The sequence below is a fragment of the Azonexus fungiphilus genome (assembly GCF_003634965.1).
Classification (GTDB): Bacteria; Pseudomonadota; Gammaproteobacteria; order Burkholderiales; family Rhodocyclaceae; genus Azonexus; species Azonexus fungiphilus.
Window position 1 is genome coordinate 113,173 of sequence record NZ_RBXP01000019.1, and the last position, 99,991, is coordinate 213,163.

General features: G+C 67.3%; 99 protein-coding genes, 2 tRNA genes, 1 other RNA gene and 1 pseudogene (1 of these 103 cut by a window edge). 47 read left to right on the top strand and 56 right to left on the bottom strand.

Annotation, left to right across the window (positions count from 1 at the left end; genetic code table 11):
• On the top strand, positions 1 to 2,333 hold the 3' portion of the coding sequence (locus DFR40_RS15410) for a response regulator (protein ID WP_121459390.1). Its footprint begins 1,903 nt before the window's first position; the window shows 2,333 of its 4,236 coding nt (coding positions 1,904–4,236); the start codon falls outside the window, past its left edge; the stop codon is at positions 2,331 to 2,333.
• Between the two features lie 6 nt (positions 2,334 to 2,339).
• Here the strand turns inward: DFR40_RS15410 and DFR40_RS15415 are convergent, their stop codons facing one another.
• Positions 2,340 to 3,245: an NAD(+)--dinitrogen-reductase ADP-D-ribosyltransferase gene (locus tag DFR40_RS15415; protein ID WP_121459391.1), complete on the bottom strand. Its 906-nt coding sequence runs from the start codon at positions 3,243 to 3,245 to the stop codon at positions 2,340 to 2,342.
• Positions 3,246 to 3,361: 116 nt separating this feature from the next.
• On the opposite strand from DFR40_RS15415, the gene nifH reads away from it, so the two are divergent.
• From nifH to nifM, 15 genes are all read left to right on the top strand, one after another.
• Entirely contained in the window at positions 3,362 to 4,243 is an 882-nt protein-coding gene (gene nifH, locus DFR40_RS15420) for a nitrogenase iron protein (protein WP_121459392.1), read from the top strand.
• A gap of 90 nt (positions 4,244 to 4,333) precedes the next feature.
• Positions 4,334 to 5,806, top strand: a complete 1,473-nt coding sequence (gene nifD / locus DFR40_RS15425) for a nitrogenase molybdenum-iron protein alpha chain (protein ID WP_121459393.1) — start codon at positions 4,334 to 4,336, stop codon at positions 5,804 to 5,806.
• Between the two features lie 62 nt (positions 5,807 to 5,868).
• Complete coding sequence (nifK, locus tag DFR40_RS15430; protein WP_121459394.1) at positions 5,869 to 7,437, top strand: nitrogenase molybdenum-iron protein subunit beta; 1,569 nt, start codon at positions 5,869 to 5,871, stop codon at positions 7,435 to 7,437.
• A gap of 82 nt (positions 7,438 to 7,519) precedes the next feature.
• The gene (nifT, locus tag DFR40_RS15435) at positions 7,520 to 7,744 is read left to right on the top strand and encodes a putative nitrogen fixation protein NifT (protein ID WP_121459395.1); all 225 of its coding nucleotides are present in this window, start codon (positions 7,520 to 7,522) and stop codon (positions 7,742 to 7,744) included.
• Between the two features lie 62 nt (positions 7,745 to 7,806).
• On the top strand, positions 7,807 to 7,998 hold the full coding sequence (locus DFR40_RS15440) for a ferredoxin family protein (RefSeq protein WP_121459396.1): 192 nt from the start codon (positions 7,807 to 7,809) through the stop codon (positions 7,996 to 7,998).
• A gap of 65 nt (positions 7,999 to 8,063) precedes the next feature.
• Entirely contained in the window at positions 8,064 to 8,792 is a 729-nt protein-coding gene (locus DFR40_RS15445) for a dinitrogenase iron-molybdenum cofactor biosynthesis protein (protein WP_121459397.1), read from the top strand.
• Entirely contained in the window at positions 8,792 to 9,055 is a 264-nt protein-coding gene (locus DFR40_RS15450; RefSeq protein ID WP_121459398.1) for a DUF6129 family protein, read from the top strand. The genes DFR40_RS15445 and DFR40_RS15450 overlap by 1 nt, the downstream gene beginning before the upstream one ends.
• A complete protein-coding gene (locus tag DFR40_RS15455; protein ID WP_121459399.1) occupies positions 9,045 to 9,824 on the top strand; it encodes a 4Fe4S-binding leucine-rich repeat protein in 780 nt (259 codons plus the stop codon). Before DFR40_RS15450 ends, DFR40_RS15455 begins: the two co-directional genes overlap by 11 nt.
• Complete coding sequence (locus DFR40_RS15460; protein WP_121459400.1) at positions 9,821 to 10,789, top strand: hypothetical protein; 969 nt, start codon at positions 9,821 to 9,823, stop codon at positions 10,787 to 10,789. Before DFR40_RS15455 ends, DFR40_RS15460 begins: the two co-directional genes overlap by 4 nt.
• Positions 10,790 to 10,912: 123 nt before the next feature.
• On the top strand, positions 10,913 to 12,052 hold the full coding sequence (gene nifV, locus DFR40_RS15465; RefSeq protein WP_121459489.1) for a homocitrate synthase: 1,140 nt from the start codon (positions 10,913 to 10,915) through the stop codon (positions 12,050 to 12,052).
• Positions 12,045 to 12,827 carry a serine O-acetyltransferase gene (cysE, locus tag DFR40_RS15470; RefSeq protein WP_173580523.1) on the top strand — a complete coding sequence of 261 codons (783 nt, stop codon included), beginning with the start codon at positions 12,045 to 12,047 and terminating at the stop codon, positions 12,825 to 12,827. The genes nifV and cysE overlap by 8 nt, the downstream gene beginning before the upstream one ends.
• Position 12,828: 1 nt before the next feature.
• Positions 12,829 to 13,371 (top strand): hypothetical protein, encoded by a 543-nt coding sequence (locus tag DFR40_RS15475; protein WP_121459401.1) that lies wholly within the window; start codon positions 12,829 to 12,831, stop codon positions 13,369 to 13,371.
• Between the two features lie 9 nt (positions 13,372 to 13,380).
• Positions 13,381 to 13,722, top strand: coding sequence for a nitrogenase-stabilizing/protective protein NifW (nifW, locus tag DFR40_RS15480; protein WP_121459402.1), 342 nt, complete (start codon positions 13,381 to 13,383; stop codon positions 13,720 to 13,722).
• A complete protein-coding gene (locus DFR40_RS15485) occupies positions 13,719 to 14,177 on the top strand; it encodes a nitrogen fixation protein NifZ (protein ID WP_121459403.1) in 459 nt (152 codons plus the stop codon). Before nifW ends, DFR40_RS15485 begins: the two co-directional genes overlap by 4 nt.
• Positions 14,178 to 14,181: 4 nt before the next feature.
• The gene (gene nifM / locus DFR40_RS15490) at positions 14,182 to 15,006 is read left to right on the top strand and encodes a nitrogen fixation protein NifM (RefSeq protein WP_121459404.1); all 825 of its coding nucleotides are present in this window, start codon (positions 14,182 to 14,184) and stop codon (positions 15,004 to 15,006) included.
• A 7-nt stretch (positions 15,007 to 15,013) separates the two neighbouring features.
• On the opposite strand, the gene DFR40_RS15495 is transcribed toward nifM, so the two are convergent.
• From DFR40_RS15495 to purB, 7 genes are all read right to left on the bottom strand, one after another.
• Positions 15,014 to 16,603 carry a methyl-accepting chemotaxis protein gene (locus DFR40_RS15495; protein ID WP_121459405.1) on the bottom strand — a complete coding sequence of 530 codons (1,590 nt, stop codon included), beginning with the start codon at positions 16,601 to 16,603 and terminating at the stop codon, positions 15,014 to 15,016.
• A gap of 123 nt (positions 16,604 to 16,726) precedes the next feature.
• Positions 16,727 to 18,715, bottom strand: coding sequence for a sensor domain-containing diguanylate cyclase (locus DFR40_RS15500; protein ID WP_121459406.1), 1,989 nt, complete (start codon positions 18,713 to 18,715; stop codon positions 16,727 to 16,729).
• A gap of 88 nt (positions 18,716 to 18,803) precedes the next feature.
• A complete protein-coding gene (locus DFR40_RS15505; RefSeq protein ID WP_121459407.1) occupies positions 18,804 to 19,496 on the bottom strand; it encodes a cytochrome b/b6 domain-containing protein in 693 nt (230 codons plus the stop codon).
• Positions 19,497 to 19,571: 75 nt separating this feature from the next.
• Positions 19,572 to 20,024, bottom strand: coding sequence for a c-type cytochrome (locus DFR40_RS15510; protein WP_121459408.1), 453 nt, complete (start codon positions 20,022 to 20,024; stop codon positions 19,572 to 19,574).
• Positions 20,025 to 20,182: 158 nt separating this feature from the next.
• Positions 20,183 to 20,500: a DUF2322 family protein gene (locus tag DFR40_RS15515; RefSeq protein ID WP_121459409.1), complete on the bottom strand. Its 318-nt coding sequence runs from the start codon at positions 20,498 to 20,500 to the stop codon at positions 20,183 to 20,185.
• A 1-nt stretch (position 20,501) separates the two neighbouring features.
• Positions 20,502 to 20,696, bottom strand: a complete 195-nt coding sequence (locus tag DFR40_RS15520) for a hypothetical protein (RefSeq protein WP_121459410.1) — start codon at positions 20,694 to 20,696, stop codon at positions 20,502 to 20,504.
• Complete coding sequence (purB, locus tag DFR40_RS15525) at positions 20,696 to 22,063, bottom strand: adenylosuccinate lyase (RefSeq protein ID WP_121459411.1); 1,368 nt, start codon at positions 22,061 to 22,063, stop codon at positions 20,696 to 20,698. The genes DFR40_RS15520 and purB overlap by 1 nt, the downstream gene beginning before the upstream one ends.
• A gap of 94 nt (positions 22,064 to 22,157) precedes the next feature.
• On the opposite strand from purB, the gene DFR40_RS15530 reads away from it, so the two are divergent.
• Both DFR40_RS15530 and DFR40_RS15535 read left to right on the top strand, forming a co-directional pair.
• Entirely contained in the window at positions 22,158 to 22,766 is a 609-nt protein-coding gene (locus DFR40_RS15530) for a glutathione S-transferase (protein ID WP_121459412.1), read from the top strand.
• A 109-nt stretch (positions 22,767 to 22,875) separates the two neighbouring features.
• On the top strand, positions 22,876 to 23,448 hold the full coding sequence (locus tag DFR40_RS15535; RefSeq protein ID WP_121459413.1) for an HD-GYP domain-containing protein: 573 nt from the start codon (positions 22,876 to 22,878) through the stop codon (positions 23,446 to 23,448).
• Positions 23,449 to 23,454: 6 nt separating this feature from the next.
• On the opposite strand, the gene mnmA is transcribed toward DFR40_RS15535, so the two are convergent.
• From mnmA to DFR40_RS15550, 3 genes are read right to left on the bottom strand one after another with little or no spacing between them, the layout of a single operon-like run.
• Entirely contained in the window at positions 23,455 to 24,552 is a 1,098-nt protein-coding gene (gene mnmA, locus DFR40_RS15540) for a tRNA 2-thiouridine(34) synthase MnmA (RefSeq protein WP_121459414.1), read from the bottom strand.
• Positions 24,545 to 25,093, bottom strand: coding sequence for a hypothetical protein (locus DFR40_RS15545; protein WP_121459415.1), 549 nt, complete (start codon positions 25,091 to 25,093; stop codon positions 24,545 to 24,547). The genes mnmA and DFR40_RS15545 overlap by 8 nt, the downstream gene beginning before the upstream one ends.
• A complete protein-coding gene (locus tag DFR40_RS15550) occupies positions 25,093 to 25,539 on the bottom strand; it encodes an NUDIX hydrolase (protein WP_211329817.1) in 447 nt (148 codons plus the stop codon). Before DFR40_RS15550 ends, DFR40_RS15545 begins: the two co-directional genes overlap by 1 nt.
• A 90-nt stretch (positions 25,540 to 25,629) precedes the next feature.
• Between DFR40_RS15550 and DFR40_RS15555 the strand changes: the two genes are divergently transcribed.
• The 8 genes from DFR40_RS15555 to DFR40_RS15590 all read left to right on the top strand — a co-directional run bounded on the left by DFR40_RS15555 (position 25,630) and on the right by DFR40_RS15590 (position 32,226).
• On the top strand, positions 25,630 to 26,550 hold the full coding sequence (locus DFR40_RS15555; protein ID WP_121459417.1) for a branched-chain amino acid transaminase: 921 nt from the start codon (positions 25,630 to 25,632) through the stop codon (positions 26,548 to 26,550).
• A 22-nt stretch (positions 26,551 to 26,572) separates the two neighbouring features.
• Positions 26,573 to 26,761 (top strand): zinc-finger domain-containing protein, encoded by a 189-nt coding sequence (locus DFR40_RS15560; protein WP_121459418.1) that lies wholly within the window; start codon positions 26,573 to 26,575, stop codon positions 26,759 to 26,761.
• 36 nt (positions 26,762 to 26,797) lie between these two features.
• Complete coding sequence (gene waaF, locus DFR40_RS15565) at positions 26,798 to 27,811, top strand: lipopolysaccharide heptosyltransferase II (RefSeq protein WP_121459419.1); 1,014 nt, start codon at positions 26,798 to 26,800, stop codon at positions 27,809 to 27,811.
• Positions 27,808 to 28,239, top strand: coding sequence for a YybH family protein (locus DFR40_RS15570; protein ID WP_121459420.1), 432 nt, complete (start codon positions 27,808 to 27,810; stop codon positions 28,237 to 28,239). Before waaF ends, DFR40_RS15570 begins: the two co-directional genes overlap by 4 nt.
• The gene (locus DFR40_RS15575) at positions 28,236 to 29,192 is read left to right on the top strand and encodes a YheT family hydrolase (protein ID WP_121459421.1); all 957 of its coding nucleotides are present in this window, start codon (positions 28,236 to 28,238) and stop codon (positions 29,190 to 29,192) included. Before DFR40_RS15570 ends, DFR40_RS15575 begins: the two co-directional genes overlap by 4 nt.
• Before the next feature lie 9 nt (positions 29,193 to 29,201).
• Positions 29,202 to 30,581: a phosphomannomutase/phosphoglucomutase gene (locus DFR40_RS15580; RefSeq protein ID WP_121459422.1), complete on the top strand. Its 1,380-nt coding sequence runs from the start codon at positions 29,202 to 29,204 to the stop codon at positions 30,579 to 30,581.
• Positions 30,582 to 30,590: 9 nt separating this feature from the next.
• Positions 30,591 to 31,838: an EAL and HDOD domain-containing protein gene (locus tag DFR40_RS15585; RefSeq protein ID WP_121459423.1), complete on the top strand. Its 1,248-nt coding sequence runs from the start codon at positions 30,591 to 30,593 to the stop codon at positions 31,836 to 31,838.
• Positions 31,839 to 31,929: 91 nt separating this feature from the next.
• Positions 31,930 to 32,226, top strand: a complete 297-nt coding sequence (locus DFR40_RS15590; RefSeq protein ID WP_121459424.1) for a hypothetical protein — start codon at positions 31,930 to 31,932, stop codon at positions 32,224 to 32,226.
• A gap of 3 nt (positions 32,227 to 32,229) precedes the next feature.
• On the opposite strand, the gene DFR40_RS15595 is transcribed toward DFR40_RS15590, so the two are convergent.
• From DFR40_RS15595 to DFR40_RS15615, 5 genes are all read right to left on the bottom strand, one after another.
• Positions 32,230 to 32,532 carry a hypothetical protein gene (locus DFR40_RS15595; RefSeq protein ID WP_121459425.1) on the bottom strand — a complete coding sequence of 101 codons (303 nt, stop codon included), beginning with the start codon at positions 32,530 to 32,532 and terminating at the stop codon, positions 32,230 to 32,232.
• The gene (gene alaS / locus DFR40_RS15600; protein ID WP_121459426.1) at positions 32,529 to 35,150 is read right to left on the bottom strand and encodes an alanine--tRNA ligase; all 2,622 of its coding nucleotides are present in this window, start codon (positions 35,148 to 35,150) and stop codon (positions 32,529 to 32,531) included. The genes DFR40_RS15595 and alaS overlap by 4 nt, the downstream gene beginning before the upstream one ends.
• Positions 35,151 to 35,261: 111 nt before the next feature.
• The gene (locus DFR40_RS15605; RefSeq protein WP_121459427.1) at positions 35,262 to 35,585 is read right to left on the bottom strand and encodes a hypothetical protein; all 324 of its coding nucleotides are present in this window, start codon (positions 35,583 to 35,585) and stop codon (positions 35,262 to 35,264) included.
• A gap of 54 nt (positions 35,586 to 35,639) precedes the next feature.
• Positions 35,640 to 36,383, bottom strand: a complete 744-nt coding sequence (gene ugpQ, locus DFR40_RS15610) for a glycerophosphodiester phosphodiesterase (protein WP_121459428.1) — start codon at positions 36,381 to 36,383, stop codon at positions 35,640 to 35,642.
• Complete coding sequence (locus DFR40_RS15615) at positions 36,383 to 37,666, bottom strand: extracellular solute-binding protein (protein WP_170160247.1); 1,284 nt, start codon at positions 37,664 to 37,666, stop codon at positions 36,383 to 36,385. Before DFR40_RS15615 ends, ugpQ begins: the two co-directional genes overlap by 1 nt.
• 94 nt (positions 37,667 to 37,760) lie before the next feature.
• Between DFR40_RS15615 and DFR40_RS15620 the strand changes: the two genes are divergently transcribed.
• The 4 genes from DFR40_RS15620 to DFR40_RS15635 all read left to right on the top strand — a co-directional run bounded on the left by DFR40_RS15620 (position 37,761) and on the right by DFR40_RS15635 (position 42,655).
• Positions 37,761 to 38,174: a hypothetical protein gene (locus DFR40_RS15620; protein ID WP_121459430.1), complete on the top strand. Its 414-nt coding sequence runs from the start codon at positions 37,761 to 37,763 to the stop codon at positions 38,172 to 38,174.
• A gap of 35 nt (positions 38,175 to 38,209) precedes the next feature.
• A complete protein-coding gene (locus DFR40_RS15625; RefSeq protein ID WP_121459431.1) occupies positions 38,210 to 40,750 on the top strand; it encodes a sensor histidine kinase in 2,541 nt (846 codons plus the stop codon).
• Positions 40,743 to 41,105, top strand: coding sequence for a response regulator (locus DFR40_RS15630; protein WP_121459432.1), 363 nt, complete (start codon positions 40,743 to 40,745; stop codon positions 41,103 to 41,105). Before DFR40_RS15625 ends, DFR40_RS15630 begins: the two co-directional genes overlap by 8 nt.
• Positions 41,106 to 41,224: 119 nt before the next feature.
• The gene (locus DFR40_RS15635; RefSeq protein WP_121459490.1) at positions 41,225 to 42,655 is read left to right on the top strand and encodes a DEAD/DEAH box helicase; all 1,431 of its coding nucleotides are present in this window, start codon (positions 41,225 to 41,227) and stop codon (positions 42,653 to 42,655) included.
• A gap of 12 nt (positions 42,656 to 42,667) precedes the next feature.
• Here DFR40_RS15635 and DFR40_RS15640 read toward each other — a convergent pair whose 3' ends face one another.
• The 5 genes from DFR40_RS15640 to DFR40_RS15660 are packed head-to-tail and all read right to left on the bottom strand — an operon-like array spanning position 42,668 to position 48,200.
• Positions 42,668 to 43,465: a PP2C family protein-serine/threonine phosphatase gene (locus DFR40_RS15640; RefSeq protein WP_121459433.1), complete on the bottom strand. Its 798-nt coding sequence runs from the start codon at positions 43,463 to 43,465 to the stop codon at positions 42,668 to 42,670.
• Between the two features lie 28 nt (positions 43,466 to 43,493).
• A complete protein-coding gene (locus tag DFR40_RS15645) occupies positions 43,494 to 44,393 on the bottom strand; it encodes an HDOD domain-containing protein (protein WP_121459434.1) in 900 nt (299 codons plus the stop codon).
• Positions 44,390 to 45,616 carry a glycolate oxidase subunit GlcF gene (gene glcF / locus DFR40_RS15650; protein WP_121459435.1) on the bottom strand — a complete coding sequence of 409 codons (1,227 nt, stop codon included), beginning with the start codon at positions 45,614 to 45,616 and terminating at the stop codon, positions 44,390 to 44,392. Before glcF ends, DFR40_RS15645 begins: the two co-directional genes overlap by 4 nt.
• A complete protein-coding gene (gene glcE, locus DFR40_RS15655; RefSeq protein WP_121459436.1) occupies positions 45,616 to 46,710 on the bottom strand; it encodes a glycolate oxidase subunit GlcE in 1,095 nt (364 codons plus the stop codon). Before glcE ends, glcF begins: the two co-directional genes overlap by 1 nt.
• Entirely contained in the window at positions 46,710 to 48,200 is a 1,491-nt protein-coding gene (locus DFR40_RS15660) for an FAD-linked oxidase C-terminal domain-containing protein (RefSeq protein WP_121459437.1), read from the bottom strand. Before DFR40_RS15660 ends, glcE begins: the two co-directional genes overlap by 1 nt.
• A gap of 131 nt (positions 48,201 to 48,331) precedes the next feature.
• On the opposite strand from DFR40_RS15660, the gene DFR40_RS15665 reads away from it, so the two are divergent.
• Complete coding sequence (locus DFR40_RS15665) at positions 48,332 to 49,624, top strand: GGDEF domain-containing protein (protein WP_121459438.1); 1,293 nt, start codon at positions 48,332 to 48,334, stop codon at positions 49,622 to 49,624.
• A gap of 3 nt (positions 49,625 to 49,627) precedes the next feature.
• Here the strand turns inward: DFR40_RS15665 and DFR40_RS15670 are convergent, their stop codons facing one another.
• Together DFR40_RS15670 and otnI are read right to left on the bottom strand one after the other, a co-directional pair.
• Positions 49,628 to 50,926: a glycerate kinase type-2 family protein gene (locus DFR40_RS15670; protein ID WP_121459439.1), complete on the bottom strand. Its 1,299-nt coding sequence runs from the start codon at positions 50,924 to 50,926 to the stop codon at positions 49,628 to 49,630.
• Complete coding sequence (gene otnI / locus DFR40_RS15675) at positions 50,911 to 51,684, bottom strand: 2-oxo-tetronate isomerase (protein WP_121459440.1); 774 nt, start codon at positions 51,682 to 51,684, stop codon at positions 50,911 to 50,913. The genes DFR40_RS15670 and otnI overlap by 16 nt, the downstream gene beginning before the upstream one ends.
• Positions 51,685 to 51,747: 63 nt before the next feature.
• On the opposite strand from otnI, the gene DFR40_RS15680 reads away from it, so the two are divergent.
• Positions 51,748 to 52,344, top strand: a complete 597-nt coding sequence (locus tag DFR40_RS15680; RefSeq protein WP_121459441.1) for a cob(I)yrinic acid a,c-diamide adenosyltransferase — start codon at positions 51,748 to 51,750, stop codon at positions 52,342 to 52,344.
• Positions 52,345 to 52,402: 58 nt separating this feature from the next.
• Entirely contained in the window at positions 52,403 to 52,630 is a 228-nt protein-coding gene (locus DFR40_RS15685; protein ID WP_121459442.1) for a hypothetical protein, read from the top strand.
• A gap of 7 nt (positions 52,631 to 52,637) precedes the next feature.
• Here DFR40_RS15685 and DFR40_RS15690 read toward each other — a convergent pair whose 3' ends face one another.
• From DFR40_RS15690 to DFR40_RS15705, 5 genes are all read right to left on the bottom strand, one after another.
• The gene (locus tag DFR40_RS15690; protein WP_121459443.1) at positions 52,638 to 53,771 is read right to left on the bottom strand and encodes an ABC transporter permease; all 1,134 of its coding nucleotides are present in this window, start codon (positions 53,769 to 53,771) and stop codon (positions 52,638 to 52,640) included.
• A 1-nt stretch (position 53,772) separates the two neighbouring features.
• Positions 53,773 to 56,535 carry a ribosome-associated ATPase/putative transporter RbbA gene (rbbA, locus tag DFR40_RS15695; RefSeq protein ID WP_121459444.1) on the bottom strand — a complete coding sequence of 921 codons (2,763 nt, stop codon included), beginning with the start codon at positions 56,533 to 56,535 and terminating at the stop codon, positions 53,773 to 53,775.
• Between the two features lie 6 nt (positions 56,536 to 56,541).
• The gene (locus DFR40_RS15700) at positions 56,542 to 57,528 is read right to left on the bottom strand and encodes an HlyD family secretion protein (protein ID WP_121459445.1); all 987 of its coding nucleotides are present in this window, start codon (positions 57,526 to 57,528) and stop codon (positions 56,542 to 56,544) included.
• An 84-nt stretch (positions 57,529 to 57,612) separates the two neighbouring features.
• The gene (locus DFR40_RS17510; RefSeq protein WP_281270085.1) at positions 57,613 to 57,747 is read right to left on the bottom strand and encodes a hypothetical protein; all 135 of its coding nucleotides are present in this window, start codon (positions 57,745 to 57,747) and stop codon (positions 57,613 to 57,615) included.
• Positions 57,748 to 57,765: 18 nt separating this feature from the next.
• A tRNA-Ser gene (locus tag DFR40_RS15705) sits at positions 57,766 to 57,853 on the bottom strand.
• Between the two features lie 121 nt (positions 57,854 to 57,974).
• Between DFR40_RS15705 and DFR40_RS15710 the strand changes: the two genes are divergently transcribed.
• Positions 57,975 to 58,664 (top strand): Bax inhibitor-1/YccA family protein, encoded by a 690-nt coding sequence (locus tag DFR40_RS15710; RefSeq protein ID WP_121459446.1) that lies wholly within the window; start codon positions 57,975 to 57,977, stop codon positions 58,662 to 58,664.
• 45 nt (positions 58,665 to 58,709) lie between these two features.
• Here DFR40_RS15710 and rlmD read toward each other — a convergent pair whose 3' ends face one another.
• Positions 58,710 to 60,008, bottom strand: coding sequence for a 23S rRNA (uracil(1939)-C(5))-methyltransferase RlmD (gene rlmD / locus DFR40_RS15715; RefSeq protein ID WP_121459447.1), 1,299 nt, complete (start codon positions 60,006 to 60,008; stop codon positions 58,710 to 58,712).
• A 293-nt stretch (positions 60,009 to 60,301) separates the two neighbouring features.
• Here rlmD and DFR40_RS15720 point away from each other — a divergent pair, with 293 nt between their 5' ends.
• Positions 60,302 to 60,544, top strand: a complete 243-nt coding sequence (locus tag DFR40_RS15720; RefSeq protein ID WP_121459448.1) for a hypothetical protein — start codon at positions 60,302 to 60,304, stop codon at positions 60,542 to 60,544.
• A 98-nt stretch (positions 60,545 to 60,642) separates the two neighbouring features.
• Here DFR40_RS15720 and bamC read toward each other — a convergent pair whose 3' ends face one another.
• The 5 genes from bamC to DFR40_RS15745 all read right to left on the bottom strand — a co-directional run bounded on the left by bamC (position 60,643) and on the right by DFR40_RS15745 (position 65,363).
• On the bottom strand, positions 60,643 to 61,779 hold the full coding sequence (gene bamC / locus DFR40_RS15725) for an outer membrane protein assembly factor BamC (RefSeq protein WP_121459491.1): 1,137 nt from the start codon (positions 61,777 to 61,779) through the stop codon (positions 60,643 to 60,645).
• A gap of 15 nt (positions 61,780 to 61,794) precedes the next feature.
• On the bottom strand, positions 61,795 to 62,673 hold the full coding sequence (dapA, locus tag DFR40_RS15730) for a 4-hydroxy-tetrahydrodipicolinate synthase (RefSeq protein ID WP_121459449.1): 879 nt from the start codon (positions 62,671 to 62,673) through the stop codon (positions 61,795 to 61,797).
• A gap of 78 nt (positions 62,674 to 62,751) precedes the next feature.
• Positions 62,752 to 63,726 carry a tRNA lysidine(34) synthetase TilS gene (gene tilS / locus DFR40_RS15735; protein ID WP_121459450.1) on the bottom strand — a complete coding sequence of 325 codons (975 nt, stop codon included), beginning with the start codon at positions 63,724 to 63,726 and terminating at the stop codon, positions 62,752 to 62,754.
• The gene (locus DFR40_RS15740; RefSeq protein ID WP_121459451.1) at positions 63,698 to 64,663 is read right to left on the bottom strand and encodes an acetyl-CoA carboxylase carboxyltransferase subunit alpha; all 966 of its coding nucleotides are present in this window, start codon (positions 64,661 to 64,663) and stop codon (positions 63,698 to 63,700) included. Before DFR40_RS15740 ends, tilS begins: the two co-directional genes overlap by 29 nt.
• A gap of 58 nt (positions 64,664 to 64,721) precedes the next feature.
• Positions 64,722 to 65,363 (bottom strand): DNA-3-methyladenine glycosylase family protein, encoded by a 642-nt coding sequence (locus DFR40_RS15745; RefSeq protein WP_245985706.1) that lies wholly within the window; start codon positions 65,361 to 65,363, stop codon positions 64,722 to 64,724.
• A gap of 107 nt (positions 65,364 to 65,470) precedes the next feature.
• Between DFR40_RS15745 and DFR40_RS15750 the strand changes: the two genes are divergently transcribed.
• Positions 65,471 to 66,622: an EAL and HDOD domain-containing protein gene (locus DFR40_RS15750; protein WP_121459452.1), complete on the top strand. Its 1,152-nt coding sequence runs from the start codon at positions 65,471 to 65,473 to the stop codon at positions 66,620 to 66,622.
• Here DFR40_RS15750 and DFR40_RS15755 read toward each other — a convergent pair whose 3' ends face one another.
• A complete protein-coding gene (locus DFR40_RS15755; RefSeq protein WP_121459453.1) occupies positions 66,623 to 67,264 on the bottom strand; it encodes an MBL fold metallo-hydrolase in 642 nt (213 codons plus the stop codon).
• A gap of 119 nt (positions 67,265 to 67,383) precedes the next feature.
• Between DFR40_RS15755 and DFR40_RS15760 the strand changes: the two genes are divergently transcribed.
• The gene (locus DFR40_RS15760; protein ID WP_121459454.1) at positions 67,384 to 68,220 is read left to right on the top strand and encodes an HDOD domain-containing protein; all 837 of its coding nucleotides are present in this window, start codon (positions 67,384 to 67,386) and stop codon (positions 68,218 to 68,220) included.
• On the opposite strand, the gene DFR40_RS15765 is transcribed toward DFR40_RS15760, so the two are convergent.
• Positions 68,217 to 70,136, bottom strand: a complete 1,920-nt coding sequence (locus DFR40_RS15765) for an ATP-binding cassette domain-containing protein (RefSeq protein ID WP_121459455.1) — start codon at positions 70,134 to 70,136, stop codon at positions 68,217 to 68,219. The genes DFR40_RS15760 and DFR40_RS15765 overlap by 4 nt on opposite strands.
• 65 nt (positions 70,137 to 70,201) lie before the next feature.
• Positions 70,202 to 72,241, bottom strand: coding sequence for a methyl-accepting chemotaxis protein (locus DFR40_RS15770; protein WP_147431346.1), 2,040 nt, complete (start codon positions 72,239 to 72,241; stop codon positions 70,202 to 70,204).
• Between the two features lie 119 nt (positions 72,242 to 72,360).
• Between DFR40_RS15770 and DFR40_RS15775 the strand changes: the two genes are divergently transcribed.
• From DFR40_RS15775 to DFR40_RS15790, 4 genes are all read left to right on the top strand, one after another.
• Positions 72,361 to 72,435: transfer RNA gene (locus DFR40_RS15775), tRNA-Arg, on the top strand.
• Between the two features lie 21 nt (positions 72,436 to 72,456).
• The gene (gene selD, locus DFR40_RS15780) at positions 72,457 to 73,512 is read left to right on the top strand and encodes a selenide, water dikinase SelD (RefSeq protein WP_211329818.1); all 1,056 of its coding nucleotides are present in this window, start codon (positions 72,457 to 72,459) and stop codon (positions 73,510 to 73,512) included.
• Positions 73,513 to 74,286, top strand: a complete 774-nt coding sequence (locus DFR40_RS15785; RefSeq protein WP_121459458.1) for a fused MFS/spermidine synthase — start codon at positions 73,513 to 73,515, stop codon at positions 74,284 to 74,286.
• Positions 74,287 to 74,408: 122 nt separating this feature from the next.
• Entirely contained in the window at positions 74,409 to 74,678 is a 270-nt protein-coding gene (locus DFR40_RS15790; protein WP_121459459.1) for a hypothetical protein, read from the top strand.
• 51 nt (positions 74,679 to 74,729) lie between these two features.
• Here the strand turns inward: DFR40_RS15790 and DFR40_RS15795 are convergent, their stop codons facing one another.
• The 7 genes from DFR40_RS15795 to DFR40_RS15825 form a co-directional block, all read right to left on the bottom strand.
• A complete protein-coding gene (locus tag DFR40_RS15795) occupies positions 74,730 to 75,530 on the bottom strand; it encodes an ABC transporter ATP-binding protein (protein ID WP_211329819.1) in 801 nt (266 codons plus the stop codon).
• Between the two features lie 10 nt (positions 75,531 to 75,540).
• The gene (gene ntrB / locus DFR40_RS15800) at positions 75,541 to 76,467 is read right to left on the bottom strand and encodes a nitrate ABC transporter permease (RefSeq protein WP_245985707.1); all 927 of its coding nucleotides are present in this window, start codon (positions 76,465 to 76,467) and stop codon (positions 75,541 to 75,543) included.
• A 49-nt stretch (positions 76,468 to 76,516) separates the two neighbouring features.
• A complete protein-coding gene (locus DFR40_RS15805; RefSeq protein WP_245985708.1) occupies positions 76,517 to 77,698 on the bottom strand; it encodes a CmpA/NrtA family ABC transporter substrate-binding protein in 1,182 nt (393 codons plus the stop codon).
• A 405-nt stretch (positions 77,699 to 78,103) separates the two neighbouring features.
• On the bottom strand, positions 78,104 to 78,679 hold the full coding sequence (locus DFR40_RS15810) for an ANTAR domain-containing response regulator (protein WP_121459462.1): 576 nt from the start codon (positions 78,677 to 78,679) through the stop codon (positions 78,104 to 78,106).
• Positions 78,680 to 78,687: 8 nt separating this feature from the next.
• Positions 78,688 to 79,068, bottom strand: a complete 381-nt coding sequence (locus tag DFR40_RS15815) for a sirohydrochlorin chelatase (protein ID WP_121459463.1) — start codon at positions 79,066 to 79,068, stop codon at positions 78,688 to 78,690.
• Positions 79,069 to 79,151: 83 nt separating this feature from the next.
• On the bottom strand, positions 79,152 to 80,090 hold the full coding sequence (locus tag DFR40_RS15820; RefSeq protein ID WP_121459464.1) for an EamA family transporter: 939 nt from the start codon (positions 80,088 to 80,090) through the stop codon (positions 79,152 to 79,154).
• Positions 80,005 to 80,724, bottom strand: a complete 720-nt coding sequence (locus tag DFR40_RS15825) for a phosphonate utilization associated transcriptional regulator (protein WP_170160248.1) — start codon at positions 80,722 to 80,724, stop codon at positions 80,005 to 80,007. Before DFR40_RS15825 ends, DFR40_RS15820 begins: the two co-directional genes overlap by 86 nt.
• A gap of 176 nt (positions 80,725 to 80,900) precedes the next feature.
• Between DFR40_RS15825 and DFR40_RS15830 the strand changes: the two genes are divergently transcribed.
• From DFR40_RS15830 to phnX, 6 genes are read left to right on the top strand one after another with little or no spacing between them, the layout of a single operon-like run.
• Complete coding sequence (locus tag DFR40_RS15830) at positions 80,901 to 81,932, top strand: putative 2-aminoethylphosphonate ABC transporter substrate-binding protein (RefSeq protein ID WP_121459466.1); 1,032 nt, start codon at positions 80,901 to 80,903, stop codon at positions 81,930 to 81,932.
• Positions 81,933 to 81,991: 59 nt separating this feature from the next.
• Positions 81,992 to 83,059 (top strand): putative 2-aminoethylphosphonate ABC transporter ATP-binding protein, encoded by a 1,068-nt coding sequence (locus tag DFR40_RS15835; RefSeq protein WP_121459467.1) that lies wholly within the window; start codon positions 81,992 to 81,994, stop codon positions 83,057 to 83,059.
• Complete coding sequence (locus tag DFR40_RS15840) at positions 83,056 to 84,759, top strand: putative 2-aminoethylphosphonate ABC transporter permease subunit (protein ID WP_121459468.1); 1,704 nt, start codon at positions 83,056 to 83,058, stop codon at positions 84,757 to 84,759. The genes DFR40_RS15835 and DFR40_RS15840 overlap by 4 nt, the downstream gene beginning before the upstream one ends.
• A 20-nt stretch (positions 84,760 to 84,779) precedes the next feature.
• Entirely contained in the window at positions 84,780 to 85,898 is a 1,119-nt protein-coding gene (locus DFR40_RS15845; RefSeq protein ID WP_121459469.1) for a 2-aminoethylphosphonate--pyruvate transaminase, read from the top strand.
• Positions 85,899 to 85,902: 4 nt separating this feature from the next.
• A complete protein-coding gene (locus tag DFR40_RS15850; protein WP_170160249.1) occupies positions 85,903 to 87,138 on the top strand; it encodes an NAD(P)/FAD-dependent oxidoreductase in 1,236 nt (411 codons plus the stop codon).
• Between the two features lie 27 nt (positions 87,139 to 87,165).
• The gene (gene phnX, locus DFR40_RS15855; protein WP_121459471.1) at positions 87,166 to 87,978 is read left to right on the top strand and encodes a phosphonoacetaldehyde hydrolase; all 813 of its coding nucleotides are present in this window, start codon (positions 87,166 to 87,168) and stop codon (positions 87,976 to 87,978) included.
• A gap of 21 nt (positions 87,979 to 87,999) precedes the next feature.
• On the opposite strand, the pseudogene DFR40_RS15860 reads toward phnX, so the two are convergent.
• From DFR40_RS15860 to ffs, 12 genes and pseudogenes are all read right to left on the bottom strand, one after another.
• Positions 88,000 to 89,199 (bottom strand): annotated as a pseudogene (locus DFR40_RS15860) (NAD(P)/FAD-dependent oxidoreductase); the annotation flags it as partial.
• 235 nt (positions 89,200 to 89,434) lie between these two features.
• Entirely contained in the window at positions 89,435 to 90,424 is a 990-nt protein-coding gene (gene ybiB / locus DFR40_RS15865; RefSeq protein WP_121459472.1) for a DNA-binding protein YbiB, read from the bottom strand.
• A gap of 19 nt (positions 90,425 to 90,443) precedes the next feature.
• Entirely contained in the window at positions 90,444 to 93,167 is a 2,724-nt protein-coding gene (locus DFR40_RS15870) for a nitrate reductase (protein WP_121459473.1), read from the bottom strand.
• Positions 93,168 to 93,296: 129 nt separating this feature from the next.
• A complete protein-coding gene (locus DFR40_RS15875; RefSeq protein ID WP_121459474.1) occupies positions 93,297 to 93,716 on the bottom strand; it encodes a ClpXP protease specificity-enhancing factor in 420 nt (139 codons plus the stop codon).
• A gap of 3 nt (positions 93,717 to 93,719) precedes the next feature.
• Positions 93,720 to 94,316 (bottom strand): glutathione S-transferase N-terminal domain-containing protein, encoded by a 597-nt coding sequence (locus DFR40_RS15880; RefSeq protein ID WP_121459475.1) that lies wholly within the window; start codon positions 94,314 to 94,316, stop codon positions 93,720 to 93,722.
• A gap of 83 nt (positions 94,317 to 94,399) precedes the next feature.
• Positions 94,400 to 95,119: a cytochrome c1 gene (locus DFR40_RS15885; protein WP_121459476.1), complete on the bottom strand. Its 720-nt coding sequence runs from the start codon at positions 95,117 to 95,119 to the stop codon at positions 94,400 to 94,402.
• Positions 95,120 to 95,132: 13 nt separating this feature from the next.
• Entirely contained in the window at positions 95,133 to 96,440 is a 1,308-nt protein-coding gene (locus DFR40_RS15890) for a cytochrome b (protein WP_425453964.1), read from the bottom strand.
• A complete protein-coding gene (gene petA, locus DFR40_RS15895) occupies positions 96,437 to 97,033 on the bottom strand; it encodes a ubiquinol-cytochrome c reductase iron-sulfur subunit (protein ID WP_121459478.1) in 597 nt (198 codons plus the stop codon). Before petA ends, DFR40_RS15890 begins: the two co-directional genes overlap by 4 nt.
• 90 nt (positions 97,034 to 97,123) lie before the next feature.
• Positions 97,124 to 97,726 (bottom strand): recombination mediator RecR, encoded by a 603-nt coding sequence (gene recR, locus DFR40_RS15900; RefSeq protein ID WP_121459479.1) that lies wholly within the window; start codon positions 97,724 to 97,726, stop codon positions 97,124 to 97,126.
• Position 97,727: 1 nt separating this feature from the next.
• Positions 97,728 to 98,051 (bottom strand): YbaB/EbfC family nucleoid-associated protein, encoded by a 324-nt coding sequence (locus tag DFR40_RS15905; RefSeq protein ID WP_121459480.1) that lies wholly within the window; start codon positions 98,049 to 98,051, stop codon positions 97,728 to 97,730.
• A gap of 12 nt (positions 98,052 to 98,063) precedes the next feature.
• A complete protein-coding gene (dnaX, locus tag DFR40_RS15910) occupies positions 98,064 to 99,680 on the bottom strand; it encodes a DNA polymerase III subunit gamma/tau (RefSeq protein ID WP_121459481.1) in 1,617 nt (538 codons plus the stop codon).
• Between the two features lie 26 nt (positions 99,681 to 99,706).
• An RNA gene (gene ffs / locus DFR40_RS15915) (signal recognition particle sRNA small type) lies at positions 99,707 to 99,805 on the bottom strand.
• Positions 99,806 to 99,991: the final 186 nt, after the last annotated feature.

The following is a 99,991-nucleotide window of genomic DNA, read 5'->3' on the forward strand; positions in this document are numbered from 1 at the left end:
TGTGGAGCGACATCACCGAGCGCAAGCAGGTCGAACGCGACCTCGAGCGCTACCGCAACCACCTCGAGGAGCTGGTCGGCGAACGCACCCTCGAGCTGGCCGCCGCCCGCGACGCGGCACAGAGCGCCAGCCGCTCGAAGAGCGCCTTCCTGGCCAACATGAGCCACGAGATCCGGACGCCGATGAACGCCATCATCGGCCTCACCCACCTGATCCGCCGCGAGATCGGCGACCCTCGCCACGTCCAGCAGCTGGACAAGGTCATCGGTGCCGCCAATCACCTGCTCGGGATCATCAACGACATCCTCGATTTCTCGAAGATCGAGGCGGGCAAGATGTCGCTCGAGCCAACCGACTTCGAGACCGACCGGATCGTCGCCAACGCCTGCGCCCTGGTCGCCGACAAGGCCCAGGCCAAGGGCCTCGAACTGGTCGCCGACATTTCGGCGCTGCCGCCGGTATTGCATGGCGACGGCCTGCGCCTGGCCCAGGTACTGATCAACTTCATCAGCAACGCCGTCAAGTTCACCGACCACGGCAGCGTCGTCATCCGCGGCAGTGTGGTTGCCGACGGACCGAACGACCTGATGGTGCGCTTCGAGGTCCAGGATACCGGGATCGGCATCAATGCCGAGCAGCAGGCCCGGCTTTTCGTCGCCTTCGAGCAGGCCGATGCCTCGACCACCCGACGCTACGGCGGCACCGGCCTCGGCCTGGCGATCACCCGCCGGTTGGTCGAGTTGATGGGCGGCCGCGTCGGCGTCGTCAGCGAACCCGGCCGGGGCAGCACCTTCTGGATCGAGGTGCCGTTCGGCCGGGTGGTCGGCTCCGGCCGACGCGACAGCCAGCGCGTCCTGCCACCGGGAACGCGGGCGCTGGTCGTGGACGACGTCGAAGACGCCCGCAACTCGCTCGCCGCCGTGCTCGGCGAACTCGGCATCCGTACCGAATGCCTGGCGCACGGCAGCGAGGCGCTGGCCCGCATCGCCGCTGCCGACACTGCCGGCGAACCGGTCGGACTGCTCCTGCTCGACTGGCAGATGCCGGAAATGGACGGCCTCGAGATCGCCCGCCGGCTGCAGGCGCTGCCGCTGCAGCAGCGGCCGACCACCTTCCTGGTCAGCGGCACGCTCGGGGCGCCGCGCAGGGAACTCGAACAACTCGGCTTTGCCGGCTTCATCGCCAAGCCGGTGACGCCGTCGAGCCTGCTGGCGGCGCTCGGTCGAGCCCGGGAGCCGGCACCGACGTCTTTCGCGCTGCCGGCAGCGACCGACGACTTGGCGCAGATGCGCCGCCTGCTCGGCGGTCGGCGCGTGCTGCTCGCCGAGGACAACCTGCTCAACCAGGAAGTGGCGATCGACATGCTGCGCCTGGTCGACCTGCAGGTCGATGTCGCCGACGACGGCTGCGAAGCGCTGGCCATGGCCGCCGAAACCCCCTACGAACTGATCCTGCTCGACGTGCAGATGCCGAACATGGACGGCCTCGAGGCTGCCCGCCGCATCCGCGCCCTGCCCGGCCACACGGCAACACCGATCCTGGCGATGACCGCCAATGCCTTCGACGAGGATCGCGAATCGAGTCGCGCCGCCGGCATGAACGACCACATCGCCAAACCGGTCGAACCGGCCGTGCTCCACGCCGCGCTCCTGCGCTGGCTGACCGGCCAGCGGCAGGTGCCGGCAACGGCCGCCCCCGTCCCGGCGACGATCGATGCCGACGGCCTGGCCGGCTTGCCCGGCTTCGACATCCAGCTCGGTCTACGGTCGACCCTCGGTCAGGTCGAAAAACTGAAACGCCTGCTTGGCCACTTCGCCACCGGCCATGGCGACGACGCCGGGCGTATCGCCCAGCGCTACCCGACCGACCCCGATGGCGCCCGCCACCTTGCGCACACACTCAAGGGCGCCGCGGCAACGCTCGGCCTGACCGGGATTGCCGAGGTCGCGGCGCGAATCGAGCGGGCCGTCGCCGAGCAGCGGCCTGTGGACGAAATCCTGGCGCTGACCGGCCAGCTGGCCGCCGACGATGCCGCCTTCCGCAGCGCATTCGCCATCGCCGAGGACAATCCGGGCGGCCCCGCCGACCTCGTCATGTCCGTCGACACCGGCCTGCTCGCCACCGACCTTGCTAAATTGCGCCAGCTGCTGGCCAGCGACGACATCCACGCCCAGGATCGCCATCGCCAGCTGAAAGCCCGCCTCCACGCAGTTGCCGGCAGCGCTGCCGACCCGCTCGACCACGACATCGAGGCGTTCGCCTACGCCGAGGCACTGGCCCGCCTTGATGCGCTGATCGCCGCCCACCCGACCCTCCAGGCTGGCAAGGACTGAGCCGGTTCAGAGCGTGGTCAGGGTGACCTCGACCGCACCGCCGATCGCCAGGAATTCGTCCTCGCCCTGGAGCACCCCGGCCAGCAGGCCGCAGTAGAAGAAAATCTTGGTCAGGGGCATGTCGACCGCAAGAATGTAGTCGCCGAACTCGCAGGCGCGGTCGCGGCTGCAGGTGAAGGAGTTGAGGTTGTTGAGCAGGATGATGTGGCGCCGGCCGGGCCCGCTCTCCAGGATTTCATGGTCGGCCACGCGGTTCACCCCGCGATACAGCGTGACGTGGCGGCGGCCCGGGTGGCGCCGGGCAAGTTCGTACTGGCAGTAGGTATAGACCAGGTCGAGCTGCGCTTCCAGGGCGCTGGTGCCGTAGAGGCCCTGGGCACGCATCTCCATGTAACGCAGCCAGGCGTCGCCGGCCGGATCGCGCAGCGGCTCGCCATGCCAGCGCGGCAGCAGGCCGAAGCGCGATTCGACCCAGCCCTTGAGAACCGCACCCTCGCGGCTGTCGGCATCGAAACTCCAGCCACGGATCATCCGCGCATAGTTGGCCCGGGCGCGCCCCTTGCGGTCGCCGGTGTAGCCCATTTCCTCGGGCCATTCGAGCTGGAAATGCACCGTCAGGTAATCGCGGAAGACCTCGCTGCGTGCCGCCGCATCGGCCGCCTCGAGGCGGCGGAACAGGTCGCGATGCAGTTCGGCGACGCCGTCGAGGAGCAGCGGTGACGGATGGCGCTGGTAGGTCAGGCTGCCGAGGACGACCGCCGGCAGGTTGCAGCGATTGATCGGGAGCCGGGCGCTGCGCGGCAGCGTTGCCTGGCCGAGCGTGCCTTCGCCTTTGTCGTCACCCCTACACAAGGCAGGGTCTTTGTCGGGAAAGCCCATCCCGGGTCGCGCCGGGTCAACTTCGTTTTTCATTTGAAAATCAATCGGTTGAAATCTGTCAGCCGACCTGGCACGCAACGTGCAGATGGTCAGTCGCGACACTCACCAATTCCTTTCAAATCGACTGACAGATACAAGGAGATTACACCATGGCAAAACTGCGTCAATGCGCCATCTACGGCAAGGGCGGCATCGGCAAGTCGACCACCACCCAGAATCTGGTGGCGGCGCTGGCCGAAGCCGGCAAGAAGGTCATGATCGTCGGCTGCGACCCGAAGGCTGACTCTACCCGCCTGATCCTGCACAGCAAGGCCCAGACGACCGTCATGCACCTGGCGGCGGAAGCCGGTTCGGTCGAAGACCTCGAACTCGAAGACGTCCTCTCGGTCGGCTTCGGCGGCGTCAAGTGCGTCGAATCCGGCGGCCCGGAACCCGGCGTCGGCTGTGCCGGCCGCGGCGTCATCACCGCCATCAACTTCCTGGAAGAAGAAGGCGCCTACGACGACGAACTCGATTTCGTCTTCTACGACGTGCTCGGCGACGTGGTCTGCGGCGGCTTCGCCATGCCGATCCGCGAAAACAAGGCGCAGGAAATCTACATCGTCTGCTCCGGCGAAATGATGGCCATGTACGCGGCCAACAACATCGCCAAGGGCATCGTCAAGTACGCCAACTCCGGCGGCGTCCGTCTCGGCGGCCTGATCTGCAACTCGCGCAATACCGACCGCGAGGACGAGCTGATCATGGCGCTGGCCAAGGCCATGGGCACCCAGATGATCCACTTCGTGCCGCGCGACAACGCCGTCCAGCACGCCGAAATCCGCCGCATGACCGTGATCGAGTACGACCCGACGCACAAGCAGGCCGACCAGTATCGCCAGCTGGCCCAGAAGGTGATGAACAACACCATGCTGGTCATCCCGACCCCGATCGAGATGGAACACCTGGAAGAGCTGCTGATGGAATTCGGCATCATGGAACAGGAAGACGAGTCGATCGTCGGCAAGACCGCCGCCGACCTGGCCGCCTGAGCAACATCCGCCGTACGGCGGGTGCGCAGGCACCTGCCGCTTTCAACCAGCACGTCGGCCACGGATTGGTGGCGACGTCAGGAGGAAAACATGACGACTCTGTCTCGCGAAGAAACCGAAGCCCTCATCGCCGAGGTGCTCGAGGTTTATCCGGAAAAAGCCAAGAAGGATCGTGCCAAGCACCTGGCTGCCAACGATACTTCCATTGAACAATCGAAGAAGTGCATCACCTCGAACCGCAAGTCGCTGCCCGGCGTGATGACCATCCGCGGCTGCGCCTACGCCGGTTCCAAGGGTGTGGTCTGGGGTCCGATCAAGGACATGATCCACATCTCGCACGGCCCGGTCGGCTGCGGCCAGTACTCGCGCGCCGGACGCCGCAACTACTACGTCGGCACCACCGGCATCGACACCTTCGGCACGATGAACTTCACCTCGGATTTCCAGGAAAAAGACATCGTCTTCGGCGGCGACAAGAAGCTGACCAAGCTGATCGAGGAAGTCGAACAGCTGTTCCCGCTGCACAACGGCATCTCGGTCCAGTCCGAATGCCCGATCGGCCTGATCGGCGACGACATCGAGTCGGTCTCCAAGAAGAGCTCGGTGGTCATCGGCAAGCCGGTCATCCCGGTGCGCTGCGAAGGCTTCCGCGGCGTCTCGCAATCGCTCGGCCACCACATCGCCAACGACGCGATCCGTGACTGGGTGCTCGACAAGCGCGACGGCCAGGCCTTCGAATCGACCCCGTACGACGTCGCCATCATCGGCGACTACAACATCGGCGGCGACGCCTGGGCCACCCGTATCCTCCTCGAGGAAATGGGTCTGCGCGTGGTCGCCCAGTGGTCCGGCGACGGCACCCTGGCGGAAATGATGAACACGCCCAAGGTCAAGCTGAACCTGCTGCACTGCTACCGCTCGATGAACTACATCTCGCGCCACATGGAAGAGAAGTACGGCATTCCCTACATGGAATACAACTTCTTCGGCCCGACCAAGATCATCGAGTCGCTGCGCAAGATCGCCGGTTTCTTCGACGATTCGGTCAAGGAAAAGACCGAGGCGATGATCGCCCGCTACCAGCCGATGATGGACGCCATCATCGCCAAGTACAAGCCGCGCCTGCAGGGCAAGAAGGTCATGCTCTACGTCGGCGGCCTGCGTCCGCGCCATGTCATCGGCGCCTACGAGGATCTCGGCATGGAAGTCATCGGCACCGGCTACGAGTTTGCCCACAACGACGACTACGACCGCACGATCAAGGAAATGGGCGACGCCACCCTGCTCTACGACGACGTCACCGGTTTCGAGCTCGAGGAGTTCGTCAAGCGCCTGAAGCCGGACATGGTCGGCTCCGGGATCAAGGAAAAGTACATCTTCCAGAAGATGGGCATTCCGCTGCGCCAGATGCACTCCTGGGACTACTCCGGTCCGTACCACGGTTACGACGGTTTCGCGATCTTCGCCCGTGACATGGACATCGCCCTCTCCAACCCGACGTTCAAGAACCTGACGCCGCCCTGGAAGAAGGTCGACGCCGAAGAAGTCAAGAAGGCCGCCTGAGGCAAATTCTCAAACCTTGCGCCGGCCGCCGCGGATGAGCGGTGCCGGCAAGGAGATCGCAAATGCAAACCGCAGACAACATCAAGCCCTGTTACCCGCTGTTCCGCGACGACGACTACAAGAAGAACCTGGCCGAGAAGCGCCAGAACTTCGAGGAAGGTCACGGCCCGGACAAGGTCTTCGAAACCTTCATGTGGTCGACGACCAAGGAATACCAGGACCTCAACTTCCAGCGCGAAGCCCTGACCGTCGATCCGGCCAAGGCCTGCCAGCCGCTCGGCGCCGTGCTGTGCGCCTCGGGCTTCCACAAGACCCTGCCCTACGTGCATGGCTCGCAAGGCTGCGTCGCCTACTTCCGCTCCTACTTCAACCGGCACTTCAAGGAACCGTGCTCCTGCGTTTCCGACTCGATGACCGAAGACGCGGCGGTGTTCGGCGGCCAGAAGAACATGTTCGACGGCCTGGCCAACGCCAAGGCGCTGTACAAGCCGGAGATCATCGCCGTGTCGACCACCTGCATGGCCGAAGTCATCGGCGACGACCTCAACGCCTTCATCAACAACTCGAAGAAGGAAGGTCACATCCCCGACGACTATCCGGTTCCCTTCGCCCATACCCCGTCCTTCGTCGGCTCGCACGTCACCGGCTGGGACAACATGGAAGAAGGCATCCTGCGCTACTTCACGCTGAACGACATGGAAGGCAAGAAGGCCGGCAGCAAGCCGACGGTCAACCTGGTCCCGGGCTTCGAAACCTACCTCGGCAACTACCGCGTGATCAAGCGCATGCTGACCGAGATGGGCGTCGGCTACACCATGCTCTCGGATCCGACCGAAGTCTTCGACACCCCGGCCGACGGTGAATTCCGGATGTACGCCGGCGGCACCACGATAGCCGAGATCAAGGATGCACCGAACGCGATCACGACGATCCTGCTGCAACCGGCCCAGCTGGAAAAGACCAAGAAGTTCGTCGAAGGCACCTGGAACCACGACGTGCCCAAGCTCAACATCCCGATGGGTGTCGAATGGACCGACGAGTTCCTGATGAAGGTCTCCGAGCTGACCGGCAAGCCGATCCCGGCTTCGCTGGAACTCGAACGCGGCCGCTGCATGGACCTCATTTCCGACAGCCATGCCTGGCTGCACGGCAAGAAATTCGCGCTCTACGGCGACCCGGACTTCGTCATGGGCATGGTCAAGGTGCTGCTCGAAGTTGGTGCCGAACCGACCCACATCCTCTCCCACAACGCCAACAAGCGCTGGGGCAAGGCGGTGCAGAAGCTGCTCGACTCCAGCCCGTTCGGCGTCAATGGCAAGGTCTATGTCGGCAACGACCTGTGGCACATGCGCAGCCTGTGCTTCACCGACAAGCCCGACTTCCTGATCGGCAACTCGTACGGCAAGTACATCCAGCGCGACACCCGCTACAAGGGCGAGGAGTTCGAGGTTCCGCTGATCCGCATCGGCTTCCCGATCTTCGACCGTCACCACATGCACCGCGCGACCACGCTCGGCTACGAAGGGATGATGTCGGTGGTCACCCAGCTGACCAACGCCGTCCTCGAGCAGCTCGACAAGGAAACGATCGGCATGGGTACGACCGACTACAACTTCGACCTGGTCCGCTAAGCGCAATGCCGGCGCCCCGCGGTCGGCAACGACCGTCGGGGCACCGGCACGCGGGCGACCCGCCAATCAAGGGAGCAACAGCATGGCCAACATCATGATCCGCCAGGGTGAAAAAGGGCTGACCTTCTATCTCCCGAAGCGCGACCTGGAAGCCTCGATTGAGTCGATCGAGTTCGACAGCCCGGAAAAATGGGGCGGCGAGCTGAAGCTCGACAACGGCGGCTCGTACTACATCGACCCGATCGCGAAGCCGCCGCGCCTGCCGATTTCGCTGCGCGCCAAGCGCCTCGGGGCCGCCGAGGACTGAACCGTACAACCTGCCGCCAAGCCAGCCAAGCGCCAGCGAGCGCGGCCAGAAAGGAGAGCATCATGGCAATGAAGATCGATTCCGACATGTGCACCGCCTGCGGTGACTGCAAGCCGGTCTGTCCGACCAAGTCGATCAGTTCCGGCAAGGTCTTCTACAAGATCGACGCCGCGACCTGCACCGAATGCGAAGGCCACGGCGATTCGCCGCTGTGCGTCGACGCCTGCCCGTCGGGCTGCATCGCCCCGGCCTGAGTCCTGAGCCGAGTGCCGGGGGCCGCCCCCGGCACTCCACTGAAGACCCCAGCCAGGAGCCCAGCATGTCCGAATCGCCCATCGCCTCCCGCGCCGCCGCGCTGCGCATCGCGCTCGCCGCCCGCGCCCTCAACGGCCTCGACGTCCGGGCCTTCGTCGGCGCCCTGCTCGAACACCTGGAAGCGCCGCTCAGCGAAGCCAAGCTGGCCAAGCTGACGGTCGAGGATCTGCGCCAGATCCTGGCCGGCGATTTCGCCGAACAGGGCTGCCACGTCGGCGTCGATGCCGAGCAGCTGAAGGAAGCCGTCCGCCTGCTCTGGGGCGAAGGCGTGCACAGCAACGACTTTCCCGCGGTCGACGCCTACAGCGAGGGCGAAATGCCCGGCTCGGTGCGCGTTGCCGTCGCCGCCAACCGCGGCGAGAACCTCGACGGCCACTTCGGCTCCTGCGACCGTTTCCTGGTCTACCAGGTCGGCCCGCAGGCGATCCGCCTGATCGACGTGCGCAGCACCGTCGAAGCCGACGCCGCCGAGGACAAGAACGCTGCCCGCTCGGCGCTGATCGGCGACTGCCAGATCGTCTACGTCCAGTCGATCGGCGGCCCGGCTGCGGCCAAGGTCGTCCGCGCCGGCGTGCACCCGGTCAAGAAGCCGGCGGGCGGCCCCGCCCGCGAAGCCCTGCTAGAACTGCAGCAGCGCCTGGGCAGCCCACCGCCGTGGCTGGCCCAGATCATGGGCGTGCCGGCCGCCTCGCTGGCCCGTTTCGAAGAACACGTCGCCGCCGGAGACGCCTGATGATCGCCCCCGAACGCCTCTCCGCCATCGCCGCCGCGGCGCGCCAGGCGCCGACCCTGGCTGCGCTGCGCCATAGCTTCGCCGACCTGCATTTCAGCGAATGCAGCGAGGACGACATCTCGCCGCGCTTCCGCCCGGCCGCCGAACTCGCGCAGCACCGGCTCTACCTGATCGCCGGCGCCAACGGCCACTGCCTCGAACTGACCAACGACCCGGCGATCGCCACCGGCATCCTGCTCGCCGCCCGGGCCGATGACGAGTGAGACGGCACAAGCCCAGGCCGGGGTCGGCCGCCTCGGGCTGTGCGCCGGCTGCGCCCACTACCCGGCGCTGCTCGAGGCTGGCCGGTGCACGCCGGGCGACGCCTGCATCCGTGCCCACAGCGGCCGCCAGATCGACCGTTTCCTGCGCCAGAACCGCGAGCAGGCCGACAACTACCTCGCCGACATCTTCTGGGAGCGGCGCGCGATTGCCGCCCGCTATGCGACGGTCGACCGCATTTTTTCGCTAAAAACCGACCCTGACGAAGTCGTCCGCCGCGTTGTCGCCAGCCGTCTGCCGGCCACCCAGCTCGACAGCATGCTCCGCGACCCCGACCGCGAAGTCCGCCTGTCGGTCGCCGCCCGCCTGCCCGAGCAGTTGCTCCATCGCCTGCTCGACGATCCCGACTACCTGATCCGCGCCACCGTCGCCCGACGCCTGCCGCACGGCCAGTTGAGCCGGCTGCTCAAGGATCCGGAGCGCGAGGTGCGCAAGATCGTCGCCAGCCGCCTGCCTTCGTTCGCCCTGCACCGGCTGGCCGACGATCCCGAACCCGAGGTCCGCGCCATCGTCGGCGAACGCGCCCTGCCCGAACTCGCCGCCCGCCTGCTCGACGACAGCGAATGGTGGGTCCGCCTGGCGGCCGTCGGCAGCGCCCCGATCGCCGCGCTGGCCCCGCTTCTCGCCGACCCGGAGGGCGAAGTCCGCGACGCCGTGCGCGCCCGCCTGAACGCAAACACCCCCAGTCCAACCCAGGAAAACCGATCATGAAAACCAGCCAGGCCTGGATCGAATACTGCAAGTCGCTGTCGCCGGCGATCGTCGAAACCTGTGCCCGGACGGCAGTCGCCGCCGGCGGCGCGAGCCTGGCACGGGCGCTCAACCAGGCCCTGCCCGACTGGAATTTCCGCCACGCGCTGGCGCGCGGCGGCTGGTACCGGCTCGGCGGCATCGTCGACGACAGCGGCGCCCGGATCAGCGACAACCTCGAAGCCTGGGTTGAGGATGCCCTCGACGCCTGCGACGGCGACATTCACCAGCTGATCGACGCGCACGCCGGAGAAAACCTCCACGCCACCCGCCTGGTCGGCCAGACGCACTACCTGACCGCGGCCGTCGGCGACGGCTGCGACGATTTCCTGCAACTGGAAATCGAAGACCTGCAGGAAGTCCGCGGCCACCGGCTGTTCGCCAACGAGCCGGCAACGCTCGAGGAACTGGTCGATCCGCGCGGCGGCGGCGACCCACCGCTGCCGCTCGGGCTGCCTTGCTACAAACTGCGCCGGATCCAGCACATCGGCGCCTTCCTCGAGCGGATGCTGGCGCAGAAGCCGGAACCGGCACCGATCCACCGGATGATCGCCGACTGGCGCCAGAGCAGCGCCGGCGCCGCCAGCAGCTACGCCAATCACTGGGTGATCGCCACCCGCGAACACCTCGACCGCTACCACCAGCCGGTCTTCCGCGCCCAGCCGATCGCGACGCTGGCCGGCGATCCGCCGGAATTCGCGGCGCCGCCGGGAACCAGCGGTCTCCCGCTGCAGGAAGCCCTGAACCGCTTCGACCGTGCCGTCGGCTACCCGCTCGCCTGGTATTTCCACATGCTGACGACCAAGGCGGTACCGCACTGGGTCGCCCAGGCCACCGTCGAGGATGCGCTGGCCGGCTTCGCCTACCTGCCGCAACGCGACGTGGACGTCATCCGCCACTGGCTGCACCAGCCCTACGCCGTTTGAAGCCGCTTGTCGCAAACCCGACAAGTGCTCGCCACGACCAGGCACCAGGAACAGACATCGCTTTAAAATCAATGAATTAAAACCTGGCACCCACCTTGCTAAATGAACTACAAGGAGATTGCCATGAGCCAGCCGACCTTCGTCACGATCAACGACACCACCCTGCGCGACGGCGAGCAGTCGGCCGGGGTCGCCTTCTCGCTGGCCGAGAAGCTGGAGATCGCGCGCCGGCTCGACGCCGCCGGCGTACCCGAACTCGAAGTGGGGATTCCCGCGATGGGCGACGAAGAGCGCGACTCGATCCGCGCCGTCGCCAGCCTCGGGCTACGTGCCCGGCTGATGGTGTGGAGCCGGATGCATGCGCAGGACATCGCCGCCTGCGCCAACCTCGGCGCCCACCTGATCGACATCTCGGTGCCCGCCTCCGACCAGCACCTGGCCTACAAGCTGAAGCAGGACCGCGCCTGGCTGCTGCGCCAGCTGCCGCGCTACGTGGCGATGGCGCTCGACCTCGGCCTCGAGGTCGGCGTCGGTTGCGAGGATGCCTCGCGCGCCGACCCCGACTTCCTGTGCGCCCTGGCCGCCTGTGCCGAAGGTGCCGGCGCCCGCCGGCTGCGCTTTGCCGATACCCTCGGCATCCTCGAACCATTCACCACCTACGACCGGATCGCCCGCCTGCGCGCGGCGACCGGGCTCGAGATCGAGATGCACGCCCACGACGACCTCGGCCTGGCCACTGCCAACACCCTGGCTGCCTGCAAGGCCGGTGCGACCCACGCCAACACCACGGTCAACGGCCTCGGCGAACGTGCCGGCAACGCGCCGCTCGAAGAAGTCGTGCTCGGCCTGAACAAGCTGCACGCGATCGCCACCGGCGTCGAACTGCGCGATTTCCCGGCGCTCTCGGCCACCGTCGCCCATGCGTCGGGCCGCGCCGTCCCCTGGCAGAAGAGCGTCGTCGGCGCCGGCGCGTTCACCCACGAGGCCGGCATCCACGTCGATGGCCTGCTCAAGCATCCCGACAACTACCAGGGCTTCGACCCGCGCGAGGTCGGCCAGGCGCACCGCATCGTCCTCGGCAAGCATTCGGGCACACGCGCCGTCCAGCTGGTCTACCACGAACTCGGCGTCGAACTCGATGCCGGCACCGCCCAGTCGCTGCTCGAAGGCGTGCGCGCCTTCGTCGCCGCCCGCAAGCATCCGCCGGAGGCCGCCGACCTGCTCGGCCTCCTGGCTTCTTCCAGGAGCCCGCTCCATGTCTGAAGCGATGACCATGACCGCCAGCCGCCCCGCCGCCCCCGGCCTCCTTGCCATGCTCGGCGAAGACCTCGCCTGCGTCTTCGAACGCGACCCGGCCGCCCGTTCCCGCCTCGAGGTCCTGACCACCTATCCCGGCGTCCATGCCCTGCTCGTGCATCGCCTGGCGCACCGGCTGTGGCAGCGCGGCTGGCGCTACGCCGCCCGCTTCCTGTCCTTCCTCGGGCGCATGCTGAGCAATGTCGACATCCACCCCGGCGCCAGCATCGGCCGCCGCTTCTTCATCGACCACGGCGCCGGCGTCGTCATCGGCGAAACGGCCGAGATCGGCGACGACGTCACCCTCTACCACGGCGTCACCCTCGGCGGCACCTCGTGGAACAAGGGCAAACGCCATCCGACGCTGGCCGACGGCGTGGTCGTCGGCGCCGGTGCCAAGATCCTCGGCCCGATCACCGTCGGCGAGCGCGTCCGCGTCGGTGCCAACTCGGTGGTGGTCAAGGACGTTCCCGCCGACCGCACCGTTGTCGGCATTCCCGGACGCATCGTCGATACCCGCGGCATCCGCCCGGCCCCCCAGGGCATCAACCTCGACCACAACCTGCTGCCCGATCCGGTCGCCCGCTCGATCGCCTGCCTGATCGAGCGCATCGAATCGCTCGAGGGCGAGCTGGCGGCGCTGCGCCAGCAGCCGGCGCCGGCCCACGGCGAGGACTGCCGGACCTGCTCGGCCGGCGACCTCTGCTGCGACAGCGACAGCATGCACGAGGCGGTACGCTGACATGGACCTGCTCGACTTCAACGACTGCAAGCTCTACTTCGAGGACCCGCTGCCGGCCGCTGCCGAGGCGCTGCTGGCGCTGGCCGCGCGCGAGTACGGCGAGCCTTCGGCCGAACTGGCGCTGCTGCGCGCCCACCTGCTGGCCCCGGACAACCTGACGGTGCTGGTCGGCCTCTATCGCTACTACTTCTACCAGCACCGGCTGGAAGACGCGCTTCAGGTCGCCGAACGGGCGCTCGCCCTGTCCGGCCGCCAGCTCGGCCTGCCCGACGACTGGAACCAGCTCGACGAGAACCGCCTCGGCCCGGCCGCGGCGAATTCCTTCGGCCTGCTGCGCTTCCATCTGCTGGCGCTGAAGGCGGCCAGCGTCGTCCTCCTGCGCCTCGGCCGGATCGCCGCTTCGCGCGCCCGCCTGATCAAGCTGGCGGCGCTCGACAGCCGCGACCAGCTCGGCGCCGGCAAGCTGCTCGAAGTCGTCGACGAATTTCGCGGTCGCGAAGCGGCGACCGCAACATTTCCCGAATCAACCCTTGCGCCCGCCTGAGGAGGCATCATGGAAGACACCCTGACCCTGGCCGAAGCCCTGGAAGACCTGGTTTCCGCCGAAGATTTCCTCGACTACTTCGCCGTCCCGTACGAGCCGGCGGTGGTGCACGTCAACCGCCTGCACATCCTGCAGCGCTTCCACGACTACCTCGCCAAGCAGGCCCCCAACCTGCCGCCGGACGAGGAACAGCAGCGCGGCATCTACCGCCTGTGGCTGGAGCGCGCCTACCTGGATTTCGTCCATTCCGACTCGTTGACCGAGAAAGTCTTCGCCGTCTTCCAGAACCAGGCCCGGCCGGAGGGCGGCTTCAGCTCCTTCGTCTCGCTCGACAAGGTCTTCCGCCAATGATCAACGCCAAGTGGGAATACGGCGAGGCGGTGCGCCTGGTGCGCAACGTCCGCAACGACGGGACCTATCCCGGCCTCGACCCGGGCGCGCCGCTGGTCCGCCGCGGCAGCATCGGCTACGTCGTCGATGTCGGCACCTTCCTGCAGGACCAGATCATCTACTCGGTCAATTTCCTCGACGAGGGCAAGATCGTCGGCTGCCGCGAGGAAGAGCTGATCGGTGGCGACGAACCCTGGACGCCGTCGCGCTTCGAGTTCCGCGACAAGGTCCGCGCCGCCCGCCAGCTGGCCGTCGGCGGCGAGGTGCTGGTGCCGCTCGGGGCCATCGGCGAGGTGATCAGGGTGATTCGCGACGCGCCCGGCGGCGTCGCCTACCACATCCATTTCGACAGCCTGCCGGGGCGCCTGCTGCAGATTCCGGAAGACATCCTGGACGTCGGCGGGCCGCTGGAGTGAAACCATGGAACACGCCTACCTCGAACTGAAACTGGCCTGGGAACTCTTCCAGAAGGCCCCGGAAACGCTCAGCGCCCCGGAACGCACCCGGCTCAGCCAGGTCGCCGCCCGCCAGGACGGCATCGAACAGCGCATCCTGGCCAGCACCGCGGCAACCAACGTGGTCGTCCCCGAGCCGACCCTGCGCACCCGCCTCGACGAGATCCGCCAACGCTACCCGGACACCGAGGCCTACGTTCAGGACCTCGCCCGCATCGGCCTCGACGAAGCCGGCCTGGCCGCTGCCGTCGAACGCGACCTGCGCGTCGAAGCCGTGCTCGACCGCGTCGCCGCCCAGGCCGAGCCGGTCAGCCGCGTCGATGCCGAGATCTACTACCGCCTGCACCCGGATGCCTTCGACCGGCCCGAAGCCCGCCTGCTCAGCCACATCCTGATCACCTACGAAACCCCGCAGCAGGCGGCCGACGCCCGCCGCCTGCTTGAAAATCTGCGATTGACGGCGGTCGACCGTGAACGTTTCGGCGCCGCCGCGCTGCGTCACTCGCATTGTCCGACCGCGCTCGAAAACGGCCGCCTGGGCACGGTCCGCCGCCAGCAGCTGTATCCGCAGCTGGAGGCCGCCGCCTTCGCGCTGGCCGAGGGCGAGATCAGTGCCGTCGTCGAATCCGAGATCGGCCTGCACATCATCCGCTGCGAGACGATCCTGGTCAGCGGCCCGATGCCCTTCGACGAAGTCTGCGCGAAGATCGTCGAACGCCTCACCGGCAAGCGCCGCCAGGAAATCCAGAAGCAGTGGATACGCCAGCTGGGCGTCGCCCGCGACAGCTGAGCGCCGCTTAGCCGGCGATCGACTGCTCGAGGTGACGGACCAGCAGGCGCAGTTCACCGGCGGTATGGTTGAGTTGCCGGGCGGCATCGCCGACGCCGGCGATGCTGTTGCTGCTGCTGTCGATCGAGACGGTGAAGCCTTCCAGCGCGATGGCGATTTCATGCGATGCCGACGACTGCTGCTCGAGCATCGAGGCAATCTCCCGCGCAAAATGCGCCGCCCGGGTGCTCGCGTCGTGGATCTGGCGCAGGCGATCGCCGCTGCCGTCGAAACTGCCGCGCGTCCGTGCCACCTGCTCGACCGCCTTGTGCATGGCATCGACGGCCAGCTCCGACTGGCGCGATATCTCCGAGACGAGCTTGCCGATATCGAGCGTGCTGTTCGCCGTCCGTTCGGCCAGCGTCCGCACCTCGTCGGCAACGACCGCGAAACCGCGCCCGGTATCGCCGGCCCGCGCTGCTTCGATGGCGGCGTTCAGGGCCAGCAGGTTGGTCTGGTCGGCGATATCCTTGATGATCTGGGAAACCCCGCTGATCTGGCGGATCGACGCCGCCACCTCTTCCAGGCGCCGGCGCGATTCCTCGACCGTATTGACCGCCTCGCCGCTCAGCGTCGCCCCCGCCTCGACACTGTCGATGCCCGACACCGCCTGGGTTTCGGTCTGACCGGCAGCGTCCAGCGACGACTGGGTATTGCCGGAAATCTCGTTGATCGAGACGCTCATCTGCTCCATCGCGGCGGCAATCTGCATGATCCGTTCGCGTTGCACCTGCGCTTCCTGCGCCAGCGCCGCCATCGATTGCTCCAGGTTTTCCGCGCCGCTATCGACGTCGCGGGTCGACACCAGGACATCGGCGAACATCGCCCGCAGGTGGATGCGGGTCGCTTCCAGTTGCCCGGCGATCGCCGGCAGGCCGCCGCCCAGCGATATCCGCTGGTCGAGGCGGCCTTCGTCGATCTGCAGCAGGGCCTCGGAAACCCGGCCCAGTGGCCGGAACAAGGCCAGTTCGAGACGCCCGCCGAGGACCACCGCCAGCACCGCCACGGCGCCCCCGAGCAGTGCCGGGATGCCGCCGGCCAGGACGGCGACAACACCGCCGACCACGGCGATCGCACCGCAGAGGCCGAAGACGCCGCTGCGCAGCCGGCTCAGCGGACTCGGCGACGGCGTCGCCGGAAAGCGGGCACGGCCGGCGCGCACCGCCGCGTACAGGGTTTCCGTCGCCTCGACATCGGCACGTGCCGGCGTGCTGCGCACCGACATGTAGCCGACGATCCGGCCATTTTCCGTCAGCGGCGTGACGAAGGCCTCGACCCAGTAGTAGTCGCCATCCTTGGTCCGGTTCTTGACCAGCCCGCGCCAGGGGTTGCCCTGCTTGATGACCCGCCAGAGATCGGCAAAAGCCTCTTTCGGCATGTCCGGGTGGCGAACGATGTTGTGGTGCGAGCCGACCAGTTCCTCGCGGGTGAATCCGCTGATGCGGACGAAGGAATCGTTGGCGTAGGTGATACGCCCTTCGAGATTGGTCTTGGTGACGATCGGTTTCCCCGCTTCGAGGAAACACTCCTTGCCGCTGCCACTTGCCTGCGCTTGCATGACGCCTCCTTCGTGAAAAGAAGCCGATCTCCGTATTTGTACTATTTTTATCAGTTATGCAAAAATACCCAAGTCATACCGGCGATGCAAGCGGAATCTTGAACCTGCCGGCAAAACAGCGACTTAGCAGAAATCGCAGACAACCCGGTTGCGACCGGCCTGCTTGGCCCGATAGAGCGCGCGGTCGGCGCGCAGCAGCGGCTGGTCGCCGGAGACGTCGCCAGCCTGGAACAGCGTCACGCCGATGCTGACGGTGATCGCGACCGGCCCGGCGGCGGTCGGCGCCGGCTGGCTTTCGACCAGCTGGCGCAGGCGCTCGGCGGCGGCACGGGCATCGGCGGCGTTGCAGTCGGGCAGGAGCACGGCAAACTCCTCGCCACCGACCCGCCCGGGCAGGTCGATGCGGCGCAGCGAATGGCGCAGCGTCTCGGCGAAATGGCCGAGCACCTCGTCGCCGATCGCGTGCCCCCAGGTGTCGTTGACCCGCTTGAAGAAGTCGAGGTCGACCATGAGCAGCGCCGCCTGGTGCGAATTGCGCTGCCAGCGCTGGATCTCGGCGTTGAGCTGCTCGATGAAATGGCGCCGGTTGGCCAGCCCGGTCAGGGTGTCGGTGCGCGCCAGATGGGTCAGCGCCGCTTCCTTTTCCTTGAGCTCGCTGATGTCGCGGAAGACGATCACGGCCCCGTTGCAATCGCTGCCCTCACGGATCGGCGTCACCGTCATCTGTACCGGGAAGACGCTGCCATCGCTGCGCACCAGCCAGTCCTCGCAAACGTGCGGCTGGCAGTCGTCGAGGGTACGGGCGATCGGGCAGTTGGCCAGCGCGCAGACCTCGCCGCCGGCAGTGCGCTGGTGGATCAGCGCGTGCATGTTGCGGCCGACCACTGCTTCCGGTTCGTAGCCGAGCATCTTCTGCGCCGCCGGGTTGATGAAGGTTGTCACGTGCTTGCGGTCGACGCCGAAAATCCCTTCGCCGGCAGTCATCAGGAGCACCTCGTTCTGGTGCAACAAAGCACCGACACGTGCCGTCTGCTCGGTCAGTTGGTGGCGCCACTCGCGGCGTAGCGCGCGCACCAGGAAGAGGACCAGCAGTTGCGTTACCAGATAGGCAACCAGCAGGTTGATCGCGCCTTCACGCTTGTAACGGCCTGCGGCGGCGATGGCCGTGCCGACATCCTGCCAGATCAGCACCGAGCCGACCGGCGGCCGCGCCGGCTCGGCCAGGCCGGCGTAATCGCGCAGCGGAAAGCGGATCAGCTGGAAAGTCGTCTCGCCGTGCCGGACCAGGTCGGCACGGGCGATGCCGGCGTAGGGCGGCAACGCCTCGCCGGCCATCCACTCGGCGAGTTCGCCGCGCGACGCGGCGAGCAGGTAGCAGCAGGCATCGGCACGGGCGCTGGCGGCCGGCGGCCGGTAGCTCTCCCACATCGCCGCGGTCACCGCCGCCGGTTCGAGGAGGACGCCGAAGCCGACGCCGGTACGCTCGCTGAGGCGCTGGATGTAGCCGTCGAAAGCGATCCCGGTTTCGACGATGGCGAGCAGTTCGGGCGCATCGCCGGGGCGAACCAGGGTATCGAAAACCGGCGCCGCACCGCGGATGCCGGCGAAGGTGCGGCCGGTTTCGAAACCGCTGCGCGGCTGGCGCGAGCGCTCGACGTCGGCCGGCATCCGGCGCAGCTCGTCGAGCCGGTCGCCGTGCTCGGCCGGGGCATGAAAGCGCAGGAAGGAAATCGAGCCAGGCAGCACGAACTGCATCTGGCGGACGCCGAGCTCGCGCTGCAGGTAGCCCCAGGCGCGATAGAGGTGGAGGTAGAGCTGCTGGCGCCGCAGCGCCGCCCGTTCGCCGCCGCTGCCCTGCTCGTCGACCGCGGCGGCGGCTGACTTGAGCAGCGCCGCCGCCTGCGGATCGGCGGCGATCATCCCGGCCAGCGCCATCATCTGCTGCTGCAGCTCGCCCTGCGACACCTCGTAGGCAGTCTGCAAGCGCTGCGCCTCGCCGGCCAGCGTGTCGGCCAGCCGCCGCTCGGCCAGCCGCGCGCCGAATAGCGCCACCCCGGCAAAGATCGCCATCAGCAAGGTACTGACCAGCACGACGAGGCTGCGATAGGACATGGCGGACCTTATCTACAGGGTGGCATTTTCCTCATTTCATTATAAGCCTCTGTCTTTATTGGAGAAGCTGTCAATTATTCGGAAAAATTCACCACGCCGGCGTCGTCACGGCCGGTGGTGGTGGCGGCGGTTCCGGCAACCAGGCCCCGCTGGCCGCGTAAACCGCGGCCGCGGCCAGTGCCAGGGCCACCAGCAGCGCCACCAGGCCGCCGCCGCGCGCCGGCTCGCCGCCGCCTTCCTTCCAGCCGCGGACCATCGGCTTGACCAGGTTGTCCTTCTTGACGTGGGCGTAGAACATGATCGCCGCCAGGTGAAGGACGACGAGCACGATCAGCACGTTGACCGCGAGCCGGTGCCAGCTCGTCGCCAGGTTGCTGAAATCGCGCCCGACCAGGTCGTGCAGCGGACCGGCAAAGGCGATGTCGTCGTTGGCCACCAGCCCGGTCAGCAATTGCACGGTCAACACCCCGATCAGGGCAAAAACCGAAAGCGCACCGAGCGGATTGTGGCCGAGCCCGCGCCATTCGCCGCGCAGGTAGGCGGCAATCCGCCCGGGCGTCGGGAAGAAGGTGGCGAAGCGCGCGTAGGTCGAGCCGAGCACGCCCCAGACCAGACGGAAAACGATCAGGCCGGCGACCACCAGGCCGATCCGGCCGTGCCAGTCGATCAGGTTGCCGCCGACCTTGCCGGTGACGACCAGGCCGATGACGGCGAGCGCCAGCAGCCAGTGGAACAAGCGCGTCGGCAAGTCCCAGACGAGTGTCCTGTTATTGCTGTTCATCCGATTACCTCGTTGTGTGAATGCAAAGGGCGCCCTGCGGCGCCCCCTGGTCGATGCCTGCGCGAACGCGGCAGCTTACTTGTTGCGGTAGTCGTCGTGGCAGGACTTGCAGGTGCCGCCGAGCTTGCCGAAGGCGTTCTTGACCGCGCCGGCGTCGCCGGTGGCGGCAACCTTGGCCAGTTCGTTGGCGGCCTGGTTGAAGTCGCCGGCGATCTTGCCGACCTTGGCGCCGTCGGTGAACAGCTCCGGCTTGACGCGGGTGTCGACCCAGCCCTTGCCCTTGTCGCTGCCCGGCACGTAGAGCGCGCCCATGCCGGAATTGGCGATCGCCTGGATGACGTTGGCGGCCTTGATCACTTCGTCCTTGTTGTAGGTGCCTTCGACGTTGGCCTTGATCCGGGCCATGCTCCAGCCCATCGTCGCGTAGGCCGACTGGCGCCACTTGATCGCATCTTCGGTCTTGACCTGGGCGTGTGCGGTGGCCGTCAGCGCGGTTGCGAGCAGGGCCAGCATAAGTTTGTTCTTCATCGTGTTTCTCCGTTGTGTTTGAAGGAAATTGAGCGTTTGTCCTGTACCGGACCTCCCCCCTCGATCACCCGCGAAAAATTATAGCTTTCTTATATGGCATGGCCGCGACCGTCCGCTGACCGATATTCACCCTAACGATGAACAAAATCGAACGATAGTCAAACGGCAAATACGTGCTTGGCGCGCAACGCCGGCGCACCGGCCTCGATCTGCAGCAGGCGGGCGATGTTCGGATGCTTGCCGGGATTGGCGCGCTCATCCTCGCTGTGTTCGGCGAAGATCTCGATGCCTTTCCTCGCGGCTTCGCCGTTGATCGAGCCATAGGTCTGGGCGAGGTGGTTGTAGACCGCCAGCGAGCCCTGGCTGCCGGGTTTGTTCTCGATCGTGGCGACGACCTTGCCGTCGGCATCGAGCAGGTTGATGGCGGCGAGATGCGAGATGCCGGGAAGTTTTTTCAGGTTTTCAGCGAAGGACATGTCAGTTCGTCTTGCGTTTGTTCAGGAACAAGCCGAGGGCAACGCCGCCGCCGGCGGTGGCCAGCGGCAGGAGCATGAACGGCAGGCTGGGAGCCGGCGCCTCGACGGCGAGCAGCCGCCAGGTCACGACGGCCAGCCCCAGTGCCAGGCCGAGGGTGCCGCCCTTGAGGGCGGCATTGATCGCCGGCATCGACATCAGATGCGCTTGGCCAGTTCGGCGGCCTTGCCGGTGTAATCCCAGGGCGTCAGCTTGAGCAGCTCGGCCTTGGCGGCTTCCGGGATATCCAGCGTGGACACGAAGGCCTGCATGCCGTCGCGCGAGACGCGGGTGCCGCGGGTCAGTTCCTTGAGCTTTTCGTAGGCGTTGGCCACGGCGTAGCGGCGCATCACCGTCTGGATCGGCTCGGCGAGCAGTTCCCAGTTGGCGTCGAGGTCGGCCTTCATCAGGTCGGCGTTGATTTCCAGCTTGCCCAGGCCCTTCAGCAGCGAGTCGTAGCCGAGCAGCGTGTAGCCGAGGCCGACGCCCATGTTGCGCAGCACCGTGGAGTCAGTCAGGTCGCGCTGCCAGCGCGAGATCGGCAGCTTCTCGGCGAGGTGCTTGAGGACGGCGTTGGCCAGGCCGAGGTTGCCTTCCGAGTTCTCGAAGTCGATCGGATTGACCTTGTGCGGCATCGTCGAGGAGCCGATTTCGCCGGCCTTGACCTTCTGCTTGAAGAAACCGAGCGAGATGTAGCCCCAGACGTCGCGATCGAGATCGACCAGGATGCTGTTGGCGCGGGCAAAGGCGTCGAACAGTTCGGCCAGCGCGTCGTGCGGCTCGATCTGGATGGTGTAGGGATTGAAGGTCAGGCCGAGCGATTCGACGAAGCGCTTGGCGAAGCCTTCCCAGTCGTAGCCGGGGTAGGCCGCCAGGTGGGCGTTGTAGTTGCCGACCGCGCCGTTGATCTTGCCGAGCAGCTCGACCTGGGCGATGCGGGCGCGGGCGCGCTGCAGGCGGTAGGCGACGTTGGCCATTTCCTTGCCCATCGTCGACGGCGTCGCCGGCTGGCCGTGCGTGCGGCTCATCATCGGGATGTCGGCGTAGGCGTGGGCCAGTTCGCGCAGCTTCTCGATGACCTTGTCCAGCGTCGGCAGCATGGCCTGTTCGCGGGCGCCCTGGCACATCAGCGCGTGCGACAGGTTGTTGATGTCTTCGGAGGTGCAGGCGAAGTGGATGAATTCGCTGACCTTGACCACTTCGGCATTGCCCTTGGTCTTGTCCTTGATCCAGTACTCGAGCGCCTTGACGTCGTGATTGGTGGTCGCCTCGATGGCCTTGACCTCGGCCGCCTGGGCCGGACCGAAGCCGGCGACGAGCGCGTCGAGCTCGCTGACGGTCGACGGCGAAAAAGCGGCAATTTCCGTGAAATGCGGCTCGGCGGCGAGCGCCTTCAGCCATTCGATCTCGACCTTGAGACGGGCGCGGATCAGGCCGAACTCGGAAAAATGCTCGCGCAGGGCATCGACCTTGCCGGCGTAGCGGCCGTCGAGCGGGGAAATGGCGGTCAGGGGATTGAAGTCCATAAAAACATCCTTATCGTTGAGGGCGTGATTTTACCCGCCCGACCACGGCCCGCGCCATACGCTATAATCGGCCACCCCAATCCAAGAGCATGCGATGAAGCTGATCGGCACCCACACCAGCCCCTACGTCCGCAAGGTCCGGATCGTCCTGGCTGAAAAAAAGATGGAATACGACTTCGTGATCGACTCGCCGCGCCAGGCCGGCAGCTGCGTGCCCGACATCAATCCGCTCGGCCGCATCCCGGCCCTGGTGCTCGACGACGAAACGCCGCTGTTCGACTCGCGGGTGATCGTCGAACACATCGACAACATCACCCCCAACAACAAGCTGCTGCCGGCCCCCAACCGCGAGCGCACCGAAGTCAAGCGCTGGGAGGCGCTGGCCGACGGACTGTGCGACGCCGCCGTCAGCGCGGTGATGGAAGGCCTGCGCCCGAAGAAGGAACAAAGCGCCGACTGGATCGCCCGCCAGCGCGAGGTGATCGACCGTTCGCTGCGCTTCATGGCGACGCACCTCGGTGAAAAGAGCTTCTGCATGGGCACCCATTTCTCGCTCGCCGACATCGCCGTCGGCGCCGCGCTCGGCTACCTGTGCCTGCGCTTTCCGGACATCGCCTGGCAGGAAAGCCACCCCAACCTTGCCCGCCTCTACGACAAGCTGATGCAGCGCCAGTCGTTCATCGACACCGTGCCACAGACCTGAACCGGCGCTGACGCGGATCGCCCGGGCGCCGTTGCGGCGCCCTTTTTTTGCCCGGAACCCGAGACCGCCATCGGCGGTCAAAACCGACTTGTTCCTTTCGATCGCTCCCATGCACCGGATTCTCAACTCGCTCTGCACCGCGCTCAACGAGCGCGACGGCGACACCCACGCGCACTGCAACCGGGTCGTCGCCCTGGCTCAGGAACTCGGCCGGCACATCGAGCTCGACAGCCATGAACTCGCCCTGCTCGGCCTCGGCGCCGGCCTGCACGACATCGGCAAGATCGGCATCCCCGACCGGGTGCTGCACAAGCCCGGCCGCTTTGCCGAAGACGAACTGGAAACGATGCGCCGCCACCCGCTGATCGGCGAACGCATCGTGCGGGCGATCGCCGACGAACGGGCCGCCGAGGTCGCCCAGGTGGTCCGCCATCATCACGAGAACTTCGACGGCTCGGGCTATCCCGACGGCCTGCGCGGCACCGCCATTCCGCTGTTCGCGCGGATCGTCTCGCTCACCGACAACTACGACGCGATGGCGGCGCCGCGCCCCTATCATCCGGGACGCAGCCACCGCGAAATCATCGACATCCTGTCCGGGCCGGACGCCGAGAAGTTCGACCCCGACCTGCTGCACGCCTTCCGGCACGTCATCGAGCGCTCGCCGATGCGCGCCGGCTGACGCCGCCTAGCGGATCACCCCGCCGCCGAGACAGACCCGGCTTTCGTAAAGCACCACCGACTGGCCGGGCGTCAGCGCCCACTGCGGCTCGGCGAAGCGGATCGTGCAGGCTTCGCCGTCGACCGCCTCGACATGACAGGGCTGGTCGCTGGTCCGGTAGCGCGGCTTGGCGGTATACACCCAGTGGGTGTGCGGCGCCTGCCCGGACACCCAGCTCAGCTGCTCGGCGACCAGGTCGTCACGCAGCAGTGCCGGATGATCATGGCCCTGGACGACGTAGAGCACGTTCTTCTCCATGTCCTTGCCGGCGACGAACCAGGCGTCGTGATCGCCGCCGCCGGGCTGGCCCTTCTCCTTCAGGCCGCCGATGTGCAGCCCCTTGCGCTGGCCGATGGTGTGGTACATCAGGCCGTCGTGGCTGCCCAGCACCTTGCCGTCGTCGAGACGGCGGATTTCGCCCTGCTTCGGCGGCAGGTAGCGGCTGAGGAAGTCCTTGAACGGCCGCTCGCCGATGAAGCAGATGCCGGTCGAATCCTTCTTGGCGGCGACGTGCAGGCCCTCGGCCTCGGCGATCCTGCGCACTTCGCGCTTGTAGATGTCGGCCAGCGGGAACAGCGTTTTCGACAGCTGCGCCTGGTTCAGGCGATAGAGGAAGTAGCTCTGGTCCTTGGTCCCGTCCTCGGCCTTGAGCAACTGGAACTTGCCGTCGAACTCGCGCACGCCGGCGTAGTGGCCGGTGGCGATCTTCTCGGCGCCCAGTTGCAGGGCGTGATCGAGGAAGGCCTTGAACTTGATCTCCGAGTTGCACAGGATGTCCGGATTCGGCGTCCGCCCGGCCTGGTACTCGCGCAGGAACTCGGCGAACACCCGCTCGCGGTACTCGGCGGCGAAGTTAACCACCTCGACGTCGATGCCGATGACGTCGGCAACGCTCATCACATCGACCAGGTCCTGGCGCGACGAGCAATACTCGTCGTTGTCGTCGTCTTCCCAGTTCTTCATGAACAGGCCGATCACCTTCCAGCCCTGGCGCTTCAACAGCAACGCCGCGACCGACGAATCGACGCCGCCCGACAATCCCACTACCACGGTTCCCTTAGACATCGGGCCCAGCCCCTTTCTTCCATTCGTCCAGCGGCAGGATCACCGCCGGTTCTCCGTTGTTCACAAACCAGCTGTCGACGACGAAACGCTCGCCGTCATCAGCCTCGATCACTGCCGACCAGTGGCTCGCCACCAGCCCGAGAAAATAGCGCGGCTGCACCGCCAGCACCTTGTGCCAGCGCAGGTAGCCGAGCGCCTCGAGGCGGCCGAGCAGGCGCGTCGTCGAGGTCGAGTGGTCGATGCAGTCCATCTTCCCCGGCACGTGCCCGTCGGCATAGTTGCCGCCGCGGTCGTTGCGGATGTCCGACTGCTCGCCGGCCCAGCCGTAGAGCCGGCCGACCGCCTCGGCGAGCCGTTGCCGCTCGTCGGCGGCGTCGGCCGCGCTCGCCAGCAGGCGCCGCACCTCGCCGAGCTGACCGGTCGAATAGCGGATCTCGGCCTGGGCGATGCAGCCGTAGCCGTAGCAGATGCTGACCATCTCGTCGGCGACGCTGACGGTCGACAGCCAAAACAGGGCAAAAATCCCGGCCCGGCGCAACATCAGCCGTAATGCACCAGCAATTCGAGCGGATAACGCCTGCCGGCCAGGTAATCCTCGCAGCAACGCAGGATCAACGGGCTGCGATGGCGCGCCTGCGTTGCCCGCACTTCGTCGAGCGTCAGCCAGCGGGCACCGACGATGCCATCGTCGAGCGGCCGCCCGGCCTCGTAGCCGCGCAGCTCGCCGGCGAAGGCGAAGCGCAGGTAGGTGATGTCCTTCGCCGGATGCTTCCAGTGGTAGATGCCGACCAGGTGCGTCGGCTTGAAGTGGTAGGCGGTTTCCTCGAGCGCCTCGCGCACCACCGCATCGACCAGCGCCTCGCCCGGCTCGAGATGGCCGGCCGGCTGGTTGAAGGCCAGCCCGGCCTCGGTTTCCTCCTCGACCAGCAGGAATTTGCCATCGCGAAAAACGACGGCGGCGACAGTCACGTTCGGCTTCCAGATCATCTGCTGCACCCAGCGTCAAAAGCGTTATTTTAGCCGCTGATTTCGGCTAAAATCGTCGCCTTTCAAGAGAGCATCACGGAGACTCCCACCATGTCCATGTCGGATCGCGACGGTTTCATTTGGCAGGATGGCAAGCTCGTGCCCTGGCGCGAAGCGACCACCCACGTCCTCACCCACTCCCTGCACTACGGCATGGGCGTCTTCGAGGGCGTGCGCGCCTACAAGACCGAATCCGGCACCGCGATCTTCCGCCTCAAGGAGCACACCGAGCGCCTGTTCCGCTCGGCACACATCTTCCAGATGCAGATGCCGTACTCGCAGGAAGAACTGAACGAGGCGCAGAAGGAAGTCATCCGCGCCAACAAGCTCGAATCCGGCTACCTGCGTCCGCTCGCCTTCTACGGCTCGGAAAAGATGGGCGTCTCGCCCAAGGGTGCCAAGGTGCACGTGATCATCGCCGCCTGGCCGTGGGGCGCCTACCTCGGCGAGGAAGGCCTGCAGCGCGGCATCCGCATCAAGACCTCGTCCTACACCCGCCACCACGTGAACATCACGATGGTCCGCGCCAAGGCCTCGGGCAACTACATGAACTCGATCCTGGCCAACAACGAGGCCACCACCGACGGCTACGACGAAGCCCTGCTGCTCGACCCGGAAGGCTATGCCTGCGAAGGCGCCGGCGAGAACCTGTTCATCGTCAAGAACGGCACGCTGTACACGCCGGACCTGACCGCCTGCCTGGAAGGCATCACCCGCGCCACGGTCATGCAGCTGGCTGGCGAACTCGGCATCAAGGTCGTCGAGAAGCGCATCACCCGCGACGAAGTCTATTGCGCCGACGAAGCCTTCTTCACCGGCACCGCCGCCGAAGTGACCCCGATCCGCGAACTCGACAACCGCCAGATCGGCGTCGGCTACCGCGGCCCGATCACCAAGGCGCTGCAGGAAAAGTACTTCGACGTCGTCTACGGCCGCTCGGCCGCACACGCCGACTGGCTGGCCCACGTCTGATCCAAGCCCAGGGGAGAGAAGCATGTCCGACAAGAAAACCGTCGAAGTCACCGCCGCCGACCTGCCGCTGCACTGCCCGCAGCCGGGCTCGGCGCTGTGGAGCCAGCATCCGCGCGTCTTCCTCGACGTGCTCAAGACCGGCGAGGTGGTCTGCCCCTACTGCAGCACCCGCTACGTCTTCGCCGGCGAGGCCCCCAAGGGCCATCACTGAGAACGGGACGGCGGGCACGACACCCGCCGTTTTCACATGAAGAAAGCCCTCATCGTCGCCCCCTCGTGGATCGGCGACACGATCATGGCGCAGCCGCTGTTCGCACGCCTCGTCGAACGCCACCCCGGCCTGCAGCTCGATGCCCTGGCACCGCGCTGGGTGGCGCCGGTGCTGCGGCGCATGGACGAGATCGGCGACATCGTCGACAGCCCCTTCGGCCACGGTCAGCTGGCGCTCAAGGCGCGCTGGCGACTGGCCCGCGAACTGGCGGCGCGCGACTATGACGCCGTCTGGGTCCTGCCCAATTCGCTGAAATCGGCGCTGGCCCCTTTCCTGGCCGGCATCCCGCAGCGCGTCGGCTTCACCGGCGAGTCGCGCTACGGGCTGATCAACGTCCGCCACACGCTCGACAAGGCAGCCCTGCCGCTGATGCTCGAACGCTTCATGCAACTGGCCGAAACGCCGGGAAGGCCGGTGCAGCGGCCGCTGGCCTACCCACGTTTACGGTCGACCGCGGAAAACCGGCAAAAAACCCTGGCGGCGCTGGCGATCGAGGCACCGCCGCGGATCGTCGCCTTCTGCCCGGGCGCCGAGTACGGCCCGGCCAAGCGCTGGCCGGCCGCGCACTTCGCCGAACTGGCGCGGACCCTGGCCGGACGCGGCTACGCCGTGTGGCTGTTCGGCTCGCCCAAGGACCATGCGGTCGCCGAGGAAATCGCCACGCTGGCACCGGGCTGCTGCCGCAACCTGTGCGGCGCGACCAGTCTCGACCAGGCGGTGGACCTGCTTGCCCTGGCCGACTTCGTCGTCTGCAACGATTCCGGCCTGATGCACGTCGCCGCCGCCGTCGACCGGCCGATCGTCGCCCTCTACGGCTCGTCGTCGCCCGGCTTCACGCCGCCGCTCTCCGACCGTGCCGAGATCCTCAGCCTGCAACTCGACTGCAGCCCCTGCTTCAAGCGCGACTGTCCGCTCGGCCATCTCGACTGCCTGAACCGGCTGTCGCCCGCACAAGTCGCCGCCGCCTGCGAGAAATGGATACAGCCATGAGCCAGCCGATCACCCTCGCCTCGCCGGATGACGTCGAGAATGCCTTCTACGACGCCCTCGCCGGCGGCGACGCCGACCTCCTGATGCACTACTGGTGCGAGGATGAGGAAACCCTGTGCGTGCATCCGACCGGCGTCCGCCTGACCGGCATCGTGCCGATCCGCGAAAGCTGGCGCAGCATCTTCGGCAACGCCCGCATCCGCATCGAGCGCGACCGCGTCGCGCAATGGCAGGGCACGGTGATGGCGGTGCACCACCTGACCGAAATCCTCTTCGTCGGCGACGACCCGTCGCCGCACGGCCCGCTGCACGTGACCCACGTCTATGTCCGCGGTGCCCACGGCTGGCGGCTGGCCAGCCGCCACGCCTCGGCCGCCGACGACGGCCACCAGGCGATGGCCGACGCCCTGCCGCACACCCTGCATTGAAGCCGTTCCGCGCGCCCGCCTGGCTGCCCGGCGGCCATCTGCAGACGCTCTGGCCGCTGCTCATCAAGCCGCGGCCGCTGCCCTTGCGCCGCGAGCGCTGGCCGACGCCGGACGGCGACTTCATCGACGTCGATTTCCTCGACGCCGACGCCGGGGCACCGACGCTGGTACTCTTCCACGGCCTCGAGGGCAGTTCGCGCAGCCATTACGCGATCGCCACCGCGCGCGCCTGCAAGGCCGCCGGCTGGCGCCTGGTGCTGCCGCATTTCCGCGGCTGCTCCGGCGAACTCAACCGCCAGCCGCGCGCCTACCATTCCGGCGACAGCGACGAGATCGACTGGATCCTGCGCCGCGTCCAGGCCACCCACGGCGGTCGCCGGGTACACGCCGCCGGCGTCTCGCTCGGCGGCAACGCGCTGCTCAAGTGGGCCGGCGAACGCGGCGCCAGCGCCGCCGACGTGGTCACCGGCGTCGCCGCGATGTGCGCGCCGCTCGACCTCGCCGCCTGCGGCCATCACCTGGCGCGCGGCTTCAACCGCGTGTACACCCGGCACTTCCTGGCCACGCTGAAGCGCATCTCCGGCGAACGCCTGCGCCGCTTTCCCGGGCTCTTCGACGAAACCCGGATGCGCCGCGCCGCCAACCTGTGGCAGTTCGACGACGCCGTCACCGGCCCGGTGCATGGCTTTGCCGGCGCCGACGACTACTGGCGGCGCTGTTCGGCCAAGCCCTTCCTGAAATCGATCGTCGTCCCGACGCTGGCGGTCAACCCGAAAAACGACCCGTTTTTGCCCGCCCGCTTCCTGCCCGGCAACGCCGACGTCGCCGCCTGCGTCCGCCTCGAGCAGCCGGCCGGCGGCGGCCACGTCGGCTTCGTCGGCGGCGGCTTTCCGGGACGGCTGGACTGGCTCCCGCAAAGGCTCTTACACTTCTTCCTTTTTGAAACGTCATAAGCGCCCATCATGAGCCAAGCCCTCCCCGCAGAAATCTTCAAGGCCTACGACATTCGTGGGATCGTCAACAAATCGCTGACCGCCGATGTCGTCCGCCGGATCGGCCAGGCGCTCGGCACGCTGGCGCTTGAACAGGGCCAGACGGCGATCGCGGTCGGCCGCGACGGCCGCCTCTCGGGACCGGAACTGGCCGGTGCGCTGATGGACGGGATCATGGCCGCCGGCTGCGACGCGATCGACGTCGGCTGCGTGCCGACCCCGCTGACCTACTTCGCCGCCTACGAGCTCGGCTGCAACTCCTGCGTCTCGGTCACCGGCAGCCACAACCCGCCCGACTACAACGGCCTGAAGATGGTCATCGCCGGCACCACGCTGGCCCTCGACGCGATCCAGGACCTGAAGCGCCGCATCGAGGCCGGCCAGGTGCGCAGCGGCCAGGGCAGCCAGCGCAGCGCCGACGTCGTCGGCGCCTACATCGCCCGCATCGTTGCCGACGTCAAGCTGGCCCGCCCGCTGAAGATCGTCATGGATTGCGGCAACGGCGTCGCCGGCGCGGTCGCCCCGGAACTCTTCGCACGTCTCGGTTGCCAGGTGCTGCCGCTGTATTGCGAGGTGGACGGCAACTTCCCCAACCACCACCCGGACCCGTCGAAGCCGGAAAACCTCAAGGACGTGATCAAGGCGCTCCAGGAAACCGACGCCGAACTGGGCATCGCCTTCGACGGCGACGGCGACCGCCTCGGCGTCGTCACCAAGGACGGCGAGATCATCTATCCGGATCGCCAGCTGATGCTGTTCGCCGCCGACGTCCTCTCGCGCGTGCCCGGCGGCACCATCATCTACGACGTCAAATGCACGCGCCTGCTGGCGCCGTGGATCAAGCAACACGGCGGCGTGCCGCTGATGTGGAACACCGGCCACGCGCTGGTCAAGGCCAAACTCAAGGAGACCGGCGCCCCGCTGGCCGGCGAGATGAGCGGCCACACCTTCTTCAAGGAGCGCTGGTACGGCTTCGACGACGGCCTGTACACCGGCGCCCGCCTGCTCGAGATCCTGAGCCGCTCGGCCGACGCCAACGCGCCGCTGAAAAACCTGCCGAATTCGCCGTCGACCCCGGAACTCAACATCAAGATGGCCGAGGGCGAACCCTTCGCGCTGATCGACAAGCTCAAGGCCGCAGGCAAGTTCGACGGCGCCGAACAGATCGTGACCATCGACGGCGTGCGCGTAGAATACAAGGACGGCTTCGGTCTGGCCCGGCCCTCGAACACGACACCGGTCGTGGTCCTGCGCTTCGAGGCCGACGACGCCGCCGCGCTGGCACGCATCCAGGCCGCTTTCCGGCAGGCCCTGAACGCAGTCTGGCCGGGGATTCAACTACCCTTCTAAGGAGACTTCGTGAGCGACGCCGCCGATCAGCTTTTCCTCGGACGCCAACCCATCCTCGACCGCGACCAGCGGCTGCACGCTTACGAACTGCTCTTTCGCAACGGTAGCGGCAATGCCGCCGCCGTCACCGACGGCGTTGCCGCCACCGCCACGGTGATCGCCAACGCCTTCGCCGAACTCGGCGTCGCCGCCGCGCTCGGCGACTGCCGCGGCTTCATCAACGTGGACGAGGAATTCCTGTTCAGCGACATGCTCGAACTGCTGCCGCGCCAGTCGGTGGTCCTCGAAATCCTCGAAACGGTGCCGCCGACGCCGGCGGTGATCGACCGCTGCCGCGCGCTCAAGGCGGCCGGCTTCACGCTGGCGCTCGACGACGTGGTCCAGCTCGCGCCGCAGTTCGCCGAACTGCTGGCGCTGGTCGACATCGTCAAGATCGACATCCAGCCGCTCAGCCGGGTCGAGCTGATGCAGCTGGCGATCAAGCTCAAGCCGAGCGGCAAGATCCTGCTTGCCGAGAAGGTCGATGCCCGGGAACAGATGGAGCAATGCATGAAGCTCGGCTTCGCGCTGTTCCAGGGCTATTACTTCGCCAAGCCGACGATCATTGCCGGGCGCAAGCTCGACCACTCGCAGCTGTCGCTGATGAAGCTGATGGGGCTGCTGCTCTCCGACGCCGACACCAGCGAGATCGAACAAGCGCTGAAGCCGGAGCCGGGTCTGACGGTCAACCTGCTGCGCATGACCAATTCGGTCGGCGGCGGCGCCAGCGAGACAATCACCTCGCTCGGCCACGCCATCGCCGTGCTCGGCCGGCGCCAGCTGCAGCGCTGGCTGCAGCTGCTGCTCTTCGCTTCCGGCAGCCAGGGCGGCACCGCCAGCCCCCTGCTGCAGATGGCGGCGACGCGCGGCCGGCTGATGGAACTGCTCGCTGCCGAAATCCGTCCCGGCGACGCGGCCTGCGCCGACCAGGCGTTCATGGTCGGGATCATGTCGCTGATGCCGGTGCTGGTCGGCCAGCCGATCGCCGAGATCGTCGCCCCGCTCGGCCTGGCCGAAGAGGTCAAGGCAGCGCTGTGCACCGGCAGCGGCCTCCTCGGCGAACTGCTGGCGCTCGCCGAATGCAGCGAAAGCGGCGACGTGGACCGCCTGCGCCGGCATTTCGACAGCCTGCCGGGACTCGGCCTGAAGGCCCTCAACCGCGCCCAGACCGAAGCCCTGCAATGGACCGCCAGCATCGGCCAGGACAAGGCCGGCTGAGCAAGGTTACAAACCGGCGCGAAGCGCACACAGACCGCGCCGCGGCAATCCGCGACAATGCTCGCCTGAACGACGCCAGGAAACGATCCGCATGAACCCCTACGCCAATCCCTTCGCCCGGCCGCCGCAAAGCCTCGCCGGGCGCATCGTCGCCTTCATCCTGACCGGCGCGCTGCTGGTCCTCGCCTTCATGTTCTCGCTGGTCGCCCTGGCCGTCGCGGCGGTGGGCGGAGTGATCTTCGCCGGCTGGTTCTGGTGGAAGACGCGCGCGCTGCGCAAGGCGATGCGCGCCGCGGCGCCGGTCGGCGCGGCCGGCCCGGTGCCCGGCGGCGATTTCATCGACGGCGAATGCGTCCGCGAAGTCGCCGACGACCGCCTGCTGCGCTGAACCTCAGCGCAGCTTCGGATTGAGCGAGCCGCGGTTGTAGTCCTTGTCGCCCGGCGTCACGTAGCGGCCGATGCCGCCGACCATGATGCCCTGCGAGTCGATCGGCCGGGTCTGGTTCTCCGGATAGTCGGCAGCGAGCTTGCGCGCTGCCTCGGCCTTCGCCGGATCGACGTACTCCCAGCGCCCGTTCGGGAAAAGCCGGACTTTTTCGCCGTCGACCGTGGACGCCGCCAGCGGCGTCCGCGGGAGTTCGTCCGCCAGCGCCGGCACCGCGACCAGCGCGGCGATCAGACAGAGGCGCTTCACAGCTTGCCTGCGACCCAGGCGGCCACCGAGGCCAGCGCCGCCGGCAGGTTCTCCGGCTGGGTACCGCCGGCCTGCGCCATGTCCGGACGCCCGCCGCCCTTGCCGCCGACCTGCTGGGCGACCATGTTGACCAGCTCGCCGGCCTTGACCTTGGCGGTCAGGTCGGCGGTGACACCGGCGATCAGCGTCACCTTGCCGTCGGCCACCGAAGCGAGCAGGATCGCCGCCGACTTCAGCTTGTCCTTGAGCTTGTCCATGGTCTCGCGCAGCGTCGCCACGTCGGCGCCTTCCAGCGTTGCCGCCAGGACCTTCGCCCCCTTGACCTCGACCGCGCCGGCGGCCAGGTCGTCGCCCTGCGAGGCGGCCAGCTTGGACTTCAGGCGGGCCAGTTCCTTTTCCAGCGAACGGACGTTGTCGAGCATGCCGGCGATGCGCTCGGCGATGTCGTCCGGCTGCGTCTTGAGCAGCGCCGAGATGCCGGCGACGCGGGTCGCCTGTTCCTGGACGTAGGCCAGCGCATTGGTCCCGGTGACCGCTTCGACGCGGCGCACGCCGGCGGCGACGCCGGCTTCGGAGACGATCTTGAACAGGCCGATGTCGCCGCTGCGAGTGACGTGGGTACCGCCGCACAGTTCCTTCGACGAACCGATGGCGACGACGCGCACCTCGTCGCCGTACTTCTCGCCGAAGAGCATCATCGCGCCCGACTTCTGGGCGTCGTCGAGGCCCATCACGCGGCTGTCGGTGGCGGCGTTGGCGAGGATCTCGGCATTGACGATTTCCTCGACCTCGCGCAGCTCTTCCGCGGTCAACGGCGAATTATGGGCAAAATCGAAACGGGTCTTGTCCGGATCGACCTGCGAACCCTTCTGCTGGACGTGGGCGCCGAGCACTTCGCGCAGCGCCTTGTGCATCAGGTGGGTGACCGAGTGATTGCGGGCAGTGGCGGCGCGGGCAACGGCATCGACGCGGGCACCGACTTCCTGGCCGACGGCCAGCTTGCCGGTCTTGAGGATGCCGTGGTGGCCGAACACCGCAGCCTGGATCTTCAGCGTGTCCTCGACCGCAAAGATGCCGCCGACCCCCTTGAGCTCGCCACGGTCGCCGCACTGGCCGCCGGATTCGGCATAGAACGGGGTGTGGTCGAGGACGACGACACCGAGGTCGCCTTCGTGCAGTTCAGCGACTGCCGCACCGTCCTTGTACAGCGCCAGCACCTTACCCTTGGCTTCAAGCGATTCGTAGCCGTGGAAGGTCGTTTCGGCGCCGGCATATTCGAGGTTGGCGGCCATCTTGAACTTGCCGGCGGCACGCGCCTGCTCCTTCTGGCGGGCCATGGCGGCGTCGAAGGCGGCGCCGTCGACGGTGACGTTGCGCTCGCGGCAGATGTCGGCGGTCAGGTCGAGCGGGAAGCCGTAGGTGTCGTGCAGCTTGAACGCGGTTTCGCCGTTGAACACCGTGACGCCCTTGTCGGCCATCGCGGCGAGTTCGCCTTCGAGGATTTCCATGCCGTTCTCGATCGTCGCGAAGAAGCGGTCTTCTTCCTGTTTCAGCGTGGCGACGATCTTGGCCTGGTTTTCCTTGAGTTCCGGATAGGCTTCGCCCATCTCGCCGACCAGGTCGGGGACGATGCGATGGAAGAAGGCGGCGCGGGCGCCGAGCTTGTAGCCGTGGCGGATGGCGCGGCGGATGATGCGGCGCAGGACGTAGCCGCGGCCTTCATTGCCCGGGATGACGCCGTCGGCAATGAGGAAGGAGCAGGCGCGGATGTGGTCGGCGAGCACCTTGAGCGACGGCGAGTTCATGTCGGCGTCGCTGGTTTCGCGGGCGGCGGCGGCGATCAGCGCCTGGAACAGGTCGATCTCGTAGTTGGCATGCACGCCCTGGAGCACGGCGGAGATGCGCTCCAGGCCCATGCCGGTGTCGACGGAAGGCTTGGGCAGCGGATGCATCACACCGGCTTCGTCGCGGTTGAACTGCATGAAGACGTTGTTCCAGATCTCGATGAAACGGTCGCCGTCTTCTTCCGGCGATCCCGGGGGGCCGCCCCAGTGCTTCTCGCCGTGGTCGTAGAAGATCTCGGTGCACGGACCGCAGGGGCCGGTGTCGCCCATCATCCAGAAGTTGTCGGAAGCGTAGCGGGCACCCTTGTTGTCGCCGATGCGCACGATCTTCTCGGCCGGCACGCCGACTTCCTTGTGCCAGATGTCGTAGGCCTCGTCGTCCTCGGCATAGACGGTGACCATCAGCTTTTCCTTCGGCAGGCCATAGACCTCGGTGAGCAGCTCCCAGGCGTACTTGATCGCATCGCGCTTGAAGTAGTCGCCGAAGCTGAAGTTGCCGAGCATCTCGAAGAAGGTGTGGTGACGGGCGGTGTAGCCGACGTTCTCGAGGTCGTTGTGCTTGCCGCCGGCGCGCACGCATTTCTGCGAGGTGGTGGCGCGGGTGTAGGGGCGCTTGTCGAAACCGAGGAAGACGTCCTTGAACTGGTTCATGCCGGCGTTGGTGAACAGCAGCGTCGGATCTTCATGCGGCACCAGCGAGCTGGACGAGACGATCTGGTGGCCCTTGGCGGCAAAGAAGTCGAGGAATTTCTGGCGGATTTCGGCGCTTTTCATTTGAGTCCGGCTTGAATACGAAACCGATGATTTTAAATGAAAGTGCCGACGATCAGCGCGCCGGCAAAGAAAAACCCGCCGGCGGCGGGTTGTTCGCGGACGCGCACGGGATTAATGGCGGTACTGGCGATCATGCTTCTGCCGGGCGATGTGCCGGCTCTGCACGTTCTGCGCCTGGTTCAGCCGGGCCCTTTCCTGGCGCGTGACGACGCCGTCGGCCTTGGCCCGCGCCTCGACGTTATCGACATGCTGCTGGCCGCGCTCGAGGCGGTTGGCCTCGTGCTGCGTCAGGCTGCCGGAAGCGATTCCCTGATCGATGCGACGTTCCTGATTGGCCTGCTGCTGATCGACTTGCGGGGTATTGGCCTGGGCGAGAACAAGGCCATGCAGTGCCAGCGACAGGCTCAGCGCTACCAGATGCTTGATGGATTTCATGATTTTCTCCCGGGAAACGATGAACGAACTTGCAGTTCGCATTACAGGGAAAAATCAGGCCGACGGTTGCAAGCGATTGTAAGCAGCCGTTTCCGCCACGGCGAGGTCGAGGCGATCGGTGAACAAGGCGGCAACGCCGCCGGCAAACAGCGTTTTTGCCTGTTCCGGGCAGTTGACCGTGAAACAGAGCAGCGGCACCCGGTGCGCCGCGGCCGCCGCCAGCAGCTGACCGTCGACCTGGCCGGCAGCGCAGTGCAGCGTGCGCGCATCGAGTTCGACGAAAGCCGCGTGCCAGTCTGCGGGAACCTGGTCGTAGAGCAGGCCGCGCGGCAGCTGCGGCGCCCGGTCGCGAACCACCGCCAGGGCTTCCAGGGAAAACGAGGAGAGCAGCGGCAGGTGCGCGCTGCCTTGCCAGACCGCGAGCGCCACCTGCGCCACGGCCTCGGCGGTGGCGCGCTCGTAGCCGCCGGCCGGCTTGATCTCGACATTGGCCAGGAGGCCGAGCTCGCGGCACAGGCTGGCGGCCGCCCGGAAAGTCGGAACCGGCTCGCCGTCACCGGCATCGAGCGCGAAAAGAACGGCGTCCGCCGTTTCGGCAACGCGGCCGCGGCCGTTGGTCGTCCGTTCCAGGGTTTCGTCGTGGATCAGCACCGGCGTGCCGTCGGCCGACAGCATCACGTCGAACTCGACCGCCCGCAGGCCGAGCCTGGCCGCCAGCCGGATGCCGGCGAGGGTGTTCTCGGGGGCCAGCGAGCCGCCGCCGCGGTGGGCAATCCAGCGCGGCAGCGACGGCAGCATCAGAAGGGCTGCGCCTTCTTCAGCGCCGGCTTGGCACCGAGCACCGAGTTGCCGCGGACGACGGCGGTGTCGAGCGCCGCCTTGGCCGGCTTCTGGTCGGCCCAGACGGCAGCCAGCTCCTCGTCGGCGATGATCCGCGTACCGTCGATGTTGGAGACGCGCAGGTCGGCGCTGTCGGCCTTGCCCTGCAACGACGCGTAGGCCGCGTCGAGTGCCTGGCGACCATCCTGGAGCAGGCTGCTGAGGGCGGCCCGGCGGGCGGCTTCGGTGAGCGGCAGGCCGCCGTGGTTGCGCACCAGTTCGATCTGGATTTCCGGCGACAGCAGGAAGGAGACGAAACGCGCCGCCGCCTTGTATTCCGCCGCCGGCTTGCCGGCCCCGACCCAGACCGCCGGACCGTCGGCCAGCGCCGGCCGGCGACCGCCGTAAACATCGTCGTGATAAGGCAGCGGCGCAACGCCGAGTTCGACGCCGCGGGCGTCCTGGAAGTCGGCGTATTCGCGCGAATCGGTGGTCAGCATCGCACACTGCCCCTCGCGGAAGCGCTGGCTGGCCTCGTTGCCCTGGCCGTACTGGCGGAAATAGCGGGCCTTGCTCCAGGTCGCCATCATCGCGACGTGCTTGACCTGCGGCAGCGCATTGAACTTGAGACCGCCCTTGGCATCGGTCGCCGGCACGCCGGAAACCGCGCTGACGTTGTCGATATGCACCCAGACCGGCCACGACGAGGCGTACGGACAGTCGTAACCGGCCGACTGCAGCTTGTCGAGGTAGCCCTGCATCTCGAACCAGGTCTTCGGCGGCACTTCCGGATCGAGCCCGGCCTTGCGCAGCGCGTTCTTGTTGTAGAACAGCACCGGCGTCGAATAGAGCACCGGCAACGCGACGACGCGGCCGCGGGCATCGGTGACGCCCGGCCGCAGCACTTCCGGCAGGCTCAGCGAGAGCGGCGCACCGGCCTTGCTCATCATCGCGTGCAGCGGCACGAAATCCTTCGGCTGGCTGAGGACCTCGCTGGTCTGGTAGCGGCTGAGCAGGTTCAGCGTCGCCGGCTTGTCGCCCTTTTCGAGACGCACCAGCTTGATCGTGTTGCCGGTTTCGCGATGGTAGCGCTCGATCATCGCAGCCAGCCGGGCGGCATTGGCTTCGTCGAGGTTGTGGGCCAGTGTCGGTTCGACCGGCGCCGCCTTGGCGGGTGCCTTGGCCGGCGGTTTGGCGGCCAGCGCGGGAACGGAGAAGACGACGGACAAGGCGAGCAGCAGGGGACGGACAACAGGCAGCATGGAAAACATCCGGCAAAAAAACGAGGGCGAATTATAGCGCCGCATCGCTGTCGCGATTTCGACAGATCGGTGACAGATATGCGAGAATCGCCACATGCTCAATCGTGCCTTTTTGCTTGCCTTCGCCCTCCTTGCCCTGACCGGCTGCGACCAGGTCGCCGGCAAGCTCGGCCTCGAGAACCCGGCCCAGAAGGAAGCCAAGAACGACGCCGAAGGCCGTGCCGTCGGCAGCGCCTGCCGCCATTCCGGCCGGGCCATCGAGGATTGCTACGCGATCTACGGCTGGCTGCCGAAATCGAGCATTTACGCCGGCTGGCGCGAGATGGACGAATACATGCGCGACAACAAGCTGGAGACGATTGCGCCCCAGTTGCCGCCACCGGAACCGCCGGGCACCAAGAAGAAACGCCCGGCTGCTGCCACAGAGCCGGCTGCCGAAACGACCAAGGAAGCGCCGCCGGCAGCCGAGGACAAGAACGAAGCACGGAGCGAAGGCGGCAAGCACTGATCCGCCGCCGGAACAGGCCCCGGGAGACAAACGCGATGCACGGGTGGCAAAAGTTCCTGCAGGGAATCCGCGGCAAGCTGATCGGCATTTTCGTCCTGATCAAGGTCGTTCCGCTGCTGCTGCTCGCCTGGTTCGCCTGGCACACCGCCCAGCAGCTCGGCGCCAGCGTCGCCACCCAGGCCGGCGAGATGGCCGACGCCTCGCTGCAGACGATCCAGGAAATCGGCAAGACCGTCACCGAGGATTCGATCCGCGCCCTCGACGAGCGTTCGCGCGAGGCGATCGAGGCGCTGACCACCGACGCCGCGCGCAACATCGCCAACTTCCTCTACGCCCGCGACGCCGACATCCTCCAGGCGGCCGGCAGCGAACTGAGCGAAGCCGGCTTCCGCCGCTTCGTCGAACAGCGCCGGCGCACGCTCTACCGGCACGGCCCCTGGCGACTGGCCGCCGACGGCAGTGCCTGGCAACCGGAAAACCCGGTCACCCGCGAGGCGAAGGTGACCCGGCCGATCCTCCCGGACAACGCGCGCAACTTCCACGCCCGGCCGCCGGAATACCTGGGCGAAGCCGAATCGCGACCGCTCTTCGTCGAAATGACCTACATCGACCTGGCCGGCAACGAGAAGATCAAGGTCACCACCGGCGATCTCACTGAAAAATCGCTGAAAAACGTCGTCGACCGTCAGAATACCTTCGTCCGCGCCGAGACCTACTTTCCCGAACTGAAGAAACTCAAGCCCGGCGAAATCCACGTCTCCGAAGTCATCGGCGCCTACGTGCCGAGCGACGTGATCGGCCCCTACCTGCCCGAGCGCCTGGCCAAGGCCGGACGGCCATTCGCCCCCGAGCAGTCGGCCTACGCCGGCACCGAGAACCCGGTCGGCAAGCGCTTTCGCGGCATCGTCCGCTGGGCGACGCCGGTCGTCCAGGGCGGGCGCATCACCGGCTACGTGACCCTGGCGCTCGACCACGACCACATTCGCCAGTTCACCGACCGGCTGATGCCGACCGGCGAGCGCTACACGCCGATCATCGACGCGATCAAGGGCAACTACGCCTTTCTCTGGGACCACAAGAGCCGCGCCATCGCCCACCCCCGCGACTACATGATCGCCGGCTACGACCCGGCAACCGGCGACCCGGTCCCGCCCTGGCTGGACAGCGAGTTGTACGCCGAATGGCAGGCCAGCGGCAAGCCGGCGCACGAGTTCCTGGCCGGCGTCGCCCCCTTCCGCGACCAGCGCCTGACGCGCAAGCCGGCACCGGAACAGGCCAAGGCCGGCCAGACCGGGCTCGACTGCCGCTATCTCAATTTCTCGCCGCAATGCGACGGCTGGAACGCGCTGACCGAACACGGCGGCTCCGGCTCCTTCGTGATCTTCTTCTCCGGCCTGTGGAAGCTCACCACCGCCGCCGCCATTCCCTACTACACCGGGCAGTACGGCAAGTCGCCGCAAGGCTTCGGCTTCGTCACCATCGGTGCCAACGTGGACGACTTCCACAAGGCGGCCACCGACACGGCCGCCAAGATCAACACGCTGATCAGCGACAAGGACCGGCAGTTCAAGCAGCAGCGCGGCGACCTGCTCGACAGCATCGCCGCCAGCCTGAAGACGACGGCGATCGGCCTGTGGGGATCGACACTGCTGATGATCGTCGTCGTCATCCTGATCGCGATCTGGATGGCCAACCTGCTGACCGGCCGGATCACCTCGATGATCGCCGGCATCCGCGCCTTCCGCGACGGCGACCTCGGCCACCGACTGGACGACCGCAGCCGCGACGAGATGGGTGAACTGGCACGCTCGTTCAACGCGATGGCCGATTCGCTGGCCGACTCGATCCGGCGCATCGATGAAGCCCGCCAGAAGGCCGAGGAAGCCAGCCGTGCCAAATCCGCCTTCCTGGCCACCGTCTCCCACGAACTGCGGACCCCGCTCAACGGCATCCTCGGCTTCGCCGACCTGCTGCGCAGCGACCTGCACAACCCCGACCACCTGGAATACGCCCGGGTCATCCACCAGAGCGGCGAGCACCTGCTCAATCTGGTCAGCGAAATCCTCGATCTGGCCAAGATCGAAGCCGGCGAGATGCAGTTCCAGGAAAGCGCGATCCCGCTCCACGGCTTCCTCGAAGCCAGCCTGGCCATCCACCGCAGCAGCGCCGCCGCCAAGGGGCTGACGCTGTCGCTGCAGCTTGGCGGCGGCCTGCCCGACTACCTGCACGCCGACCCGACCCGGCTGCGCCAGGTGATCAACAACCTGCTCAGCAACGCGATCAAGTTCACCGTCAGCGGCAGCGTCATCCTGCGCGCCGATGCCGACCCCGAATTCATCCGCATCGCGGTCATCGACACCGGCCCCGGCATCGCCCCCGAGTTCCACGAGACGGTCTTCGAGAAGTTCAAGCAACTGGAGAACTTCCTCACCCGCGAACACGGCGGCACCGGCCTCGGGCTGGCCCTGGTCCGGCAACTGGTCGGCCACATGGGTGGCCGGGTCACGCTCGAGTCCGAGCCGGGCGCCGGCGCCACCTTCACCATCCACCTGCCGCGCAAGGAGCCGCATGACTGAACGCCTCGCCCTGATCGTCGACGACCACCCGACCAACCGCCTGATCGCCAGCGCCCTGCTGCGCAAGCTCGGCTGGCAGACGCACGAGGCCGACTGCGGCGAAGCCGCGCTGGCCCTCGCCGCCAGCCACGCCTTCCGGCTGGTCCTGCTCGACATCAGCATGCCCGGCCTGTCCGGCGAAGCCACCTGTGCCAGCCTGCGCCAGCGGACCAGCGAAGGCGGCATGCACATCGTCGCCTACACCGCCCACGCCTTTCCCGAGGAGCGCGAACGCTTCCTCGCCGCCGGTTTCGACGATATCCTGGTCAAGCCGATCAGTCGCGAACGTGTCGAAGCCCTGGTCGCCGATCTCTAGAATCGACAAACTCGCCCGGTGCATGCCGGCCGGAGCGGGTATAATTCCGGCCCATGTCTGAAATCAATACGTTAGCTGACAACTCGGTCAGCCCCCCGCCTGCCGACGCAGCCCCCGACATCACCTTCGCCGACCTCGGCCTCGCGCCCGAACTGCTGCGCGCCCTGAACGACATGGGCTACAGCAAGCCGACGCCGATCCAGGCCAAGGCCATCCCGCTCGTCGTCAGCGGCAAGGACATCATGGGCGGGGCGCAGACCGGCACCGGCAAGACCGCCGCCTTCACGCTGCCGATCCTCCAGCGCATCCTGCCCTTCGCCAGCAGCAGCCCGTCGCCGGCCAAGCATCCGGTGCGCGCGCTGATCCTGGCGCCGACCCGCGAACTGGCCATGCAGGTGTTCGAGTCGGTCAAGGATTACAGCAAGCACACGCCGATCCGCGCCATGTGCGCCTACGGCGGCGTCGACATCAAGCCGCAGATCGCCGAGCTGAAGAAGGGTGTCGAAGTCCTGGTCGCCACGCCGGGCCGGCTGCTCGACCACGTCGAATCGAAGAGCGTCAGCTTCAACTCGGTGCAGGCGCTGGTCCTCGACGAAGCCGACCGCATGCTCGACATGGGCTTCATCCCCGACGTCACGCGCATCCTCAACATGCTGCCGCAGCAACGGCAGAGCCTGCTTTTTTCGGCCACCTTCTCGGAAGAGATCAAGAAGCTCGCCGACACCATGCTCAAGCAGCCGGTGCTGGTCGAAGTCGCCCGCCGCAACCAGGTGTCCGAAACCATCACCCACCGCGTGCACCCGGTTTCCGAGTACGGCAAGCGCGGCCTGCTGACCAAGTTGCTGAAGTCGGGCGAGATCCGCCAGTGCATCGTCTTCATGCGCACCAAGCAGGGCTGCTCGCGCCTGACCCGGGAACTGCAGCGGGCCGGCATCCAGGCCGACGCGATCCACGGCGACAAGAGCCAGCTCGACCGGATCAAGGCGCTCGAAGCCTTCAAGGCCGGCCAGACCCATGCCCTGATCGCCACCGATGTCGCCGCCCGCGGCCTCGACGTCGACGACCTGCCCTACGTGATCAACTACGAACTGCCGCACACGCCCGAAGACTACGTGCACCGCATTGGCCGCACCGGCCGTGCCGGCAAGTCGGGCAACGCGATTTCGCTGGTCAGCGCGCACGAGGTCGGCTACCTGATCGAGATCGAGAAGCTGATCAAGCGGCCGATCGAGCAGATCGAGATCGCCGGTTTCGAGCCCGAGGCCGAGTACGAATACCCGCCGGGCAACAAGAAGAAGCGCAGCGCGCCGCCGGCACGGGCGCCGCTGGCCACGCGTCCGGAACGCGGCGAGCGCCACGAACGGCATGAGCGGCCGGCCCGCCGCAACCCGATGATCGCCGCCGACGGCTTCGACTTCAGCAAGCCCTACGAATCGACGACCCCGGTCAGCGACCTGCCCGATTCACCGAAAGCGCCGGCCAAGGCCGATCCACACAAGCCGAAGCGGGTCGTCGCCGCGCTGCTCGGCGGCCTCGGCCGCAAGACCTGAGCCGGCCCCGGCTCAGGCGCCGCCGCGCGGCACGAAGCCGGCCGGCGGCCGGGCCTTCGGCACTTCCACCTCGACCAGCCGGATCACCGCCAGCGACAGGTTGTCGCCGGCACCGGCCGCCCGCTGCCGGGCCAGGTCGATGATCTTCTCGCAAGCCGTGCGCGCCGAATTGCCGGCGAGCAACTCGCCCATTTCGGCTTCGTCGAAATAGGCCCAGATGCCGTCCGAACAGAGCATGAAACTGTCGCCGGCGCGCAGGTCGGCAGTTTCGGCAAAGCTGAAGCGCGGCTCGTCCTGCCCGCCGAGCGAGGTCATCAGCACGTTGCGGTTGGGATGGGTGAGCGCCTGCGCCGGCGTGATCTTGCCGGTGGCGACCAGATGTTCGACAAACGAGTGGTCGACCGTGCGCGTCAGCAACTGACGGCCGCGATAATGGTAGAGACGGCTGTCGCCGCAATACCCCCAGCTCGCCAGGCCCGGCTGCAGCAGCAGCATGACGGCGGTGCTGTGCGGGTCCTTTTCGTTCATGAAGCGCGAGGCCTTGATCATCGTGTGCGCCTCGCGCATGCTGTTTTCCAGCAGCCAGCGGGCGCTTTCCTCGACCGGCGCGAAATGCTCGAGATTGGTGCGCGCCGTGTGCAGCACCTGCTCCGCAGCCAGCGCGCCGCCGGTGTGGCCGCCCATGCCGTCGGCAACGACGGCCAGCGCGATGCCCTTGCGGCGCACGTGCGGCAGGATCGCGACGCGATCCTGCTGTTCCTTGCGATCGCCCTGATGCTGGGCGGCGCAGGCATCCACTGCTATCGGCATTAGCCCTCCCTCTTGGCCGCGCAGATTATCACGAAACCCCGGCCTGAATGCCGCCGCGGAAGCGCTCCAGAATGTCGTCGACGAACTCCGGCAGGGTGTCGTCGCCAAGGCCGAGCTCGGCCAGCACCTCGCCCTTGACATCGTCCCATTCGGGATTCGGCATGTGCTGGTCGCGCGCATGCACCTCGATCGCCAGCTGCAGGATGGCGACCATGCTGCGCGACTCGTGGTCGCCCAGTTCGTTCATCGCATGCTGGTGACGGATGGCATCGCAGATGAAGCCGGGCAGACACCAGTGGCGGGCGACCAGATAGCCGACGACGGCATGGTCGCTGTTGAACTTGCGATCCTCCTCGCGCCAGTTTGCCCAGTGGCCGGGCGTGCCCAGGCGCATTTCCCGGCAGTAGCTGGGAAAGCGCTGCAGCAGCAGGGGCACGCCGCAAGCATGGAAGATGCCGGCAAGATAGGCCTGGTCGGGGAACAGGTTGCAGACGGCGATGCGCTCCTCGGCGATCAGCATGGCCAGTTCGCCGACCGCCTGCGAACGCGCCCAGAACGCCTCGTACACGCGCTGCTCCTTGCGCACCGCGGCGTTGCCGGCGAGGGCGATGGCCTGCGCCAGGCGATAGGTCTGCTCGACGCCGACCGCGTGCAGGATCTGCTCGACCGACTCGAACGGCTGGTGCTTGCGGTAGGCGGCATTGCCGACCACCTTGAACAGCATCGCGGTCAGTCCCGGATCTTGGTTAACGGTCCGGGCAATCAGCCGGACGTCGAGCTCGTGGCGGGCGATCAGCTTGCGCAACTCCTCGAGCACGCGCGGCTGCGCCGGAATGCGCACGCCGCCCTCGAGCACGCGCTTGACGCGGGCGACGTCCTGCTCGCCCAGCGTCGCGGTAAGGTCCCTGATCGAGGGCGCTTTGGTCATGTCAATGCCTCATCCATCAATTCTATCCAGTGGCGGACCGGGATCGCCGATCCGCCCTGCAAATGCGTCAGGCAGCCAATGTTGGCCGTGGCGATCGCCGCCGGCCCGCCGCCGTTCAGTGCCGTCAACTTGTTGTCGCGCAGCCTTTTCGCCAGCGCCGGCTGCAGCAGCGCGTAGGTCCCGGCCGAACCGCAGCACAGGTGGGCGTCGGCCACCGGCGTCAGCGTGTAGCCGGCCGCCTGCAGCAGCGGCTCGACGACGCCGCGGATTTTCAGCCCATGCTGCAGTGTACACGGAGAATGGAAAGCCAGCTTGCCGCGTTCGGCCGGGACCAGCAATTCGCCCAGGCGGGCGGCCTCGCCGGCGACGACTTCGGACGGATCGCGGCACAGCGCGCTGATCGTTTGCGCCTTGGCCGCGTAGCCGGCATCGTCAGCGAGCAGGTGGCCGTAGTCGCGCACCTGGACGCCGCAGCCGGAGGCGGTGACGACAATCGCCTCGATCCCGGCTGCGACATGCGGCCACCAGGCGTCGATGTTGCGCCGGATGTCGTCGCAGGCCGCCGCCGGATCGTCGAGATGCTGGCGCAAGGCGCCGCAGCAGCCGGCCTTCTTTTCCTCGAACAAGGCGATGCCGAGGCGGTCGAGCACGCGCGCCGTCGCCGCGTTGATGTTCGGCGCCAGGGCGGACTGAACGCAGCCGGCCAGCGCCAGCATGCGCCGCGGGTGGCGGTCGGTTTCCGGCCACGGCCGGCGCTCGGCCACTGACGGCAGCTTGTCGGCGAGCGCCGACGGCAGCAGCGGCTTGAGCGCGCGACCGAGCGCCACTGCCGGCCCGAACAGCGCCGGTCGCGGCAGCACCGCCTTGAGCAGGGCGCGCGGCAGGGCCTCACGGAGCGGCCGCTGCAGCTTGGCCTCGACGACCTGGCGGCCGATGTCGAGCAGGTGCGCGTAATCGACGCCGGACGGGCAGGTCGTCTCGCAGGCACGACAGCTCAGGCAGCGGTCGAGGTGCAGGCGGGTCCTGGCCGTCACCGGCTGGCCCTCGAGCACCTGCTTGATCAGGTAGATGCGGCCGCGCGGCCCGTCGAGCTCGTCGCCGAGCAGCTGGTAGGTCGGGCAGGTGGCGGTGCAGAAGCCGCAATGCACGCACTTGCCGAGGATCTCGGCGGCAAGCTGGCCGGCGCGCGTGGCGCGGTATTCGTCGGTGAGCCGGCTATCCATCAGAACTCCGCGTAGAGTCGGCCGGGGTTGAGGATGCCGGCCGGGTCGAAGACCTTCTTCAGCCGCCGGTGCAGGGCGAGCAGCGCCGGCGCCAGCGGGGTGAACGGATCGACGCGGCAGCGCAGCGATTCCGGCGCCCGGTACAAGGTCGCATGGCCACCGGCCGCCGTTGCCGCGGCGCGGATCGCCGCCGCGTCGATGTCGCCGGCGTACCAGCGCAACGCGCCGCCCCATTCGATCGCGCACAGGCCGTCGACCGCCAGGGCCGGCGCCGTCGAGGGCAACGCGACGCGCCACAGCGGCGTCGCGGCGAAGGCCGGATGCGTCTGCTCGCGCACCGAAATCCAGGTTTTTTCGCCGTCGACCGTCAACTCGCCGCCCAGCCGCCGGCGCGCCGCGTCGACCGCTGCCGCCGCGCCGGACAGGCGCAGCAGCAAACGTCCATCGTGCCAGAACGCCGCCGACAGCGGCAGCGGCTGCGCGCCCCAGTCGTTCAGGCGGCGCACCGCCTCGTCGGCAGCGCAGGCGAAGGCCAGCGTGGTCTCGGCGACCGGCTTCGGCAGCACCTTCAGCGTCGCCTCGGCGATCACGCCGAGCGTGCCCAGGCTGCCGGCGATCAGCCGCGAGACGTCGTAGCCGGCGACGTTCTTCATCACCCGGCCGCCAAAGTCGAGGACCTGGCCGCGGCCATCGACCAGCGTCACGCCGAGCACGAAATCGCGCACCGCGCCCGCCTGCATCCGGCGCGGCCCGGCCAGCCCGGCGGCCAGGCAGCCGCCGAGCGTGGCTCCGGTTTTTGCCGGAATCTGACGGTCGACCGTCGCATTCGCCGAAAAATGCGGCGGCTCGAAGGCCAGCATCTGGCCGTGCTCGGCCAGCACCGCCTCGATCTCGGCGAGCGACGTGCCGCATTTCGCGGACAGGTAGAGCTCGGTCGGCTCGTAGGCGACGATGCCGCGATGGCCGCTCAGGTCAAGCACCTCGCCGGCCAGCAGGCCACCGTAGAAATCCTTGCTGCCGGCACCGCGCAGGCGCAGCGGCGTGCGTCCGGCGTGGGCGGCGCGGATCGCCGCGACGATCTCGTCCCGCGTCATCAGAAGCGCTCCAGGTCGGGGAACTTGAGTTCGCCGCGATGCACGTGCATGCGCCCGTATTCGGCGCAGCGGTGCAGGCTGGGAACCGCCTTTTCCGGGTTGAGCAGGCGCTTCTCGTCGAAGGCTGCCTTGACCGCGTGGAAGGTTTCCAGCTCGGGCGTCGCGTACTGCACGCACATCTGCTTGATCTTCTCGATGCCGACGCCGTGCTCGCCGGTGATCGACCCGCCGAGCGCCACCGACAGCTCGAGGATCTCGGCGCCGAAGGCCTCGGCCTTCTCCCAGTCGCCGGGCAGCGACATGTCGTACATGATCAGCGGATGCAGGTTGCCGTCGCCGGCGTGGAAGACGTTGGCGCAGCGCAGGCCGTATTTCCGCTCCATGCCGGCGATGGCTGCGAGCATTTCGGCCAGGCGTTTGCGCGGAATGGTGCCGTCCATGCAGTAGTAGTCCGGCGTGATCCGCCCGACCGCCGGAAAGGCCGCCTTGCGCCCGGCCCAGAAGCGCAGGCGCTCGGCTTCCGACTGCGACACGCGGATGTCGCGGGCACCGCAGCCGGTGAGCACGGCGCGCACGCGGGCGATTTCCTCGGCGACCTCCTCCGGCGTGCCGTCCGACTCGCAGAGCAGGATGGCCGCCGCGTCGAGGTCGTAGCCGGCCTTGACGAAGGGCTCGACGGCAGCGGTCGCCGGCTTGTCCATCATTTCCAGCCCGGCCGGGATGATGCCGGCGGCGATGATCGCAGCGACCGCGTCGCCGGCCTGGGCGACGTCGTCGAAGGAGGCCATCACCACCTGGGCGAGTTCGGGTTTCGGCACCAGCTTGACCGTCACTTCGGTAACCACGCCGAGCAGGCCCTCGGAACCGATCAGCAGGGCGAGCAGGTCGTAGCCGGGCGCATCCGGCGCGGCGCTGCCGATCTCGAAGATTTCGCCCTCGATCGAGACGACGCGCAGACGCAGCACGTTATGCACGGTCAGCCCGTACTTCAGGCAATGCACGCCGCCCGAGTTTTCGGCGACGTTGCCGCCGATGGTGCAGGCGATCTGCGACGAGGGATCGGGCGCATAGTAGAGGCCGTAGGGCGCCGCCGCTTCCGACACGGCGAGGTTGCGCACGCCCGGCTGGACGACGGCGCTGCGGCTGTCACGGTCGACCTTGAGGATGCGGTTGAAACGCGCCAGCGACAGCACGACACCCTCGGCATGCGGCATCGCGCCGCCGGACAGCCCGGTGCCGGCCCCGCGCGCCACCACCGGCACGCCGAGCTGGTGGCAGGTGCGCAGCACATCGACCACCTGGCCCTCGTTTTCCGGCAGGCAGACGGCCAGCGGCATTTCCCGGTAGGCGGTCAGCCCGTCGCATTCGTAGGGACGCAGGTCCTCGTCCTCGACCAGCAGGCAGTGGGCGGGCAGGATCGCCCGGAGGCGGCTGACCAGGGTCTTGCGGTCGGTCGCGACAATGGCGTCGCTGGGGTCGACTTGGCTCATCCGCCGATTGTAAACCGCCGCCGCCGGGCCGCCTATCCGGGGCAAGCCCGAGCGGTGCACACAGAAATTTACCGAGTCCCGGCAGGCCCCGGCCTATAATCGTGCCTCGATCAAAAAACCCAGAAAAATCAATGGGACAGATCAACGAAGCCGGCTGGCGCACGACGCACAACCGGCAACTGCTCGAACGCCTGCTGCACGATCTCGACGCCCGCCTGCGCGACGACCCGCCCGACGAGGTGCTGGCCATCGAAAGCACCAGCGTCGCCTGGCCGAGGATCAAGGACTGCCTGCTGGAAACCCTGGTCAGCGGCGACGAGACCCGCTGTCAGGCGATGCTCCGCCAGCTCGCCGGCAGCGACACGCCGTTCATGCTCTTCGCCCACCAGTTCGGCACGCTGCGCAACCTGGTCCTCAAGCAGACCCTGGCTGCTGGCGCAATCGACGACGCGCAGCGGGTGATGGCCTTGTTCGAGGAAATGGAAGAAGGCTTCGCGGCAATCTACCTCGAGGTCTTCCTGAACCGGCTGGGCACGCGCAACCACCTGCGCCTGAGCCACATCCGGGTGCTCAGCGACAAGAACCTGCTCAGCTACTTCGAGAGCCATCTCGAATGGATGGCGGCGCTGATCGATGCCACCCGCGCCCGCCTGCCGGCGCAAATGCCGGAACTCGACCCGACCCGCTGCCAGTTCGGCCAGTGGCTGCACGCCGAAGGCCTGCGCCTGATCCGCGACCGCAGCCACATCGAGCAGATCCACCAGTTGCACGAGGCGATGCACCACGTCGTCGCCGAAGTCGGCGAACTGTTGCCGCACCGGCGCGCCAGCGGCCCGCTCTACGCGCTGCTGAAGAAGGCGGAAACCTTCTCGCTCGAACTCGGCAACGAGATTTCGCTGCTCAACAGCATCGTCATCATGAGCGTCTACAGCAAGGACACGCTGACCGGCTTCCTCAGCCGGCGCTTCCTCGACCGGGTGCTGGCCAACCAGATGGAGATCGCCAAGGCGACCGAATCGCCGTTCTCGGTGATCATGTTCGACCTCGACCATTTCAAGGAGATCAACGACCGCTGGGGGCATCCGACCGGCGACCGGGCGCTCGAGCACGTCGCCGGCATCGTCCGCGACACGCTGCGCCAGTCCGACCTGATCTTCCGCTACGGCGGCGAGGAATTCCTGCTCGTCTGCCCGTCCACACCGCAGGCGCAGGCGCGCCTGCTGGCCGACAAGCTGCGCCAGCGGATCGCCGCCAGCCCCTTGCCGAACACGCCACCGATCCCGCTCGCCGCCAGCTTCGGCGTCGTCGAGGTGGCGCCGGCCAGCTACGAGGTGGTCGACACCCGGCTGGTGCACGAGGTCGTCGCCGCCTGCGACGGCAAGCTCTACGCGGCCAAGCGCAGCGGCCGCAACTGCGTGGTCTGAGACTCAGCGGACGAGGATCGCGCGGAAGTCGTTGACGTTGGTCAGCGTCGGACCGGTCACCAGCAGGTCGCCGAGCGCCGCGAAATAGCCCCAGGCATCGTTGGCCGCCAGCGCCGCCCGGCCGTCCAGGCCGAGCGCCCTTGCCCGGGCCGGCGTCTGCGGATCGACGAAGGCGCCGGCATTGTCGTCGCTGCCGTCGATGCCGTCGCTGTCGGCGGCGAGCGCGGCGATGCCGGGCGCGCCGTCGAGCGCCAGGGCCAGGCCGAGCAGGAACTCGCTGTTGCGCCCGCCGCGCCCGCCCTCGCCGCGCAACGTCACCGTCGTCTCGCCGCCGGACAGCAGGACGCAGGGCTTGCCGGCCGGAAAGCCGTGGCGGCTGCAAGCGAGCGCGATGCCGGCATGGACCCTGGCCACCTCGCGCGCCTCGCCCTCGATCGCATCGCCAAGGATCAGCGGCGTGACGCCGCAGCGCAGCGCCTCGGCCGCCGCGGCTTCGAGCATCTGCCGGGGCGAGGCGAGCAGGACGAAACGCGAACGCGCCAGGCGCGGATCGTCCGGCTTCGGCGTGGCCAGTTCGCCGGCGGCGAGCCGGGCGCGCAAGGCCGGATCGAGGGGAATCCCGTAACGCTCGAGGATGGCCAGCGCCGCCGCGGCGTCGCCGGGGTCGCCGACGGTCGGGCCGGAAGCGATCGCCGCCGGGTCGTCGCCGGGCACGTCGGAGATCGCCAGCGTCAGCACCGGTGCCGGCCAGGCCGCCAGCGCCAGGCGCCCGCCCTTGATCGCCGAAAGCTGCTTGCGCACGCCGTTGATCTCGCCAATGCTCGCCCCCGAGCGCAACAGCACCGATGTGAGCGCCCGCTTCTGTAGCAGCGTCACGCCCGCGGCCGGCGCCGCCAGCAGGGCCGAGCCGCCACCGGAAATCAGCGCGAGCACGCGATCGTTGACGGTCAACCCGCCAACCAGCGCCAAAATGCGCGCCGCCGCCGCTTCGCCGGCGGCATCGGGGACCGGATGCGCGGCCTCGACGATCTCGATGCGCGAACAGGGCACGCCGTGCCCGTAGCGGGTCACGACCAGCCCGCTCAGCGGCCCCGGCCAGTGCGCCTCGACCGCCCTGGCCATTGCCGCCGAAGCCTTGCCGGCGCCGACGACGATCAGCCGCCCGCCCGGCTCCGGCGGCTCGATCGCGGCCAGCGCCGGCGGCACGCAGCGGGCCGGGTCGGCCGCCGCCAGGCCGGCAGCGAAAAGGCGCCGCAGCAGTTGGCGCGGATCGTCGAGGTGAGCGTTCACTTCGTCAGCCATGCCAGCCCCGCTTCGGTCGTCGTCATCGGTTGGTATTCGCAGCCGACCCAGCCGGCATAGCCGAGCCGGTCGAGCAGCGCGAACAGGAAGGGGTAGTTGATCTCGCCGCTGCCCGGTTCGTGGCGCCCGGGGTTGTCGGCGATCTGAATGTGGCCGATGCGCTCGAGGTTGGCCTCGATGGTGCGCGCCAGGTCGCCCTGGATGATCTGCGCGTGGTAGAGGTCGAGCTGGACGCGGACATTGTCACGGTCGACCGCCGCACACAGCGAAAAAGCACGGCCGACGTCGTCGAGCCAGTAGCCGGGCATGTCGATGCGGCTGTTGATCGGTTCGATCAGCACGCTCGCGCCGAGCGCGGCGAAGCGGTCGGCGGCATGGCGCAGGTTGGCGATGTAGGTGGCGGTCAGCCGGGCCTCGTCGACGCCGGCCGGGCGCAGGCCGGCCAGGCAGTGCACGCGCCGGCAGCCGAGCGCCTCGGCGTAGGCCAGCGCCTGCTCGACGCCGGCGGCGAATTCCTTTTCGCGTCCCGGCAGGCAGGCGATGCCACGCTCGCCGGCCGCCCAGTCGCCCGGCGGCAGGTTGAAGAGCACCTGCTGCAGCCCGGCGTCGCGCAGCCAGCCGGCGATCTCGGCGGCCGGCCAGGCATACGGAAAAAGGTACTCGACGCCGGCAAAACCGGCCGCGGCGGCGCGCGCGAATCGCTCGGGAAAGGGCTGCTCGGCGAACAGGAAACTGAGGTTGGCGGCGAACTTTGGCATGACGGCGACAGTCTGTGCGGGGCTGGAAAGTATAATTCGCCGTTCACCAAGGAGAAGGCAATCGTGGATAACCAAGAACAAAACGAACGCAAAGGCGATGAACGCAAAGGCAATCGCCTGTCGAAGATCGTCACCCGCACCGGCGACGGCGGCACCACCGGTCTCGGCGACGGCAGCCGGACGACCAAGGACAGCCTGCGCATCGCCGCCATCGGCGAGGTCGACGAGCTGAACTCCAGCCTCGGCCTGCTGCTCTGCGAGGAACTCCCGGACGCCGTGCGCACTGCGCTGCTCGACATCCAGCACGACCTGTTCGACCTTGGCGGCGAACTCTGCCTGCCCGGCATGGCGCTGATGAAGGACGCCCAGGTCGAGCGCCTCGAGCAACTGGCCGAAACCTTCAACCGCGAGCTGCCGATGCTCAAGGAGTTCATCCTACCCGGCGGCACGCGGCCGGCGGCGCTCGCCCACCTCAGCCGCACCATCTGCCGTCGCGCCGAGCGGGCAATGGTCGCCCTGCACCACGCTGAAGCGCTATCCGATGCCGCCCGCCGCTACATCAACCGCTTGTCCGACCTGCTCTTCGTCTTCGGGCGCAGCCTCAACCGCGCCGGCGGCCGCGGCGACGTGCTCTGGCAAAAGGCCAAGAACGCCAGCTGAGGCTTGCTAGCAGCGGCGCCGGCGCCGCATAATCAGGTACCCATCCCAGGCCGCAACCGTGTACCGCGTCGTCACCAAATATCGCAACGGCACCGCCCGCCCCGTCGTCGAACGGGGCCCCTGGCACACGTCCCGGAAAATCGCCGAGGACTGGGCGCAGACGCTGCGCGAGCACGGCTACATCGCCCACATCGAAACCCAGAACGGCCTGCTCGACGCAGGCGCGGCCGCTGCCGCCGGCGGCGACAACAGCGACCTGCTGGCGGCCTTGTCGAGCATGGCCTGAGCGGCGCCTAGACCTGGGTCTGGGTCACCGCCTTGCGGAAGCGCAGCAGCGCGATCACGAAGAACACCGCACCGACCGCGCTCATTGCCGCCAGGTCGGGCCAGACCACGTCGAGGCCGGCACCGCGATAGAGGATCGCCTGGGCGAGGCGGACGAAATAGGTGGTCGGCGCCGCCAGCATCAGGTCCTGGATGAACTGCGGCATGCTCTCGCGCGGCGAAACGCCGCCGGAGAGCAGCATCAGCGGGATGATGCAGAGGATCACCAGCAACCCGAACTGCGGCATCGAGCGCGCCAGCGTGCCGAGGAAGATGCCGATCGACGCCGCCGCGAACAGGTAGCAGGCGGCGGCACCGAGGAACAGCGGCAGCGAGCCGGCGATCGGCACCGCCAGCACGCGCTCGACCATCACCGCCAGCGCGAAGCTGACGCCGATCAGCACCGCCAGGCCGTTGGCCCAGATCTTGGCGAGCATGATCTCGAACGGCGTCAGCGGCATCACCAGCAGGTGCTCGACGGTGCCGTGCTCGCGTTCGCGGATGAAGGCGGCGCCGACCAGGATGATGGTCAGCATGGTGACGTTGTTGATCGCCTCCATGACGCCGCCGAACCAGAAGCCCTTGAGGTTGGGATTGAACAGCACGCGGCTGCTCAGGCGCACCGGCGCGGCAGCGGCGGCGCGGGTGCCGGTGAGGTATTCGGCGATCTCGCCGAGGGCGATGCTGCGAATGTAGTTGGCGCCGATGAAGGCCTGGCTCATGATCGTCGCATCGATGTTGAGCTGCAGGTCGGGCGACTTGCCAGCGAGCACGTCGCGCTGGAAGTTGGCCGGGATCACCAGGACGAAGTTGTAGCGGCCGGAATCCATGCCGGCATCGACCTCGGCCAGCCGGATCATCGCCGGCTGGCGGAAGTACGGCGGGTAGAAGGCGTCGGCGATGCGCTGCGAGAGCGGCGAGCGATCCTCGTCGACGATCGCCACCGGCGCATTGTTCAGCTCCTGCGAGACGCCGGTCGCGGCCTCGTAGATGGCCCCGGAAAAGGCCCAGCAGATGAGCAGCAGCAAGGTCTTGTCGGCCCACAGGCTTTTCAGTTCCTTGAGTCCGAGGCGGAAGATGCTGGCCAGGCTGGGCAGGCGCATGCTAGTTCTCCTGCTTCTTCAGCAGCGCCACGGCGAGCAGCGTCAGCACCGGGATGAAGGCGGCCAGCGCCAGGAACTGCGGCAGCAGGTCGGCGATGCCGAGGGCCTTGGTGTAGGTGCCGCGGCTGATGACCAGGAAGTAGCTCGCCGGGAACAGCTGGCCGATCCAGTAGCTGGCGCCCTCGAGCGCACCGACCGGCGTGGTCAGCCCGGAAAAGCTGACCGTCGGCAGCATGGTCAGGATCGCCGTGCCGAACAGCGCCGCGATCTGCGTCCGGGTGAAGGTCGAGATGAGCAGGCCGAGGCCGGTGGTGGCGACGACGTAGAGCGTCGCCCCGAGCGTCAGCGCCGCCAGGCTGCCCTTGATCGGCACCTGGAACACCAGCTGCGACTGGATCACCAGCAGCACGAAGCTGATCAGCGAGACGACGACATACGGCAACTGCTTGCCGAGCAGGAACTCGAGCCGGGTCACCGGCGTCACGTAGAGGTTGGTGATCGAGCCGAGCTCCTTCTCGCGGACGACGCCCAGCGCCATCAGGATGGCCGGGATGAAGATCAGCAGGATCGGGATCACCGCCGGCACCATCGCGTAGATGCTCTTGACGTCCTGGTTGTAGCGGTAGCGGGTGACCAGGTTGGCCGCCGCCGGCGCCGTGCCGCCGACGTTCTCGCGCGCCAGCTGCTGCAGGTAGAGCTGGTGCATGCCCTCGGCGTAGCCGCGCACCGTCTCGCCGCGGTAAGGCATGGCGCCGTCGATCCACAGGCCGATCTCGGGCGCCCGGCCGCGGCGCAGGTCGCGGCCGTAGCCTTCGGGGATGTCGACGGCCAGCGCCAGTTCGCCGTTCTTCATCCGGCGCTCGAGCTCGCCATCGTCGACGATCGCCGGGCGGGTGAAGAAATAGCGCGAACCGGCGATGTTCTCGACGTAGGCGCGGCTTTCCGGCGACTGGTCGCGATCGATCGCGGCAAAACGCAGGCCCTCGACGTCGAGCGAGATGCCGAAGCCGAGGACGAACATCAGCAGGGCCGAGCCGAGCAGCGCGAAAGCCAGGCGCACCGGGTCGCGGCGCAGTTCGAGCGCCTCGCGGCCGGCGTAGCCGAGCAGGCGGCGCAAGCTGAAAATGCCGCCCGGCTGACGGTCGACCGTCAGCGCCGGGGGGGGTTCGGGCGGTTCACGGTCGACCGCGGTTTTTGCCGTTTTTTCACCGTCGACCGTCAGCGTCGTGCCGCCGCCGGCGGCCTCGAGGTAGCCGATGAACGCCTCCTCCAGCGTCGCCGCGCCGCGCTGCGCCACCAGCGCCGCCGGCGTGTCGCTGGCGAGCACGCGGCCGGCGTGCATCAGCGAGATGCGGTCGCAGCGCTCGGCCTCGTTCATGAAATGGGTCGAGATGAAGATGGTCACGCCCTGCTCGCGCGACAGCTCGACCAGCAGCGCCCAGAACTCGTCGCGGGCGACCGGGTCGACGCCCGAGGTCGGCTCGTCGAGGATCAGGAGCTTCGGTTCATGAACCACGGCGACGGCCAGCGACAGCCGCTGGCGGATGCCCAGCGGCAGGTCGGCGGCGCGCTTGGCGGCGTAGTCGGCGAGCTTGAAGCGCTGCATCAGCGTCGCGATGCGCGGCCCGCGGGCGGCCGCCGGCAGGTGGAAGAGGCGGGCGTGCAGGTCGAGGTTCTCGGCCACCGTCAGCTCGCCGTAGAGCGAGAACGACTGCGACATGTAGCCGACCTGCCGGCGCGTCGCCAGGTCGCGCCCATCGACCGGCCGGCCGAACAGCCGGGCCTGGCCCTCGCTCGGCGGCAGCAGGCCGGTCAGCATCTTCATCGTGGTCGTCTTGCCGCAGCCGTTCGAGCCGAGGAAGCCGAAGATCTCGCCGCGGCCGATGCGGAAGCTGACCCGGTCGACCGCGGTGAAATCGCCGAATCGCTGCGACAGCTGCTCGGCCTCGATCGCCCAGTCGGCCTCGCCGGTCGCGGCGCGCGGCGGGATCGTCAGGCCGCCGCCGGCACCGCGACGGGCCGCCGGCAGGAGCTGGACGAAAGCCGCATCGAGCGTCGCCGTGGCGGTCCGCGCGCGCAACTCGGCCGGCGTGCCGGTGCCGAGGATGCGCCCGGCGTCCATCGCCACCAGCCAGTCGAAGCGCTCGGCCTCCTCCATGTAGGCGGTGGCGACGAGCACGCTCATGCCTGGCCGGCGCTCGCGGATGCGCTCGATCAGTTCCCAGAACTGGCGCCGCGACAGCGGATCGACGCCGGTCGTCGGCTCGTCGAGGATGAGCAGGTCGGGATCGTGGATCAGCGCGCAGCACAGGCCGAGCTTCTGCTTCATGCCGCCCGACAGTTTCGCCGCCGGGCGGTCGCGGAAAGGCGTCAGACCGGTCGCCGCGAGCAGGTCGGCGATGCGCCCGGCGCGCTCGCGCCTGTCCTGGCCGAACAGGCGACCGAAGAAATCGACGTTCTCGAAGACCGACAGCGTCGGATACAGGTTCTTGCCCAGGCCTTGCGGCATGTAGGCGATGCGCGGCTGCACCACGGCGCGGTAGCGGCGGTCGCCGATGTCGCCGCCGAGCACCTCGACCCGCCCCGACTGGATCTTGCGCGCCCCCGAGACGAGCGCCAGCAACGACGACTTGCCGACCCCGTCGGGCCCGATCAGGCCGACCATGCAGCCGGCCGGCAGGACGAGATCGATGGCGTCGAGCGCCAGCGCATCGCCATAGCGATGGCTGACCGCGCTCAGGCTGGCGACCGGCGGGCGGTCCATGCTCGCTTACTGCCCGTCGATCCGCAGCGCCGGCGGCCAGGCGACGTCGGCGTCGAGGCGCAGGTAGGCGACGCCGGGCATGCCGGCCTTGGCCAGGTCGGCGTGGGCGGCCAGCCAGGCCGGATCGGCGCGGACCTTGACGCGGAACATCAGCTTGTCGCGCTCGCCGCGGGTTTCGACCTCGCGCGGCGTGAACTGCGCCTTCGCCGCGACGAAGCTGACCCGCGCCGGGATCGGCGTCTGCGGCAGCGCGTCGAGGACGATCCGCGCCTCGCCGCCAAGGGCGATGCGGCCGGCTTCGCCGGTCGGCAGGTAGACGGTCATGAACATGTCGCCGAGATCGACCAGCGTCAGCGCCTTGCCGCCGGCAGCCAGGACCTCGCCCGGCTCGGCCAGGCGGTAGAGGACGCGGCCGGAAATCGGCGCCTTCAGTTCGCTGTCGGCCAGCGTCGCCTGCAGTGCCTCGAGGCGGGCGACGGCTGCCGCGACGCCGGCATCGGCGGCGCCGACGCGGCCCTGCGCTTCGGCCATGCCGGCGGTGGCGCCGGCCATCCCGGTCTGGTCGGTATCGAGCTTGTTGCGGCTGATGAAGCCGCGGCCGACCAGTTCCTCCGAACGCTGCAGCGTCTTGCCCGCCAGGGCGACATCGGCGCGCGACTTGCGCATCCCGGCCTGCGACTGCTCGAGCGCCCGCCGCGCCTGCTCGACCTGGGCCTCGGCCGCCCGCACCTGGGCGCCCAGTTCGGCGGCATCGAGCCGGGCGACGACGGCGCCGGCCTCGACCCGGTCGCCCTCGCGGGCGAGCACGGCGTCCAGGCGACCGGCGATCTTGCTGGCCACATCGACCTCGGTCGCCTCGAGACGGCCGTTGCCGTAGACGATGCCGGCGGGCAGGCCAGCCGGACGTTGCAGGTAGAGATAGAAGCCGACGCTTGCGGTCGACACGGCGAGAAGGGCAAAAACCAGCGGCCGGACAAAACGTTTCGTACTCATGGCAGACCCCGTCGGATTACTGACCAATCGGTCACTACTGTCCCGATTATAGGCCTGACGGCGTTCTCCGGCCAGCCGGCCGGCTCATTCCGGGGTCCGGAAGAAGATCAGCCAGGCACCGCCGATGGCCACCAGCAAGGGAATTTCGAACAGGAAGGGATAACGCCAGGCAAGGCCGACGCTGGCACCGACAAGGAGAAGATAGAGCAGGAAGCGCAAGGCGGCTCCGGTCGGAAGTGGCGGGTCCGGTGAGATTCGAACTCACGATGGGTTTCCCCACGCCGGTTTTCAAGACCGGTGCATTCAACCGCTCTGCCACAGACCCGCGGAAGGCGCGCATGATAACACAGGCGCCCCGGGCGATGCCGGCAGGGCGGAAGTTTGAAACTTTGTCGCGAGTCCGTTAGTCTTAGCCCTCGTATCAACCAGACTGGGAGTTAGCCCGGATGAACACCAACTTCGAAATCGCCCGCCAGGGCGCCACCGTTGCGACGCAGCAGAACCGCGTCCTGCGCAACACCTACATGCTGCTCGGCCTGTCGATGGTGCCGACCGTGCTCGGTGCACTCGCCGGCATCCAGATGGGCTTTTCCTTCTTCGCCGGCAGCCCGCTGATTTCCTTCGTGCTGTTCATGGGCATCGCCTTCGGCTTCATGTGGGGCATCGAGAAGAACAAGGATTCCGGCCTCGGCGTCGCGCTGCTGCTCGGTTTCACCTTCTTCATGGGCCTGATGCTGTCGCGCATCCTCCAGTTCGCGCTCGGCTTCGCCAACGGCGGTTCGATGATCGCGCTGGCGGCCGGCGGCACCGGCGCCATCTTCTTCGTCCTGTCGTCGATCGCCGCCACCAGCAAGCGCGACTTCAGCGGCATGGGCAAGTTCCTGTTCGCCGGCGTCATCCTGGTCCTGCTCGCCGCGCTGGCCAACATCTTCTTCCAGATTCCGGCCCTGTCGCTGGCAATCTCGGCAGCCGTCGTCGGCATCTTCTCGGCCTACATCCTGTACGACATCAACCGCATCGTGCAGGGCGGCGAGACCAACTACGTCACCGCCACGCTGGCCGTCTATCTCGACGTCTACAACGTCTTCGTCGGCCTGCTGCAGCTGATCATGGCCTTCACCGGCGAACGCGACTGAGCGCGCCAAGGCGTTAGCAAAAAGGGCGGCCGCGGCCGCCCTTTTTCATGCCCGCTCGAACAGTGCGATCGACTCGACGTGGGCGGTATGCGGGAACATGTTGACGATGCCCGCCGCCGCCAGCCGGTAGCCCTTCAGCGAACAGAGCACGCCGGCGTCGCGGGCCAGCGTTGCAGGATTGCACGAGACATAGACCAGGCGGCCCGGCGCGTCATCGCCGAGCGCCTTGCACAGTTCGACGGCGCCCTCGCGCGGCGGATCGATCAGCATCTTGTCGAAGCGGCCGAGCCTGGCCAGCGATTGCTCGGTGCATTCGAAGAGATTGGCGACGCCGAAATCGACCCGCTCGCCCAGGCCGTTGGCGATGGCCGCCTCGCGCCCGCGGGCGACCAGCGCCGGACTGCCTTCGATGCCGACCACCGAGGCGCCGCTGCGGGCGATCGGCAGCGTGAAGTTGCCCAGCCCGCAGAACATGTCGGCGATCCGCTCACCCGGCTGCGGATCGAGCAGGCGCAGGGCGCGGCGGACCATGACGCGATTCACCGCGTGATTGACCTGGGTGAAGTCGGTGGGCCGGAAATCGAGCTCGAGATCGAACTCCGGCAGCGTGTAGGACAGCCGGGGCCCGGGCAGCGGATGGAAACGGCGGGCGCTGTCCGGCCCGGACGGCTGCAGGTAGACGACGACGTCGTGGCGGTCGGCGAAGGCACGCACCGCCTTTTCGTCGCTGACGGTCAACGCCTGCAGAATGCGAAAAACCAGCGTCGTGCAGTGCTCGCCGACGGCAACCTCGATCTGCGGCAGGCGGTCGGCGATGCTCAGGCCGCCGACCAGCTCGCGCAGCGGCATGAGCAGGTCGGAAACATGCGGCGGCAGCACCCTGCAACTGCGGATGTCGGCGATGTAGCTGCTGCGCCACTCGTGGAAGCCGATCAGCATGCCGCCGCGCGATTCGACCTTGCGCACGCCCAGTCGCGCCCGGTGACGGTAACCCCAGGGGGCGCCGTGGATCGGCGGCAGGATCGTCGCAGCCCGGACGCGCCCGATGTGCCACAGGCTGTCCTCGAGCACGCGCTGCTTGGCGGCGATCTGCGCCGACGGTTCCATATGCTGCATCGCGCAACCGCCGCAGATGCCGAAATGCTCGCAGGCCGGCTCGACCCGGGCGACCGACGGCTTGACGACGCGCACCAGATGGGCCAGCTCATACTTCGGCTTGCGCCGGAAGCTGGCGTAATCGACGGTTTCCCCGGGCAGCGCACCATCGACGAAAATGGCCTTGCCGTCCTCGCGAACGATGCCGCGGGCCTCATGATCCAGCGATACGACTTTCCCGATCGGCACGGTCGACTCCGGTAAAAGCGCGGATTCTATCAACCGGCCGGGCTTGGCGCCAACGCCGGTGGAGGCTTCGGCGAGCCCAGAAAAACGGGCGCGTGCGTCGACATCGTTGCGGGAGACGGGAAAAATTCACGGCCGCGCAAAAAAATTAGCGCAAAACCATTCCCAATTGTGACGTTTGGTTACCTCGCTGCGTCGCAGCATTTTTTTTGCGCTATAATTTTCAGCGGATCGGTAAACACCGACCGCAACATATCTATTCAGATTTTGTAGCTTCTTGTCGATAAGGAAATCTCATGAACAAGTCCCTCCTCGCTGCCGCCCTGTTTGCCCTCGCCCTGACCGCTTGCGGCAAGAAGGAAGAACCGGTTGCCGCCCCGGCTCCGGCCCCGGCCCAAGAACAACAAGCTGCTGCCCCGGCCGCTCCGGCTGCCCCGGCTGCTGACGCCGCCGCTGCTCCGGCCGCCCCGGCTGCTGCCCCGGCTGACGCTGCTGCCGCTCCGGCTGCTGCTGCCCCGGCCGCCGAAGAAAAGAAGTAATTCTTTTCCGCCAGCAATAAAAAACGGGGCTTCGGCCCCGTTTTTTATTGTCCTGAATTTCCCGCACCGCCCTCGGGCAGCGCGGGAATCGAGGCGGATTACTGCAGTTGCTGCTGCAGCAGGCCGAGGATCTTGCGTGCGGTCTCGGACTGATCGGCGCCGCCTTCCGGCGTCAGCACCTGAATGGTCGAACGACCGCCGACATCCTCGACATGGATGCGGAACTGCTCGCGCGAGGTCGCCGGCTTGTCGCTGCTCTTCCAGAAAGCCAGCTTCGACAGCATGCCGTCGCTCTTCTTGCTGGCGTTGTCGAGTTCCGGGTCGACGTAGCGAACGAAGTACAAGCCCCGCGAACGATCGCGATCCTCGACCGTGAAGCCGACACGATCAAGCGCCAGGCCGACGCGCCGCCAGGCGCGGTCGAAGCGATCGAACACCTCCAGCTTGCCACTGCCGTCGGCGGCCGCCAGGCGGGCCCGCGGCTCGCTCTTCGGCGCGACCACGGCAGCCTGGGCGCGCTTTTCCTCGGCGCCGAGGCGAACCATCAGGCGACGCAGCATCTCGGCCTCGAGTTCGGGATCGGCAGCACGCGGCTGCCAGCGGGTTTCCTCACGCGCCGACGAGGTATACACCTCTTCCATACCGCGGTGACTGATGTAGATCTCGGTCGTCCCCGGCTCGCTACCGGGCTCGAGGCGGGTGCGGAACTTGTCGCGCTCGCCGGTCGAATACAGGGAATCGAGGATGCGACCAAGGGTGTTACGGATCAGGTCGCCCGGAATCTTGGCGCGGTTCTCGGCCCAGTCGGTCTCCATCACGCCGGCTTCCGGACGCTCAATATTGACGATGAAGCCGGTCTCCTGCCAGAACTCCTTGACCGGATCCCAGAGCTTGTCGGCCGGGGTGGCAACGACCAGCCAGCGCTGGCTGCCGGAACGCTCGACGCGCACCTTGTCGACCTGCGGCAGCACGACCGACTGGCCGGCCTGCGCTTCCGGACGACGCTCGGCGGAATAGGCGGAGAAGGTTGCCGAGCCCTTGCCACCGTCGTCCGGCACCAGGTAGCGGTCATCGCGATTAAGCTGCGACAGGTCGGGCGGCACCTCCAGCGTCGGCACCTTGCCGGCGGACTTGTATTCGATCTTGCGCGATTCGGGCAGCACCTCATTGAGCGTGCAGCCGGCAACGGCGACGCTGACGAGACACAGGGTAAGGCCGGGAAGCCGACGATTCATCGTTTTCATACTCCGTCAGACGGTGATGCCGGCCTGGCGCATGGCGTTCAGGACTCGGGCGTGGTTGGCTTCGGACAACGGCGTCAGCGGCAGGCGGATGCCCTCGGACATCATGCCCATGCGGCTGACCGCCCACTTGACCGGGATCGGATTGGCTTCGCAGAACAGATCGCGGTGCAGGCCGAGCAGACGGAAATGAATTTCCCGGGCACGGGCAACATCGCCGGCAGCAGCGGCGATGCACATTTCGTGCATCAGGCGCGGCGCCACGTTGGCGGTCACCGAGATGTTGCCGTGGAAACCCATCATGATCGACAGCACGCAGGTCGCATCGTCGCCGCTGTACAGCGCAAAGCCCTTGGGCGCGCGCTGGATCAGGTCGTAGGCGCGGTCCATGTTGCCGGTCGCATCCTTGACGCCGACGATGCCGGGCACTTCGGCGAGACGCAGGATGGTGTCGTTGCTCATGTCGGCGACGGTACGGCCGGGGACATTGTAGAGCAGCACCGGCAGCTCGACGGCCTCGGCGATCGCCTTGAAGTGGCGGTAGAGGCCTTCCTGGCTCGGCTTGTTGTAATAGGGAACGACCGAGAGCGCCATGTCGGCACCGGCCGTCTTGGCGAAGCGGGTCAGTTCGATCGCTTCGGCGGTGGAGTTGGCGCCGGTCCCGGCGATCACCGGAATGCGCCCGGCCGCGTGGTCGACCGTGACCTTGATCAGTTCGCAATGCTCGTCCACATTGACCGTCGGCGACTCGCCGGTGGTGCCGACGACGACGATCGCATCGCTGCCTTCGGCGACGTGGAAATCGACCAGGTTGCGCAGCGCGTTCAAATCAAGGCTGCCATCTTCGTGCATCGGCGTGACGATGGCGACAAGGGATCCGGTAATCATGGCCTGTTAGCTCAAAAGTAATCCGGTGATTGTAACTGAAGCCTTCCGGCTGATGAAAGGCAAGGCGGTAAGCAATTGTTATTCTGACAGCAACCAGTGCAGCCGGCCGCGAGTCAGACGCATACGGCCGGCCGGCAGGCGCAGTTCGGGATGACGATCGGGCGCTGCGACCAGCAACTGGCGAGCGAATTCGTCGAGCCGCGCGGCGACCGGCGGCTGCCAGCCGAGCTGGCGCAGACGCCAGCGCAGCAGGTTCTTGAGGCGGGCGAAGGAAAGCCGGCGTAGCCCGTCGAGGGCGGCGGCATCGCCGACACGGACGGCTGCCCAGTCGCTCGCGGCGACTTCGTCGAGCAGGTCGACGGCCTCGCCGAAATGGCCGGCGGCCTGGGCCAGATTGGCTTCGACACCGGGAAAGCGGGCAGCGATCACGGTCAACACCTCGTGACGCAGGAAATTCCGGGAAAAGCGCCGGTCGTCGTTGCTCTCGTCATCGATCCAGGTCAGGCCGTGCGCCGCGGCGTAGGCGTCGATCGCTGCCCGCGGCACATCGAGCAACGGGCGCAACAGGCGCAGACCGGCCTGCGTGCGCACCTCGCGCATCGCCGCGGCGCCGGCCAGGCCGCTGCCGCGCAGCAGGTTGAAAAGCAGGGTTTCGGCCTGATCGCCGCGGTGCTGGGCCAGCAGCAGATCGGCCGCCGGCGGCAGGTGGGCGGCGAAAGCCGCGTAGCGGGCAGCCCGGGCGGCCGCTTCCAGCCCCTGTGCGGAACTGCGCTCGACGTGCACCGGGACGACTTGCAAAGGTACCGCCAGCGCGGCGCAGGTGCTCCGGCAGAAATCGGCCCAGGCGCCGGCATTGGGTGAGAGGCCGTGATCGACATGAATCGCCCGCAGGCGCCCCGGGACCAGCTCACCGGCGAGCAGGTGCAACAGGACGACCGAATCGCGGCCGCCGGACAGCGCCAGCCAGACCGGCCCGCTGCCGGCAAGGCGGGCGGCGACGAAGGCGCCGACCCGCGCAGCAGGATCAGGCAGCCTGTTCCTTGAACCGGCCATAGCTCATCAGGCGCTCGTAGCGCTGCGCCAGCAGCGTATCGACCGGCAGTGCGGCGAGTTGCTTGAGCGATTCCTGGAGGGCCTTCTTGAGGTTGGCGGCCATCGCGACGTGATCGCGGTGGGCGCCGCCGAGCGGTTCGTTGACGATGCGGTCGACCAGGCCCAGCGTCTTCAGGCGCGGCGCCGTGATGCCCATCGTCTCGGCGGCTTCCGGCGCCTTGTCGGCGCTCTTCCACAGGATGGAAGCACAGCCTTCCGGCGAGATCACCGAATAGGTCGAGTACTGCAGCATCTGCACCGTGTCGCCGACGGCAATGGCCAGCGCGCCGCCGGAACCGCCTTCGCCGATGATGGTGACGATCACCGGCACCTTCAGTTCGGCCATCACGTAGAGATTGCGGCCGATCGCCTCGGACTGGCCGCGCTCTTCGGCGCCGATGCCGGGGTAGGCGCCGGGGGTATCGACGAAGGTCATCACCGGCAGGCCGAATTTCTCGGCCAGCTTCATCAGGCGCAGCGCCTTGCGATAGCCTTCCGGACGCGGCATGCCGAAGTTGCGGTAGATCTTTTCCTTGGTGTCGCGGCCCTTCTGATGGCCGATGACGACCACCGCCTGGCCGTTGAAGCGGGCCAGGCCGCCGACGATCGCATGGTCGTCGGCAAAGGCGCGATCGCCGTGCAGCTCTTCGAAATCGGTGAAGATGTGCTGGATGTAATCGAGCGTATACGGACGCTGCGGGTGGCGAGCGACCTGGGAAATCTGCCAGGGCGTGAGCTTGGCGTAAATATCCTTGGTCAGTTGGGCGCTTTTCTTTTCCAGGCGGCCGATTTCTTCCGAAATGTCGACCGCGGTGTCGTCCTGGACGAAGCGCAGCTGTTCGATCTTGGCTTCGAGGTCGGCGATGGATTGCTCGAAATCGAGGAAACTAGTTTTCATGGACTGCTCGGTTCTTGAGTTGGCGCGCATTTTACCCCAAAGGTCGGAGGGCAATGTGTCAGTACGCGACCGGAAGCGGATCGAGACTGCGCCAGAGGTGCCAGGTGGCGACCGAACGCCACGGCCGCCAACGCTCGCCGACCTCGGCCAGGACGCGGCGCGAGGGCTTTTCGCCGGCCAGGTAGCGCATCCCGACGGCACGCTGCAGGCCGATGTCGTCGAGCGGATAGACGTCGGGACGCATCAGGTTGAAGATCAGGAACATCTCGGCGGTCCACCGGCCGATGCCGCGCACCGTGCACAGTTCTTCGATCAGCGTCGCGTCATCGAGCTGCGGCCAGCCGGCCGGGTCGAGGCGGCCGTCGGCGAAATGCGCAGCGAGGTCAACGAGGTACTCGATCTTGCGCTGCGACAGCCCGCAACCGGCCAGCCCTTCGCCACCGAGCGCCAGCAACGGCGCCGGCGCGACGCTGCCGACGCGGTCGACGAAACGCGACCAGACCGAATCGGCGGCCTTGACCGAAATCTGCTGGCCGACGATCGAACGGGCCAGCGTGGCGAAGGGATCGCCGCGCGAGGCCAGCGACACGCCGGCGTGTCGCTCGACCAGTTCGGCCATCAGCGGATCGGCCTCGGCCAGCGCCTGCGAGGCGGCCTCCCAGTAATCGGGGCGGATCTCGGAAAACACCGGGGAAATCACCGGAATTCCACGGTCGACCGTGGAAAAAGGCAAAAAACCGGACGCCGCCCGACGACGCCCCGCAACGAATTTGCTACCATCCCCGCACTCTCCCGGAAGCCCTGACAATGACCGCCACAGGATACACCTTCATCCACCCCTTGCTCGGCCATCACGACGTCTGCGCCGGCTATCTCGTCGAGAATGCGCCAGCCGGCGCTGCGCCGGGTGCGGACGAAGTCTTCCAGCACCCGGTCTTTGCCGAATTCGACCACCGCCACCCTTGGTACGTCCCCGCCACGCCCCTCGACAAAGGCGTCGGGGAACGCGTCGTGGCGACTTTCCAGGGTGCCGGCGCCGAATCCGCCGGCGAACTCGAGGCCGCACTGCGCCAGGCCCGGCGCAAGCTGGCCCTGCACCTGCCCGGCAACGGCCGCTTGCCGGCCGCCGGCGCCTGGGACAACCTGCTGATTCCGCTCAGCCAGGCGCGCACGCAGCCGCCGTTCACGCTGCACGGCTTGTCGACCCGCACCCAGATCGTCGCCACCGGCGTGCAGAACCACAGCGACCGCGAATGGGCGCTGGCCAACGCCTGCGCACTGTGCACCGGCGAATACCTGATGACCCGGAGCAGCCTCGGCAAGCGGGCCGACACGACGCGCCAGAAGATGCTCCGGCTGCTCGCCCTGATCGCCCAGGATGCCGACACCGACGAGCTCGACGACATCTTTCGCCAGGAAACCAAGCTTTCCTACAGCCTGCTGCGCCTGGTCAATTCGGCAGCGATCGCGCCGCGCACGCCGATCACCAGCTTCGCCCAGGCGATCAACCTGCTCGGCCGCCGCCAGCTCGAGCGCTGGCTGCAACTGCTGATCTACGCCGATCCGGACAACAGCCACCAGCCTAACCCGCTGCTCTACAAGGCGGCGGTACGCGGTCGCCAGATGGAACTGCTGGCACCGCAGCTGCAACCGCTGCCGGACCTGCCCAACCTGGCCGACGGCGCCTTCATGATCGGCAGCTTCTCGCTGCTCGACGTCCTGCTCAACATGTCGATGCCGGAAATCCTCCAGCAACTGCCGCTGTCGACGACGATGAACGACGCCCTGGCACACCATGCCGGCAGCGCCGGCAAGCTGCTACTGGCCCTGGAAGCAACGGACCGGCGCAACCTGCCGGTGGCCGCCGGATTGCTCGAGGAACTGGCGATCGCCCCGGCTCGCTTCGTTGACGCGCAGATGCAGGCCCTGAGCTGGGCGGCCCGCATCCACACGCCCTGATCAGCCGAAGCGGCCGCTGAGGAAGGGGTTGTAGCGGCGCTCCTCGCCCAGGGTCGACATCGGCCCGTGGCCGGGAATGAAATCGACCGCGTCGCCGAGCGCGAACAGCTTGTCCTTGATCGAGGCGATCAGCGTCGCGTGGTCGCCACGCGGAAAATCGGTACGCCCGATCGAGCCCTGGAAGAGCACGTCGCCGACCTGGGCCAGCTGGCTCGGCGCATGGAAGAAGACGACATGGCCCGGGGTGTGGCCGGGACAGTGCAGGACCTCGAGTTCGACGTCGCCGAAGCACACGCGGTCGCCGTCGGCCAGCCAGCGGTCCGGGGTGAAGGCGGCAACCTCGGGAAAACCGAACATCTTGCTCTGCTGGGCCATGCCGTCGATCCAGAAGGCGTCGTCGGCATGCGGCCCTTCGACCGGCACGCCGGTCCGTGCCACCAGCGCGGCAACGCCGCCGGCGTGATCGATGTGGCCATGGGTGACCAGCACCTTGGCCAGCGTCAGCTGCTCGGCGGCAAGCACCGCCAGGATGCGGTCGACATCGCCGCCGGGATCGATCACCGCGGCCTGGCGGGTCGCCTCGCACCAGAAGATGGTGCAGTTCTGTTCGAAGGGAGTGACGGGAACGATCTGGTAACGCATGGCGGCAACGGCAAATTGAAGACAGCGGCGATTATGTCACGCCCCGGACCTTGCCCGGCACCGGACGCCCCCTTACACTGGACGCATCGCCACCGCAGGCCTTTGCCAGGACGCGCCGCATGCTCGACCACCCCCTGCCCGACCGTGATGCCTGGGTCCTGCTGTTCAGCAACAGCAGCCTGCCGGTGCTGCGCGCAACCAAGCGCCGCCTCGAGGAAATGCGTGCCGACCTCGACAACGTCGATGCCCGCGAACTCGCCCGCGTGATCCTGCACGACCCGATCATGACCGTGCGGGTGCTCGCCTACATCCAGCCGTTCCGCGGCCGCTCGCTGCAGCACGACATCGCGACCATCGCCGGCGCCGTGATGATGGCCGGCCTGCTCCCCTTCTTCCGCCGCTTCGATGCCTTGCCGACGATCGAGGACAGCCTGCACGAGTGCGATCCACACGCCCTGCTCGGCGTCCTGCATGCCATCCGTCGCGCCCAGCGCGCCGCCGACTACGCCCACGACTGGGCGATCCGCCGCCACGACCTGAACCTCGAGGAAGTGCGCATCGCCGCACTGCTGCACGACCTTGCCGAAATCCTGGTGGGTTGCTTCGCGCCCGCACTGGCCCTGGAAATCCAGGCCCGCCGCCGGGCGCAGCCCAAGCTGCGCAGCAGCGAGGCACAAATGCAGGTGATCGGGATGAGTTTCCAGGACATCCAGCTGGCGCTGTGCAAGGTCTGGCATCTGCCCGACCTGCTCGGCCAGCTGATCGACGACAGCCAGGCCGACAACCCGCGGGTCCGCAACGTCTCGCTGGCCGTCCGCCTGGCCCGCCATTCGGCCAACGGCTGGAACGACCCGGCACTGCCCGACGACTACCGCGAGATCGGCGAACTGATCAACCTGACGCCCGACGCCGTGCGCCAGCACCTCGACCCGGACGCCACGGCAGCGGCCGATTAAGCGCCGACACGCGCCTCGAGACTTTCCCAGCGTTCGAGCAGCGCCAGCAATTCGTCGTCGATCGCCGCCAGCCGTTCGGACGCCTTCTGCGCCCCCTGCGGGTCGCGCTGGTAAAGCGCCGGATCCTCCAGCTGCGCGGTCAGCGCCGCCTGCTCGGCCTCGAGGCCGGCGATCTTCTCCGGCAGGGCTTCGAGCTCGCGCTGCTCCTTCCAGCTCAGCTTGTCGGCTTTGGCTTTAACGGCTTCGGCGGGCTTCGCCACCGGCTTGGTCTCGCTCTTCGGCTTGTCCACAGCCAGCTTGGGCTGGCTCGCCTGGTAGTTGGCCCAGTCACTGTAACCGCCGGCGTACTCCTTCCAGACGCCATCGCCTTCGGCGGCGATGGTCTGGGTGACGACGTTGTCGAGGAAGGTCCGGTCGTGGCTGACCAGGAACAGCGTGCCGTCGTAGTCCTGGAGGAGTTGTTCGAGCAGTTCCAGGGTGTCGATGTCGAGGTCGTTGGTCGGCTCGTCGAGGACCAGCACGTTGGCCGGCTTGGCAAACAGTCGGGCCAGCAGCAGCCGGTTGCGCTCGCCGCCGGAGAGCGAACTGACCGGCGAACGGGCGCGTTCGGGCGCGAACAGGAAGTCTTCGAGGTAGCCGATGACGTGCTTGCGGGCGCCGCCGATCTCGACCCAGTCGGAACCCGGCGAGATGACGTCGGCCAGGGTGGAATCCGGATTGAGCTGGGTGCGGAACTGGTCGAAGTAGGCGATTTCCATCTTCGTCCCCTGACGCACGCTGCCGGCGTCCGGCTGCAGTTCGCCGAGGATCAGCCGCAGCAGCGTCGTCTTGCCGGCGCCGTTGGGACCGATCAGGCCGATCTTGTCGCCGCGCTGGATGCGCGCCGAGAAATCGGCCACGATCGCCCGTTGACCGTAAGATTTGACGACATGCTCGAGTTCGGCGACCAGCTTGCCGCTCTTGTCGCCGACTTCGAGCTGCAGGTTGACCTTGCCCATGCGCTCGCGCCGCGCCTGGCGTTCGGCGCGCAGGCGGTCGAGCCGCTGGACACGGAACACCGCACGCGTGCGCCGCGCCTCGACGCCCTTGCGGATCCACACTTCCTCTTCCTTGAGCAGCTTGTCGGCGCGCGCGTTGGCCAGCGCCTCCTCGTGCAGCATCGCTTCCTTGCGCTGCTGGTACTGGCTGAAGTTGCCGGGAAAACTGGCCAGCTTGCCGCGGTCGAGCTCGACGATGCGGGTGCTGACCCGGTCGAGGAAGGAACGGTCGTGGGTGATGAAGAGCAGGGTCACGCCGGATTCGATGAGCAGCGTTTCCAGCCATTCGATGGCGGCGATGTCGAGGTGGTTGGTCGGCTCGTCGAGGAGCAGCACTTCCGGCGCCACGGCCAGCGCCTGGGCCAGCGCCAGGCGCTTCTTCTGGCCGCCGGAGAGGCTGCCGACCTGCGCTTCCGGATCGAGCCCGAAGCGGGCGATGACCTTTTCCGCCTGCGCCTCGTAGGCCCAGGCGCCACGCGCCTCGAGTTCGTGCTGCAGCGTATCCATGCGCGCCAGCAGGGCGTCGTGATCGCCCTGTCCTTCGCCGAGGCGGTGTGACACTTCGTGATACTCGGCGAGCAGGGTCGACGTCTCGCCCATGCCGGAAATCACCGCTTCGAAGACCGAGTGCGCCGGATCGAAGGGCGGCTCCTGCGGCACGTAGCCGACCCGGATGCCCGGCTGCACCCAGACCTCGCCGTCGTCCAGCCGGCCCTTGCCGGTGCCGGCCGCGATCGCCGCCAGCAGCGACGATTTGCCGGTGCCGTTGCGGCCGATCAGGGCGACGCGTTCGCCGGGATCGAGCTGGAACTCGGCATGATCGAGGAGCGGCACGTGGCCATAGGCCAGACAGGCATCGGCAAGCTTGAGATAGGGCATCGCTGGTAACGAAAACGGCGCCCCGCAAGGCGCCGATCAGTGGGAGAAGCCCGGATTCTAAACGCTCACAGCGAGAACCGGGACAATTGTGCCTGCAGTTCGTCGGCCAGCCGTTCGAGATCCTCGGCCCGCTGGCGATTCGCCAGGGCCCGCTCGTTGGTGCCCTCGGCCGCCTGGGCAATGCGCTCGACCAGACGGGCGATCTCCTGGCTGGCCGCGCTTTGCTCGCGGGTGCCGTCGGCAATCTGCATGACCACGCCGACCGTTTCCTCGACCCGCCCCTCGATCGTCGTCAGCGAATCGCCGGCATCGCGCGCCAGTTCGACGCTGCTGCTCATGTTGCCGCTGACCGACTGCATGCGCGTCACGGCATGGGTCGTCTCCTTGAGGATCGCCTCGACCGTGCTGGCGATTTCCTGGGTGGACAGCGCAGTCCGCTCGGCGAGCTTGCGCACCTCGTCGGCGACGACGGCGAAACCGCGCCCCTGCTCGCCGGCACGGGCCGCCTCGATGGCCGCATTGAGCGCCAGCAGGTTGGTCTGCTCGGCAATTTCGCGGATCACCCCGACGACACTGGAAATCTGCTTCGAACGCTCGCCCAGGGTCTCGATCAGAGCCGCCGACTCGCCGATCTCACTGGCCACGCGCTCGAGTTCGTGCATCGTTCGCGTCACCACCTGGCGACCGCCACCGGTGACCGAGCGCGAATCCTCGGAAATCTGCGCCGCCTGGCGGGCGTTGTCGGCCACGTGGGAAATGCTCACCGACAATTGCTCGACCGATGCGGCAATCCCGGAAGCCGACTGCGAAGCCTGGCCGGCACTTTCGAGGGCACGTTGCGCGGCATCGCGTACCTGATGGGCCGACTGGCCGACCTGGGCCGACGTCTGCGCCACCCCGCTGACCAGCTTGCGCATGCCTGCCGCCATTTCGTTGAAGGCATGCGCAATCGCATGCACCTCGTTGCGACTGCGCGGATCGGCCTGCTCGACAGTCGCCCGCAGATCGCCGGCACTCAGCCGCGACACGGCATCGACCAGCTGCGCCAGCCCGCGCAACCGCGAGCGCACCAGGAACCAGGTGACCAGCGCCAGCAACAACGCCGCCAGCACGCTGACCAGGATCACCATGTTGCGCAAGGCGCGGCTTTCCTCGAGATACTCATCCAGCCAGCTACCGGTCGCCACCGTCCAGCCCCAGTTGTCCGAGGTTGCGGCAACGACGATCTTCTCACGCTCGCTACCGCCGGCATCCGGCATCTGATACCGATAAACGCCGTTCCGGGTGGCCAGGATCCGGGCAACAGCGTCCTTGGCCGTAGCCGGCACATCGACCTCGGACAACAGCTTTTCCTGAAATTTCGGGTGCAGCACGAACTCGCCGTCGCCCTTGTCGCCGACCGGGCGGACGATGTAGACATAGCCTGTCTTGCCGGCAACGATGCTGCCGAACTGGGCACGGATCCGCTTGAGTTCCTCGGCCAGCGAAATGCGCACCGAAACCGCCCCCCAGGCGGTACCGCCGGCATCGCGCAGCAGGCGAACCGTGCTGAAATAATACTTGCCGCCACGAATCGCCAGCCCCTGGTAGTCCTTGCCCGCCTTCAGGGAAAGCGCCACCGGGTCGTCGTCCTTGACCGGGACGCCATGCATCGGCTTGCCGTTCTTGTCGCGCAGCAAAGTCGCCAGGCGATAGACCTTGCCGTCGCGCAACAACAGCAAGGCCGCCTCGTCTCCGGTCAGCGACTGGAAGGACTTGAGCAGGCGATCATTGCCGTTGAGCAACTCGCCGCCCAGACGGACGGCCGGCAGATCGACGTCGCCGGTACGCACCAGATCGCTGCCCGGCGACAGATTTCCGTTCAGGAAACGCAGAAAAAAATCGGCTTGCCGGCCACCCCGTTCGCGCACTTCGTCAAACAGCGCGTCGAGCGTGCCCGCCATCAGCTTCGCCTCGCGGGTCAGGTTCTGCTCGGCAACGCTGATGGCTGCGCCATCGGCACGGAACTGGACGGTCATGGCCATGGCCAGGAAGACGACAGCCAGTGCACCAACGATGGCGACGATCAATTGCTGGGCAATCGGTCGATGGGAAAAATGGTTCACGGTCGACTCCTCCGATTTTTAAAATTTTATTATTTATAGCATATTTTGACACTCGCGCCACAACCTACCCCTCGCCTTGCCAAGCCGGTACAATGCGCCCCTGCCGAACTTTCCGGCCTGCCTCCATAGTTAAATGGATATAACACGCCCCTCCTAAGGGCGAATTGGTGGTTCGATTCCACCTGGGGGCGCCAGCGACCCGAATGGAAGCCACGATGACCACGACTCCCCGTCTCACTTCGCTGTCGCATGGCGGCGGCTGCGGCTGCAAGATCGCCCCCGGCGTGCTCGCCGACATCCTCAGGGGCAGCAACCGCTTGCCGGTTCCACCCGAACTGCTGGTCGGCATCGAGACCTCGGACGATGCCGCGGTGTACAAGCTCAACGACGAACAGGCGCTGGTCGCGACCACCGACTTCTTCATGCCGATCGTCGACGACCCCTACGATTTCGGGCGTATCGCCGCGACCAACGCGATTTCCGACGTCTACGCCATGGGCGGCCGGCCGATCATGGCCCTGGCTCTGGTCGGCATGCCGATCAACGTGTTGCCGCAGGACACCATCCGGCGCATCCTCGAAGGCGGCGAAGCGGTCTGCCGCGCGGCCGGCATCCCGATCGCCGGCGGCCACACGATCGATTCGGTCGAGCCGATCTACGGCCTGGTCGCGCTCGGCCTGGTCCATCCGGACAAGCTGCGCCGCAACGCCGACGCCCGCCCCGGCGACCGACTGGTCTTCGGCAAGCCGCTCGGAGTCGGCATCCTCTCGGCAGCATTGAAGAAGGACGCGGTCGACGCCGACGGCTACGCAAAGATGATCGCGACGACGACCCGCCTCAACACCCCTGGCCCGGCCCTCGCCGAACTGCCCGGCGTGCACGCGATGACCGACGTCACCGGCTTCGGCTTCGCCGGCCACGCCCTCGAGATCGCCCGCGGCGCCGGCTGCACGCTGGCCATCGACTGGTCCCGGGTGCCGCTGCTCGACGGTGTCCGCGAGCTCGCCGAGCGCGGTTTCGTGACCGGCGCTTCGGCCCGCAACTTCGCCGCCTACGGCAGCGAGATCGCCCTGCCCGCCGGCTTCCCGGCCGCCGAACAGGCCCTGCTCAGCGACCCGCAGACGAGCGGCGGCTTGCTCGTTTCCTGCGCCCCCGAGAGTGTCGAGGCTGTGCTGGCGATTTTCCGCGAGCACGGTTTTGCCGATGCCGCCGAGATCGGCGAGGTGCTTCCCCGCGGCCCGGCACCGCTGCTCGTGCGCACGGCGGCCTGAATGCGCAGGACCGGTACGCCACCACGCCACGCCATCGACATCAGCGAAGCTGACGGCGTCCGTTACCTGCATTTCGGTTCCGAATGGGTGCAGGGCGCGATGCGCGTCGCCCGGCCGTGGTCGCTCGAACTCGACTACACCCGTGAAATGATGGCCGGGCTGCTCCTGCGCGACGCCGCCCGCTGGCCGCGCACGGCATTGCTGATCGGCCTGGGCGCCGGCTCGCTGGCGAAGTTCATCCACCGCCACTTCCCGGCATGCCGGATCACCGTCGTCGAGATCAACCCCCAGGTCGAATTCGTCGCCCGCCAGTACTTCCGGCTGCCCGACGACCCGCTGCGCCTCGATGTCCGCATCGGCTGCGGCGCCGACTACCTGCAGACGAACAAGCGCCGCTTCGACCTGATCCTCTCCGACGGCTTCGACGCCGGCGGCCGCCCCGGCATGCTCGACACGCCCGCCTTCTACCAGACCTGCCGCGCCGGCCTGAGCGACGACGGACTGTTCTGCGTCAACCTGCTGCGTGAAAAAGGCTTCGCCAGCAGCGTCGACCGTATCCGCTCGGCGTTCACCGACCGGATCGCCGTGTTCCCGGCCTGCGCCAGTGGCAACACCATCGTTTTCGGACGCGGCGAGAACGGCGTCGAGGCCACGCTCGGCGAACTCGCCGCACGGGCCGCCGAACTGCGCGCCCGGACCCGGCTCAACCTGCTGCCGACGGTCGACCGCCTGCGCCAGGCCGGCATCTCCGACGCGGCGCCGCTGCGCCTGTAACAAGGCGCTTGAGTTCTCCGCCCGGGCTGCTATAAAACAGTCATCCTCCACCGACAACAACGACAAAGGCGGACAGAACAACGACAAGACCCGTCCATTCTGCCCAAAGACCCGGAGGAGCCATGCTGTCCATGCAAGACGTCATCGATTATTGCGATCTCGACCGCGGCGAAATCGAAGCGATCGCCGAACACGAACACGTGCCCATGGCGGTTGCCGCCGAAATCAGCGAAATCCTGCTGTGCTCGCCCGAGGGCGTCTGCCAGCTGCACACGATGATCATCGAGAACATGCAGCGGGCGCTTGAGGTCGGCCAGCAGCAGCGCGTCCTCGACCTGATCCGGACCTACGAGCACCTGCAGCGCACACATCCGCTGCCGACCCGGCACTGAAACGACAAGGCCCGCCGCCAGCTGGCGACGGGCCTTCCCCACGGCCTGCGATCAGGCCGCCTGCTTCTCGACGTGGGCCTGCTTCTCGTAAAGGAACTCGAGCACGGCAGCACGACAATCGATGTAGGCCGGATCGTGCGCCAGCACCAGGCGATCGCGCGGCCGCGGCAGCTTGACCTCGAGGATCTCGCCGATGGTCGCCGCCGGGCCGTTGGTCATCATCACGATGCGGTCGGAAAGCAGCACTGCCTCATCGACATCGTGCGTGACCATGACCACGGTCGCCTGCGTCTGCTCGCAGATCTTCATCAGTTCGTCCTGCAGTTTGGCCCGGGTCAGCGCATCGAGCGCGCCGAAGGGCTCGTCCATCAGCAGCACCTTGGGCTCCATCGACAGCGCCCGGGCGATGCCGACGCGCTGCTTCATGCCGCCCGAGATCTCGTGCGGGTACTTGTGCGCGGCGTGCGCCAGCCCGACCAGTTCGATCGCCGCCTGCGTCCGCGCCTTCAGCTTCGGCTTGCCTTCCTTCTGGCCGAAGACGCGCTCGACGGCGAGGTAGATGTTCTCGAAGCAGGTCAGCCAGGGCAGCAGGCTGTGGTTCTGGAAGACCACCGCGCGCTCCGGCCCGGGGCCGGCGATTTCGCGCCCGTCGCAGAGCAGGACGCCGGTGGTCGGCCGGGTCAGCCCGGCGATCAGGTTGAGCAGCGTCGACTTGCCGCAGCCGGAGTGGCCGATCAGCGCGACGAACTCGCCCTGCTTGAGGCTCAGGTCGATGTCGCGCAGGGCGACGAACTTGCCTTTCTTGGTGTCGAAGGTCTGGCCGACCTTCTCGATCTGCACGAATTTTTCCATGATGGGCTCCTCAGGCGGCTTCCTTGGTCAGTTTCTTGGCCAGCAGAATCAGCGCCTGTTCGAGAATCAGGCCGACGATGCCGATGATGAAGATGGCGATGATGATGTGCTCGACCTTCAGGTTGTTCCATTCGTCCCACACCCAGAAGCCGATGCCGACGCCGCCCGTGAGCATTTCCGCGGCGACGATGACCAGCCAGGCGGTGCCGATCGACAGGCGGATGCCGGTGAGCATGTAGGGCAGTACCGCCGGGAACAGGATTTTCGTGACGATCTTCCATTCCGACAGGTCGAGCACGCGGGCGACGTTGAGGTAGTCCTGCGGCACCCGCTGCACACCCTGGGCGGTGTTCATGATCATCGGCCAGATCGAGCAGATGAAGATCGTCCAGGTTGCCGCCGGGTCGGCCTTCTGGAACACGAGCAGGCCGATCGGCAGCCAGGCCAGCGGCGATACCGGGCGCAGCAGGCTGATCAGCGGATTGACCATGTTCGCCAGGAAGGCGAAGCGGCCGAGCATGAAGCCGAGCGGAATGCCGACCAGCGCCGCCAGGCCGAAACCGATGCCGACCCGCTGCAGCGAGGAAAGGACGTTCCAGCCGATGCCCTGGTCGTTCGGGCCGTTGTTGTAGAAAGGGTCGGCGAAGAGCACGGTGGCGGCGTCCCAGACCGCGACCGGCCCGGGAATGGCGCCGCCCTTGAGCGTCGCGACGTACCAGATGCCGACCAGCAGCAGCAGGCCGAGGACCGGCGGCAGCGCCCGGCGCAGGGCAGCCCCGAGGATTTCGGCGAAAGGCGTGCCGGCGCTGGCGACGGCGGGGGTTGCGGTTTTTTCCATCGTTGTATCCTTGGCCGGTGCCGCCGGCTGGGTAGTGTGTTCACGGTCGACCGGTGTTTTTCCGGAAAAATCGCCGTGCATCGTCAGGGTGGTGCTCATCTCGATCTCCTCGGGGAAGCTGCGGCCGCCGGTGCGGCCGCGGCAGTGATCAGACCTTGACCTTGAAACCGTCGGCGTACTTGGCCGGGTTGCTGCCGTCCCAGACGACGCCGTCGATCAGCTTCGACGAACGCAGCGGGCTCTTCGGCACGCTGACGCCCAGCTTTGCCGCCGCCTGCGCGTAAAGCTCGGTCTGGTTGATCTTCTTGGCAACGCCGAGGTAGTCCGGGTGATCCTTGAGCAGGCCCCAGCGCTTGTGCTGGGTGAGGAACCACATGCCGTCGGAGAGGTAGGGATAGTTCACCGCACCGTCGTTGAAGAACTTCATGTGGTTCGGGTCGTCCCAGGTCTTGCCCAGGCCGTTCTGGTAGCGGCCGAGGATGCGCTGGTTGATGGCATCGACGCTGGTATTGACGTAGGCCTTCTGGGCGATGACCTCGGCCATCTTCATCTTGTTGTTGATGCTGGCGTCGATCCAGCGGCTGGCCTCGAGTACCGCCATGATCACGGCGCGGCAGGTGTTCGGATTCTTCTGGACGAACTCGGCGGTGCAGCCGAGGATCTTTTCCGGATGATCCTTCCAGACATCCTGCGTGGTCGCGGCGGTGATGCCGATGCCGTCCATGATCGCGCGGTGGTTCCACGGCTCGCCGACGCAGAAGCCGTCCATGTTGCCGACGCGCATGTTGGCAACCATCTGCGGCGGCGGCACGACGATGGCCTTGACGTCCTTCATCGGATTGACGCCGCCGGAAGCCAGCCAGTAGTACAGCCACATCGCGTGGGTGCCGGTCGGGAAGGTCTGGGCGAAGGTGTATTCGCGCGGCTCCTTCTTCATCAGGCCGACCAGGCTGCCAATGTCGGTCGCCCCCTTGTCGGCCAGCGCCTTCGACAGCGTCAGGGCCTGGCCGTTGTGGTTCAGGGTCATCAGGTTGGCCATGTCCTTCTTCGGCCCGCCGATGCCCATGTGCACGCCGTAGATCAGGCCGTAGAGCACGTGCGCCATGTCCAGCTCGCCATTGACCAGCTTGTCGCGGACGCCGGCCCAGGAGGCTTCCTTGGTCGGGATGATCTTGATGCCGTACTTCTCGTCGAACTTGTTGACCGCGGCCATCACCACCGACGCGCAATCGGTCAGCGGAATGAAGCCGATGCGGACTTCCTTCTTTTCGGGGGCATCCGAGCCGGCAGCCCAGGCTGCGCTACGGACACCGGGGGGAACCATGGACATGAGTGACGCTCCCAGGGCGGCAGTGACGAAATCGCGACGCTTGGTCGAGACAGGAGAAGGTTCGAGGGCTGCGGCAGCCGGCTTTTTATCTTCCATTGCGGTGACTCCTGATGGCTAAAAATAAAAAAGGCGTCGCATCCTTGCCGCACGGGGCAGCGAGGATGGACGCCATTGTCCTGGAACCGGAACACCCGGTTCGTGCCCGGCCGCCTTTGACCGTGCGATGCCTTGCTTAACGCAACGGCCGTGCCAGCCCCCCGAATCTGACGGTCAACTCATTGAAAACACGGATTTTTACGACACCAAGCCCGAGCCCGGCCGGGGCCGGCGCGGCCGCAGGCGCACTGTTGCAGTGCAACAGAGGCGGCTTTCGCACAACTTGAGGGAGGATGGACGCCGGGCGTCCTAGAGCAGCACCCGGGCCATGTCGATGACGTCGCGGGCGACCTTGGCCATGCTCTGGCCGCGTTCCATCGCCAGCTTGCGCATCGCGTGGTAGGCCGCTTCCTCGTCGAGGTCGCGGGCCTTCATCAGGATGCCCTTGGCCTTGTCGACCAGCTTGCGGTCGGAGAGCTTGCGCGAAATCTCGTCGAGCTCGCGACGCATCGCCTGGGTGTCCTCGAAACGGACCCGGGCGACATCGACGATCGGCTTGATCCGCTTCGGATCGAGGCCATCGACGACATAGGCCGAGACGCCGGCGCGAACGGCGTCGCGGATCGCGTTCTGGCCGTCTTCCTGGGTGAAGATGACGACCGGCCGCGGCATGTCCTTGTGCACCACGGCGAGGTTCTCGAGCGTGTCGCGGCTGGGGCTCTCGGTATCGATCAGGATCACGTCGGGCTGCAGCTTCTCGACCTCGGCGGTGAGATTGGCCGAATCGGCCAGGATCGCCGCCACCTGGTAACCGGCGAGCGCCAGCCCGGAACAGATTTCACCTGCCCGGCTGCGGGATTCGTCGATGACCAGTACGCGTAACATGCCTGGATTCAAGCAAGCGCCGCGCCAGCTTTCGCCAGCGCCGCATCGGCCATCGCCTGGACGACGCTCTCGTCCTCGCCGATGGCGCGGTCGAGCAGAAATTCGACCTGCGGCCAGGCCGACCGCAACTTTTCCAGCATTTCCGGCACTTCCCGCTTCAGGTGGCCGCCCTGCGCGATGAACATCGGCAGGATGACGATGCGCCGGGCACCGGCGGCGATCGCCGCGCCGGCGCAAGCCTCGAGGTCGGGCGCCATGAACTCAAGGAAGGCGAGTTCGACGGCAGCGCCCGGGGCACGGGCACGGATCGCCGCCTGGACGCGGCGCATCGGGCTGGCCCATTCGGGGTCGCGGGCGCCGTGGGCGAAAAGGATGATGGTGGTGGTCATGGCTGGCACTCTAACGCAAAGGAAGGATGGCGGCTGTCCGCCGGAAGGCGTATTGACAGCGCCGCCGCCGATTGGTGCCGGCTTCAGCCGCGCAGCAGGAAAATGCCGAGGACGACGCCGGCGCCGGCGAGCAGCCCCGGGCGCAGCCGACCTTCGCCGAACCACAGGCTGCCGATCAGCACCGCGAAGACCACCGAACTCTCGCGCAGCGCCGCGACCATCGCCACCGGCGCCTGCGTCATCGCCCACAGGATGGTCGCGTAGGCGCTGGTCGAGCAGAGCGCGCCGGCGAGGCCGAGGCGCCAGTGCGTGCGGAAGTAGGCGCGCATCGCCGGGCCGCGCCGCCGGTACTGCCAGGCCAGGATGAGCAGCGGCTCGCAGACGAAGAGGCTGCAGGCGTAGGCCAGCGGATTGCCGGACAGCCGCGCGCCGATCCCGTCGACCACCGTATAGGCGGCGATCGCCAGGGCGTTGAGCAGGGCCGCCCGGCTGGCCGGATGGGCAAGCGCCCGCCCCGGCGTCAGCCCGCCGGCAAAGCCGATGCCGAGGACGCCGCCGCAGATCGCGGCAATGCCCAGCCAGCCCGCGGCGCCGAGCGTCTCGCCGAGCAGCGGCGCCGAGACCAGCGCCACCAGCAAGGGCGGCAGGCCGCGCATCAGGGTGTAGCTGACCGCCAGCTGGCCGCCGTCGTAGGCGCGCATCAGCCAGGCGATGTAGAGCGTGTGCAGCAGCGCCGAGGCGAGCACGTAAGGCCAGCTCGCCGCCGCCGGCAGGCCGAGGGCGAGCAGCGCGAAGATCGCCAGGGCGCCGCTGCAGGCGTGCAGCAGCAGGGTGTACAGGCCCTTGTCGCCGGCGCCGCGGATCAGCGCGTTCCAGCCGGCATGCAGCAGCGCCGCGGCCAGCACGGCGAGCGTGACGTTGACGGTCAACCCGCCGTCAAGCACGTTTTTCGTCCGCCACCGGCAGGCTGCCCAGCTCACCGTCGCGCAGCATGCGCTGGCGACCGCCGCGGGCGTGCGCATGCAGCGCCTCGGCGGCACCGGCAGCATCGCCGGCGGCGATGCGGTCGACGATCGCACTGTGCTCCTCGGCGAAATGCGGGATTGCCTGCGGCGCCAGCAGGTTGCGCCGGCGGAACAGCGCCAGCTGCTTGACCAGCCGGCGATAGACGTCGAGCAGGGCGGCATTGCCGGTCATCTCGACGATGCGGTCGTGGAAGGCGAGGTTGAGCGCGTGGAAGGCATCGACGTCGTTGACGCCGGCCGCCCGCTGCATGCCGGCGGCGAACTCGCGCAGCACGGCCAGTTGTTCGGGCGTCGCGCGCTCGGCGAGCAGGCGCCCGGCGGTGGCGTCGAGGCCGGCGCGCACCTCGTAGATGTCGGCGGCCTCGCTCAGCTCGATCTCGCGGACGAAGGCGCCGCGATTCTTCTCCTGACGGATCAGGCCGCTTTCCTCGAGGGTGCGGAAGGCTTCGCGCAGCGGCCCGCGCGAGACGCCGAGGCGTTCGGCCAGCGCCACTTCGTTGAGCTTGCTGCCGGGCGGCAATTCGCCGGCGAGGATCATCTTCTCCAGCGCCTCGCCGACCAGGCGGGTCAGGGAGGTGCGCTGAACCAGCGCGAGCACGCTGTCGACAGGAGTGGAGGCGGATTCGGACATGACCGTCGGGCGGGAATCGAAAGCGGCATTGTAAGTCATCGTTGCTTTGTAGATTGTCAACAATCTGCAATAAACCGTCACTAAGATGGAAGCCAGTCTAGTGCGCCGGGATGTCAGTTCGATGACAGCCCGGCATCCCGGAAACCCCGTCATCCCATCCCCCGGAGGAAATCCGCATGCAGCTCAAGCACCTCATCCGCCACTTCGCCGTCGCCGGCCTGGCGCTCGCCGCCATCGTCCCGGCGCACGCCGAGAAGACCGTCCTCAACGTGTACACGGCGCTGGAAACCGACCAGTTGAAGGCCTACCAGCAGGCCTTCAACAGCGCCCATCCGGATATCGAGATCAAGTGGACGCGCGACTCGACCGGCATCATCACCGCCAAGCTGCTGGCCGAGAAGGCGAAGCCGGTGGCCGACGTGATCATGGGCGTCGCCGCTTCCAGCATGGTCGTCTTCGACCGCGAGAAGATGCTGCAGCCCTACGCCCCGGCCAACCTGAAGGCGCTCAACCCGCGCTTCCGCTCGGCCGGCGCAACGCCGACCTGGGTCGGCATGGACGTCTGGGGCGCGGCGATCTGCTACAACGTCGCCGAGATGCAGAAGCAGGGCCTGCCCCGCATCGAAAGCTGGAAGGACCTGCTCAAGCCGGAGTTCAAGGGCAAGATCGTCATGCCCAACCCGAACTCCTCGGGCACCGGCTTCCTCGACGTCACCGCCTGGCTGCAGATGTTCGGCGAGAAAGGCGGCTGGGACTACATGGACAAGCTGCACGAGAACATCGCCGTGTATACCCATTCCGGTTCCAAGCCCTGCGTGATGGCTGGCGCCGGCGAGTTCCCGGTCGGCATCGCCTTCGAATACCGGGCCAACGTGGTGCGCAGCAAGGGTGCGCCGATCGACATCATCTTCCCCAAGGAAGGCCTCGGCTGGGACATGGAAGCGATCGCCATCGTCAATGGCACGGCCAAGCTGGAGGCGGCGAAGAAGCTGGCCGACTGGGCGACCACCCGCGAAGCCAACGAGTTGTACGCGAAGAACTTCGCCGTCGTCGCCATGCCCGGCATCGCCACCCGCCTGAAGTACGTGCCCAACGACTACGAGCAGCGCCTGGTCAAGAACGACTTCGCCTGGATGGGCAAGAACCGCGACGCCATCCTGGCCGAGTGGCAGAAGCGCTACGCGACCAAGTCCGAACCGAAGAAGTAATTCCCGCCCCCGCCGCCCGCCATCTGGCGGGCGCTTCCACCGTTGACCGCGAGGCGCCCATGGCCCACCTGGAAATCACCCAACTGAGCAAGCGCTACGGCGCCTTCGTCGCCCTCGACGGCATCGAACTGGCCGTCGAACGCGGCGAGTTCCTCGTCCTCCTCGGCCCCTCCGGCTGCGGCAAGACCACGCTGCTGCGGGCGATCGCCGGCCTCGAACGGCAGGACGCCGGGCGCATCGTGCACGCCGGCCGCGACATCTCGCAACTGTCGCCGGCGCTGCGTGACTACGGCATCGTCTTCCAGTCCTACGCGCTGTTTCCCAATCTCAGCGTCGCCGACAACGTCGCCTATGGCCTGAACAGCCGCCGCGCCGACCGCCGGCTGATCCATCACCGGGTCGAGGAAATGCTCGAACTGGTCGGCCTGCCCGGCAGCCAGCAGAAATACCCTGCCCAGCTTTCCGGCGGCCAGCAGCAGCGCGTCGCGCTGGCCCGCGCGCTGGCCACCTCGCCCGACCTGCTGCTGCTCGACGAACCGCTGTCGGCGCTCGACGCCATCGAGCGCGTCCGCCTGCGTTCGGAAATCCGCAGCCTGCAGAACCGGCTCGGCGTGACGACGATCATGGTCACCCACGACCAGGAAGAAGCACTGGCCATGGCCGACCGCATCGTCGTCATGCGCGGCGGCCGCATCCAGCAGATTGGCGGGCCGCAGGAAATCTACCGGGCGCCGGGCAACGACTTCGTCGCCGACTTCATCGGCCGCGGCAACCTGCTCGACGCCACTGGCGCCGGCCCGCAGCACGTCCGCATCGGCGACCTGCTGCTGCGCTGCGCCGGCCCCGCCGGCGAAGGCCATCGTCAGCGCTTCTACGTCCGGCCCGAGGACATCCGCCTGCACGACACGCTCGACCAGGGCGAGAACAGCTTCTACGCCCATGTCGTCAAATGCGAGTTCCTCGGCGCCTATTCGCTGGTCACGCTGCAGGCGCCGACCGGCGATGCGCGCCCGCTGGTCGCCCAGTTTTCCGCCAATTACCTGGGCGGCCGCGAAATCCGCCCGGGGGCGACGCTGCGCGTCGGCATCCCGGCCGAACACCTGCGTCCGCTGCCGGAGGCGGCATGAAGGTCGCCGGCCTGAGCACCCTGCCGCCGGGTCGCCGCGCCACCGTCAGCGAGCGCCTGGGCGGGCCGCTGCTGCTGCTCGCCGCCGTGGCGCTGACGATCTTCCTGTTGCTGCCGCTGGGCGCCCTGCTCCTCGGCGCCGTGCGCGACGACGCCGGCGCCTTCAGCCTCGCCCGCTTCGCCGAGTTCGCGGCAACGCCGGGGATGGCGACAGCGGTGTGGAACACGCTGTGGGTCGCCGTCGTGGTGACGGCGATCACCGTGCCGCTGGCCTTCGTCTATGCCTACGCGATCGAGCGCGCCTGCCTGCCGCTGCGCGGGCTGTGGCGGATCATCGGGCTGTCGGCACTGCTCGGCCCGTCGCTGGTCGGTGCGATCGCCTTCATCCAGTGGTTCGGCACCCAGGGCGTGCTCAAGGCCTGGCTCGGCGAGACTTCAGTTTACGGTCCGGTGGGCATCGTCATGGCCACCGTCTATGCCAGCTTCCCGCACGCCCTGATGATCCTCGTCGTCGCCCTGGCCACCGCCGACGGCCGACTCTACGAAGCGGCCGATGCACTGTCGGCGTCGCGCTGGCGCAAGTTCGTCACGGTGACGCTGCCCGGCGCCCGCTACGGGCTGATCAGCGCGGCGCTCGTCGTCTTCGCCTATTCGGTCAGCGAGTTCGGCATTCCCAAGGTGATCGGCGGCAACTTCCCGGTGCTCGCCGTCGAGATCTACGTCCAGGTCGTCGGCCAGCACAATTTCGGGCGCGGCGCCGTCGTCGCCTTGCTTCTGCTGCTGCCGGTGCTGCTCGCCTTCGCCATCGACTGGTGGGTGCAGCGCCGCCAGCAGGCCGGGCTGAGCGCCCGCGCCGTGCCCTACCGGCCACGCCCCGACTGGCGGCGCGACCTGCCGCTGCTCTTCTACTGCCTGCTGCTGGCAACGGCGATGCTCGGCATCCTGGGCATGGCCGCCTACACCTCGCTGGTCCGCTTCTGGCCGTACAACCTCGAACTCAGCCTCGACCACTACATCTACGGCCTGGCCGAGGCCGGCGTCCTCGACGCCTGGCTGAACAGCCTGCGCATCGCCGGGCTGACCGCCTTGTTCGGCACGCCCTCCGTCTTCTTCACCGCCTGGCTGCTGGAAAAATGCCAGGGCGGGCCGACCGGGCTGCGGCCGCTGGTCCGCGCGCTGGCCGCGCTGCCGATGGGCGTGCCCGGCCTGGTGCTCGGCATCGGCTACATCCTCTTCTTCAATGCCCCGGACAACCCGTTAAACGGGCTGTACCAGACGCTGGCGATCATGGTCGTCGCCAACATCGTGCATTACTACACCGCCTGCCACCTGACCGCGCTGACCGCGCTCAAGGGCATCGACCGCGAGTTCGAGGCAGTTTCGGCTTCGCTCAAGGTCTCGCCCTTCGTCACCCTGTGGCGGGTGACGCTGCCGGTCTGCCTGCCGGCGGTGCTGGAAATCGCCCGCTACCTGTTCATCAACGCGATGACCACGGTGTCGGCGCTGGTCTTCCTCTATTCGCCGGCGACGCTGCCGGCCTCGGTCGCCATCCTCAACCTCGACGAGGCCGGCGAACTCGGGCCGGCGGCTGCGATGGCGACGCTGATCGTGCTCACCTCGGCGGCGATCAGCCTGCTCTATTCGCTCGTCACCCACCTGCTCTTCCGCCGCCACCAGGCCTGGCGCCAGGGCCAACGCTGATTTACCGGAGAAAACCCGCCATGTACGCCGTCGACCGCGACCCGCTGCTGCTCACCCCCGGCCCCCTGACCACCTCGCTGCGCACCAAGCAGGCGATGCTGCACGACTGGGGTTCCTGGGACGCCGCCTTCAACCGCATCACCGCCGACGTCTGCCGGCAGCTGGTCGCCATCGCCCATGGCGAGGACAGCCACGTCTGCGTGCCGCTGCAGGGTTCCGGCACCTTCTCGGTGGAGGCCGCGCTGGGTACCCTGGTGCCGCGCCAGGGCAAGGTGCTGGTGCCGAACAACGGCGCCTACTGCGCGCGCATCCTGAAGATTCTCGGCTATCTCGGGCGCGAGGCCGTCGAACTGCGCTTCGCCGAAGACCGGCCGGCCGACCCGGCGGCGATCGAAGCGGCGCTCGCCGCCGACCCGGCGATCACCCACGTCGCCCAGGTCCATTGCGAGACCGGCACCGGCATCCTCAACCCACTCGCCGAGATCGCCGCCGCCGTCGCCCGTCAGGGGCGCGAACTGATCGTCGACGCGATGAGCTCCTTCGCCGCCCTCGACATCAACCTGCGCACGACGCCGATCACGGCGCTGGTCGCCGCTTCCGGCAAATGCCTGGAAGGCGTGCCCGGCATGGGCTTCGTCATCGTCCGCCGCAGCGCGCTGGAAGCCGCCGCCGGCAACTGCCATTCGCTGGCGATGGACCTGCACGACCAGTGGATCTACATGCAGAAGACGACGCAATGGCGGTTCACGCCGCCGACCCACGTCGTCGTCGCGCTGCACGAAGCGCTTGCACAGTACGCCGAGGAAGGCGGACTGGCTGCCCGCCAGGCCCGCTACGCCGCCAACTGCGCGGCGCTGGTCGACGGCATGGCTGGCCTCGGCCTCAAGCCCTTCCTGGCGCCCGAGCAGCAGGCGCCGATCATCGTCACCTTCCACGCGCCGGCCAGCCCGAACTACGACTTCAAGGCCTTTTACGCGGCGGTGCGCGACAGGGGTTTCATCCTCTACCCGGGCAAGCTGACCGAAGTTGAAACCTTCCGCGTCGGCTGCATCGGCGCGCTGACGACGCAGGACATGGCCAAGGTGGTCGATGCCGTCGGCGCCACGCTGCGCGCGATGAATGTCACGGTCGACGGCTGAAAACATGGCAAATCCATCGGTCGACCGTGACATCCTGATCATCGGCGGCGGCATCTTCGGCGCCGCCGTCGCCTACGAACTCGCCCGCCACGGCCTGGGCAATCGCATCCTCGTCCTCGAACGCCTGCAGCCGGCGGCCGGCGCAACCAGCCGGGCGGCGGCGCTGGTGACCATGGTGCGCGACGACCCCGGCCAGATCGCGCTGGCCCGTCAGACCTTCCGCACGATGACCGAACTCGAGCACGAATTCGGCGAGGACATCGGCCGGCGCACGGTCGGCGCGCTGCACGTCGCCCCGGCCAGCCATCTGGCAACGCTGCAGGCGCGGGCCGCCGGCGCCGCCGCGCACGGCATCGCCAGCAGCTGGCTGGACAAAGCCGAGGCGCTCGCGCGCGCCCCCTGGCTGGCGCCGGAATCCTTCGAGCACGCGGTCTTCTTTCCCGACGAGTGCTACGTCGAACCCTACCTGTTCGCCACCGCCCTGCTGCGCGCCGCCACTGCACGCGGCGTGCGCTGCAGCAGCGGCGAGGTGACGCGCATCATCGCCGACGCCGGCACGGTACGCGGGGTCGAACTGGCCGACGGCAGCACGCTGGCCGCCAGCCTTGTCGTCAATGCCGCCGGCGCCTGGGCCAACCGGCTCAGCGTCGATCTCGGCCTGCCGCTGCCGATGGCGCCGGTGCGCAGCCAGTACTGGATCAGCGAGCCGGCGCCGATCTTTCCGCGCGACGGCGCCATCGTCCTGCTGCCGGCGATCCGCGCCTACGCCCGGCCCGAGGTCGGGGCACTGCTCTTCGGCATCCGCGAGCGCCAGCCGGCGGTCGCCGACGCGCGCTCGCTGCCGGCCGACCTCGCCGGTTTCGTCTTCGACCCCGACGACGCCGACGGCTGGGCCAACCTGGCCGAAGGCGCCGACGAACTGGCGCCCTGCTTCCCGGCGCTGGAGACGCTGGGCATCGCCCATTACCTGACCGGGCCGAGCAACTACACGCCCGACCGGCAGCTGGTGGTCGGCGCCGCGCCGAGGATCGCCGGGCTGTTCGTCGCCAGCGGCTGCAATGGCTCGGGGATCAGCTTTGCCGGCGGCGTCGGCCGCCTGATCGGCGAACTGATCCGCGGCGCCGCGCCCTTCGTCGATCCGCAGCCCAGCGCCCCGGGCCGGCACGGCGCTTTCGACCCCTACGCCCCCGACTTCCTCGCCGCCTGCGCCGCCGCGCGGGCCGGAAAAACTTCCGGCTGAACCGCCGCCACCTTACGGAGACACTCCATGCAACAGCAACTTGAAGCGGTCATTTTCGACTGGGCCGGGACCACGGTCGATTTCGGCTCCTTCGCGCCGACCCAGATTTTCGTCGACGCCTTCCGCGCCGCCTACGACTTCGACCTGAGCCTGGCCGAAGCGCGTGGCCCGATGGGCCTGGGCAAGTGGCAGCACATCGAGGCGCTCGGCCGCGATCCGGCGGTCGACGCCCGCTGGCGGGCAAAATTCGGGCGGCCGATGAACAACGACGACATCGACCACCTCTACCGCACCTTCCTGCCGCTGCAGGTCGAACGCGTCGGCGCACACGCGGCGCTGATTCCCGGGACGCTGGAGACGGTCGCCGCCTTGCGCGAGCGCGGCCTGAAGATCGGTTCGACCACCGGCTACCCGCGCCCGGTCATGGAAAAACTGATGCTCGCCGCTGCCGCCAACGGCTACACGCCGGACTGCACGGTCTGTGCCGACGACCTTGCCGCCGGCGCCCGCCCCGGCCCGTGGATGGCGCTGCAGTGCGTGCTCGACCTGAAGATCGGCAAGGTCGCCCACTGCGTCAAGGTCGACGACACCCTGCCCGGGATCGCCGAAGGCTGCAACGCCGGCATGTGGACCGTCGGCCTGATGCTCTCGGGCAGCCCGGCCGGGCTTACAGCAGCCGAATTCGCGGCGGCAACGGCGGCCGAGCTGGCCGCCCTGCGTGCCCGCATCGCGCCGGAATTCACCGCCGCCGGCGCGCATTACGTGATCGACACGATCGCCGACCTGCCGCCGGTGCTCGACGACATCGAACGCCGCCTGGCGCAGGGGGAACGCCCCTGACCCTCAGCCGCCGGCGAAGGCCTGGCCGAAGATCAGACGGTCGCGGATGGCGCCGATGTCGCGCCCTTCCCTGAGCAGCTGGAAATACCACGGACCGTCGGTGGTGTCGCCGTAGATGACGCCACCGACCAGCTTGTCGGCACGGATCACCAGTTTCTTGTAAACGCCGGCCGGCCGGTCGTCGAGAACGATTTCCTCGCTCTCGTCACCGCCCATGAAATCGCCGGCCGAGAACAGGTCGATGCCGGTGACCTTGAGCTTGGCCGAGGTCACCGAGCCGGCGTAACGGCCGATGCCGTACCCGGCGAGATGGTTGGCGGCGACCTTGGCCTGCTCGAACAGCGGCGCCACCAGGCCGTAGGCGATGCCGCGGTGGCTGACGCACTCGCCGACGGCGTAGATGCGCGGATCGAAGGTCTGCATAGTGTCATTGACGACGATGCCGCGCTGACAATGAATGCCGGCGTTTTCGGCGAGCCCGGTGTTGGGGCGGATACCGGCGGCCATCACGACGAGGTCGGCCGGCACCTCCGCGCCATCGCCGAAGCGGACCGCGCCAACGCGCCCGCCGGCGCCCGGCAGCAGCGCCGCGGTCTGCCTGCCCAGCAGGAAGTTCAGGCCGCGGGCTTCGAGCGCGCGCTGCAGCATGCGCCCGGCGGTCTCGTCGAGCTGGCGGTCGAGCAGCCAGCGGCCCAGATGCACGACGCTCACCGTCATCCCGCGCTGGGCCAGGCCGTTGGCCGCCTCGAGCCCGAGCAGGCCGCCGCCGATGACGACCGCGTGACGATGCTCGCGGGCAGCGGCGATCATCTCGTCGGTATCCTTGATGTCGCGATAGCCGATCACACCGGGCAGGTCGTTGCCGGGCACCGGCAAGCGGAAGGGCGTAGAACCGGTGGCGATGAGCAGGCGGTCGTAGGGCGCCTCGCTGCCGTCGTCGGCAATCACCCGGCGCCGGCCGCGGTCGATCGCGACGACCTGGCGGCCGGTGTGCAGCGTGATGCCGTGGGCGGCATACCATTCGCGATCGTTGAGGACGATCTCCGGCAGCGTCATCTCGCCGGCCAGCACCGGCGAGAGCAGGATGCGGTTGTAGTTGGGATGCGGCTCGGCCCCGAAGACGGTGATCCGGTAATGATCCGGGGCGATCTTCAGCAGCTCTTCGAGGGTGCGGACACCGGCCATGCCGTTGCCGATCAGTACCAGGCGGGGTTTGCTCACGATGACAGGCTCCAACGTTGCGCGCACCTTGCGGTGCAAAGCGTTTCCAGCGCATGACGTCGTTGCCATCGGACCGCCCCCGTTGGCGGTCGATTCGCTGCTTTCGGAGAACTCAGTGCAAAGCGCGTGCCAAGTGGCCGGACGGCTGATTTTTCGTTGTTTTCCGCGGTCGACCGTCAGATTGCCGCACCAATTGCGTGCCGTTGCGGCCAGCCCGGTGCATGCCGCGACGCGCTCAGTTGCCGCCCATCAGCAGGCCGGTCGCCTCGACGGCGACGATCGCCTTGGCCTGGTTGAGGTCATCGACGTAGCCGCTGGCGAAGAGCAGGCAGGCGAGCTGGTTGGCGACCGGCTTGGGCAGCGGCACCTGCTTTTCCAGCACCCGCCGCGTCCACCGCGCGGTGCTCGCGGCATCGCAGGCCTCGGGCAGGTTGGGCAGGCCGCGCAGGCTGTCGTGCTCGGCCTCGAACAGCACTTCGACGGCGCCGTTGCGGACGTGCTCGAGCCGCGGCCGTCGCTTCGCGTTGGCCACCGGTTCGCCCTCGGTGCCACGCAGCAGCAGGCCGCGTTGACCGCGTTCGACGAGGATGTCGCGCATCAGCGTGATGAAGTCGGGATGGGTCGCCGGCGCCACCAGCACCGCTTCGCCGCGGAAGGGGTTGAGCAGCTTGACCAGGCTGTGGGCGCTGTTGCGCACGCCCATCCGGGCACGCAACGAGAGCAGGTTGTGCAGCCCCGGGCAGAGCGCGGTCAGCGGCAGGAAGGCGACGCCCTTTTCCTCCAGCACCTGCTGCGCCTGCTGCGCCGACGTCACCGGCAGGTGGCCGAGCTCGCGCAGGATCTGGGCGCTGGTCACCCGGCCGTAGCCTTCGAGCAGCCCATGCACCAGCACCGGCACGCCGAAACGTTGCAGCAGAAGCGCCAGCAGCGGCGTCAGGTTGGCCTCCTTGCGCGCGCCGTTGTAGCTCGGCAGCACCACCGGGCGGACCCGGCCATGCGGCATGTCGAGGCGGTTGAGGCGCTCGTCGGTGGCGGCGAGGAAGCCGAGCATCTCGTCGCTCGCTTCACCCTTGACCCGCAGCGCAATCAGGATGGCGCCGAGTTCGAGGTCGGGAACGCCGCCATCGAGCATCGCCGCGTAGAGCTGGCGCGCCTCCTCGGGCGAGAGGTCGCGCGAGCCCTGGGCACCGCGGCCGATTTCCTTGATGTAGTTCGCGTAACTCACGGTCTCCTCCGTTCGCGCCTCAGGCTGCCTCGGGATGTTGTTGTACCTGCTCGGACAGCAGGCGCTTGATGTCGGGCATGCAGCCGCCGCAGAAGGTGCCGCATTTCAGGCTTTCCTGCAAGCCGGCCAGGTCGGCGCCGGCGGCCGTGGCGGCGAGAATCTGGTCGTCGCTGACGTCGGCGCACTTGCAGACGATGCGCCGCGGCGGCGCACTGACCGGCGGCGTCGCCAACGGCGCCAGGGCGAAGCGCAGCAGCGCGGCGTCGAGTTCGCCTTCGGCCAGCGCCTGGCGCAGCCAGGCCAGCGCCGCGGTTTCGCCGGCCAGGCGGACGCCGCGCAGACGGCCGTCGTCGACCACGGCCTTCTTGTCGATGCCGCGCCGGGCGTCGCGGTAGGTGATTGCACCGCTGTCGCCAGCCAGGCCCAAGCAGTCGTCGATGCGCGCCAGCAGGTCGGCGCCGACCGGCGCCGCGGCAGCCGCGCGCCAGACCACCAGCGGGCTGGCCCGGCCGTAGAGACCGGCGCTGGCGTAGGCAAACCCGGGCAGCAGCGTGCGCGCCGCGTCGAGCAGGCGCAGGGCTTCGCCAACGTCGGCACAACGGCGGATGGCTGCCAGCGGATAGGTCAGCCCGGCGGCCGCGACCTCGACCGCGACATGCTTGAGCTCGGGCTGCTGCGAATGGGGATCGACGGCGTCGCCGACCAGCGCGTTGACCCCGGCGCTGTTCATGAAGCGGCTGCCCCAGTGCATCGGCAGCCAGCAGCGGCCGGCAGCCAGGCCGGCATCGGCGACGACGCGGACGACAATGTCGCCGCGGGCGCCGCTGACCCGGACCAGGTCACCGTCGGCCAGCTGGCGCTGGCGCATGTCGTCGCCGTTCATCGCCAGGCACGGCTCGTCGTCGAGGTTGAACAGGCGCGGCACCAGCCCGGTCCGGCTCATCCCGTGCCACTGGTCGCGCAGGCGGCCGGAAAGCAGGCTGAGCGGGCGGGCGGCGTCGGGTTGTTCGACGGTGGCCTGGTGCCGCACCGCGACGAAACGGGCGCGACCGTCGGCGGTCGGGAAACGGCCATTGGCGTACAAGCGCTGCCGACCGCTGGTCGCTCCTTCCGGGAACGGCCACTGCTGCGGCCCGCGCTGCTCGAGCAGCGCGTAGGACAGGCCGCCGATGTCGAGATCGCGACCGCGCGTGGTGGCGACGTGCTCGGTGAAGATCGCCTCGGCGGTTTTGTAGGGAAACAGGCGGTCGACCGTCGGATTGCCCAGTTTCTGCCCCAACCGGCGCCCGAAGTCGACGACGATCTGCCAGTCGTGGCGTGCCTCGCCGGGGGCCGGGACGGCGCTGCGCAGGCGCGTGATGCGGCGTTCGGAATTGGTCACCGTGCCCTCCTTCTCGCCCCAGCCGGTGGCCGGCAGCAGCAGATCGGCGTAGGCCGCGGTGTCGGTGTCGGCGAAGGTTTCCTGGAGCACGACGAATTCGGCACGCGCCAGCCCGGCGCGCACCGCGGCCTGGTTGGGCAGCGATTGCGCCGGGTTGGTGCAGGCGATCCAGACCGCCTTGATCTCGCCGCTGGCCAGCGCCTTGAACAGGTCCACCGCGGCCTTGCCGGGCCTTGCCGGCACGCTCGGGATTCCCCACAGCGCGGCGACTTCGGCGCGATGCGCGGGGTTGGCCAGGTCGCGATGCGCCGACAGCAGGTTGGCCAGCCCGCCGACCTCGCGGCCGCCCATCGCGTTCGGCTGGCCGGTCAGCGAGAAAGGGCCGGCGCCGGGCTTGCCGATCTGGCCGGTCGCCAGGTGCAGGTGGATGATCGCGGCGTTGTTGTGGGTCCCGTGCGCCGACTGGTTGAGCCCCTGGCAGTAGAGCGACAGCGCCGGCCCCGAGCCGGCGAACCAGCGCGCCGCACGGACGATGTCTTCGGCGGCGACACCACAGATCGCGGCGGCCCACTGCGGCGTGCATTCGCCGACCAGTTCGGCCAGCGGCGCGAAGCCGTCGGTGTGGGCGGCGATGTAGTCGCGGTCGATGCGGTCTTCGGCGATCAATACGTGCAGCATCGCGTTGAACAGCGCGATGTCGGTGCCCGGGCGGATCGCCAGGTGCAGGTCGGCAATCGCCGCCGTCTCGCTGCGCCGCGGATCGACGACGATGATGCGCATGGCCGGATTGGCGGCGCGCGCGTCCTCGATCTGGCGGAAGACGATCGGATGCGCCAGCGCCGGGTTGGCCCCGGCGATCAGCAGCGTGCCGGCGGCGGCGATGTCCTCGTAGCAGCACGGCGGCGCATCGGCGCCGAGCGTCTGCTTGTAGCCGGCGACGGCCGAGGACATGCAGAGGCGGGAATTGGTATCGACGTTGTTGGTGCCGATCAGGCCCTTGGCCAGTTTGTTGAAGACGTAGTAGTCCTCGGTCAGCAACTGGCCGGAAATGTAGAAGGCGACCGCATCCGGTCCGTGCTCGCGGATGATCGCGGCGAAGCGCTCGGCTGCCAGGTCAAGCGCCGTCGCCCAGTCGCTGCGCTGCACCGGCTGCTCGCGGGTCGGTCGCCAGGCCGGATGCAGGAGGCGGCCGTGCCCCTGCGCCGTCAGATGCAGCGAAGCACCCTTGGTACACAACCGGCCGCGATTGGCCGGGTGGTCGGGATCGCCGCGGACGCCGATGATGACGCCGCCCTCGCTGCGGATCAGCACACCGCAGCCGACGCCGCAGTAACAACAGGTGGATTTGACTTCCTGGCTCATGATTTTCCTTCCGTGCCCCTGTTGAGCAACAGGTATGCCACCAATGGAAAATCAAGGAGTTGGCAGTAAAAAAGGGAAATTCCCGGATGGAATTTCCCTTTTTTGGTGCGTCGACCGTCAGCGATGTCCCTATTTGACGCGCTGCAGTGTCGGGCGCCCTGTCGTTGGGCGCGGCGGCTCGTCGTCGGGCTCATCGACCGCCGCAGCCGGCGCGTCCTGGCCGTCGCCGGCGTTCGCCTCGAGCACGTCGAAGGCCATCCCGGCGCCGTTTTCACGGGCATAGATGGCCGCCACCTGCTCGACCGGGACCGACAGCTCGCGGGCGACCCCGCCGAAGCGGGCCTGGAACTCGATCAGCTCGTTGCCCATCTGCAGCTTGTTGGTCGCCGACGAGCCGAGGTTGAGGACGATCTGGCCGTCGCGGACGAACTCGCGCGGGACCAGCGTGCGGCCATCGACCTGGACTGCGATGTAGGGCGTATAGCCGTTATCGCAGCACCATTCCCAGATGGCGCGCAGCAGGTAGGGCTTGGTGGACGGCAGTTCCATGCCTTACTTGCGCATCGCCTTTTCCGACGGCGTCAGCGCGTCGATGAAGCCCTGGCGGCTGAAGATGCGCTCGGCGTACTTCATCAGCGGCGCCGCCGCCTTGCCGAGGTCGATGCCGTAGTGGTCGAGACGCCACAGCAACGGCGCGATGGCCACGTCGAGCATGGAAAACTCGTCGCCCAGCATGAACTTCTGCTTGTTGAAGATCGGCACGATCTCGGTCAGGCGCGCCTTGATTTCCTGGCGGGCCTTGTCGGCGGTCTTGCCGTTCTTCTCGATGACTTCCATGTGCGAGAAGATTTCCCGCTCCATGCCGACAAGCAGCTGGCGCGCGCGCGCCCGCATGATCGGATCGGCCGGCATCAGCTGCGGATGCGGGAAGCGCTCATCGATATATTCATTGATGATGTTCGGTTCGAACAGCACCAGGTCGCGTTCGGCCAGCACCGGCACGCGGCCGTGCGGATTGATCGCGGCCATTTCGTCGGCCTTCGAGAACAGGTCGACGTCGATCACCTGGAAGTCCATGCCCTTCTCGAACAGGACGATGCGGCAACGGTGACTGAAAGGGCAGGTCGTGCCCGAGTAGAGGTTCATCATGTTTAGCAACCCTCAAAATGAGATTCGGCACCGGGGCCAGACCGGAGTCTGACCCACGATGCCGTCAGCCGATCCGGGACGGATCAGTGAATGTCTTTCCAGTATTCCTTCTTCAACGCGTAGGCGACCACGAACAGCAGCGCCAGGAAGGCCAGCACGAAGATGCCGAGCGTCCGGCGGAACTCCTGTTGCGGCTCGCCCATCCAGACCATGAAGCCGACCAGGTCGGAAACCGCCTTGTCGTATTCGGCCGGGCTCAGCTTGCCGGGAACGGCCAGCTCGAGCTTGTGCGTCTCGTGGTTCAGCACCTGGGTACCCTGCAGTTCCCACAGCACGTGCGGCATGCCGACGGCCTCGAAGGCGACGTTGTTCCAGCCGGTCGGCCGCTTGTCGTCCTTGTAGAAAGTACGCAGGTAGGTGTAGAGCCAGTCGGCGCCGGCACCGGCATTGCCGGCTTCGCCGCGGGCGCGGGCGATGATGGTCAGGTCCGGCGGCGTCGCACCGAACCACTTCTTCTGCTCGTCGGAACGCGCGGCAACCATCATCAGGTCACCGATCTTGTCGCCGGCAAGCATCAGGTTCTCCTTGACCTGCGCTTCGGTCAGGCCAAGATCCATCAGGTTCTTGTAGCGCATGTAGGAGGCGCCGTGGCAGTTCTGGCAGTAATTGACGAACAGCTTGGCACCATTCTGCAGCGCGGCCTTGTCGCTGACCGAACCCGGCCACTTGTCGAGGTGCACGTTGCCGCCGGCGGCGAACGCGAGAACCGGCGCGAAGAGCAATGCAATCAGAAACTTTTTCATTTTAAGCATCCTCTCACTTCATCGTGACGCGTTCGGGAACCGGCTTGAACTTGTCCATCCGGGACCACCACGGCATGCCGAGGAAGAAGGCGAAATAGAACACCGTGCACACCTGCGAGATCAGCTCGCCCATCGGCGACGGCGACAGCGTGCCGAGGTAGCCGAGGATGAAGAAGCAGATCACGAACAGGGTGATCATCACCTTGGTGATCGGGCCGCGATAGCGGATCGAACGCACCGGGCTGCGATCCAGCCACGGCAGGAAGGCGAAGATGACGACCGAGGCACCCATGGCGACGACGCCCCAGAACTTGGCATCGAGACCGAAGAAGTTCCAGACCATGGCGCGCAGGATCGAGTAGTAAGGCGTGAAGTACCAGACCGGCGCGATGTGCGGCGGCGTCTTCAGCGGATCAGCCGGGTAGAAGTTCGGCGTTTCCAGGAAATAACCGGCGCCTTCCGGAGCGAAGAACATCACCGCCGAGAAGACCATCAGGAAAACCACCACGCCGACGATGTCCTTGACCGTGTAATACGGATGGAACGGAATGCCGTCGAGCGGAATGCCCTTCTCGTCCTTCTTTTCCTTGATGTCGATACCGTCCGGGTTGTTCGAGCCGGTTTCGTGCAGCGCCAGGATGTGCGCGGCGACCAGGCCGATCAGCACGAGCGGGAAGGCGATCACGTGGAAGGAGAAGAAACGGTTGAGGGTCGCATCACCGACGACGAAGTCGCCGCGAATGACGATCGACAGGTCGTTACCGATCACCGGGATGGCACCGAACAGGTTCACGATGACCTGAGCGCCCCAGTACGACATCTGGCCCCAAGGCAGCAGGTAGCCGAAGAAGGCCTCGCCCATCAGCACCAGGAAGATACCGACACCGAACAGCCAGGTCAGCTCGCGCGGCTTGCGGTAGGAACCGTAGATCAGGCCACGGAACATGTGCAGGTACACGACGATGAAGAAGGCCGAGGCGCCGGTCGAGTGCATGTAGCGGATGATCCAGCCACCGGGCACGTCGCGCATGATGTACTCGACCGAGGCGAACGCAACCGGAACACCGGCAGCGTTCAGGGCTGCATCAGGCTTGTAGTGCATGACCAGGAAGATGCCGGTAACGATCTGGATGACCAGGACCAGCAGCGCCAGCGAGCCGAAGAAATACCAGAAGTTGAAGTTCTTCGGTGCGTAATACTCGGACAGGTGGCCCTTCCACATCGAGGTCGCCGGGAAGCGGGCATCGACCCACTCCAGCACGTTGCCTGCGAGCGAACCGTCCGACTTGTACTTTTCGTAATTTCCACCAGCCATGGTCATGCCCCCTTCTTGTCTTCGCCGATCAGGATACGGGTATCAGCCAGATACACGTGCGGCGGCACTTCGAGATTGGTCGGCGCAGGCTTGGCCTTGAACACGCGACCAGCGAAGTCGAACGTCGAACCGTGGCAGGGGCAGAGGAAGCCGCCGAGCCAGTCGGCGCCCATGCCTTCTTCGGCACCGGCCTTGAACTTGGAAGACGGCGAGCAACCGAGGTGGGTACAGATGCCGACGACAACCAGAAGTTCCGGCTTGACCGAGCGCGTTTCATTCTGCGCGTAGGCCGGTTGCTGATTCTTCTCGGACTTCGGATCGGCGACCTGGTCGGCCAGCTTGGGCAGCGTATCGAGCATTTCCTTGGTCCGGTTGATGATCCAGACGGGCTTGCCGCGCCACTCGACGGTCATCATCTGACCGGATTCCAGCTTGCTGATATCGACTTCGACCGGCGCCCCTGCTGCCTTGGCGCGTTCGGACGGAAGCAGGCTGGACACGAACGGCACGAGCGCTGCAACTGCGCCCGCTCCGCCCACGGCCGCGGTCGCGACGACTAGACGCCGCCGACCGCAGTCCACCTTCCCTTGATTGCTCATAACGCTGACCCCTAAAGGAATTGAATGGGTTTAAAAACAAACGCTAAATTATACGCCAACGGAACCCTTGATAAAAGCCGCTGTCGCGGCTCAAGAGCTTTCCAGGTTGCGGCGTTCACGCAGCGCCTGCGCCAGGGTGCCGCTATCAACGAACTCAAGTTCGCCGCCCACCGGCACACCGCGGGCGATTCTCGTCACGCCGACGCCGCGCGCCTTGAGCATGGCGGTGATGTAATGCGCGGTCGCCTCACCTTCGTTGGTGAAGTTGGTAGCCAGGATGACTTCACGAACAACGCCGTCAGTCGCCCGGGCCAGCAGGCGGTCAAGCGCAAGTTGCCGCGCCCCGACACCGTCCAGCGGCGAAATCTTGCCCATCAGGACGTAATACAAGCCCTGGTATGCAAGCGTCTGCTCCATCATGTTCATATCGACCGGTGTTTCGACGACACAAAGCAGGCTTGCATCACGCCTGGGCGAAGCGCAGCGCTCGCAGATTTCGAGCTCGGTGAAGGTATTGCAGCGCTGACAATGGCGGATCGCCTGCAGGGCGTGGCCGATTGCCTCGCCAAGGCGGGCGGCCCCCGGACGATCATGCTGCATCAGGTGATAGGCCAGACGCTGAGCCGATTTCGGCCCGATCCCCGGAAGGCAGCGCAAGGCCTCGATCAGCCGCTCAAGGCCGCTCGGATTCACCTCAGAACGGCAGCTTGAAGCCAGGCGGCAGATTCAGACCGGAAGTAAAGCCGGCCATCTTCTCCTGGCTCAGGGCCTCGCCACGCCGCACGGCATCGTTGATCGCGGCGGCCACCAGGTCTTCAAGCATTTCGCGGTCATCCATCACCGACGGATCGATCGCAACACGTCGAACTTCATGCGCACAGGTCATCAGGATCTTGACCATGCCGGCCCCGGACTGCCCTTCGACCTCGGTCTGGGCCAACTGCTCCTGGGCCTTCTTCATGTTTTCCTGCATCATCTGGGCCTGTTTCATCAGGCCACCCAAACCACCCTTCATCATTGCAGCACTCCGTCAATCAATTGGTTTAATCGAAGATTCGACAATACTCGCACCCAGAGTATCGATTGCCTCGCGGACAAACAGATCGGATTCAATGGCATCGACCGCTAGCGACTGGCGCTCCTGCCGCTGGCGCCCCGCCGCTGCGGCAGGCGTCTCGGTCGACGGATCGCCGACCTCAATTTTCAGGACAAGTTGGCGCCGGAAATGCTCGGACAAGGCTTGCTGCAGTTTTTCCGGAGACGGCTTCATCTGCAGGTGCCCAACCCGGGTTGGCAAGCGCAGCAGGCAATGACCTTCGCCGAGATCGCGCAATTCGCAGTTGATTGCCAGTTCCCGAGCCAGACCGCTCAAGGGTAACGCGGCGACGATCTGGTGCCAGTCACTGAGCGTTGCATCCAGCGCCGGCCGCTCGACAGGGGCCGCAACAGTTGGCGGAGGAATGACCGCAGAGGGCACGGGAGCAAGCGCAGCAGGTGCGCGCACAGCGACTGGCGCAGCGGGACGAGACAACGGCCTGGCCGACTCGAGCACATCACCGACCGTCCGCGGCCGAAAGGCGTGCAGACGCATCAGGGTCATCAGGAATCCCGCATGTTCGTCCGGCGCCAATGCCAGTTCGGCGCGCCCAAGGTTGACTATCTGATAGGCCAACTGGACGAATTCCGGCGAAAAGGCTGCAGCCAAGGAAAGCAGGCGCTCGCGCTCGGGATCTTCATCGTCAACCGCATTCGGCACACACTGGGCTACCTGGATACGTGTCAGCAGTCCAGCCAGTTCCTGCAAGGCAACCGAAAACGAGAGGCTGCGCACGGCCAGCGTTGTTGCGACATGGAGCAAGGCCGGGGCATCGGCATCGCGCAGGGCCTCGAGGATCGAGAAAAGATGATCCTGATCGACGTTGCCCAGCATGGCTCGGACCTGCGTTTCGTCTACCTTGCCGGCTCCATGGGCAATCGCCTGATCGAGCAGCGACAGCGAGTCACGCATGCTGCCCCCTGCCGAGCGGGCGATCAATGCCAGAGCGGCCGCTTCGAAGGGAATCCCCTCGGCCTGCAGGATATGCGCCAGATGGCCCGAAATCGAGACGGGCGGCATCTGTTTGAGATTGAACTGCAGGCAACGCGACAATACCGTCACCGGAATTTTTTGCGGATCGGTTGTCGCCAGGATGAACTTGACATGCTCGGGAGGCTCCTCGAGCGTCTTGAGCATGGCATTGAAGGCCGAAGTCGACAGCATGTGGACTTCGTCGATCACATATACCTTGAAACGCCCTCGCGTCGGTGCGTAGACGGCGTTCTCGAGCAATTGCCGCATTTCGTCAACGCGCGTATTGGTTGCGGCATCGACTTCGAGAAGATCGACAAACCTGCCGGCATCAATCTCCTGGCAAGCGGAGCAGTTACCGCACGGCGTCGCAGTTATCCCGGTTTCGCAATTGAGCGACTTGGCAAGGATGCGAGCGATTGTCGTCTTGCCGACGCCACGGGTTCCGGTGAACAGATAGGCATGGTGCAGGCGCTGCTCGGAAAGCGCATGAGTCAACGCACGAACAACGTGTTCCTGGCCGACTAATGTCGAGAAATTGCGCGGTCGCCACTTGCGCGCGAGAACCTGATAACTCATGCGCCCCACACCAATGCAAAAATGAAAGTGGCGAGCCTAACCCCCGGCACTTGCAGTAAATGGCTGTGGCTGCTTCCTTCCGGACCTGACCAGGTTCACCATCCTGCAATGCGGGGAGACCCGCCGGGACGGATTCTAACACAGGCCAAGCCCCTGGGGCCGTGCAAAGACGCCAGATTTCTCCTGCGGTGTATGTGCTTGCCTGAGTTGGTTTTAGTAAACGGCCAAACCCCCTGGCACTGGGTGCGAGGGGGTTTGAGAAATGGGAGCCTGGCGGTGACCTACTTTCGCGAGCGAGGTGCTCACTATCA

Excerpts from the sequence above, each read along its gene's own strand:
- DFR40_RS15415 (WP_121459391.1), bottom strand. The coding sequence starts at position 3,245 with ATGAAAAACGAAGTTGACCCGGCGCGACCCGGGATGGGCTTTCCCGAC.
- nifH (WP_121459392.1), top strand. The coding sequence starts at position 3,362 with ATGGCAAAACTGCGTCAATGCGCCATCTACGGCAAGGGCGGCATCGGC.
- nifD (WP_121459393.1), top strand. The coding sequence starts at position 4,334 with ATGACGACTCTGTCTCGCGAAGAAACCGAAGCCCTCATCGCCGAGGTG.
- nifK (WP_121459394.1), top strand. The coding sequence starts at position 5,869 with ATGCAAACCGCAGACAACATCAAGCCCTGTTACCCGCTGTTCCGCGAC.
- nifT (WP_121459395.1), top strand. The coding sequence starts at position 7,520 with ATGGCCAACATCATGATCCGCCAGGGTGAAAAAGGGCTGACCTTCTAT.
- DFR40_RS15440 (WP_121459396.1), top strand. The coding sequence starts at position 7,807 with ATGGCAATGAAGATCGATTCCGACATGTGCACCGCCTGCGGTGACTGC.
- DFR40_RS15445 (WP_121459397.1), top strand. The coding sequence starts at position 8,064 with ATGTCCGAATCGCCCATCGCCTCCCGCGCCGCCGCGCTGCGCATCGCG.
- DFR40_RS15450 (WP_121459398.1), top strand. The coding sequence starts at position 8,792 with ATGATCGCCCCCGAACGCCTCTCCGCCATCGCCGCCGCGGCGCGCCAG.
- DFR40_RS15455 (WP_121459399.1), top strand. The coding sequence starts at position 9,045 with ATGACGAGTGAGACGGCACAAGCCCAGGCCGGGGTCGGCCGCCTCGGG.
- DFR40_RS15460 (WP_121459400.1), top strand. The coding sequence starts at position 9,821 with ATGAAAACCAGCCAGGCCTGGATCGAATACTGCAAGTCGCTGTCGCCG.
- nifV (WP_121459489.1), top strand. The coding sequence starts at position 10,913 with ATGAGCCAGCCGACCTTCGTCACGATCAACGACACCACCCTGCGCGAC.
- cysE (WP_173580523.1), top strand. The coding sequence starts at position 12,045 with ATGTCTGAAGCGATGACCATGACCGCCAGCCGCCCCGCCGCCCCCGGC.
- DFR40_RS15475 (WP_121459401.1), top strand. The coding sequence starts at position 12,829 with ATGGACCTGCTCGACTTCAACGACTGCAAGCTCTACTTCGAGGACCCG.
- nifW (WP_121459402.1), top strand. The coding sequence starts at position 13,381 with ATGGAAGACACCCTGACCCTGGCCGAAGCCCTGGAAGACCTGGTTTCC.
- DFR40_RS15485 (WP_121459403.1), top strand. The coding sequence starts at position 13,719 with ATGATCAACGCCAAGTGGGAATACGGCGAGGCGGTGCGCCTGGTGCGC.
- nifM (WP_121459404.1), top strand. The coding sequence starts at position 14,182 with ATGGAACACGCCTACCTCGAACTGAAACTGGCCTGGGAACTCTTCCAG.
- DFR40_RS15495 (WP_121459405.1), bottom strand. The coding sequence starts at position 16,603 with ATGCAAGCGCAGGCAAGTGGCAGCGGCAAGGAGTGTTTCCTCGAAGCG.
- DFR40_RS15500 (WP_121459406.1), bottom strand. The coding sequence starts at position 18,715 with ATGTCCTATCGCAGCCTCGTCGTGCTGGTCAGTACCTTGCTGATGGCG.
- DFR40_RS15505 (WP_121459407.1), bottom strand. The coding sequence starts at position 19,496 with ATGAACAGCAATAACAGGACACTCGTCTGGGACTTGCCGACGCGCTTG.
- DFR40_RS15510 (WP_121459408.1), bottom strand. The coding sequence starts at position 20,024 with ATGAAGAACAAACTTATGCTGGCCCTGCTCGCAACCGCGCTGACGGCC.
- DFR40_RS15515 (WP_121459409.1), bottom strand. The coding sequence starts at position 20,500 with ATGTCCTTCGCTGAAAACCTGAAAAAACTTCCCGGCATCTCGCATCTC.
- DFR40_RS15520 (WP_121459410.1), bottom strand. The coding sequence starts at position 20,696 with ATGTCGATGCCGGCGATCAATGCCGCCCTCAAGGGCGGCACCCTCGGC.
- purB (WP_121459411.1), bottom strand. The coding sequence starts at position 22,063 with ATGGACTTCAATCCCCTGACCGCCATTTCCCCGCTCGACGGCCGCTAC.
- DFR40_RS15530 (WP_121459412.1), top strand. The coding sequence starts at position 22,158 with ATGAAGCTGATCGGCACCCACACCAGCCCCTACGTCCGCAAGGTCCGG.
- DFR40_RS15535 (WP_121459413.1), top strand. The coding sequence starts at position 22,876 with ATGCACCGGATTCTCAACTCGCTCTGCACCGCGCTCAACGAGCGCGAC.
- mnmA (WP_121459414.1), bottom strand. The coding sequence starts at position 24,552 with ATGTCTAAGGGAACCGTGGTAGTGGGATTGTCGGGCGGCGTCGATTCG.
- DFR40_RS15545 (WP_121459415.1), bottom strand. The coding sequence starts at position 25,093 with ATGTTGCGCCGGGCCGGGATTTTTGCCCTGTTTTGGCTGTCGACCGTC.
- DFR40_RS15550 (WP_211329817.1), bottom strand. The coding sequence starts at position 25,539 with ATGATCTGGAAGCCGAACGTGACTGTCGCCGCCGTCGTTTTTCGCGAT.
- DFR40_RS15555 (WP_121459417.1), top strand. The coding sequence starts at position 25,630 with ATGTCCATGTCGGATCGCGACGGTTTCATTTGGCAGGATGGCAAGCTC.
- DFR40_RS15560 (WP_121459418.1), top strand. The coding sequence starts at position 26,573 with ATGTCCGACAAGAAAACCGTCGAAGTCACCGCCGCCGACCTGCCGCTG.
- waaF (WP_121459419.1), top strand. The coding sequence starts at position 26,798 with ATGAAGAAAGCCCTCATCGTCGCCCCCTCGTGGATCGGCGACACGATC.
- DFR40_RS15570 (WP_121459420.1), top strand. The coding sequence starts at position 27,808 with ATGAGCCAGCCGATCACCCTCGCCTCGCCGGATGACGTCGAGAATGCC.
- DFR40_RS15580 (WP_121459422.1), top strand. The coding sequence starts at position 29,202 with ATGAGCCAAGCCCTCCCCGCAGAAATCTTCAAGGCCTACGACATTCGT.
- DFR40_RS15590 (WP_121459424.1), top strand. The coding sequence starts at position 31,930 with ATGAACCCCTACGCCAATCCCTTCGCCCGGCCGCCGCAAAGCCTCGCC.
- alaS (WP_121459426.1), bottom strand. The coding sequence starts at position 35,150 with ATGAAAAGCGCCGAAATCCGCCAGAAATTCCTCGACTTCTTTGCCGCC.
- DFR40_RS15605 (WP_121459427.1), bottom strand. The coding sequence starts at position 35,585 with ATGAAATCCATCAAGCATCTGGTAGCGCTGAGCCTGTCGCTGGCACTG.
- ugpQ (WP_121459428.1), bottom strand. The coding sequence starts at position 36,383 with ATGCTGCCGTCGCTGCCGCGCTGGATTGCCCACCGCGGCGGCGGCTCG.
- DFR40_RS15615 (WP_170160247.1), bottom strand. The coding sequence starts at position 37,666 with ATGCTGCCTGTTGTCCGTCCCCTGCTGCTCGCCTTGTCCGTCGTCTTC.
- DFR40_RS15620 (WP_121459430.1), top strand. The coding sequence starts at position 37,761 with ATGCTCAATCGTGCCTTTTTGCTTGCCTTCGCCCTCCTTGCCCTGACC.
- DFR40_RS15625 (WP_121459431.1), top strand. The coding sequence starts at position 38,210 with ATGCACGGGTGGCAAAAGTTCCTGCAGGGAATCCGCGGCAAGCTGATC.
- DFR40_RS15630 (WP_121459432.1), top strand. The coding sequence starts at position 40,743 with ATGACTGAACGCCTCGCCCTGATCGTCGACGACCACCCGACCAACCGC.
- DFR40_RS15640 (WP_121459433.1), bottom strand. The coding sequence starts at position 43,465 with ATGCCGATAGCAGTGGATGCCTGCGCCGCCCAGCATCAGGGCGATCGC.
- DFR40_RS15645 (WP_121459434.1), bottom strand. The coding sequence starts at position 44,393 with ATGACCAAAGCGCCCTCGATCAGGGACCTTACCGCGACGCTGGGCGAG.
- glcF (WP_121459435.1), bottom strand. The coding sequence starts at position 45,616 with ATGGATAGCCGGCTCACCGACGAATACCGCGCCACGCGCGCCGGCCAG.
- glcE (WP_121459436.1), bottom strand. The coding sequence starts at position 46,710 with ATGACGCGGGACGAGATCGTCGCGGCGATCCGCGCCGCCCACGCCGGA.
- DFR40_RS15660 (WP_121459437.1), bottom strand. The coding sequence starts at position 48,200 with ATGAGCCAAGTCGACCCCAGCGACGCCATTGTCGCGACCGACCGCAAG.
- DFR40_RS15665 (WP_121459438.1), top strand. The coding sequence starts at position 48,332 with ATGGGACAGATCAACGAAGCCGGCTGGCGCACGACGCACAACCGGCAA.
- DFR40_RS15670 (WP_121459439.1), bottom strand. The coding sequence starts at position 50,926 with ATGGCTGACGAAGTGAACGCTCACCTCGACGATCCGCGCCAACTGCTG.
- otnI (WP_121459440.1), bottom strand. The coding sequence starts at position 51,684 with ATGCCAAAGTTCGCCGCCAACCTCAGTTTCCTGTTCGCCGAGCAGCCC.
- DFR40_RS15690 (WP_121459443.1), bottom strand. The coding sequence starts at position 53,771 with ATGCGCCTGCCCAGCCTGGCCAGCATCTTCCGCCTCGGACTCAAGGAA.
- rbbA (WP_121459444.1), bottom strand. The coding sequence starts at position 56,535 with ATGGACCGCCCGCCGGTCGCCAGCCTGAGCGCGGTCAGCCATCGCTAT.
- DFR40_RS15700 (WP_121459445.1), bottom strand. The coding sequence starts at position 57,528 with ATGAGTACGAAACGTTTTGTCCGGCCGCTGGTTTTTGCCCTTCTCGCC.
- DFR40_RS15710 (WP_121459446.1), top strand. The coding sequence starts at position 57,975 with ATGAACACCAACTTCGAAATCGCCCGCCAGGGCGCCACCGTTGCGACG.
- DFR40_RS15720 (WP_121459448.1), top strand. The coding sequence starts at position 60,302 with ATGAACAAGTCCCTCCTCGCTGCCGCCCTGTTTGCCCTCGCCCTGACC.
- bamC (WP_121459491.1), bottom strand. The coding sequence starts at position 61,779 with ATGAATCGTCGGCTTCCCGGCCTTACCCTGTGTCTCGTCAGCGTCGCC.
- dapA (WP_121459449.1), bottom strand. The coding sequence starts at position 62,673 with ATGATTACCGGATCCCTTGTCGCCATCGTCACGCCGATGCACGAAGAT.
- tilS (WP_121459450.1), bottom strand. The coding sequence starts at position 63,726 with ATGGCCGGTTCAAGGAACAGGCTGCCTGATCCTGCTGCGCGGGTCGGC.
- DFR40_RS15740 (WP_121459451.1), bottom strand. The coding sequence starts at position 64,663 with ATGAAAACTAGTTTCCTCGATTTCGAGCAATCCATCGCCGACCTCGAA.
- DFR40_RS15750 (WP_121459452.1), top strand. The coding sequence starts at position 65,471 with ATGACCGCCACAGGATACACCTTCATCCACCCCTTGCTCGGCCATCAC.
- DFR40_RS15755 (WP_121459453.1), bottom strand. The coding sequence starts at position 67,264 with ATGCGTTACCAGATCGTTCCCGTCACTCCCTTCGAACAGAACTGCACC.
- DFR40_RS15760 (WP_121459454.1), top strand. The coding sequence starts at position 67,384 with ATGCTCGACCACCCCCTGCCCGACCGTGATGCCTGGGTCCTGCTGTTC.
- DFR40_RS15765 (WP_121459455.1), bottom strand. The coding sequence starts at position 70,136 with ATGCCCTATCTCAAGCTTGCCGATGCCTGTCTGGCCTATGGCCACGTG.
- selD (WP_211329818.1), top strand. The coding sequence starts at position 72,457 with ATGACCACGACTCCCCGTCTCACTTCGCTGTCGCATGGCGGCGGCTGC.
- DFR40_RS15785 (WP_121459458.1), top strand. The coding sequence starts at position 73,513 with ATGCGCAGGACCGGTACGCCACCACGCCACGCCATCGACATCAGCGAA.
- DFR40_RS15790 (WP_121459459.1), top strand. The coding sequence starts at position 74,409 with ATGCTGTCCATGCAAGACGTCATCGATTATTGCGATCTCGACCGCGGC.
- DFR40_RS15795 (WP_211329819.1), bottom strand. The coding sequence starts at position 75,530 with ATGGAAAAATTCGTGCAGATCGAGAAGGTCGGCCAGACCTTCGACACC.
- ntrB (WP_245985707.1), bottom strand. The coding sequence starts at position 76,467 with ATGAGCACCACCCTGACGATGCACGGCGATTTTTCCGGAAAAACACCG.
- DFR40_RS15805 (WP_245985708.1), bottom strand. The coding sequence starts at position 77,698 with ATGTCCATGGTTCCCCCCGGTGTCCGTAGCGCAGCCTGGGCTGCCGGC.
- DFR40_RS15810 (WP_121459462.1), bottom strand. The coding sequence starts at position 78,679 with ATGTTACGCGTACTGGTCATCGACGAATCCCGCAGCCGGGCAGGTGAA.
- DFR40_RS15815 (WP_121459463.1), bottom strand. The coding sequence starts at position 79,068 with ATGACCACCACCATCATCCTTTTCGCCCACGGCGCCCGCGACCCCGAA.
- DFR40_RS15820 (WP_121459464.1), bottom strand. The coding sequence starts at position 80,090 with ATGCGCACGCCCGCGGCGGTCGCCAGCGCATGCTGCGCGACGGTGAGC.
- DFR40_RS15825 (WP_170160248.1), bottom strand. The coding sequence starts at position 80,724 with ATGTCCGAATCCGCCTCCACTCCTGTCGACAGCGTGCTCGCGCTGGTT.
- DFR40_RS15830 (WP_121459466.1), top strand. The coding sequence starts at position 80,901 with ATGCAGCTCAAGCACCTCATCCGCCACTTCGCCGTCGCCGGCCTGGCG.
- DFR40_RS15835 (WP_121459467.1), top strand. The coding sequence starts at position 81,992 with ATGGCCCACCTGGAAATCACCCAACTGAGCAAGCGCTACGGCGCCTTC.
- DFR40_RS15840 (WP_121459468.1), top strand. The coding sequence starts at position 83,056 with ATGAAGGTCGCCGGCCTGAGCACCCTGCCGCCGGGTCGCCGCGCCACC.
- DFR40_RS15845 (WP_121459469.1), top strand. The coding sequence starts at position 84,780 with ATGTACGCCGTCGACCGCGACCCGCTGCTGCTCACCCCCGGCCCCCTG.
- DFR40_RS15850 (WP_170160249.1), top strand. The coding sequence starts at position 85,903 with ATGGCAAATCCATCGGTCGACCGTGACATCCTGATCATCGGCGGCGGC.
- phnX (WP_121459471.1), top strand. The coding sequence starts at position 87,166 with ATGCAACAGCAACTTGAAGCGGTCATTTTCGACTGGGCCGGGACCACG.
- DFR40_RS15870 (WP_121459473.1), bottom strand. The coding sequence starts at position 93,167 with ATGAGCCAGGAAGTCAAATCCACCTGTTGTTACTGCGGCGTCGGCTGC.
- DFR40_RS15875 (WP_121459474.1), bottom strand. The coding sequence starts at position 93,716 with ATGGAACTGCCGTCCACCAAGCCCTACCTGCTGCGCGCCATCTGGGAA.
- DFR40_RS15880 (WP_121459475.1), bottom strand. The coding sequence starts at position 94,316 with ATGATGAACCTCTACTCGGGCACGACCTGCCCTTTCAGTCACCGTTGC.
- DFR40_RS15885 (WP_121459476.1), bottom strand. The coding sequence starts at position 95,119 with ATGAAAAAGTTTCTGATTGCATTGCTCTTCGCGCCGGTTCTCGCGTTC.
- DFR40_RS15890 (WP_425453964.1), bottom strand. The coding sequence starts at position 96,440 with ATGACCATGGCTGGTGGAAATTACGAAAAGTACAAGTCGGACGGTTCG.
- petA (WP_121459478.1), bottom strand. The coding sequence starts at position 97,033 with ATGAGCAATCAAGGGAAGGTGGACTGCGGTCGGCGGCGTCTAGTCGTC.
- DFR40_RS15905 (WP_121459480.1), bottom strand. The coding sequence starts at position 98,051 with ATGATGAAGGGTGGTTTGGGTGGCCTGATGAAACAGGCCCAGATGATG.
- dnaX (WP_121459481.1), bottom strand. The coding sequence starts at position 99,680 with ATGAGTTATCAGGTTCTCGCGCGCAAGTGGCGACCGCGCAATTTCTCG.